86 protein-coding genes, 1 tRNA gene and 1 pseudogene (1 of these 88 only partly in view) are annotated in these 88,929 nt (G+C 70.8%); 41 read left to right on the top strand and 47 right to left on the bottom strand.

The window, feature by feature from the left end; all coding sequences use genetic code 11:
• The 5 genes from ACZ4EG_RS40150 to ACZ4EG_RS40130 form a co-directional block, all read left to right on the top strand.
• On the top strand, positions 1–360 hold a 360-nt coding region (locus ACZ4EG_RS40150; protein ID WP_467794139.1), incomplete at its 5' end, for an AMP-binding enzyme.
• Positions 361–564: 204 nt separating this feature from the next.
• Positions 565–2,001 carry a Na+/H+ antiporter NhaA gene (gene nhaA, locus ACZ4EG_RS40145; protein WP_467794138.1) on the top strand — a complete coding sequence of 479 codons (1,437 nt, stop codon included), beginning with the start codon at positions 565–567 and terminating at the stop codon, positions 1,999–2,001.
• Between the two features lie 39 nt (positions 2,002–2,040).
• Complete coding sequence (locus tag ACZ4EG_RS40140; RefSeq protein ID WP_453547477.1) at positions 2,041–2,535, top strand: phage holin family protein; 495 nt, start codon at positions 2,041–2,043, stop codon at positions 2,533–2,535.
• The gene (locus ACZ4EG_RS40135; protein ID WP_453547475.1) at positions 2,532–3,461 is read left to right on the top strand and encodes an alpha/beta fold hydrolase; all 930 of its coding nucleotides are present in this window, start codon (positions 2,532–2,534) and stop codon (positions 3,459–3,461) included. Before ACZ4EG_RS40140 ends, ACZ4EG_RS40135 begins: the two co-directional genes overlap by 4 nt.
• Positions 3,462–3,588: 127 nt before the next feature.
• Complete coding sequence (locus ACZ4EG_RS40130; RefSeq protein ID WP_316760244.1) at positions 3,589–3,768, top strand: hypothetical protein; 180 nt, start codon at positions 3,589–3,591, stop codon at positions 3,766–3,768.
• Positions 3,769–3,799: 31 nt separating this feature from the next.
• On the opposite strand, the gene ACZ4EG_RS40125 is transcribed toward ACZ4EG_RS40130, so the two are convergent.
• The 3 genes from ACZ4EG_RS40125 to nth are packed head-to-tail and all read right to left on the bottom strand — an operon-like array spanning position 3,800 to position 6,657.
• Positions 3,800–4,999, bottom strand: coding sequence for a MarP family serine protease (locus tag ACZ4EG_RS40125; protein ID WP_467794137.1), 1,200 nt, complete (start codon positions 4,997–4,999; stop codon positions 3,800–3,802).
• 13 nt (positions 5,000–5,012) lie between these two features.
• Complete coding sequence (locus tag ACZ4EG_RS40120) at positions 5,013–5,708, bottom strand: NUDIX hydrolase (protein WP_467794136.1); 696 nt, start codon at positions 5,706–5,708, stop codon at positions 5,013–5,015.
• Between the two features lie 52 nt (positions 5,709–5,760).
• Positions 5,761–6,657, bottom strand: coding sequence for an endonuclease III (gene nth / locus ACZ4EG_RS40115; protein WP_467794135.1), 897 nt, complete (start codon positions 6,655–6,657; stop codon positions 5,761–5,763).
• 275 nt (positions 6,658–6,932) lie between these two features.
• On the opposite strand from nth, the gene ACZ4EG_RS40110 reads away from it, so the two are divergent.
• Positions 6,933–7,607 carry a Crp/Fnr family transcriptional regulator gene (locus tag ACZ4EG_RS40110; RefSeq protein ID WP_018547939.1) on the top strand — a complete coding sequence of 225 codons (675 nt, stop codon included), beginning with the start codon at positions 6,933–6,935 and terminating at the stop codon, positions 7,605–7,607.
• Positions 7,608–7,766: 159 nt separating this feature from the next.
• Positions 7,767–8,588, top strand: a complete 822-nt coding sequence (locus ACZ4EG_RS40105) for a nucleotidyltransferase domain-containing protein (protein WP_467794134.1) — start codon at positions 7,767–7,769, stop codon at positions 8,586–8,588.
• 44 nt (positions 8,589–8,632) lie between these two features.
• Here ACZ4EG_RS40105 and ACZ4EG_RS40100 read toward each other — a convergent pair whose 3' ends face one another.
• The 4 genes from ACZ4EG_RS40100 to ACZ4EG_RS40085 all read right to left on the bottom strand — a co-directional run bounded on the left by ACZ4EG_RS40100 (position 8,633) and on the right by ACZ4EG_RS40085 (position 11,109).
• Positions 8,633–9,463, bottom strand: coding sequence for an MBL fold metallo-hydrolase (locus ACZ4EG_RS40100; protein ID WP_453547462.1), 831 nt, complete (start codon positions 9,461–9,463; stop codon positions 8,633–8,635).
• An 88-nt stretch (positions 9,464–9,551) separates the two neighbouring features.
• Positions 9,552–10,430, bottom strand: coding sequence for an NUDIX hydrolase (locus ACZ4EG_RS40095; RefSeq protein ID WP_467794133.1), 879 nt, complete (start codon positions 10,428–10,430; stop codon positions 9,552–9,554).
• Positions 10,431–10,486: 56 nt separating this feature from the next.
• Positions 10,487–10,951, bottom strand: a complete 465-nt coding sequence (locus ACZ4EG_RS40090) for a RidA family protein (RefSeq protein ID WP_467794132.1) — start codon at positions 10,949–10,951, stop codon at positions 10,487–10,489.
• Positions 10,948–11,109 carry a DUF4177 domain-containing protein gene (locus ACZ4EG_RS40085; RefSeq protein WP_121891618.1) on the bottom strand — a complete coding sequence of 54 codons (162 nt, stop codon included), beginning with the start codon at positions 11,107–11,109 and terminating at the stop codon, positions 10,948–10,950. The genes ACZ4EG_RS40090 and ACZ4EG_RS40085 overlap by 4 nt, the downstream gene beginning before the upstream one ends.
• 72 nt (positions 11,110–11,181) lie before the next feature.
• Here ACZ4EG_RS40085 and bagA point away from each other — a divergent pair, with 72 nt between their 5' ends.
• On the top strand, positions 11,182–12,159 hold the full coding sequence (gene bagA, locus ACZ4EG_RS40080; RefSeq protein WP_467794131.1) for an ATPase BagA: 978 nt from the start codon (positions 11,182–11,184) through the stop codon (positions 12,157–12,159).
• Entirely contained in the window at positions 12,156–13,475 is a 1,320-nt protein-coding gene (bagB, locus tag ACZ4EG_RS40075; protein WP_467794130.1) for an ATPase BagB, read from the top strand. The genes bagA and bagB overlap by 4 nt, the downstream gene beginning before the upstream one ends.
• Before the next feature lie 269 nt (positions 13,476–13,744).
• Here the strand turns inward: bagB and wblA are convergent, their stop codons facing one another.
• Positions 13,745–14,083: a transcriptional regulator WblA gene (gene wblA / locus ACZ4EG_RS40070; protein ID WP_067116510.1), complete on the bottom strand. Its 339-nt coding sequence runs from the start codon at positions 14,081–14,083 to the stop codon at positions 13,745–13,747.
• Positions 14,084–14,623: 540 nt separating this feature from the next.
• Between wblA and ACZ4EG_RS40065 the strand changes: the two genes are divergently transcribed.
• Positions 14,624–16,924, top strand: coding sequence for a transglycosylase domain-containing protein (locus ACZ4EG_RS40065; RefSeq protein WP_467794129.1), 2,301 nt, complete (start codon positions 14,624–14,626; stop codon positions 16,922–16,924).
• Between the two features lie 197 nt (positions 16,925–17,121).
• On the opposite strand, the gene ACZ4EG_RS40060 is transcribed toward ACZ4EG_RS40065, so the two are convergent.
• Positions 17,122–17,589 (bottom strand): GatB/YqeY domain-containing protein, encoded by a 468-nt coding sequence (locus ACZ4EG_RS40060; protein ID WP_363296384.1) that lies wholly within the window; start codon positions 17,587–17,589, stop codon positions 17,122–17,124.
• 154 nt (positions 17,590–17,743) lie between these two features.
• On the opposite strand from ACZ4EG_RS40060, the gene ACZ4EG_RS40055 reads away from it, so the two are divergent.
• The 3 genes from ACZ4EG_RS40055 to ACZ4EG_RS40045 all read left to right on the top strand — a co-directional run bounded on the left by ACZ4EG_RS40055 (position 17,744) and on the right by ACZ4EG_RS40045 (position 19,701).
• Positions 17,744–18,670, top strand: coding sequence for a metallophosphoesterase (locus ACZ4EG_RS40055; protein ID WP_467794128.1), 927 nt, complete (start codon positions 17,744–17,746; stop codon positions 18,668–18,670).
• 132 nt (positions 18,671–18,802) lie between these two features.
• Complete coding sequence (locus ACZ4EG_RS40050; protein WP_467794127.1) at positions 18,803–19,594, top strand: Pr6Pr family membrane protein; 792 nt, start codon at positions 18,803–18,805, stop codon at positions 19,592–19,594.
• Between the two features lie 33 nt (positions 19,595–19,627).
• Positions 19,628–19,701: transfer RNA gene (locus tag ACZ4EG_RS40045), tRNA-Pro, on the top strand.
• Between the two features lie 147 nt (positions 19,702–19,848).
• Here ACZ4EG_RS40045 and ACZ4EG_RS40040 read toward each other — a convergent pair.
• Together ACZ4EG_RS40040 and ACZ4EG_RS40035 are read right to left on the bottom strand one after the other, a co-directional pair.
• Positions 19,849–20,823: a magnesium transporter CorA family protein gene (locus ACZ4EG_RS40040; protein ID WP_453547445.1), complete on the bottom strand. Its 975-nt coding sequence runs from the start codon at positions 20,821–20,823 to the stop codon at positions 19,849–19,851.
• Between the two features lie 170 nt (positions 20,824–20,993).
• Positions 20,994–21,365 (bottom strand): annotated as a pseudogene (locus ACZ4EG_RS40035) (DUF5994 family protein); the annotation flags it as partial.
• 209 nt (positions 21,366–21,574) lie between these two features.
• Between ACZ4EG_RS40035 and ACZ4EG_RS40030 the strand changes: the two are divergent.
• The 6 genes from ACZ4EG_RS40030 (at position 21,575) to ACZ4EG_RS40005 (ending at position 24,587) form a co-directional block, all read left to right on the top strand.
• A complete protein-coding gene (locus tag ACZ4EG_RS40030; RefSeq protein ID WP_467794126.1) occupies positions 21,575–22,135 on the top strand; it encodes a DUF5994 family protein in 561 nt (186 codons plus the stop codon).
• A 4-nt stretch (positions 22,136–22,139) separates the two neighbouring features.
• Positions 22,140–22,364 carry a hypothetical protein gene (locus tag ACZ4EG_RS40025; protein WP_467794125.1) on the top strand — a complete coding sequence of 75 codons (225 nt, stop codon included), beginning with the start codon at positions 22,140–22,142 and terminating at the stop codon, positions 22,362–22,364.
• 106 nt (positions 22,365–22,470) lie between these two features.
• Positions 22,471–22,731 carry a hypothetical protein gene (locus tag ACZ4EG_RS40020; protein WP_453547438.1) on the top strand — a complete coding sequence of 87 codons (261 nt, stop codon included), beginning with the start codon at positions 22,471–22,473 and terminating at the stop codon, positions 22,729–22,731.
• Positions 22,732–22,755: 24 nt separating this feature from the next.
• Positions 22,756–23,067 carry a hypothetical protein gene (locus tag ACZ4EG_RS40015; RefSeq protein WP_467794124.1) on the top strand — a complete coding sequence of 104 codons (312 nt, stop codon included), beginning with the start codon at positions 22,756–22,758 and terminating at the stop codon, positions 23,065–23,067.
• Positions 23,068–23,463: 396 nt separating this feature from the next.
• Positions 23,464–23,595 (top strand): hypothetical protein, encoded by a 132-nt coding sequence (locus tag ACZ4EG_RS40010; RefSeq protein WP_467794123.1) that lies wholly within the window; start codon positions 23,464–23,466, stop codon positions 23,593–23,595.
• 545 nt (positions 23,596–24,140) lie between these two features.
• Positions 24,141–24,587 carry a DUF5994 family protein gene (locus tag ACZ4EG_RS40005; RefSeq protein WP_467794122.1) on the top strand — a complete coding sequence of 149 codons (447 nt, stop codon included), beginning with the start codon at positions 24,141–24,143 and terminating at the stop codon, positions 24,585–24,587.
• Between the two features lie 185 nt (positions 24,588–24,772).
• Here ACZ4EG_RS40005 and ACZ4EG_RS40000 read toward each other — a convergent pair whose 3' ends face one another.
• Positions 24,773–25,774, bottom strand: coding sequence for an acyl-CoA desaturase (locus tag ACZ4EG_RS40000; RefSeq protein WP_453547429.1), 1,002 nt, complete (start codon positions 25,772–25,774; stop codon positions 24,773–24,775).
• Positions 25,775–26,089: 315 nt separating this feature from the next.
• Here ACZ4EG_RS40000 and ACZ4EG_RS39995 point away from each other — a divergent pair, with 315 nt between their 5' ends.
• The 9 genes from ACZ4EG_RS39995 (at position 26,090) to ACZ4EG_RS39955 (ending at position 32,329) form a co-directional block, all read left to right on the top strand.
• Positions 26,090–26,281 carry a CsbD family protein gene (locus tag ACZ4EG_RS39995; protein WP_453547426.1) on the top strand — a complete coding sequence of 64 codons (192 nt, stop codon included), beginning with the start codon at positions 26,090–26,092 and terminating at the stop codon, positions 26,279–26,281.
• The gene (locus ACZ4EG_RS39990; RefSeq protein ID WP_453547424.1) at positions 26,278–26,625 is read left to right on the top strand and encodes a hypothetical protein; all 348 of its coding nucleotides are present in this window, start codon (positions 26,278–26,280) and stop codon (positions 26,623–26,625) included. Before ACZ4EG_RS39995 ends, ACZ4EG_RS39990 begins: the two co-directional genes overlap by 4 nt.
• Before the next feature lie 296 nt (positions 26,626–26,921).
• A complete protein-coding gene (locus ACZ4EG_RS39985) occupies positions 26,922–28,163 on the top strand; it encodes a PP2C family protein-serine/threonine phosphatase (protein WP_453547422.1) in 1,242 nt (413 codons plus the stop codon).
• 572 nt (positions 28,164–28,735) lie between these two features.
• Positions 28,736–29,161 carry an STAS domain-containing protein gene (locus tag ACZ4EG_RS39980; RefSeq protein WP_453547420.1) on the top strand — a complete coding sequence of 142 codons (426 nt, stop codon included), beginning with the start codon at positions 28,736–28,738 and terminating at the stop codon, positions 29,159–29,161.
• Between the two features lie 95 nt (positions 29,162–29,256).
• A complete protein-coding gene (locus ACZ4EG_RS39975) occupies positions 29,257–29,817 on the top strand; it encodes a hypothetical protein (protein WP_467794121.1) in 561 nt (186 codons plus the stop codon).
• A 22-nt stretch (positions 29,818–29,839) separates the two neighbouring features.
• Positions 29,840–30,568, top strand: coding sequence for a GAF and ANTAR domain-containing protein (locus ACZ4EG_RS39970; RefSeq protein ID WP_467794120.1), 729 nt, complete (start codon positions 29,840–29,842; stop codon positions 30,566–30,568).
• A gap of 79 nt (positions 30,569–30,647) precedes the next feature.
• Positions 30,648–31,364, top strand: coding sequence for a GAF and ANTAR domain-containing protein (locus tag ACZ4EG_RS39965; protein ID WP_467794119.1), 717 nt, complete (start codon positions 30,648–30,650; stop codon positions 31,362–31,364).
• A gap of 76 nt (positions 31,365–31,440) precedes the next feature.
• Positions 31,441–31,620 carry a hypothetical protein gene (locus tag ACZ4EG_RS39960; protein WP_467794118.1) on the top strand — a complete coding sequence of 60 codons (180 nt, stop codon included), beginning with the start codon at positions 31,441–31,443 and terminating at the stop codon, positions 31,618–31,620.
• Between the two features lie 352 nt (positions 31,621–31,972).
• Entirely contained in the window at positions 31,973–32,329 is a 357-nt protein-coding gene (locus tag ACZ4EG_RS39955; protein WP_390708118.1) for a carboxymuconolactone decarboxylase family protein, read from the top strand.
• Between the two features lie 33 nt (positions 32,330–32,362).
• On the opposite strand, the gene ACZ4EG_RS39950 is transcribed toward ACZ4EG_RS39955, so the two are convergent.
• Positions 32,363–33,700: an aminotransferase-like domain-containing protein gene (locus tag ACZ4EG_RS39950; RefSeq protein WP_467794117.1), complete on the bottom strand. Its 1,338-nt coding sequence runs from the start codon at positions 33,698–33,700 to the stop codon at positions 32,363–32,365.
• Positions 33,701–33,885: 185 nt separating this feature from the next.
• On the opposite strand from ACZ4EG_RS39950, the gene ACZ4EG_RS39945 reads away from it, so the two are divergent.
• On the top strand, positions 33,886–34,509 hold the full coding sequence (locus tag ACZ4EG_RS39945; RefSeq protein ID WP_453547783.1) for a LysE family translocator: 624 nt from the start codon (positions 33,886–33,888) through the stop codon (positions 34,507–34,509).
• Positions 34,510–34,526: 17 nt separating this feature from the next.
• On the opposite strand, the gene ACZ4EG_RS39940 is transcribed toward ACZ4EG_RS39945, so the two are convergent.
• Together ACZ4EG_RS39940 and ACZ4EG_RS39935 are read right to left on the bottom strand one after the other, a co-directional pair.
• On the bottom strand, positions 34,527–35,282 hold the full coding sequence (locus ACZ4EG_RS39940; protein WP_467794116.1) for a TIGR03943 family putative permease subunit: 756 nt from the start codon (positions 35,280–35,282) through the stop codon (positions 34,527–34,529).
• The gene (locus ACZ4EG_RS39935; RefSeq protein WP_453547404.1) at positions 35,279–36,319 is read right to left on the bottom strand and encodes a permease; all 1,041 of its coding nucleotides are present in this window, start codon (positions 36,317–36,319) and stop codon (positions 35,279–35,281) included. The genes ACZ4EG_RS39940 and ACZ4EG_RS39935 overlap by 4 nt, the downstream gene beginning before the upstream one ends.
• Positions 36,320–36,494: 175 nt before the next feature.
• Between ACZ4EG_RS39935 and ACZ4EG_RS39930 the strand changes: the two genes are divergently transcribed.
• Positions 36,495–38,411 (top strand): NAD-binding protein, encoded by a 1,917-nt coding sequence (locus ACZ4EG_RS39930; RefSeq protein ID WP_467794115.1) that lies wholly within the window; start codon positions 36,495–36,497, stop codon positions 38,409–38,411.
• 30 nt (positions 38,412–38,441) lie between these two features.
• On the opposite strand, the gene ACZ4EG_RS39925 is transcribed toward ACZ4EG_RS39930, so the two are convergent.
• The gene (locus ACZ4EG_RS39925; protein WP_467794114.1) at positions 38,442–40,232 is read right to left on the bottom strand and encodes a S9 family peptidase; all 1,791 of its coding nucleotides are present in this window, start codon (positions 40,230–40,232) and stop codon (positions 38,442–38,444) included.
• 216 nt (positions 40,233–40,448) lie between these two features.
• On the opposite strand from ACZ4EG_RS39925, the gene ACZ4EG_RS39920 reads away from it, so the two are divergent.
• Together ACZ4EG_RS39920 and ACZ4EG_RS39915 are read left to right on the top strand one after the other, a co-directional pair.
• A complete protein-coding gene (locus ACZ4EG_RS39920; RefSeq protein ID WP_467794113.1) occupies positions 40,449–42,254 on the top strand; it encodes an alkaline phosphatase family protein in 1,806 nt (601 codons plus the stop codon).
• 60 nt (positions 42,255–42,314) lie between these two features.
• The gene (locus tag ACZ4EG_RS39915) at positions 42,315–43,106 is read left to right on the top strand and encodes an SURF1 family protein (RefSeq protein ID WP_467794112.1); all 792 of its coding nucleotides are present in this window, start codon (positions 42,315–42,317) and stop codon (positions 43,104–43,106) included.
• Between the two features lie 100 nt (positions 43,107–43,206).
• On the opposite strand, the gene ACZ4EG_RS39910 is transcribed toward ACZ4EG_RS39915, so the two are convergent.
• From ACZ4EG_RS39910 to ACZ4EG_RS39880, 7 genes are all read right to left on the bottom strand, one after another.
• Complete coding sequence (locus tag ACZ4EG_RS39910; RefSeq protein ID WP_467794111.1) at positions 43,207–44,256, bottom strand: hypothetical protein; 1,050 nt, start codon at positions 44,254–44,256, stop codon at positions 43,207–43,209.
• A 113-nt stretch (positions 44,257–44,369) separates the two neighbouring features.
• Positions 44,370–45,044 (bottom strand): SigE family RNA polymerase sigma factor, encoded by a 675-nt coding sequence (locus ACZ4EG_RS39905; RefSeq protein WP_453547394.1) that lies wholly within the window; start codon positions 45,042–45,044, stop codon positions 44,370–44,372.
• A gap of 431 nt (positions 45,045–45,475) precedes the next feature.
• Entirely contained in the window at positions 45,476–46,543 is a 1,068-nt protein-coding gene (locus ACZ4EG_RS39900) for an aspartate-semialdehyde dehydrogenase (RefSeq protein ID WP_453547391.1), read from the bottom strand.
• Entirely contained in the window at positions 46,543–47,820 is a 1,278-nt protein-coding gene (locus ACZ4EG_RS39895; RefSeq protein WP_390708129.1) for an aspartate kinase, read from the bottom strand. The genes ACZ4EG_RS39900 and ACZ4EG_RS39895 overlap by 1 nt, the downstream gene beginning before the upstream one ends.
• A 196-nt stretch (positions 47,821–48,016) precedes the next feature.
• The gene (locus ACZ4EG_RS39890) at positions 48,017–48,676 is read right to left on the bottom strand and encodes a DUF5063 domain-containing protein (protein ID WP_467794110.1); all 660 of its coding nucleotides are present in this window, start codon (positions 48,674–48,676) and stop codon (positions 48,017–48,019) included.
• Complete coding sequence (recR, locus tag ACZ4EG_RS39885; RefSeq protein WP_467794109.1) at positions 48,669–49,268, bottom strand: recombination mediator RecR; 600 nt, start codon at positions 49,266–49,268, stop codon at positions 48,669–48,671. Before recR ends, ACZ4EG_RS39890 begins: the two co-directional genes overlap by 8 nt.
• A 55-nt stretch (positions 49,269–49,323) precedes the next feature.
• The gene (locus ACZ4EG_RS39880; protein WP_453547781.1) at positions 49,324–49,668 is read right to left on the bottom strand and encodes a YbaB/EbfC family nucleoid-associated protein; all 345 of its coding nucleotides are present in this window, start codon (positions 49,666–49,668) and stop codon (positions 49,324–49,326) included.
• Between the two features lie 247 nt (positions 49,669–49,915).
• Here ACZ4EG_RS39880 and ACZ4EG_RS39875 point away from each other — a divergent pair, with 247 nt between their 5' ends.
• Entirely contained in the window at positions 49,916–50,668 is a 753-nt protein-coding gene (locus tag ACZ4EG_RS39875; RefSeq protein ID WP_453547386.1) for an SLATT domain-containing protein, read from the top strand.
• Positions 50,669–50,918: 250 nt separating this feature from the next.
• Here ACZ4EG_RS39875 and ACZ4EG_RS39870 read toward each other — a convergent pair whose 3' ends face one another.
• Both ACZ4EG_RS39870 and ACZ4EG_RS39865 read right to left on the bottom strand, forming a co-directional pair.
• Positions 50,919–52,448, bottom strand: a complete 1,530-nt coding sequence (locus tag ACZ4EG_RS39870) for a substrate-binding domain-containing protein (RefSeq protein ID WP_467794108.1) — start codon at positions 52,446–52,448, stop codon at positions 50,919–50,921.
• Between the two features lie 138 nt (positions 52,449–52,586).
• Positions 52,587–54,608 carry a protein kinase domain-containing protein gene (locus ACZ4EG_RS39865; RefSeq protein WP_467794107.1) on the bottom strand — a complete coding sequence of 674 codons (2,022 nt, stop codon included), beginning with the start codon at positions 54,606–54,608 and terminating at the stop codon, positions 52,587–52,589.
• A 177-nt stretch (positions 54,609–54,785) separates the two neighbouring features.
• On the opposite strand from ACZ4EG_RS39865, the gene ACZ4EG_RS39860 reads away from it, so the two are divergent.
• From ACZ4EG_RS39860 to ACZ4EG_RS39845, 4 genes are all read left to right on the top strand, one after another.
• Positions 54,786–56,141 carry an aspartate aminotransferase family protein gene (locus tag ACZ4EG_RS39860; protein WP_453547378.1) on the top strand — a complete coding sequence of 452 codons (1,356 nt, stop codon included), beginning with the start codon at positions 54,786–54,788 and terminating at the stop codon, positions 56,139–56,141.
• A gap of 110 nt (positions 56,142–56,251) precedes the next feature.
• On the top strand, positions 56,252–56,944 hold the full coding sequence (locus ACZ4EG_RS39855) for a GntR family transcriptional regulator (protein ID WP_453547376.1): 693 nt from the start codon (positions 56,252–56,254) through the stop codon (positions 56,942–56,944).
• Complete coding sequence (locus ACZ4EG_RS39850) at positions 56,941–59,367, top strand: dolichyl-phosphate beta-glucosyltransferase (protein WP_467794106.1); 2,427 nt, start codon at positions 56,941–56,943, stop codon at positions 59,365–59,367. Before ACZ4EG_RS39855 ends, ACZ4EG_RS39850 begins: the two co-directional genes overlap by 4 nt.
• 74 nt (positions 59,368–59,441) lie before the next feature.
• Complete coding sequence (locus ACZ4EG_RS39845) at positions 59,442–60,092, top strand: hypothetical protein (protein ID WP_390708137.1); 651 nt, start codon at positions 59,442–59,444, stop codon at positions 60,090–60,092.
• Positions 60,093–60,186: 94 nt separating this feature from the next.
• Here ACZ4EG_RS39845 and ACZ4EG_RS39840 read toward each other — a convergent pair whose 3' ends face one another.
• The gene (locus tag ACZ4EG_RS39840) at positions 60,187–62,007 is read right to left on the bottom strand and encodes a bifunctional metallophosphatase/5'-nucleotidase (protein WP_467794105.1); all 1,821 of its coding nucleotides are present in this window, start codon (positions 62,005–62,007) and stop codon (positions 60,187–60,189) included.
• 187 nt (positions 62,008–62,194) lie between these two features.
• Positions 62,195–63,478: an adenylosuccinate synthase gene (locus ACZ4EG_RS39835; protein WP_453547368.1), complete on the bottom strand. Its 1,284-nt coding sequence runs from the start codon at positions 63,476–63,478 to the stop codon at positions 62,195–62,197.
• 197 nt (positions 63,479–63,675) lie between these two features.
• Here ACZ4EG_RS39835 and ACZ4EG_RS39830 point away from each other — a divergent pair, with 197 nt between their 5' ends.
• Positions 63,676–64,548, top strand: a complete 873-nt coding sequence (locus ACZ4EG_RS39830; RefSeq protein WP_467794104.1) for a diacylglycerol kinase family protein — start codon at positions 63,676–63,678, stop codon at positions 64,546–64,548.
• A gap of 11 nt (positions 64,549–64,559) precedes the next feature.
• Here the strand turns inward: ACZ4EG_RS39830 and ACZ4EG_RS39825 are convergent, their stop codons facing one another.
• Positions 64,560–65,057, bottom strand: a complete 498-nt coding sequence (locus ACZ4EG_RS39825) for a GbsR/MarR family transcriptional regulator (RefSeq protein WP_467794103.1) — start codon at positions 65,055–65,057, stop codon at positions 64,560–64,562.
• Between the two features lie 73 nt (positions 65,058–65,130).
• Here ACZ4EG_RS39825 and ACZ4EG_RS39820 point away from each other — a divergent pair, with 73 nt between their 5' ends.
• Together ACZ4EG_RS39820 and ACZ4EG_RS39815 are read left to right on the top strand one after the other, a co-directional pair.
• Positions 65,131–66,024: an ABC transporter ATP-binding protein gene (locus ACZ4EG_RS39820; RefSeq protein WP_363296356.1), complete on the top strand. Its 894-nt coding sequence runs from the start codon at positions 65,131–65,133 to the stop codon at positions 66,022–66,024.
• Positions 66,021–67,622, top strand: coding sequence for an ABC transporter permease (locus ACZ4EG_RS39815; RefSeq protein WP_467794102.1), 1,602 nt, complete (start codon positions 66,021–66,023; stop codon positions 67,620–67,622). Before ACZ4EG_RS39820 ends, ACZ4EG_RS39815 begins: the two co-directional genes overlap by 4 nt.
• A 75-nt stretch (positions 67,623–67,697) precedes the next feature.
• Here ACZ4EG_RS39815 and ACZ4EG_RS39810 read toward each other — a convergent pair whose 3' ends face one another.
• From ACZ4EG_RS39810 to ACZ4EG_RS39720, 19 genes are all read right to left on the bottom strand, one after another.
• Positions 67,698–68,918, bottom strand: coding sequence for a cytochrome P450 (locus ACZ4EG_RS39810; RefSeq protein ID WP_467794101.1), 1,221 nt, complete (start codon positions 68,916–68,918; stop codon positions 67,698–67,700).
• Between the two features lie 44 nt (positions 68,919–68,962).
• Positions 68,963–69,637 (bottom strand): response regulator, encoded by a 675-nt coding sequence (locus ACZ4EG_RS39805; RefSeq protein ID WP_453547358.1) that lies wholly within the window; start codon positions 69,635–69,637, stop codon positions 68,963–68,965.
• A complete protein-coding gene (locus ACZ4EG_RS39800; protein WP_467794100.1) occupies positions 69,634–71,025 on the bottom strand; it encodes a sensor histidine kinase in 1,392 nt (463 codons plus the stop codon). Before ACZ4EG_RS39800 ends, ACZ4EG_RS39805 begins: the two co-directional genes overlap by 4 nt.
• A gap of 100 nt (positions 71,026–71,125) precedes the next feature.
• Positions 71,126–71,809, bottom strand: a complete 684-nt coding sequence (locus tag ACZ4EG_RS39795) for a response regulator (protein ID WP_453547354.1) — start codon at positions 71,807–71,809, stop codon at positions 71,126–71,128.
• Positions 71,806–73,320 carry a sensor histidine kinase gene (locus ACZ4EG_RS39790; RefSeq protein ID WP_467794099.1) on the bottom strand — a complete coding sequence of 505 codons (1,515 nt, stop codon included), beginning with the start codon at positions 73,318–73,320 and terminating at the stop codon, positions 71,806–71,808. The genes ACZ4EG_RS39795 and ACZ4EG_RS39790 overlap by 4 nt, the downstream gene beginning before the upstream one ends.
• A gap of 10 nt (positions 73,321–73,330) precedes the next feature.
• Entirely contained in the window at positions 73,331–74,530 is a 1,200-nt protein-coding gene (locus ACZ4EG_RS39785; RefSeq protein WP_467794146.1) for an acyltransferase family protein, read from the bottom strand.
• Between the two features lie 28 nt (positions 74,531–74,558).
• Positions 74,559–75,524: an alpha/beta hydrolase gene (locus ACZ4EG_RS39780; RefSeq protein ID WP_467794098.1), complete on the bottom strand. Its 966-nt coding sequence runs from the start codon at positions 75,522–75,524 to the stop codon at positions 74,559–74,561.
• A 246-nt stretch (positions 75,525–75,770) separates the two neighbouring features.
• Positions 75,771–76,661, bottom strand: a complete 891-nt coding sequence (locus ACZ4EG_RS39775) for an alpha/beta hydrolase family protein (protein ID WP_467794097.1) — start codon at positions 76,659–76,661, stop codon at positions 75,771–75,773.
• A 263-nt stretch (positions 76,662–76,924) separates the two neighbouring features.
• Positions 76,925–78,139 (bottom strand): kynureninase, encoded by a 1,215-nt coding sequence (gene kynU, locus ACZ4EG_RS39770; RefSeq protein WP_453547348.1) that lies wholly within the window; start codon positions 78,137–78,139, stop codon positions 76,925–76,927.
• Positions 78,132–78,980: a tryptophan 2,3-dioxygenase family protein gene (locus ACZ4EG_RS39765; protein WP_453547346.1), complete on the bottom strand. Its 849-nt coding sequence runs from the start codon at positions 78,978–78,980 to the stop codon at positions 78,132–78,134. Before ACZ4EG_RS39765 ends, kynU begins: the two co-directional genes overlap by 8 nt.
• Before the next feature lie 144 nt (positions 78,981–79,124).
• Positions 79,125–79,538, bottom strand: a complete 414-nt coding sequence (locus ACZ4EG_RS39760) for a DUF3151 domain-containing protein (RefSeq protein ID WP_390708153.1) — start codon at positions 79,536–79,538, stop codon at positions 79,125–79,127.
• A 459-nt stretch (positions 79,539–79,997) separates the two neighbouring features.
• Positions 79,998–81,470, bottom strand: coding sequence for an MFS transporter (locus tag ACZ4EG_RS39755; RefSeq protein WP_467794096.1), 1,473 nt, complete (start codon positions 81,468–81,470; stop codon positions 79,998–80,000).
• Between the two features lie 119 nt (positions 81,471–81,589).
• On the bottom strand, positions 81,590–82,621 hold the full coding sequence (fbaA, locus tag ACZ4EG_RS39750) for a class II fructose-bisphosphate aldolase (RefSeq protein WP_363296342.1): 1,032 nt from the start codon (positions 82,619–82,621) through the stop codon (positions 81,590–81,592).
• A 171-nt stretch (positions 82,622–82,792) separates the two neighbouring features.
• A complete protein-coding gene (gene pyrE, locus ACZ4EG_RS39745) occupies positions 82,793–83,341 on the bottom strand; it encodes an orotate phosphoribosyltransferase (protein ID WP_263210876.1) in 549 nt (182 codons plus the stop codon).
• Between the two features lie 10 nt (positions 83,342–83,351).
• Positions 83,352–84,140 (bottom strand): aldose epimerase family protein, encoded by a 789-nt coding sequence (locus ACZ4EG_RS39740; RefSeq protein WP_453547336.1) that lies wholly within the window; start codon positions 84,138–84,140, stop codon positions 83,352–83,354.
• Positions 84,141–84,168: 28 nt separating this feature from the next.
• Complete coding sequence (locus ACZ4EG_RS39735; protein ID WP_467794095.1) at positions 84,169–85,026, bottom strand: SRPBCC family protein; 858 nt, start codon at positions 85,024–85,026, stop codon at positions 84,169–84,171.
• A gap of 100 nt (positions 85,027–85,126) precedes the next feature.
• Positions 85,127–86,767 (bottom strand): polyamine aminopropyltransferase, encoded by a 1,641-nt coding sequence (locus ACZ4EG_RS39730; protein ID WP_467794094.1) that lies wholly within the window; start codon positions 86,765–86,767, stop codon positions 85,127–85,129.
• Between the two features lie 87 nt (positions 86,768–86,854).
• Positions 86,855–87,379 (bottom strand): DUF2617 family protein, encoded by a 525-nt coding sequence (locus ACZ4EG_RS39725; RefSeq protein ID WP_453547330.1) that lies wholly within the window; start codon positions 87,377–87,379, stop codon positions 86,855–86,857.
• Between the two features lie 374 nt (positions 87,380–87,753).
• A complete protein-coding gene (locus ACZ4EG_RS39720) occupies positions 87,754–88,071 on the bottom strand; it encodes a hypothetical protein (protein ID WP_467794093.1) in 318 nt (105 codons plus the stop codon).
• Between the two features lie 149 nt (positions 88,072–88,220).
• Here ACZ4EG_RS39720 and ACZ4EG_RS39715 point away from each other — a divergent pair, with 149 nt between their 5' ends.
• Positions 88,221–88,929: the 5' portion of a pyridoxal phosphate-dependent aminotransferase gene (locus ACZ4EG_RS39715; RefSeq protein ID WP_453547325.1), read on the top strand. The gene runs 491 nt beyond the window's last position; only the first 709 of its 1,200 coding nucleotides appear in the window; it begins with the start codon at positions 88,221–88,223; the stop codon falls past the right edge of the window.

Below are 88,929 nucleotides of genomic sequence, written 5' to 3'. Positions count from 1 at the left end.
GTGGAATCGGCACTCGTCTCCCACCCCGCGGTCGCCGAGGCCGCCGTCGTCGGTGCCACCGACGAGACGACCGGACAGGCCATCGTCGCCTTCGTCATCCTGCGCGGCAGCGCCTCCGAGGACGACACGCTGATGGGCGCGCTGCGCGACCACGTCGGCGCCACGCTCGGCCCGATCGCCAAGCCCAAGCGCATCCTGCCCGTCGCGGAACTGCCCAAGACCCGCTCCGGCAAGATCATGCGCCGGCTGCTGCGCGACGTCGCCGAGAACCGCCAGCTCGGAGACGTCACCACGCTGACCGACTCCACGGTCATGGACCTCATCCAGGCCAAGCTGCCCGCCGCGCCCAGCGAGGACTGAGCAGACACAGGAACACCCGTCCGAGGGGCGCCCCGCACGAAAGCGGGGCGCCCCTCAGGCGCATAGCGTGGAACCACCGGATGCGTCACCCGGCAATCTTAGGTAAACTAAGCAAAGCGCCACTGGCGCGGCAAGATCCTCAAGGTGCGCCGGGAAGTCTGGTCGGCATGTGCTCAGCTCTGCCCACCACCCGGAGGTCTCCCCGTGGCCGCGCCCCGCACCACCGCCCGCCGCAAGGTCCTCGGACGTCTGTCCCTTCCCGAGCGGACCTTCGTCATGGACGCGCTGCGGACCGAGACCGTCGGCGGTGTACTGCTGCTGATCGCCGCGGTCGCCGCGCTGATCTGGGTGAACGTCCCTGCGCTGCGCGACAGCTACGAGACCGTCAGCCACTTCAGCTTCGGCCCCGAGGCCCTCGGACTGGACCTCTCCGTCACGCACTGGGCCGCCGACGGACTGCTCGCCGTCTTCTTCTTCGTCGCCGGCATCGAGCTCAAGCGCGAACTGGTCGCCGGCGACCTGCGGGACCCGAAAGCGGCCGTCCTGCCCGTCGTGGCCGCGCTGTGCGGGATGGCCGTACCCGCGCTCGTCTACACCCTCACCAACATCGCCCACGGCGGATCCACCCAGGGCTGGGCCGTACCCACCGCCACCGACATCGCCTTCGCGCTCGCCGTGCTCGCGGTCATCGGCACCTCGCTGCCCAGCGCCCTGCGCGCCTTCCTGCTGACGCTCGCCGTCGTCGACGACCTGTTCGCGATCCTGATCATCGCGGTCTTCTTCACCGATCGCATCGACTTCGCCGCGCTCGGCGGGGCCGTCGTCGGCCTGGCCGTCTTCTGGGTGCTGCTGCGCAAGGGCGTAGGGGGCTGGTACGTGTACGTCCCGCTCGCCCTGGTCATCTGGGGGCTGATGTACAACAGCGGTATCCACGCGACGATCGCCGGCGTGGCCATGGGCCTGATGCTGCGCTGCACCACCCACGAGGACGAGGCGCACTCGCCCGGCGAGCACATCGAGCACCTGGTGCGGCCCCTGTCGGCGGGCCTCGCGGTGCCGCTTTTCGCGCTGTTCAACGCCGGTGTACTGGTCTCCGGTGGGGCGCTCGTCGACGTGTTCACCAAGCCGGAGAGCTTCGGCGTGGTCCTCGGGCTCGTCGTCGGCAAGACGCTCGGCATCTTCGGCGGCACCTGGCTGACCGTCCGTTTCACCCGGGCGTCCCTCAGCGACGAGCTCGAATGGGCCGACATCTTCGCCGTGGCCGCCCTGTCCGGCATCGGTTTCACCGTCTCGCTGCTCATCGGCGAACTCGCCTTCAAGGGCAACGCGGTGCTCACCGACGAGGTCAAGGCGGCCGTACTGACCGGCTCGCTGATGGCGGCCGTCTGCGCGACCGTCCTGCTGAAGATACGCAACGCCAAGTACCGCAGGCTGTGGGAGGACGAGGAGCGGGACGAGGATCTCGACGGCATCCCGGACGTCTACGAGCAGGACGAGCCGTCGTACCACCTGCGCATGGCGAAGATCCTCGAAGAGAAGGCGGCCGAGCACCGGCGCATCGCCCGGGAACAGGCCGCGGCGCGCCACGGGCTTACCGAAGTGCCGGGCGGGGCAGGCGAGGACGACGACCGTCCGGCATGATCTGACGAGACGGTACAAAAGACGAAGAGGGAGACCGCGATGAGCGCACCCGACGGCAGCCCGGTCGGCGCCGAACGCAGCATCGGCCAGTTGTTCGCCTCGGCGACGACCGAATTGTCGGCGCTGGTGCACGACGAGATCGCGCTGGCCAAGGCCCAGCTGAAGCAGGACGTCAAGCGGGGCGCGACGAGCGGCGGCGCGTTCTCGGCGGCGGCCATGCTGCTGCTGTTCTCCCTGCCGATGCTCAACTTCGCGCTGGCGTACGGCATCCGGACCTGGAGCGGCTGGAACCTCGCGATCTGCTTCCTGCTGTCGTTCGCGGCGAACGTCCTGGTGGCCGTCGTGCTCGCGCTGATCGGCGTGGTCTTCGCGAAGAAGGCCAAGCAGAGCCAGGGCCCGCAGAAGGTGGCGGCCTCGATGAAGGAGACGGCGGGCGTCCTGCAGAACGCCAAGCCCCACCCCCGCGCCGAGCGCCCGGCGCTGGAAGAGCGGGTGCCCGAGGCCATCGAAGCTGTGGGACGCTCGTCGTCATGACGGATCCCTCCCCGACTTCGGTCGTACGCGTCGATGTCCCCGAAGGGGTGACCCACCGGGACGTCGCCGCCAATGGCGCCCGCTTTCACATCGCGGAGCTGGGCGACGGCCCCCTGGTGCTGCTGCTGCACGGCTTCCCCCAGTTCTGGTGGACGTGGCGGCACCAACTGACCGCGCTGGCGGACGCGGGATTCCGTGCGGTGGCGATGGACCTGCGTGGCGTGGGCGGCAGCGACCGCACACCGCGCGGGTACGACCCGGCCAACCTCGCCCTCGACGTCACCGGTGTGATCCGGTCGCTCGGCGAGCCGGACGCCGCCCTGGTCGGCCATGACCTGGGCGGCTATCTGGCATGGACGGCGGCCGCGATGCGGCCCAAGCTCGTACGGCGGCTCGCGGTCGTCTCCATGCCGCACCCCCGGCGCTGGCGCTCCGCGATGCTGCGGGACGCCCGGCAGACGGCCGCCAGCTCGTACATCTGGGGTTTTCAGCGGCCCTGGATCCCGGAGCGGCAGTTGGTCGCCGACGACGCCGCCCTCGTGGGCCGGCTCATCCGGGACTGGTCCGGGCCCCGGCTGCCGGACGACGAGACGGTGGACACCTACCGGCGGGCGATGTGCATCCCGTCGACGGCACACTGCTCGATCGAGCCGTACCGCTGGCTGGTGCGGTCGCTGGCCCGCCCGGACGGCATCCAGTTCAACCGCCGTATGAAGCGGCCGGTGCGCGTGCCGACACTGCATCTGCACGGCTCGCTGGACCCCGTGACGCGGACGCGGAGCGCGGCAGGCTCGGGCGAGTACGTCGAGGCCCCGTACCGCTGGCGACTGTTCGACGGGCTGGGCCACTTCCCGCACGAAGAGGATCCGGTCGCCTTCTCCACCGAACTGATCAACTGGCTCAAGGACCCCGAACCCGATCGGTGACCGCACCGATACGTCCGGCATGTCGCATTGAACGTCTGTCCTACGAACGGCCACATGCCTGGCGCATAGGCCAATTGAGGGGTCCGGGGGCGGTTATCGACCATGGGGCGGGGGCAGACGTCGGGGTATGGGCTGGACGCACGACTACAGTGACGCACCCCGAAACCGCCGTTCCACGGGCGGTCTGAGCTCCCACCAGGGAAGCGCCCCGCAGTTGCCGGGCACCGACCTCAGGGTGGGGATCCCGCGCATCCTGCGCCGCCGGGCCCGCTGGGTCTCGGTACGCCTGCGTCACCCCCGCGGCTGACCGCCCCGCGGCGTCCCAGGCCCGGTAGGCCTCAGAGGGCGCAGCTGTCGGTACCCACCTGCTCGTTCGCCGTACGGCCCTTGGCGATGTCCTGCCGGATCTCGTCCGCCGTGAGCGCGTAGCCGGTGTCGGCGTCGTCGAGGGACTTCGCGAAGACCACGCCGTACACCTTGCCGTCGGGCGTGAGCAGCGGGCCGCCGGAGTTGCCCTGGCGGACGGTCGCGTACAGGGAGTAGACGTCGCGGCGGACGGTGCCGCGGTGGTAGATGTCCGGGCCGTTGGCCGTGATGCGGCCGCGCACACGCGCGGCACGGACGTCGTACGACCCGTTCTGCGGGAAGCCCGCGACGATCGCGCTGTCGCCGCTGTCCGCGTCCCGGGACGCGAACTGCAGGACACGCGCCTTCAGGTCAGGCACGTCGAGTACGGCGATGTCGCGCTCCCAGTCGTAGAGGACGACCTTGGCGTCGTACTTGCGGCCCTCGCCGCCTATCTGGACCGTGGGCTCGTCGACGCCGCCGACGACGTGCGCGTTGGTCATCACGCGGCGGTCGCCGAAGACGAAGCCGGAGCCCTCCAGGACCTTGCCACAGCTCTGGGCGGTGCCCATCACCTTGACGATGGAGCTCTGGGCGCGGGTGGCGACGGGGCTGCCCGCCAGGGCCGGGTCGGGCGGCTGGACGTCGTTGATCGGCTCGTTGGCGAACGGGCTGAAGACCTGCGGGAAGCCGTTCTGCGCGAGGACCGTGGAGAAGTCCGCGAACCACGTGTCGGCCTGCGCGGGCAGGGCGCGGGAGACCCCGAGCAGCACCTTGGAGCTGCGGACCTCCTTGCCGAGCGTGGGCAGCGTCGTGCCGGCCAGGGCCGAGCCGATCAGCCAGGCGACCAGCAGCATCGCCACGACGTTGACCAGGGCGCCGCCGGTCGCGTCCAGGGCGCGGGCCGGGGACCAGGTGATGTACCGGCGCAGCTTGTTGCCGAGGTGGGTGGTCAGGGCCTGGCCGATGGAGGCACAGACGATGACGATCACTACCGCGACGACGGCGACGGTCGTGCTGACCTCCTTCTGGTCGGTCAGGGCGTCCCAGATGACGGGAAGCACATAGACGGCGACGAGACCGCCGCCCAGGAAACCGATCACCGAGAGGATGCCGACGACGAACCCCTGGCGGTAGCCGACGATCGCGAACCACACGGCGGCGACCAGCAGCAGGATGTCCAGCACATTCACGGGGTTCACCCTGTCATGACCGCCAGTCGAGTGGGACCTGCTTCTCTCTGTCCCAGGGCCGCTCCCAGCCCGCGTAGTGCAGCAGCCGGTCGATGATCCCGGCCGTAAAACCCCAGACCAGGGCCGATTCGACCAGAAATGCCGGACCTGCGTGGCCGCGCGGATGGACGGCGGTGGCCCTGTTGGCCGGGTCCGTGAGATCCGCCACGGGGACGGTGAAGACGCGCGCGGTCTCGTTCGGGTCGACGACACCGACCGGGGTCGGCTCCCGCCACCAGCCCAGCACCGGGGTGACGACGAAGCCGCTGACCGGGATGTAGAGCTTGGGCAGCACGCCGAAGAGCTGGACGCCGGACGGATCGAGACCGGTCTCCTCCTCGGCCTCACGCAGCGCGGCCCGCAGCGGTCCGTCGCCCGACGGGTCGCCGTCCTCCGGGTCGAGGCTGCCGCCGGGGAACGACGGCTGGCCGGCGTGCGAGCGCAGCGATCCGGCGCGCTCCATCAGCAGCAGCTCGGGACCGTGCTCGCCCTCGCCGAACAGGATCAGCACGGCGGACTCCCGCCCCGCCCCGTTCTCCGGCGGCAGGAAGCGGCTCAGCTGGAGCGGCTCGACCGTCTCCACGGCGCTCACCACCGGGTCCAGCCACTCGGGCAGCCCCTCCCTGTTGAGCGTCGCCGAGCCACCGCGCGTGTCGCTCGTGTGTGTCATCGCCACCCCCGTTCTTCCGTGTCCAACGCCCGACGGCACCTCGATCGTTCCGTCACGCGGCCCCCAGCGGCGGCGCCGGCCTGCCGCCCGCGTCGAGATAGGACTGCGGGGGCTTGAGGCGCTGGCCCGGGAAGCCGCCCTTCTCGTACTTCAGCAGCTTCCGGGCCTTGTCCGGGTCGGTCTCGCCCTCGCCGTACGCCGGGCAGAGCGGGGCGATGGGGCAGGCGCCGCAGGCGGGCTTGCGGGCGTGGCAGATGCGCCGGCCGTGCCAGATCACATGGTGCGAAAGATCCGTCCACTCGCTCTTCGGGAAGAGCGAGCCGACGACGGCCTCGATCTTGTCCGGGTCGGTCTCGTCGGTCCACTTCCAGCGCCGTACGAGCCGCTGGAAGTGCGTGTCCACGGTGATGCCGGGCCGCCCGAAGGCGTTGCCGAGCACGACGAACGCGGTCTTGCGGCCGACGCCGGGGAGCTTGACGAGGTCCTCCAGCCTGCCCGGGACCTCACCGCCGAACTCGTCGACCAGGGCCTTCGACAGCCCTATGACCGACTTGGTCTTGGCCCGGAAGAAGCCGGTGGGGCGGAGGATCTCCTCCACCTCCTCCGGGTTGGCGGCGGCCAGGTCCTCGGGGGTGGGGTACTTGGCGAAGAGCGCCGGGGTCGTCTGGTTGACCCTGAGGTCCGTGGTCTGGGCGGAGAGCACCGTGGCGACCAGGAGCTCGAAGGGGTTCTCGAAGTCGAGCTCGGGGTGGGCGTAGGGGTACACCTCCGCGAGTTCGCGGTTGATGCGGCGGGCGCGGCGGACCAGGGCGGTGCGCGACTCGTCGGCCGGAATCTTCTTCGCGGGCGCCGACTTCACCGGCGTCGCCTTCGCCTGCGCTTTCTTCGCCGCAGTCGTTTTGGCAGTTTTTACGGTTTTCCTACCGCCGCCAGGGTTCTGTTCGCCCACAGCGGAATCGCGACGTACAACCACCCGCGCAGCCCCCTTGGCCTGTGCTCTACCGGCGACTTGGACACCCGGCCAGCCTAAAGCCCGGCACCGACATCCGCCCCGGACCCAGAAGATCAGCGCCCAATTGGACCCCTGCCGCTTACCTCGGGACACCTGTGCGGCATCCTTGTGACAGATCACACTGTTTGGACCGTCCGGCAAAATGGGGAGCACGGTCCCCTGGTACCAAGGGGGAGCAAGATCCCCTGAGCAGGTCGACAAGGAGAGAACTCGTGGACGACGTTCTGCGGCGCAACCCGCTCTTCGCGGCGCTCGATGACGAGCAGTCCGCGGAGCTGCGCGCCTCCATGAGTGAGGTGACCCTCGCACGTGGAGACTCCCTGTTCCACGAGGGCGACCCGGGCGACCGGCTCTACGTCGTCACCGAGGGCAAGGTCAAGCTCCACCGCACCTCGCCCGACGGCCGCGAGAACATGCTCGCCGTCGTCGGCCCCGGCGAGCTGATCGGGGAGCTGTCGCTGTTCGACCCCGGTCCGCGCACGGCGACCGCCACCGCCCTCACCGAGGTCAAGCTGCTCGGTCTCGGCCACGGCGACCTCCAGCCCTGGCTGAACGCCCGCCCCGAGGTGGCCACCGCTCTGCTGCGCGCCGTCGCGCGCCGTCTGCGCAAGACCAACGACGCCATGTCCGACCTGGTCTTCTCCGACGTCCCCGGCCGTGTGGCCCGCGCCCTGCTGGACCTCTCGCGCCGCTTCGGCGTGCAGTCCGAGGAGGGCATCCACGTCGTCCACGACCTGACGCAGGAAGAGCTGGCCCAGCTGGTCGGCGCGTCCCGCGAGACCGTGAACAAGGCGCTGGCGGACTTCGCCCAGCGCGGGTGGCTCCGCCTGGAGGCGCGGGCCGTGATCCTGCTGGACGTCGAACGCCTCGCCAAGCGCTCGCGCTGACGCCGAGTCCCTGCCTTACGACTATGGGGTGCCGCCTCTTGAGGGCGGCACCCCGTTTTCGTCGCCGCCGGGCCCTGAACGTCGCGGCCGGGGCGGTGAATGAGCGGCCGGGCGGTAAATGAGCTGCCCTGCCGCTCCCCCCGGGGGCACAGTGAGCCCATGGCCAAAACCGCCCCTTCCAAAGGCCTCGACCCCCTGGGCTACCTCGAACGCGAGGGTTCCCTCGCCCTCGTCCCGCACGACTTCCGCCCCGTCGTCGCCGCTGCCCGGGACCGGCTGCTCGAAGTCTTCGGCGCACGGCTGCACAGTGCGTATCTCTACGGGTCGATCCCACGCGGCACCGCGCGCGTGGGACGCAGCGATCTCGATCTGCTGGTCGCCCTGCGGGAGGAGCCCACGGAGGCGGACCGCGAGGCCGCCCGCGCACTCGGCGACGCGCTCGACAAGGAGTTCGGGCAGATCGACGGGGTGGGGACACTGCTGTTCGGCCGGGGACGGCTGCTGAGCGAGCCGGAGCGCTACGACCTGGGGTGGTTCGTGGCCTGCCTGTGCACTCCCCTCCTCGGGGAGGATCTCGCCGAGTACCTTCCGCGCTACCGGCCCGACTCGCTGCTCGCCCGCGAGACCAACGGGGACCTCGCTCTCCTCCTCCCGCGCTGGCGTGAGCGGATCGCGGGCGCCGACGACTCGGAGGAGGCCCGGCGGCCCCTCGTACGCTTCATGTCCCGGCACCTCGTGCGCACCGGGTTCACCCTCGTCATGCCCCGCTGGAACGGCTGGACGAGCGACCTGAGGGAGATGGCCGAGGTCTTCGGCGCGTACTGCCCGCAGCGGGCGGCGCAGATGCGCACAGCGGCCGAGTACGGGTACGAACCGGTCGGCGATCCCGTCATCCTGCGGTCGTACGTCGACGACCTCGGGCCGTGGCTCGCCGAGGAGTACGCGCGCGTGCACGGGGTGAAGGCACCCAGGGCCGACTGAGCGGCGGGAATCGGCTCGCGCCGGCCTGGCGGCACGACAACCCCCTAGATCAGCCCGTGCTCCTGGAGGTAGTCCATCTGCGCCAGCACCGACAGCTCCGCGGCCGACCACAGCGAGCGGTCCACGTCGGCGTAGACGTGGGCGACGACTTCGGAGGCGGTGCGGTAGCCGTCCTCGACGGCCGTCTCCACCTGGGCGAGGCGGTGGGCTCGGTGGGCGAGGTAGAACTCGACCGCGCCCTGGGCGTCCTCCAGGACGGGGCCGTGGCCGGGCAGGACCGTGTGGACGCCGTCGTCCACCGTGAGCGACCTCAGACGCCTCAGGGAGTCCAGATAGTCGCCCAGACGGCCGTCGGGGTGCGCCACGACCGTCGTACCGCGGCCGAGGATCGTGTCACCGGTCAGCACCGCACGGTCGGCCGGCAGGTGGAAGCACAGGGAGTCCGCGGTGTGGCCGGGGGTCGGTACGACCCGCAGCTCCAGGCCGCCGACCCTGACCACGTCCCCGGCGGCCAGGCCCTCGTCGCCCAGCCGCAGCGCCGGGTCCAGCGCGCGGACCTTCGTGCGGGTCAGCGCGGCGAAGCGGGCGGCGCCCTCCGCGTGGTCGGGGTGGCCGTGGGTGAGCAGGGTGAGGGCGATGCGCCTGCCGGCCCGCTCGGCCGTGTCCACGACGGCACGGAGGTGGTCCTCGTCCAGCGGGCCGGGGTCGATGACGACGGCCAGGTCGGAGTCGGGCTCCGCGACGATCCAGGTGTTGGTGCCGTCCAGGGTCATCGCGGAGGCGTTGGGCGCCAGGACGTTGACGGCCCGCTCCGTGGCTGGACCGGAGAGGACTCCACCACGGGGCCGGCCGGGGAGGGCTGCGGCGTCCGTCATGCCAAAGCTCCTTCCGGCGCCGCTGCGAGAAATGCGGTGGGAATCGATTCTCCACCCCTGGCCCGGCCGGGCGGAGCCGCGGCGTCCGTCATGCGGGGCCTCCTCCGGCCGCAGGGTTCGGGATGTGCTTGGTGAACTCGTCGTGGCCCGGCCAGGACAGGACGATCTGGCCGTCCACCAGGCGGGCGCGGGCCAGGACGGGAGTCATGTCGCGCGCGGGAGCGGCGGCGAGCGTCTCGGCCGCGGTGCTGTGCGGGGCCAGTTGGCGCAGGGTCGCGATGGTGGGCGGCATCATCGTCAGCTCGCCCTTGTCGTAGGAGTCCGACGCCTCCTGCGGGCGGATCCACACCGTCCGGTCGGCCTCCGTGGACGCGTTGCGGGTGCGCTGGCCCTCCGGGAGGACGGCCACGAAGAACCAGGTGTCGTAGCGGCGGGACTCGAATTCGGGGGTGATCCAGCGGGTCCAGGCGCCCAGCAGGTCGGAGCGCAGGACCAGTCCGCGGCGGTCCAGGAACTCGGCGAAGGACAGGTCGCGGGCGACCAGGGCGGCGCGGTCCGCCTCCCAGTCCTCGCCCGTGGTGTCACCGACCACCGAGTCGGGGTCGGGTCCGGCGAGCAGGACGCCCGCCTCCTCGTAGGTCTCCCGGACGGCCGCGCAGACGACGGCCTGGGCGGCGCGCTCGTCGACGCCGAGCCGCTCGGCCCACCACGCGCGCGTGGGGCCCGCCCAGCGGATCTGATGGTCGTCGTCCCGCGGGTCGACGCCGCCGCCGGGGTACGCGTACGCGCCTCCGGCGAAGGCCATGGAGGCGCGTCTGCGCAGCATGTGGACGGCCGGACCGGCGGCGGTGTCCTTCAGGAGCATCACCGTGGCCGCGCGCTTCGGGGACACCGGGGTGAGGGTGCCTTCCGTCAGCGCACGGATACGATCCGGCCACTCCGGGGGATACCACTGCCCATTAGCCATGGGCGGAGGCTATCCCGATGTGCGCGAATGTTCGAGAGGGGCCAGTGAGCAGCGCCTTACGGCATCAGCTCGACCTGAACCTCCACCTCGACCGGCGCGTCCAGCGGCAGCACGGCGACGCCGACCGCGCTGCGCGCGTGGACGCCCTTGTCGCCGAGGACGGCACCCAGCAGCTCGCTCGCGCCGTTGATGACGCCGGGCTGCCCGGTGAAGTCGGAGGCCGAGGCGACGAAGCCGACGACCTTCACCACGCGCGCGATGCGGTCCAGGTCACCGGCGACGGACTTCACGGCGGCCAGGGCGTTCAGCGCACAGGTGCGGGCCAGGTCCTTGGCCTCCTCCGCGGTGACCTCCGCGCCCACCTTGCCGGTGACCGGAAGCTTGCCGTCGACCATCGGCAGCTGACCGGAGGTGTAGACGTACACGCCCGACCGCACGGCCGGCTGGTAGGCGGCCAGCGGCGGCACGACCTCCGGCAGGGCAAGGCCCAGTTCGGCCAGCTTGGCCTCGACGGCGCTCACGACTGCTTCTCCCGCTTCAGGTAGGCCACCAGCTGCTCGGGGTTGTTCGGGCCGGGCACGACCTGGACGAGCTCCCAGCCGTCCTCGCCCCAGGTGTCCAGAATCTGCTTCGTGGCATGGACGAGCAGCGGCACGGTTGCGTATTCCCACTTGGTCATGTGGCCGACTGTAGCCCCTGTTATCCACAGCCTCCCGCGTAGCCCGTCCGCGGACTGGTTAGGCTCGAAGACGTGAGCAGGCTCCAGGTCGTCAGCGGCAAGGGCGGGACCGGAAAGACGACGGTCGCCGCGGCCCTCGCGCTGGCCCTCGCGACCGAGGGGAAGCGGGCGCTTCTCGTGGAGGTCGAGGGTCGGCAGGGCATCGCACAACTCTTCGAAACAGAGGCGTTGCCGTACGAGGAACGGAAAATCGCCGTGGCTCCCGGGGGCGGGGAGGTGTATGCGCTCGCCATCGACCCCGAACTGGCTCTTCTGGACTACCTCCAGATGTTCTACAAGCTGGGCGGGGCGGGCCGGGCCCTGAAGAAGCTCGGCGCCATCGACTTCGCGACCACCGTCGCGCCCGGCCTGAGGGACGTACTCCTGACGGGCAAGGCGTGCGAGGCGGTACGGCGCAAGGACAAGAGCGGACGGTTCGTATACGACTACGTCGTCATGGACGCCCCGCCGACCGGGCGGGTCACCCGTTTCCTCAACGTCAACGACGAGGTCGCCGGGCTGGCGAAGATCGGCCCGATACACAATCAGGCGCAGGCCGTGATGCGGGTGCTGAAGTCGCCCGAAACCGCGGTGCACCTGGTCACGCTCCTGGAGGAGATGCCGGTCCAGGAGACCGCGGACGGGATCGCCGAACTGCGGGCGGCGCGGCTGCCGGTGGGCCGGGTCATCGTGAACATGGTGCGGCCCGAGGTGCTGGACGAGGCCGACCTGGAACTCGTACGGACCGTGCCGCGCTCCGCCGTAGCGCAGTCGCTGTCCGTCGCCGGGCTGGGCGGGGCCCGCCGCGGCGGCAAGGCCGAGCAGTTGGTGGACCCGCTGCTGGACCAGGCCGCCGAGTACGCGGAGCGGCACGCGCTGGAGCACGAGCAGCGCGCCGTCCTCGGCGAGCTGGACCTGCCGCTGCACGAACTGCCGCTGCTCGCCGAGGGCATGGACCTGGCGGGCCTGTACGAACTCGCCACCGAGCTGCGGAAGCAGGGGATGTCATGAGTCCGGACCCGGCCCAGGCACAGGACACCGGCCGCCATCACCTCTCCCCCGCGCGCGTGCTCGACGTCGACCCGCTGCTCGACGACCCGAAGACCCGGATCGTGGTGTGCTGCGGCTCGGGCGGTGTCGGCAAGACGACGACCGCGGCGGCCCTGGGGCTGCGGGCCGCCGAGCGCGGCCGGAAGGTGGTCGTCCTCACCATCGACCCGGCCCGGCGGCTCGCCCAGTCCATGGGCATCGACTCGCTGGACAACGTCCCCCGCCGGGTGAAGGGCACCGACGGCGACGGCGAGCTGCACGCCATGATGCTCGACATGAAGCGCACGTTCGACGAGGTCGTCGAAGCGCACGCGGACCCCGAGCGGGCGGCCGCGATCCTGGCCAACCCCTTCTACCAGTCGCTCTCGGCGGGCTTCGCGGGCACGCAGGAGTACATGGCGATGGAGAAGCTGGGGCAGCTGCGGGCCAGGGACGAATGGGACCTGATCGTGGTCGACACGCCGCCGTCCCGGTCGGCGCTGGACTTCCTCGACGCGCCCAAGCGGCTCGGGTCCTTCCTGGACGGGCGGCTGATCCGGCTGCTGACGGCCCCGGCGAAGCTGGGCGGACGCGCGGGGATGGCCTTCCTCAACGTCGGCATGTCGATGATGACCGGCACGCTGGGCAAACTGTTGGGCGGTCAGCTGCTGAAGGACGTCCAGACGTTCGTGGCCGCGATGGACACGACCTTCGGCGGGTTCCGTACCCGCGCGGACGCGACGTACAAGCTGCTGCAGGCGCCCGGCACGGCGTTCCTCGTGGTGGCGGCCCCGGAGCGGGACGCGCTGCGCGAGGCCGCGTACTTCGTGGAGCGGCTGGCCGCGGAGGACATGCCGCTGGTCGGACTGGTGCTCAACCGCGTCCATGGCAGCGGCGCCGACCGCCTGTCGGCCGAACGTGCGCTCGCCGCCGCGGAAAATCTTGAAGAGCCCCGCATTGTGGATCAGGGGGGCGGGAAAGCTGGACTTCGTAACTCTCCCGACACGTACGGCAGTTCAGGCTCTCCCGCTGTCGAAGCACCGGCTCCCGCCGAAGGCTCCCCCGCCGTCACGGACCCGGAGCGCACAGTCGACCAGTTCACCGCAGGCCTGCTGAAGCTGCACGCCGAGCGCATGCAGCTGCTTTCCCGCGAGCAGCGCACACGCGACCGCTTCACCGCGCGCCACCCCGAGGTGGCGGTGGTGGAGGTGGCCGCACTGCCCGGCGATGTGCACGACCTCACGGGACTGCGGAACATCGGGGAACGGCTTGCGGCCGGCCGGACGGAGCTGCCCTAGGCCTTGGAGCACTGGAGCCCTGTAGGCACGCCCAAGCCGCACCGGTCGAGCAGATGGCGGACCCAGCCCTGAGCCCCTGCCCCGAGCGCGCACGCGACGCCCCCTGACCTGGGCGCGTGCCGCATGAGGCATGCCGTTGGCGCTTCTCGTGACCTACGACACACGCCACGTGCAAACCATGCCACTTCACCGGACGTATCACACGCGCCGCTTCCCATGACGCGTGCCCGGCCTGAGGTGCCCTGGGCGTAGACCCGAGGGGAGGGCCCTCAGCTCACCGCTGCGTAGTTCTCGTACACCTCATCGCTGTCGAGAGGCACGATCCCGGCCCCGCGTTCGTACTCCGAGCGCGCGGTCTCCAGGAGCCTGCGCCACGATGTCACGGTGGGCCGCCTGCGCAGCAATGCGCGGCGCTCCCGCTCCGTCATGCCTCCCCACACGCCGAACTCGACGCGGTTGTCCAGCGCATCGGCCAGACATTCGGTGCGTACCGGGCATCCGGTGCACACCGCCTTGGCCCTGTTCTGCGCTGCTCCCTGAACGAACAGTTCATCCGGATCGGTAGTGCGGCAGGCAGCCTGCGCACTCCAGTCGGTTACCCAGCCCATACCGGCGCCGTCCTCTCCCGAATCGAGGCTCCCCCACGGCGGCAGCGGCATATTCACCGCCGCCAGTTGAGGACGTTACGGAAGGTGGGCACAGCGCAACACCCCCTTCGGGCCCAATCTTGAATGGCCCGAACGGACTATGGGTTAACGGCAGATCACCCGCGGGAGTGAGCTGGCGACATGCGTGATCATCACGGCAAACCGGGACAGCTGTGGTACGTCACAACGGACGCCGGATGACACACAAGGCGGATTCGGACACGCCGCCCACAAAAAAATTGGGCTACCTCCGGAACGATTCGGGGTCGCCGGACGTATTGATACGTGGCCGCACTGCTGTGACAGTTGGGAGCAGCTTAGGCCAAGGCATATACGCGTGTCCGGCGAATGAGAACGTAGACGCCGCACGCTGCCCACGGCCCGGCGCGGGCCGTGGCCCGGGATGTCGCGGATGTCGCTCATGTCACGATCCGGCACTCGAACATCCCGAGAGACACCCGTTCCACCGGATCGCTCATCTCTACGGATTAGGCTGCCCTCATGCCAAAGAAGCGCTCGGGTGGTGGCCTCTCGGCAACGCAGCAGGCCGCCAAGTTCCTCGGTGTCAGTGTCCTCGCGGGAGCCGTGATGGCCGGCATCGCGCTGCCCGCGGCCGGAGCGCTCGGGCTCGCGGCCAAGGGGTCGGTCCAGGGCTTCGACGAGATCCCGGCCAATCTGAAGAGCCCACAGCTCAGCCAGCGGACCACCATCCTGGACGCCGCGGGCCATCAGATCGCGACCGTCTACTCCCGTGACCGCACGGTGGTGGACCTCAAGGACATCTCGCCGTACCTGCAGAAGGCGATCGTCGCGATCGAGGACTCCCGCTTCTATCAGCACGGCGCGATCGACCTGAAGGGCGTCCTGCGCGCGCTGAACAAGAACGCGCAGAGCGGCGGGGTCGCCCAGGGCGCCTCCACGCTCACCCAGCAGCTGGTGAAGAACTACTTCATCGAGGAGGCCGGCGACGACCCGACGAAGGTCGCGCAGGCCACCCAGCAGACCCTGGGCCGCAAGATCCGCGAGCTGAAGTACGCGATCCAGATCGAGGAAAAGCTCGGCAAGAAGAAGATCCTCGAGAACTACCTCAACATCACCTTCTTCGGCGAGCAGGCCTACGGCGTCGAGGCAGCCTCCCAGCGCTACTTCTCCAAGCACGCCAAGGACCTCAGCCTGCAGCAGGCCGCGCTCCTGGCCGGCATTGTCCAGTCGCCCAGCCGCTACGACCCGGTGAACGACGAGGCGGAGGCCACCAAGCGCCGCAACACCGTCCTCCAGCGCATGGCCGAGGTCGGCGACATCTCCCAGCAGGAGGCCGACGCGGCCAAGGAGAAGCCGCTCGGACTGCACGTCAGCCAGCCCAAGAACGGCTGCATCACCGCCGGCAAGGGTGCCGGCTTCTTCTGCAAGTACGTGGAGAACGCCTTCCTCAACGACCCGGTCTTCGGCAAGACCAAGGAGGCCCGGGCCAAGATCTGGAACCGCGGCGGTCTGACGATCCGTACGACCCTCGACCCGCAGTCCCAGGCGTCGGTCCAGGCCTCGCTCAAGCAGCACGTCGAGAAGTCGGACAAGGTCGCCGCGGCCGCCACCCTGGTCGAGCCCGGCACCGGCAAGATCCTGGCCATGGGCCAGTCGAAGCCGTACGGCTACGGCAAGAACGAGACCGAGTACAACTACTCGGTCGACCGTGACATGGGCGGCTCCAACTTCGGCTTCCCGACCGGTTCGACCTTCAAGCCCTTCGTGGCCGCGGCCGCCATAGAGGGTGGCAAGCCGGCGACCCAGGAGTACTCGTCGCCGTACAAGATGCCCTATCCGAGCCCGGTGCAGGCGTGCAACGGCAAGCAGTGGGTCAACGACCGCGCCTACACGGTGGAGAACGAGAGCGAGTCGGAGAAGGGCCCGTACGCCATGAAGGAGGCGATGGCGAAGTCGGTCAACACCTACTTCGTGCAGCTCATCTCCGACATCGGCCTGTGCCCGGTGGTGAAGATGACCGACGCGCTGCACGTGGTGCAGGGCGACGGCAAGAAGCTCCCCGAGGCACCGGCCATCGCGCTCGGCTCCAAGGGCATCTCCCCGCTGACGATGGCCAACGCGTACGCCACCTTCGCCGCCCGCGGCATGTACTGCACGCCGATCGCCATCGAGTCGATCACCCAGAAGGTCGACAACGAGCAGAAGTCCCTCCAGGTGCCGAAGTCGACCTGCTCGCGCGCGATGACCGAGAACACCGCCGACACGGTCAACACGCTGCTGCGCGGCGTGGTCGACTCCGGTACGGGTCAGCAGGCCGGCCTCACCGACCGCGAGAGCGCCGGTAAGACGGGTACGACGGACGAGCGCAAGAACGCCTGGTTCGTCGGCTACACGCCCAACATGGCCGGCGCGGTCTGGGTCGGCAGCGCCCGGCAGAACGTGAAGATGGTCAACATCACCATCGGCGGCGTCTACCGCCCCCTCGTCTACGGCGGCGAGGTCCCGGGCCCGATCTGGAAGGACGCCATGACCGGCGCTCTCCAGGGCAAGCCGGCCGAGTCCTTCAACCTCGTCGACATCCCGGACAGCAAGGACAACGGCGACGACAACGGTGACGGCCATGGGCGCGGCCACGGCGGCGACAACGGCGGCTTCATCGGCGGGATCATCGGCGGCCTGACGGACGGCGGTACGACGGCGGGCACGGCCAACGGCGGCACGAACGGCGGCCCGCTCCCGGCACCCACCCTCTCCTTCCCGGGCAACCTCATCCAGGGGCAGAGCAACGGGGGGAACAGGAACGGAGGGACGCGGGGCTGAGGCCGCGCCGTCCGATTCGGAGACACGGCGGGACGAACACAGCGGGACGAGCGCAGCGGGACGAGCGCAGCGGGACCGCACCCGGGCAGAGGCCCACGGTGCGGTCCCGTTGCCATGTCCGAGCGGGTCGGCCCGGCAGCGGCTTGGTTCTTTTGACCCTCTCAGCCCTTTTAATCCCTATCAGCCGTCTGGCTGCTTCAGCCCTGCAGCAGCTTCTTGACCGCGGCGGCGACACGGCCGCCCTCGGCCTGGCCGGCCACCTTCGGGTTCACGATCTTCATGACGGCACCCATGGCGCGCGGCCCCTCGGCGCCCGCCGCCTTCGCCTCCTCGACGGCCTGGGCGACGATCCGCTCCAGCTCCTCGTCGGACAGCTGCTTGGGCAGGTACGCGGCAAGGACCTCGCCCTCCGCCTTCTCCCGCTCGGACTGCTCGGGACGACCACCCTGGGCGAAGGCGTCGGCCGCTTCCCGGCGCTTCTTGGCCTCCTTGGTGATCACCTTGAGGACCTCGTCGTCGGAGAGCTCGCGCTTCTCCTTGCCCGCGACCTCCTCCTTGGTGATCGCGGCGAGCGTCAGCCGCAGCGTCGAGGAGCGGAGCTCGTCACGCTCCTTGATCGCGGCGTTGAGGTCGTCGTGCAGCTTCGACTTGAGCGTGGTGGTCATGGCGTCGATTCTCTCAGGTACGGAAGGCCGGACGCCTGCCGATTTAGCCGGGACCCGGTCGGCGCCATGAGAACCGCCCCGATCGCCCAATCGGATGGGGGTTTGGAAGGGCGGGCGGTCCCGGGGCCGCCGTGCGGTCTGACACGATGGTTGTATGCGCGCTCGATACGGAGTACCTCTGGGAATCGCGGCGGCCGGCGCCGCCGGTGTGGTGTACGCGGCGGGGTTCGAGGCCCGCTCCTTCCGGCTCCGACGGGTGACCGTCCCGGTCCTCCCCGCGGGCATGCGCCCGATGCGCATCCTCCAGGTCTCCGACATCCACATGGTGAGCGGTCAGCGCAAGAAGCAGCGCTGGCTGCGCTCGCTGGCGGGCCTGCGCCCGGACTTCGTGATCAACACGGGCGACAACCTCTCAGACCCGGAGGGCGTCCCCGAGGTCCTGGACGCACTCGGCCCGCTGATGGAGTTCCCGGGCGCGTACGTCTTCGGCTCCAACGACTACTACGGCCCCAGATTCCGCAACCCGGCCCGCTACTTGCTGGAGAAGGCCAGAGGCCACCATGGCCTGAACGGCAACCCACCGGTCGTGGGTGCGCTCCACAACCCCTGGGAAGACCTCCGCGACGGCTTCGACGCGGCGGGCTGGCTGAACCTGACCAACACGCGGGGTGTGCTGAAGGTCGAGGGGGTCTCGGTCGAGCTGACAGGCCTGGACGACCCGCACATCAAGCGCGACCGCTATCTGCAGGTGGCCGGCGGCCCCTCGGGTATGTCCGACTTCTCGATGGGCGTGGTGCACGCCCCGTACCTGCGGGTGCTGGACTCGTTCACGGCGGACGACTACCCCCTGGTCCTGGCCGGCCACACCCACGGCGGCCAGCTCTGCATCCCCTTCTACGGCGCCCTGGTCACCAACTGCGACCTGGACACGGACCGCGTCAAGGGCCTGTCCACGCACACGGCGGAGGGCCGCACGTCGTACCTCCACGTATCGGCGGGCTGCGGCACGAACCGCTACACACCGGTACGGTTCGCCTGCCCACCGGAGGCGACGCTGCTGACGTTGGTGGGCCGGGAGTAGTCCGCGGGGCGCCAGGGACGGGCGGGGCACAGGCGACGACGGGCCGGATCTGCTGTTGCCCCGCCCCAGTCCGCTTAACCCACCCGGCCCACCCATATCGCCCCTTTTGTACGCTTTGCTTAGCGTGAGGGGATGACCGCCCCGATACCCAGGGACATCCCGGACCTCCCCGCGATCCCGCGCAAGCCCAGACTGCTCCCCTCGTACGTACCGGCCACGGCGGTGGTACCTCCCTTCCCCCGCCCCCTGACCGCGGCATTCCGCCTCCTTACGGCCCTGGCGGCGGCCACCGGCGTAACCCTGGAGCTCCTCCTCGGCAGCCCGACCCGGGCGCTGAGCTACTTCAGCGTCCAGGCCAATGCCCTACTGGCGCTGGTGTTCCTGATCTCCGCCCACCGGGCATGGACGGCCCGCCGCCCCGTACCGCCGGCCGTGACGGGCGCCGTACTGCTCTACGCCGTGATCTCCGCCCTCGCCTACCACCTGCTGCTGGCCCACACGACGCCCCCGTTCTCCATGACGGGCGCGACGACGCCGCCGGCACCGTGGCACGGCGAGTGGCTCGCCGCCCAGCTCCTCCACAAGGCGGCCCCGGCAGCGGCGGTCCTGGACTGGCTCCTGCTCACGGCCCCCGGCCGCCTGCACCTGCGCCAGGCCGCGACGTGGCTCCTCTACCCCCTGGCCTACCTGGCCTTCTCCCTCGCCCGGGGCGAACTCCTCCTCCCCGGCTCCCCCGACCGCTACCTCTATCCCTTCCTGAGCGTCGACCGGCACGGCTACCGCGGCACCCTCGCCAACGCCCTCCTCCTCGGCCTCGCCTCCTACGGCCTCGCCGTCCTCCTGACCGCCCTCGACCACGCCCGCCCGAACCCCGTCCGCCGCCGCGCCAAAACCGGATTTCGTCTCCGGCCACCAGTGGGCTAAAGTAAACGACGTCGCCGCGACAAACAGCGACATCGGGGTGTAGCGCAGCTTGGCAGCGCGCTTCGTTCGGGACGAAGAGGTCGTGGGTTCAAATCCCGCCACCCCGACAGTGAAACACCAGGTCGGGCCCGGTGCTGAGAGATCAGCACCGGGCCCGACCTGCTGTACGGCCCCGTTTTGGGAGCCATTTGGGAGCCGACTTCGAGAACCGGCTCCCAGGGCCCGTCTGCCGACGAGCACGCAGGAGCGTGCGGTCAGAGCCAGTCCCAGTGCTTGAAAGCGAAGTACAGCGTCAGAGAGACAACGACGATGACGGCGCTGGAAACGATGAAACCCGACTGGTGTCCGAAGCCTGGGTAGGGAAGGTTCTGTCCGTAGAAGCCAGTGATCGCCGTGGGCACCGCGATGATCGCGGCCCAGCTCGTCACCTTCTTCATGATCAAGTTCATCCGGTTCGCCTGCACCGACAAGTTGGTCTCCATCACCGAGGCCACCAGGTCGCGCAGCGACTCCGTCCACTCGCCGGCACGCAGCACGTGGTCGTACACATCTCGGTAGTACGGCAGCAAGGGGCCGGCGACGACGTCGAGGTCGGGGCGCATGAGGGCGTTGACGACCTCCCGCATGGGCAGTACCACCCGACGGAGCCGGACCAGTGATTTCCGCAGGGCGTAGGACTGGCGCTGCACGGTCTGGATCTGCCGGCCGCCTTCGGCGAAGAGCAGATCGTCCAGTTCCTCGATACGTTCGTCGAGTTGCTGTACCGCGGCGAAGTGCCCGTCGACGACATGGTCGAGCAGGCCGTGGAGTAGAAAGGCGACCCCGTGTGCGGCCAGAGCCGGGGTACGGTCCCAGCGGGCGACCAGCTCGTCGAGGGCGAACGCGGCGTCCTTGCGGACGGTGATCAGCGCCTGCGGCGTGAGGATGACCGCGAGCTCGCTCATCGTCAGTCCTGCGCCGTCCGGGTCGACGGCGACCGCGTAGACACTGAGGAAGTGATGGGTGCGGTAGTTGTCGAGTTTCGCCCGCTGTCCCTCGTGCAGCGCGCCCTCGAGAGCCAGCTCGTGGAGGCCGAGTTCCTCGCCGACCGCCGTGAACTCGGCGCGGTCCGGGCGGTACAGGTCCAACCACACGGTCGAAGACCGGTCCGCCAGATGCTGGGAGATGTCCCGGACCGGGAAGTCCTCCTCGACCAGGGAGCCGTCGCGGTACAGCCGAGTACGGGCCATGTCGCGCACCCTAACGGCACCAGCGGAACATCAGCGGACACCACTACCGGGCATCCACCCCGACGGGCGGCACCCCCTCGATCGCCTTGAAGTAGGCGCCGCCCAGCAAAGGCAGCTCTACGGGCGCCCGGACCTCCAGAAATCACGAGAAGGGAGAAGTGGTCCTGGTCGCCCCGAGTGATCAGGACGGTGTCATCACCGACCGGGAAGGAGTCGATATGGACGAGCTGGTCGTCGATGACCAGGCGCATGGCAAGTTCATCCCATGCGGTGGCGTCCAGACCGACGCGCGTGATGGGGCCGAGGTGCCCGGTCAGCACGTGGATGAGGTCGGGCAACTCCGCGCCGATGTCGCGGGAACGCGGCCACCACGCGCCATCGAGGTTGCCTTCCCGGGATCGTGTCGTCTCCAGCCGCAGAAGAACTGTCCCGCGTCCGGCAGGAGCCCGGGGGCACGAGGGACGTCGGATTCGGTCATGGTGTGTCCCCGCCTGTCTGCGGGATTCGGTGTCGCCGCCGAACGCGGGACCTCGTCCTCTCACCGTAAATCGCGCCCGCCGCACCGGCTGCGCGCCGGCGGTTCCGGACTCGTTGCCTCGGTGAATGCCTGCTCCCGCGCACGCTCCGGGTCTTCGGAACGGCGTAGAGTGAAAGGACCGGGAGTACTTCGCACACCGGCCGTCATGTCGATGTCGTTTCCGGCGAGCACAACACCGGCCTCCAAGAGGAGGCCCGGGGACAGGTCCGTGTCATGACCGCGACCATCGAACCTACGATCATCAAAGAGCGCCTGCCTTCGGCGTCGGCCCGGCTGTCCCTGACCTCGACCGGCTCGGTTCCAGGTCTCCTGGACGGTGCCTGGTGGCCCCGCTCCCGTGATCTCCTCCGGGAGATCCCCGCTCTGACAGACGCGCTGGACGCATGCTGGGGCCGGATCACCCACGTCACCGTGAACCCGGCCCACTGGCCTGTCATCCCGCGCAAGGTCCCCGTCACGGGCCACACGGTGCATGTCGGCTGGTTCGCCGACGAGCAGGACCCGAACAAAGTGATCCTCCTCTCCTACACGGTGGGCCGCCTGGACCTGCTCGTGATCCCTCCGGAAACCGAACCGGCCGCCGCCGCCCGGCTGATGGCAGCAGCAACCGTTTCGAGAGGTATCCGCACCGCCAGTGGTCTGATGGCCGACGAGGCCATCAGCCACGACGCGGCAGAGGCTCAGAGCCGGGAAGAGGAATGGGAGACCGACGGCGGAGCCGCTTCGGCGGACGGAGCCGCGATCGGGATCTTCGGTTCCGCCCTGAGGAGGTGAGGACGTGGAGACAGCCGTCACCGTCGCCGTGATCATCTTCGTGATCATCGCGGGAACGTTCCTGATCCACCGGCTCAACGCGCAGCATGACGAAAGGATGGGGGCGTTCCGCTACAGCGACGCCCTACCCGGAATCGGTCGGCGGACCCGTAAGAGCCCACGTGCCACCGTGCCGAAGGGCCCTCCTGCCGACGCCACACACCGTGAGCATCGAGAGGGGAGCCGCTGATGACGCCGACCTGCTTCCAGCCAAGGGTGGGTGTGGGGCGGCGGCCGTCACACCCAGCGGCACGTCGCCCCCGATGCACGTCGTCCTGGATGCGCAAGGGGTCGGCATGAAGTCACCGGAACTGCCGACGGCCGGGCACGCGGAGGTCCGTATCGTCGCCGCGGACCCGGAGACCGCTCGCGATGTCGCGGAGACTCTCCGCCGTTGTTTCGCCGCCACCGAAGCACGCAGCTACCCCGCAGGCACCGACGGCGGAACACGCCTCTGCCTCACCGTGGACACCACGCGCATGACGGAGCCGGTGCGCTCCTGGCTGTTGACCAGCCAGTCCTCCCGGGACGATCACACACAGCCGGACGAAATCTGAGGAGCGTGCCGGAGGCAGGCGACCATGGCGACGCTGCACGAGCGGGAGCATTATCGCGAGGCGATCATGAAGACCCTGTACGAGGCCGTCGAAGGCAATCGCCTCCTCGGCCTCACCGGGGCGCAGCTGCGCGAGGACCTCGCCATGCCCGAGGAGGATCCGGCCGCCGCCTGCACGTACCTGGCGGCCGAGGGACTGATCCAGGTCGACCGGGCGCGAGGAAACACACCCGCGATGGTCACACTGGCCGCCCTCAGAGCCCCGGCCAGTCACATGACGGCCGTAGGCCGTATCATCCCATATAGCCGAAATAACCCCCCGGGCATACCCTGGTGAGTGGGCCGGTGCACTCTCACGTGCAACGACCCGGAAGGGCGGCCCCGGTGTGTATACGCCGGGGTCGTTGCGTTCGGCACATGCCACGGGGAGAAGGTGTGATCCACTCGGCCGATCTCCGCGAGACGCAACTGCGACGTCGTTGACCCGAAGGGCCGAGAGATCAGTCCGCCGTCCACGTGGACGGCGGACAGCGACTGGCCCGCCGCTGACGCCGGGAGGCTGACGTGGTGCTGTTTCTTCTGCTGCTCATCGTGGCGGTTGCGCTCGGTGTCATCGGGGCGCTCGGCATGGACACGCTCTACCCGCTGATCATTGGGGTGGTGGCCTCCCCCGGGTCCTCTCACTGCTCCGGCTCCTCACTGAGCAAGCCTCGCCCGCCACGGCGAGATCGCTGTGTCCAAGAAGCGCAAGCAGCCGAGGCCACTGCTCACCGCCCACGGCAGGACGTACGAGATCAGCTTCCGTGAGCGGCAGAAGCAGGTCCGGTACGTGCCCGAGCAGCCCGGCCGACGTACCTACGACTGACAGCGGGTCACCCCGGCGCACCGGTTCGAATCGTCCGGCGAACTGGAACTGCTGGTTGGCCGGCACTCGGCCTACGGCTACGGCCACAGCTACGGCTGGAAGAAGGAGTGGGCCGACACAGCGAAGAAGCCGTTGGAGGAGCAGATCGGTTCGGTCTTCCGGGCGTTGAAGGCGCACGCGGAGGAGCAGGAGCCGGCGCGGCTGGAAGCACCCGCCTCCAGCTCACCGTGGACACCACCAGCCCGGCGGAACCGGCACGGTCCTGGCTGGAGACCAGCCGCTCCTCGGAGGACGACCGCCGACGGAACTGAGGCGATGTCCAGGAGCGGTCCGTTCGGCCTCTTCGGGGAGTAGCGTGAATTCATCGGGAGCATTTCGCACACCGGCTCCGATGCCGGTGTCGTTCCTGGTGAGCAACAACACCGGGCGGCTGCACTCGCGCAGAGGTCCGGAGACGGGTTCGCGCGATGTCCGCGACCACCTCTCATCCCTCGCTACCGGCCGTTCCCTTCCGGGCCCCGACCGCGCGCCTCGCACTGAAACCCGTGAGTCCCTCACCAGGACACGTCGAACTGGACGGTGCCTGGTGGCCTCGGTCACGTGACCTGACGAGCGAGCTCTCCGCTCTGGCGGACGTACTGGATCCGCTGTGGGGACGGATCACCCATATCGCCGTCAACCCGCACTACTGGCCGATCCTTCAGCGCAGGATCTTCGTCAACGGCCATGTGGTGGAGGTCGGTTGGTTCACGTCGGAGCAGGATCCGCACAAGATCCTGCTGCTGTCCTATACGGCGGGCCGCTGGGACCTCCTGGTGATACCCCCGGAGACCAGCGCCCCCTCGGCCGCCCGGCTGATGGCCGCCGCGAGCACGAACACCGGCCCGCAGATGACCGCGACCGCCCTCGTGACGGCGGCACGGGCCGGCGAAGCTTCCTCGTCGTACGAGGCCGCCACCGGCCGGCCCGGCCCACTGGTGGTGGGGATGTGACGGTCGTCGTCGCCGAACCTGGCCGTCGGTGCCCTGATGATTCGCCGGGCAGTCCGTGGTGGGCCGGATCAGACGTGACCACTTGCCGCGGCCGCCATGAGCGGTCCTGCGGCCTCCTCGGTCGTATCCGGAGGCACGACCAGCAGGTCCCAGCGCCCTCGGCCGGGGGGATCGAGTGGTTGCCGTCAGACGCGACGGGCCGCGACCCGCTCCGCCGTCGGCCAGCGCACGTCGTACACCCAGCCGAGGCGTTCGAGGAGGCGAATGACGGCGGCGGACGGGTCGAACTGGCCGCGGTCGACGCCGTGGCGGGCGCAGGTGGGGTCGGCGTGGTGAAGGTTGTGCCAGCTCTCGCCGAACGAGAGCAGGGCGAGGGGCCACAGGTTGGTGGCCCGGTCGTGGCGCCGGGTACGGAACGGGCGCTCGCCGATCATGTGACAGAGGGAGTTCACGCTCCAGGTGACGTGGTGGAGCACCGCGATGCGCACAAGTCCCGCCCACAGAAGGGCTGTTACGCCGTACACCCACGTACCGCCGATGACCCAGCCCACCGCGAACGGCAGGGCGAGCGTGAGGACGCACAGCGCCGGGAAGGCGCGGGCGACGGCACGGATGTCGCGGTCGGCAAGGAGGTCGGGGGCATAACGCTCCGGCGGCGTACGGTCGTTGCGGAACAGCCAGCCGACGTGAGCGTGCGCCAGACCGCGCAACTGGCCTCGCAAATGCGTGCCGTAGCGGTACGGGGAGTGCGGGTCCCCCGGCCGGTCGGTGAACGCATGGTGGCGCCGGTGGGTGGCGACCCAGCCGATGACGTCACCCTGGAAACTCATCGATCCGGCCACCGCGAGCGCAATGCGCACGGGGCGGACGGCCCGGTAGCCGCCGTGGGTGAGGCCACGGTGGAAGCCGACCGTGACGCCGAGACCCGTGATCGTGTAAAGGACGAGGGCGAGCACGATGTCGGCGGGATGGATGAGACTCCCCCACAGCAGCCAGCCGGCGAGACCGATCGCCACGAACGGCAGTACGACGATCACCGCCGTCACCGAGACGTACAGCCGCTCACCGCCGTCGCGCGCCGGCGCCGGGCCGTCCGGCGGGAAGGGGGACGTCCCGTCGTAGCCCTGGGGCGGCGGGGCGGGGTCCGACGGTGTGACCGTCGTGGACGTGGTCGGACTGAGTGGCATACGTGGCTCCTCGGCCTGGATGCGGATGGCGCGGCCGGGGTCACGGGCTGCCCATGTGATGGGAGTCGCAAGGGCGGGCCCGGTGGGGACACCGGTATACGAAGAGCCCTCGCTTCCTCCACCGTACTCCCGCACGCTCCGGGACGAGGCAGGCAGGATCGCGTGGCCACCTCGTTGACAGGGACCGTTGCCGGCCGTTGACTGGCAGCACGGTGCAGGGCCATGCCACCCCGGCACACACGGCGAAGCATTCCGCCTTCCCGCCTCGCCCAGACCCCGCGGGAACTCACCTACTGGACAACAGTGAGGCCGGCCATGACCGTTTCACGGACCATCAGGAACCAGGCGCAGACCATGAAGGGCAGGATCACGGAAGAGCTCGGCCGGGTCACCCGCAACAGGCGACTGCGACGCCGGGGCAGGATCGACCGGGTCTCCGGAAGCCTGAAACAGGCCGCGGAGAAGGCCAAGGGCGCCTTCAGGGGTAGCGGAAGCGGCCCCCGATGATGTACGACCAGACGCGCGCCCAGCAGCTCGCGGGCCAAACTCCGGGTCCGGCCGGACGCCGCAGCCCGGCCCCGGAGCCGCTGCTCCCGTCGGCCGATCGGGACAAGATCGTCCTGCGCCTGAGGCACGCCCTCAACACCTTCGCCGACACCCCGCTCAAGGCGCTGGAAGAGGCCGAGAGCGCCTATGACGAAGCCACCGCCCAGCTCGTGAACGCCCTCGCCGAACGGCGGTGTGTCCTGCGCGTCGGCTGGCAGGACCGGGATCCCGGAACGCAGTCCGAGAAACTCCGGCTCGCGCTGAGGCAGTACCGGGAGATCACCCAGCGACTGCTCCGCATCTAGGCGGCCACTACTCCGCGCTGCGGCGGAGCGCGGAGAGAGCCATCTGTCTCTGACCATGTGGGACATGCCGCGTCTGGCGTAATGGGCCGTCCGGGGCGGTCGGCCGCGTCACTCTGTGCGGGTTGATCGCGGTCGTGTCAGGAGCCGATGTGTGCAGATCACGTGAGAGTGTCGAGCGCATCCGCCGTGACCGCGGGACGGCCCGAGCGTGTCGGTGCGGGCGCTGGATTCGCGGCACGAGGCCAGCAGGAACATGGTGACCGAGACTTTGAGGCCACCGGTGCAAGGGCGCGGCCATGGCACAAGGTGAGCGGCGGCCGGACAACGGCATGACGGACCGTTCGGAAGGGTTCGGTGAGCGGCTGCTGGGGGTGCTGCTGGACCGGGCACACGAGATGCCGCCGCAGCTGATCGCCCCGCTGATCGCGGAAGAGGTGGCCAGGGTCGGTGGTCGCGACGTCTCGATCCTGCTGCAGGACTACGGCCAGCTGGTGCTGGTACCGCTGCCGGGTCGGCGGCTGATGCTCGGCGAGCCCGAGCCGATCGGTGACTCTCCCGCCGGCACGGCCTTCCTGCAGGCGACCACTGTCGAGGTGCCGCAGCCCGACGGCGTCCGGATGTACCTACCGTTGCTGGACGGCAGCGACCAGGTGGGAGTGATGGGTCTCAGCCTGGACACCGTCGATGACGACGACCGGCGGCTCCTGCGCAGGCTCGCCGGTCTGGTCGCCGACATGCTGGTCACCAAGCACAGCTACACCGACCAGTTCTTCCTCGCCCGGCGCCGCGAACCGATGAGCGTGGCCGCGGAGATCCAGTGGTCCCTGCTGCCGCCGCTGGCGATGTCCGTCCCACAGGCAGCAGTGGCCGGAATCCTGGAGCCCGCCTACAGCGTCGCGGGCGACAGCTTCGACTACGCCCTCAACGAGGACATCCTGCACCTGGCCATCGTCGATGCGATGGGCCACGGTCTGGACGCCGCCACGATGGCGACCGTCGCCGTCGGGGCCTACCGGCACGCCAGACGTGCCGACATCGGCCTGTCCGAGATCTACACGTTCATGGACCGGGCCATCGCCGACCAGTTCGGGCCCGACCACTTCGTCACCGCGCAGATGATGCGCCTGAACATCGCAACGGGCCACCTGCAGTGGGTCAACGCGGGCCACCCCGCGCCGCTGCTGATCCGCGACCACCAGGTCGTGCGCCAACTGACGGGCCCGACCACCCTGCCGGTCGGCTTCGGCGGTGAAGAGCCCCGGATCAGCGAGCAGATGCTCCAACGCGGCGACCGGGTGCTGTGCTTCACCGACGGCCTGATCGAGGAGCACGAAGCCGGTGAAGAGCAGTTCGGCGAGGAGCAACTCATCCACTGGGTGAACCGCATCGAACACACAGAGAAGGGAGTACGCGCGGTGGTGCGCGCACTCTCCCACGCCCTGAAGCAGCAACGGGGCGGCCGCACCAGCGACGACGCGACCCTCTTCCTGATCGAATGGCGCGGGGGCGCCGCCGACCACCTCGCCCTCCTGGAGTGAGCCGACAACCGCGCCACCGAAGACAGGGCCGACGACACGGGGACCGCTGCCTGGCCAACCTCGGTGCGCACTCGCCCCTGGCTGTCCGCCGGTGCGCCCCCTACAGGGATTACTGAATGGGGTGACGCCGACCCGGGGAATCACGCGAGCGTCCACAGTCATCCCTCCACCGCTCCCATGTGGCGTTCCCGGGGACTTTCTCCACCACCCCGTCCGCGACGATCGTTTTGCCTTGCGTGTGCCACCGCGCTTTTGCACCGTCCATATCCTGGGATTGGTCTGCTTCGGACCGTCCGTCACATGACGCGAGGACTACGCTGCTGTGCAGACGTCCCAGACCCCGGCGGCATGCTGTTGCTGAACACAGATGGCTGCGGGGTACGGAGTCTTCGTCTGTCACCCGGCGCATCCCTGGAGGGAACTGGGTGGATCCTCTGTCCTGCTGCGCAGGCTGTCGGACCGGCCGTTGCTCTGCCTCCGTCGAAAGTACGCCCCTGCCTGGAGCGCTCCCGAGGGGCCGGAACTCCGGCCCACCGTGCCCGCTGCCGGATGGTCTCCCGAACCGAGGCGTCATGCCCCTTCCCCAGCTCACCGTGTACCGCCATGACCGAAGGACTCGGGCGCTGATCACCCTGTCCGGTGAGATCGACCTCGAATCCGCGCCGTTGGTGCGCGTGTCCCTGGAGCGGTGCCTGCGAGACGGTATCCGCACCATCGACGTCGACCTCACCCCCGTCACCTTCTGCGACTGCAGCGGACTCAACGCCTTCCTCCACGCTTCGCAGCAGACCACCGTGGCCGGCGGGACCCTGCGACTGCACCATCCGCCGGCGATGCTGGCTCGGATTCTCGACCTCACCGGCAGCGGCTTCCTCCTCCTCGGCCTTCCGTTCGACCACCTGCCACCTCCTCTCGGCGACACCCCGGCCACGCCCCTTCCAGCCCCGCCACGCCGGTCTGTCCCGCTTGCGCCTGTTCTCTCGGGAGATGTGCGATGACGGCCGAACCAGGTCGGGAACAGTCACGGAAGCCTGGGGACGGCGAGCCGTCCACCGTGGCTCCGGTGTGGTTGCGTCGGCTGAACCGTTGGCTGGTGGAGGGCCTGCGTGAGGATCTGGCGGATCTGTATGTGGAGTCCCGCGCAACGGTGCCGGGTGATCCGTACCGCCGTCCCAGCCGCCAGAACTTCCTGGACCGTCTCACCGCGGACATGCACCGACAGGGATTCGCCATGGTGATCGCCGAGACGGACAGCCTGAGGGGATGCGCCTTCGGATTCCCAGTACGCGGCGACGGCTCCTGGTGGCTCGGCTTCGAAGGAATACTGCCGCGCAGCGTCGGGCAACTCACCGTGTCCAGCAGCGTCTTCGCATTCGCTGACATCCTGATCCGGCCGCACCCTCGGGACCGGGAACTCTCCCGTCGTATGCAGGAGCGGCTGCTGACCGACCACCAGGCATCACTCGGCGCCACCTTGGTGGACCAGGCCGATCGCTCGACTCTCGCTGTGCTCCGCTCCTGGGGGTGGCTGGACATCGGAGAGCTTCGCAGGCCACTGGGCGTCACCACGTTCCGCGCGCTGATACTTCCCCTCGGGGAACGCACCACGGCAAGGCTCGAGATGCCTGGAGGCGATGGCCCCGGTGGGCCCTGACAGGCGGTCGGCCCGCATTCAGATGCTGGTGGCCGCGCAGGCGGTCCGACGAGGTGCCCGGGTCGGTGTGGTGGACGTGTGCACCGCGGCCGTGGCCGCGCTGCCGGTCGGCGGGGCCGGGCTGTCGGCGATGTCCCGGACCGCGCCAAGCCATCCGCTGTGCAGCACCGACGACATCAGCGAGCAACTGGAACAGCTCCAGCTCACGCTGGGTGAAGGGCCTTGCGTGGACGCCTTTGCACGCGGCTCGGCCGTCCTGACACCCGATCTGCTCGCTATCGAACTGCAGGATCACTGGGTCGTGTTCGCCGATGCGGCCCTGGAAGCAGGAGCCCGCGCGGTCTTCTCGCTCCCCCTGCGGAAGGGGGCGATCAGCCCGGGAGTGTTGGATCTGTACGCCAACGTTCCGACCGTACTGGACACGGAGGAACTGGCCGACGCACTGGCGTTCGCCGATCTCGCGACGCTGCTCCTGCTCGATACAAGGATCGACGAGACGGGCGCACCGGCCGACGGGCCGATGCCCGACCGCAGCTTCGAGGACTTGAGCGGATACCGGGCGGAGATCGACCAGGCCGGCGGGATGCTCACAGTTCAGCTCGGAGTCGGCATCGAGGAAGCCTTCGTCCGGCTCCGCGCCTACGCCTATGTGCACGGACGCCGACTCGCCGACGTGGCCGCTGACGTGGTGGCCCGTCGGCTTCGTTTCTCACCGGACGCGGAGCCGGATCAGGCCGAGGAGGAAACCTGACGTAGAGGTGCCGGCCGAGGAACATGCCGTACTTCCCGTCTCTTCAGGCAGGGACTAGTCTCAATCGAGGGTGCCCACGATGGATCAACAGCTTCTGGCCAAGACCTTCGTCGAGCTGGCCGACAACCTGGTTGCCGACTTCGACCTCATCGACTTCCTGCGCCTGCTGACCGACCGCTGCGTCGGCATGCTCGATGCGAGCGCCGCCGGGGTGCTGCTCGCCGACCGGGACGGCAAACTCCGCGTCATGGCCGCCTCCGACGAACAGGTGCGTCTGCTGGAGCTCTTCCAGCTGCAAAACGACCAAGGTCCCTGTCTCGAGTGCTTTCGCACCGGCGTACCGGTGATCATCCCCGACCTGACCCGGGAGGTCGACCGCTGGCCGCGCTTCGTCACGGTGGCCCACCGCAGCGGGTTCGGGGCCGTCCAGGCCCTGCCCATGCGCCTGCGGGACGAGACGGTGGGCGCCCTGAACCTTTTCCGCTCCGCGCACGGCCCCTTCGATCCGGCCGCCACACTCATCGCCCAGGCGCTGGCAGACGTCGCCACCATCAGCCTGCTGCAACAACGCACCGCCCGGCGCAACACGGTGCTCAACGAGCAGCTGCAGACGGCGCTGAACAGCCGGGTGCTGATCGAACAGGCCAAGGGGAAGCTCGCCGAACGCCAGGGCATCGACATGGAACAGGCGTTCAGCGCGCTGCGCGGTTACGCCCGCGCTCACAACCGGCGCCTAGCCGATGTGGCTCGCGCCTTCATCGACGACTCCGAACCCCTTGCCGGTCTGGGGTCCTGACCCACGGCCTGGCGGGGGTCCGCGACAGCTCTGCGCCGTCCTCGATCGGACGGCGGTGCGGTTCTGCGGTCATGACGTGGATCGCTCGCGTCAGCTCGGTGCTGGTCTTGAGTTCCAACTCCTGCTCGATGAAGTCGTGGTCGGCCTTGATCACGCCGAGCTGATCTCGGCCGAGCAGGCCGAGAAGATCGTCACGAAGGATCAGGTGAGCGTGGTGTCGATCTCGGCGCGCTCCAAATCCGTGCGGACGTACTGAAAGTCGACCGGGCCAAGGGCCGGCAGGGCCCCTGGCGCGTCGTGTGGTCGGTGAGCGTCACCGACACACGCTGCAAGCCCGACATGGACGGCGATGGCTGTGAGCCGCCGCAGACGGTGGTCGACGCCGGTACCGGTGAGGTCTACGCCGGCTGAAGAGAAGTCGCCGGCCTCTGTGTGAGCGGGAGCGTCGACCTCTGTGTGAGCGAGGTCGGCGACCTCTGTGTGTTCGTGCGCCCCTGCCCACAGCCCGAAGTGCGCACATCCCACCCCCCTCCTACCGTTGAAGGGCAAGTCGCCGACGTGCGGGGGCACCGGTCGGCTCCGTGCGGGAATGGGAAGGTGGTGCGGAGATGGCCACGACGTCGGACACTCCGGTTCTGGACACGATCGCCGCCATGACGGTCGACTCGATCGAGCGTTGTGGGATGGACGAAGGCTCGCTGATCCTCACGCGTATCGCCGCGCTCGTGGCCATGGATGCGCCGGCGGTCAGCTACCTCGCTCACGCGGGTGCCGCCATGGAGGCCAACCTGACCTCCGAGCAGGTACAGGACGTGCTCGTTGCGATCGCCCCCGTCGTGGGCACGGCGCGGGTCATGTCGGCCGCGGGGCACATCGCCGAGGCGTTCGGGTTCGCCATCGCCATGGCGGAGGCCGAGGCCGAAACGATCTCCCAGGCCGAAGGGAAGAGTCGTAGCTCGTCATGAGAAGGCGGCCTGTCGTCGCCCCCGCTTCGCGTCTCAGTCCGTGACGAGGTCCTCCGGTGCGGACCGGGCCAGTTCGGCGAGGGTGGCGAGGGCCTGGGAAAGGGCGTCCGGCTGGGGTGTGGCCAGGCCCAGCCGGACGGCGTTCGGCGCGTGGTTGTCGCCGACGGTGAACGCGGCCGCCGGGACCACGCCGATGCCGTGGCGGGCGGCTGCCGCGACGAAGGTGTCCGCGCGCCAGGGGCGGGGCAGTCGCCACCAGCAGTGGTAGGAGCGCGGATCGCTCTGCACCGCGAAACCGTTCAGGTGCCGCGCCGCGATCCGCTGCCGTACCGCCGCCTCCCGCTGCTTGGCCTCGACCAGCACCGCCACCGTGCCGTCCTGCTGCCAGCGGTGGGCTGCCTCCAGGGCGAAGCGTGTCGGTGCCGAGCCTGACGCGCGCAGGGTGGTGTTGATGTCGGTCGACAGGGCCGCGGGCGCCACCACGAAACCCAGGGTCAGGCCCGGCGCGATGCGCTTGCTCAGGCTGTCGATCAGGATCGTGTGCTCGGGCGCGTGGGCGGCCAGGGGTGGCCGTTCGTTGTGGAGGAAGGACCAGATGGCGTCCTCCACCGCGGGGATGCCCAGATTCTGCAGGACGGCGGCCATGCGCTCGGCTCGGGCCTCGGGCATGGTCAGCGAGAGCGGGTTGTGCAGTCTTGGCTGTACGTAGACCGCGTGCAGGGGGGCGGTGGCGTGGGCCTCCTCGATCGCCTCCGGGATCAGTCCCTCGCCGTCCATGGGCAGGGGGGTGAGTGTGATGCCGAGCCTGGTGGCGATCGCCTTGACGACGGGGTACGTCAGCTCCTCGACTCCGAGTCGCGCGCCCGGGGGTACGACGGTGGCGATGGCGGCCGCGATGGCCTGCCGTCCGTTGCCGGAGAAGAGGATCCTCGACGGGTCGGGGCGCCAGCCGCCTGCGGCGAGGATGCCGGCGGCGGAGTCCTGTACCGCCGGGAGGGCGGCGGTGCCTGCGGGGCGCAGAGCCTCGGCCAGGGCGTCGGGGCGGAGGAGTCCGGCCAGGCCCTCGGCCAGGAGTGCGCTCTGCTCCGGTACCGCCGGGTAGTTGAGCTCCAGGTCGATGCGGGTGGTCGCCGGTTCCGTGAGTGCGGGGGCGGTGGCCGGAGAAGCCGCGCGGACGAACGTGCCCCGTCCCACCTCGCCCACCGTCAGTCCCCGGCGGGCCAGCTCCTGGTAGACACGCGCGGCCGTGGAGTTGGCGATGCCGCGCCGCCGCGCGAACTCGCGCTGCGGGGGGAGGCGGTCACCGGGACGGAGACCGCCCGACCTGATCTCCTCCGTCACCGCGTCGGCGACGCTCTGGTAGTCCCGCACCGTGTTCTCCCCCTCGGCCGACAGCTTCCTTCATCCCACCCCACCCCGCCCCACTCCACCACAGAATTGCACTGAGAGCAATATTCTTATTGCACTGAGTTATTGCACTGCCATATGCTCCGAGGCAGTCCGGCGGGGACCGGTGTTCGGCCGAGGCAGGGGGCGTTTTCGTGGTTGATCCGGTCATCGTTGATCCGAGCGGAATCCTCGGCGTGACCGCGGTGGGGCTCGGCATGGTGCTCACCCCCGGCCCGAACATGATCTATCTCGTCTCCCGCAGCATCACCCAGGGCAGACGCGCCGGAATCATCTCCCTCGGCGGCGTTGCCCTCGGCTTTCTCGTGTATCTGCTCGCCGCGAACCTGGGCCTGGCGGTCGTCTTCGTCGCCGTACCCGAGCTGTATCTCACGGTGAAGCTGGCGGGCGCCGCCTACCTCGGCTTTCTGGCCTGGAGCGCCCTGAAGCCGGGCGGCATCTCCGTGTTCGCCCCGCAGGACGTACCGCACGACCCGCCGCGCCGGCTGTTCATGATGGGCCTGATGACGAACCTGCTCAATCCCAAGGTCGCCATCATGTATCTGTCGCTGATCCCCCAGTTCATCGACCTGGACCGGGGCCATGTGCTGCTCCAGGGCCTCGTTCTCGGCTCGGCCCAGATCCTGGTCAGCATCGCGGTCAACCTCACCATCGTGCTGGCGGCGGGCACGATCGCGGCCTTCCTCGCCCGCCGCCCCTCCTGGCTCCGGGTGCAGCGCTACCTGATGGGCACGGTGCTCGGTGCCCTCGCCGTGTCACTGGCCGTCGACTAGCCTCCGCAGGAACCCACTCAGTTGTTCCACGTCTCGTCGTACGGGTCGTGCGGCGTCGGCACCGGCCGGGACCCGGTGACCCGGAGGAACGGGATCGGGCCGTTGTTGACCGGGTCCCGGGTCTGCTTCGTCGTGTACGTGCCCGTCACCTCCAGCCAGGCGTCCGGCTGGAGGACCGGAGGGATCTTCCCGGTCAGGCCGATCTTCACCGGCTGGGCGTCCGCGGCACAGCAGTTGAGGGCCATGCGGACGAGGTAGGGCGTGCCCGCGCGGTCCACGGCGACGAAGCCGGTGATCCGGACGCTGCGGCCGCCCAGGGAACGGCCGTGGTCGTAGACCGCGCGGCCCGCGTAGTCGACCAGGTTGACCGGCACGGGGTCGCCCGCCGGCAACTTCATGTAGCCGTACGGCTGTTGCAGGGCCGTACCGGCGCGCATCGCGCTGTACGAGCCCAGGGCCGGCGGCGCGACCAGGATGAGGGCGAAGAGCGGGAGGACGAGGAGCCAGGAGATACGGGGCTCGTGGTGGACATGGCCGTGGCCCTCATCGCCGACGGCGGCGCCGGCACCGGCACCCGCCTGCCTCCTCCGCCGCGCGTTCTTCCACTCGTACCAGGCCGTCGCCAGCGCCGTCACGATCAGTACGACGCCCGCCGCCAGCAGCAGCGGGCGCAGGCCCGCCTTGACGTAGCGCAGATAGAGGTCGGTGAAGCCCGCGTGCAGCAGGGCCGCGCCGATCAGGAACAGGACCGCCGCCTGTGCCTGCCGGTTCACAGCAGCACCGCCCCGGTCGCGACCGCGCCCACGACGGCGAGGACGAAGGTGGCGGGGGCGAAGCGCAGGGCGAAGCCGCGGCCGAAGGTGCCGGCCTGCATCGCGAACAGCTTCAGGTCGATCATCGGGCCGACGACCAGGAACGCCAGCTTGGCCGTCAGCGAGAACTGGGTCAGCGACGCCGCCACGAACGCGTCCGCCTCCGAGCAGATCGACAGCACCACGGCCAGGACGGCCAGGGCGAGGACGGAGAACACCGGGCTGTCGGCGGCCGTGCGCAGCCAGTCCGCCGGGGCCACCGCCTTCAGCGTCGCCGCGGCCATCGCGCCGAGCACCAGGAAGCCGCCCGCGTGCATCATGTCGTGCCGGACGGACCCCCAGAACGCCTCGCCCTTGCTCTGCCCCTCGTGCGAGGCGTGTGCCGGCAGGCGCAGCCAGTCGGTGCGCCCGAGGCGCTGCCACAGCCAGCCCATCACGCACGCGACCAGCAGACTGGCGACGAAACGGCCCAGCACCATCTCCGGGTTGCGGGGGAAGGCGACGGCCGTCGCCGTCAGCACGATCGGGTTGATCGCCGGGGCGGAGAGAAGGAACGCGATCGCCGCGGCGGGGGTCACACCCCGGCGGACCAGCGCCCCGGCCACCGGCACCGACGCGCACTCGCAGCCCGGCAGCACCGCGCCCGCCACCCCGGCGACCGGTACGGCCAGGGCGGGCCGGCCGGGCAGGGCGCGGGCGAAGAACGACGGCGGTACGAAGACGGCGATCGCCGCGGACAACAGCACCCCGAGCGCCAGGAACGGCAGTGCCTGGACGACCACCGCGACGAACACCGTCATCCAGCTCTGCATCACCGGCGTGGACAGCGCACCGCGGATCGGCCCCTGCGCCACCACCACCAGCAGCATCAGCATGGTCAGGGCGAGCGGGGAGTTGAGGTGCCAGCCCTCCTTGTCGGGCCGCTGGTCGGGCCCGGTGCCGGGCGGCGCCGCATCGCGAGCGACGTCCCCGGGCGGGGCTTCTTCGGTGATGGCCACGGGTCGGGTACCTCCGGCGTACGGGCGCTGCTTCGCTGTTCTCCCTCCCCTTCGGTACGGCGGTCCCGGCCCGCGCGTTCAGCCCGTTGCTGGAACCATCCGCCCCGTTGGGGCACTCTTTGCCCTTGTGGGGAGCGTTCCGTATCAGGGTGGCCATGGTGGTGCGCCGGCCCGGATGGTGGTGTGCGGCGACGACGGGCTCGCGCACCGGCTGGCCGCCGAACTGCGCGGAGTGTACGGCGAGCAGGTGACGCTCGTCGTACCGCCGAACGTGCGCACGGCACGGCCGCCGGTCGTCGGGCGGGCCCGGGCGGCATCGGCGGCGCTGCTGGACCGGGTGGTGAACGCGGCCGTGGGACGGACCACGGCCAACGGTCATGGCAGCGGGGGCGGCACCGGCAGCGGTGAACCCGCCCGTGGCGAGCGGCTGTTGGAGGCCGTCGAGCCGACCGAGGCGGTACTCGCCGAGGCCGGTGTGGAACGGGCCACCGCGCTGGCGCTCGTGTACGACGACGACGAGACCAACATCCGCGCCGCCCTCACCGCCCGCCGCCTCAACCCACGGCTGCGGCTCGTCCTCAGGCTCTACAACCGGCGGTTGGGCCAGCACATCGAGGAACTCCTCGACCAGTCCGCCGCGTTGGCGGCCGGGGACGGCGAGAGCGGGGAGTCCGGGAGCGACGCCTCGACGACCGTGCTGTCCGACGCCGACACCGCCGCGCCCGCGCTGGCGGCGACCGCGGTGGCCGGCACCACCAAGGTCGTCCAGACGGACGGGCTGCTGCTGCGCGCGGTGGAGCGGCCGCCGGCCCGTCCCGGGCAGATCGTCGACCCCGGGCTGTGCACACTGGCGCTGCTGTCGGCGACCAGCAGCGATCCGGCCGGCGCGGACGGCGCCGAGGGCAGTGGGGAGCGCGGACCGCGGCTGCTGCCCGACGAGGCGGAGGTACGGGAGGCCGACGGGCGCGGGACGGTCGTACTGGAGCAGGTGTCGTACGCCGCCGGGCCGCCGTTACCCGCGGGGCGCGCCGGGGTCGTACCGCCGTTCGCCTCGCTGTTCTCCCGGCGGCTGCGGTGGTCGCTGGCCGGGCTCGTGGGGTGTGTGGTGGCGCTGGCCGTGGCTCTGTGGCTGGTGACGGGCATCCATCCGCTGCGGGCCTTCTATCTGACGCTGCTGGACCTCTTCGCCATCGACGACCCGGCCATCGGGGCGTCCCTCGGGCGGCAGATCCTGCAACTCCTGTCCGGTCTGGTCGGGTTGCTGCTGCTGCCGGTGCTGCTGGCCGCGGTGCTGGAGGCGCTCGGCACCTTCCGGACCGCGTCCGCGCTGCGCAAGCCCCCGCGGGGCCTCGGCGGACATGTGGTGCTGCTCGGGCTGGGCAAGATCGGCACACGCGTGCTGACGCGGCTGCGGGAGCTGCACATCCCCGTGGTGTGCGTCGAGGCCGACCCCGAGGCCCGCGGACTCGCCACGGCGCGGCGGCTGCGGGTGCCGGTGGTGCTCGGGGACGTGACCCAGGAGGGGGTCCTGGAGGCCGCCAAGATCCATCGGGCGCATGCGCTGCTCGCGGTGACCAGCGCGGACACGACGAATCTGGAGGCCGTGCTGTACGGGCGGTCCGTGCGACCGGATCTACGGGTGGTCCTGCGCCTGTACGACGACGACTTCGCGACCGCCGTGTACCGCACCCTCCGGGCAGCGCATCCGCGTGCGCTGACCCGGAGCCGGAGCGTGACGCATCTGGCCGCGCCCGCCTTCGCCGGGGCGATGCTCGGCCGGCAGATCCTGGGGGCGATCCCCGTCGAGCGGCGGGTGCTGCTCTTCGCCGCGGTGGACGTCGAGGGGCACCCGCAGTTGGAGGGGCGGACGGTGGCCGGGGCGTTCCGGGCCGGCGCCTGGCGGGTGCTGGCGCTGGAGGGGCGGCAGTCCCTGTCGGCCGACCATGTGCTGCGCGCCGGGGAGCGGGTGGTTCTCGCGGCGACCCGGCGTGGGCTGGCGGAGCTGCTCGGCCGTCCCGGTGCTCCGCCCCAGACCCCGCCAGGGGCTCCGCCGCTGGACCCCGCTGTCCCACCGGCCCACCCGTCCCGGTAGACCGAAGAGCAACCCCGCCCCCGGCGTGGCCTACTCGGTCAGGTGCCGCCTCGCGAAGTCGATCTCCAGTCCCACCTGCTTGATCCGTTCCTCCACCACCAGCGACCCGTGCCCCGCGTCATAGCGGTACACCTCGTGCGTCGCGCCCCGCGCCGCAAGACGGTCGACGTAGTTCTCCACCTGGCGGATGGGGCAGCGCGGGTCGTTGACGCCGGCCGAGATGTAGACGGGGACCTTGACCTGGTCGACGTAGGTGAGGGGGGAAGACGCCTCGTAGCGCTCCGGGACCTCCTCGGGGGTGCCGCCGAGCAGTGTGCGGTCCATCGCCTTCAGGGTCTCCATCTCGTCGTGGTACGCCGTGACGTAGTCCCCGACCGGGACGACCGCGATGCCCAGGGTCCAGCCGTCCGGCTGGGTGCCGAGGCCGAGGAGGGTGAGGTAGCCGCCCCAGGAGGCGCCCGTGAGGATCAGCCGGCCGGGGTCGGCCAGGCCCGAGGACACCGCCCAGTCGCGGACCGCCCCCACGTCCTCCAGCTCGATCAGGCCGACCCGGTGTCGGAGCGCGTCCGTCCAGGCCCTGCCGTAGCCCGTCGAGCCGCGGTAGTTGATGCGCACCACCGCATAGCCGTGGTCCACCCAGGCGGCCGGGCCCGCGGCGAAGGAGTCGCTGTCGTGCCAGGTCGGGCCGCCGTGCAGGTCGAAGACCGTCGGCAGCGGGCCGGTGGCCCCCGCGGGCTTCTGGACCAGCGCGTGGATACGGCCGCCGGGGCCCTCGATCCACACGTCCTCCACCGGCACCGAGCCGGGGCACTTCATTCCGGGCGGGTCCAGGACCACCTTGCCGGTCGTCGAGCGGACCGCCGGCGGCTCGGCGGCCGAGGACCACAGGAACTCCACGCTGCCGTCGGGGCGGGCCGTCGCGCCGGAGACCGAGCCGGGCGGGGTCGGGATGCTCGTCAGCTCGCCGGTGGCCAGGTCGTAGCGGAACAGTTCGCTGCGGGCCTCGAAGCCGTGGGCGATCAGCAGGGCGGAGCCGTCCGGATACCACTCCGCGCTCACATCGCCGGGCAGGTCCAGCGCCAGGTCGGTCTCCTCGCCCGTCGCCACGTCCCACACCAGCGGCTCCCAGCGGCCGCGGCGCTGGTGTCCGATGAGCAGCCGGGTGTCGCCGTCGACCGGCGCGAAGCCCAGCACCTCCAGGCCCAGTTCCTCCGCGCCACCCTTGGTGTCGTCCAGCTCGGCGACCTGTGTGCCGTCCTGGCGCAGGACGCGCAGCGCGGAGTGCATCGCGTCGCCGTGCTCCGTGTGCTCGATCGCGAGCAGCGTGCCGTCGTGGGAGAGGTCGCCGACGTACGCGGACTCGCGGTGGCGGTAGAGCTCGACGGGCGCCTCGCCGTCCCGCGAGACGTGGATCGTGGTGCCCTCCTCGTCCGTCGAACGGCCGACGACCGCGGTGCGGCCGTCCCGGGCGAGGGCGAGTCCCGCGGGGTAGGAGGGCTTCAGGCCCGGTGTGGCGAGCTCGTCCTCGCCGCCCGCGAACGGCTGCCGACGCCATACGCCGAACTCGTCGCCGTCCTTGTCGTCGAACCACCAGATCCACGCGCCGTCCGGCGACACCAGACCGTCCGTGGTGCCGTTCGGCCGGTCCGTCACCTGCCGCTGCTCCCCTGTCGCACGGTCCCAGGCGTACAGCTCGTACGTCCCTGTCGCGTTGGACACGAACAGGGAGCGGTCGGGGGCGTCGTCCGCCCAGTCGGGCAGGGAGACACGTGGGGCACGGAACCGCTTCTCCCACTCGGGCGTGGCTGCTGCGTCGGTCATCCCTCTATGTAACCCGATCAGCACCAAGTCGTACGCGGGGAGTCGGGAGCGGGCGCGGGCGGCGCACCCAGGCCCGTCGAACTTGTATGAACAAGACGGGGTGAACTTGTATGAACAAGTTTGGTCGCGGTTCTTCCGCCCGACAGCGGCCGCCGGTACCTATGTCCCGTTCATGTCATCCCTCAGGCACCCTCATCGACGGGACGAGGTACACGAATGAGACTGCGCTGGAGATCCTTGGGCGGGCTGGTCGCCCTCCTCGGTGCACTGATCGTCTCCGCTCCCGCTCCCGCCCAGGCGGCGGGCGGCAGCGGCAATCTGATCGTGAACGGCGACGCGGAGACCGGCGGGTACTGCACCAATGACTGGGGCGCGGCATCCACCGTGCCCGGCTGGACCACCGAGTCGGGCGGTCTGGACGTCATGTGCCACACCGCCGGGTCCTTCGGGCTGCCCGGCGACGGCAAGGCGCCCGGCAAGGCCTTCTTCGGGCCCGGCAACTTCGGCGACGGCGCGATGACGCAGACCGTGGACGTGTCCTCGGCGGCCGGGGCCGTCGACGGCGGCACGGTGAGCTACGACCTCTCGGGCTGGCTCGGCGGCTGGACCGTCTACAGCGGCTATGTCGCGGTCGGGCTGCACTTCCAGGACGCGGGCGGCCACCCGATCGGTGCGACCGCCAAGCTGCCGACGGTCTCCGCGAGCGACCGGGGGCTGGCCACCAAGTTCCTCTCCCGCAGCACCACCGGCCCGGTCCCGGCCGGGACCCGCTCCATCCAGGTCGAGGTGCAGTTCCTGTCGACGTCCAACGAGACCGGCTACCTGGACAACCTCTCGCTCACCCTGAACACCCCGGTCGCCGCGCCGGCGCCGGTCACCCCGCCCGTGTCGCGCGTGCCCGGCTACGACCATGTGTTCATGATCATGATGGAGAACACCGACTACTCCGCGATCATGAACGACCCGGCGGACACGCCGTACATGCACAGCCTGATGAACCGGGGCGCCACGCTGACCGACTTCCACGGCGTCTACCACCCGAGCGACGAGAACTACCTCGCCGTCGCCGGCGGTGACACGTACGCCAAGGGCGCCGTCTACTGGCCCAACATCAACTCCCCCCAGCGCAACCTGGGCGACACCGTCGAGGCGGCCGGCAAGAGCTGGAAGGCCTACGAGCAGGGCATGGGCACGCCCTGCAACACCAGCAACAACTTCGACCGCTACTACGAGCCCGACGACGCGCCGTTCATCAACTACACCGACATCAGCGGCAACGCCTCCCGCTGCGCCGCCCACCTGTTCGACACCTCGCAGCTGACCACCGATCTCCGGTCGGCCGCTACCACCCCGGACTTCTCCTGGATCGCCGCCGACGACTACTACGACGGCGAGGCCTCCGGCAACGGCAGCCCCACCAGCCTGAAGACGCAGGACGGCTGGCTGAAGCAGACGCTGGCCCCGGTACTGGCCTCCCCCGCCTGGACCCAGCAGCGCTCGCTGCTCGTCCTGACCTGGGACGAGAGCAACAGTGAGGCCTACAACCACATCGTCACCACGGTCGTCGGATCGCAGGGCACCGTCCCGCCCGGCACCAGCAGCCCGGCGCACTACGACCACTACGGCATCGCCCGCACCATCGAGTCGGCCCTCGGCCTGCCCGCCCTCACCGGCAACGACGCCTACGCGACCCCGTTGAACGCCGCGTTCGCACCGTCCACCGCCACGGCCCCGACCCTCACCGGCGACCTGAACGCGATCGCGGGCGGCGGCAACGTCACCCTTCGCTACTCAGTGCCATCCGCGTCCCAGGTGAGTGCGAAGAACTGGATCGGCATCTACCCGGCAGGCGTCGCGCCGGGCCGGCAGTCCTCTCTGACCTGGGCCTACGCCCCTGACGCCAGCGGCGCCCTCTCCTTCTCCACCGGCAAACTGAAGGGCAACGGCACATACGACGCGTACTACCTCGCGAACGACGGCTACTCGGTCCTGGCCGGCCCGTTCACCCTGACCGTCGGCTGATCCACCGCCGCCGGGACCCCCGGCCCCGTCTCCGCGCCGTCGCCCCGTACCGTTGACGGCGTGTACCGGTTTCTGCTGACACCCCGCTGGTGGGGCATCAACGTCTTCGTGCTGCTCTCCATCCCGTTCTGCATCTTCATGGGGTCGTGGCAGCTGGGCCGGTTCGAGGCGCGGGTGCAGGACCACCGGGCCGCCACCGAGCAGGCCTCCTCGGCCAGATCGGGGGCGGCCCGGCCGCTGGCCGAGCTGCTGCCCGTCGACAAGAGCACGTCGGGCAAGCGGGTCACCGCCACCGGCCGGTACGACAAGCAGTTCCTGGTGCCCGGCCGGGAACTGGACAACAGGAGCGGCTTCTATGTGATGACGCTGCTGCGCACCGACTCCGGCAAGGCAGTGCCGGTGGTGCGGGGCTGGCTGCCGGGCAACGCCGACCCGGCGAAGGCGCCCGCCCCGCCCGCCGGCGAGGTCACCGTCACCGGTGCGCTGCAGGCGTCCGAGACGCCGGGAGACAACGGCGTCAGCGCCCAGGGCGGGCTGCCGTCCGGGCAGACGGCGGCGATCAGCTCGGCATCGCTGGTGAACCTCGTGCCGTACCGGGTGTACGACGCGTGGGTCACGCTCGACAAGGGCGACTCCGGGATGAAGGCCGTGCCCGCGTCCGCTCCGGACAACACCGGGCTGGACCTGAAGGCGTTCCAGAACCTCGGCTACACCGGTGAGTGGTTCGTCTTCGCGGGCTTCGTGGTCTTCATGTGGTTCCGGCTGCTGCGCCGCGAGCTGGAGTTCGCCCGGGACGCGGCGCTGGGCCTGGTACCGGACGAGGAGGGCGTCTCCGCCCCGTCCGGCGTCTGAGGCCGGGCGCACCGACGGCGGCCGCCCGAGAGCGATCCGCAGATCGACGGACCGACGGACCGGCGGATCGACGGTCGACGGATCGGCTACGGCCGATCGACTACGACGTCGACAGCACCCCGGTCCAGTAGACCGTCCCGGCACACGCGTTGGACACCGTCGCCGAGACCGCGGGCGAGCCCGCCTGCGGGGTGTGGGTCACCACGATGCTGCCGTCGGCCGGGCCGTCCTCGGTGAGCAGCTGGGTGGTGACGCCCGAGGACGTGGCGCCGCCGTCCGTGCCGCCGCTCGCACTGGCGTCCTGGGAGGGCGACGGCGAGGGAGAGGGATGACCGGTGGGGTCCGTGCCGCCGTTGTTGCCGCCGGTGGTGGGGCAGGTCGTCGAGGGCACGAAGGCGAACTTCTCCTCGTAGGCCGCGCCGGGCTGCAGGACCAGCGCGGTGGCCTCCAGGGACGGGTCGGGCAGACCCGCCGCCGCGTCGCCGGACGCGTGCCGCGCCGTACCGATCTTGGTGGCGTCCGCGGCGCCCTGCGCGAGGGTGCTCACGCTGCCCGCGCCGTCGACGGTGCAGCCGGTGGTGGAGATGTTGGTGACGCGGAAGGTGCCGTAGACGACGCCGGCGGAGTCCGGTGCGTTCACGGTCCCCGTGGCCGAGCCCAGCTGGGCCGCCGTGCACACCGGGGCGCTCTCGCCCGTGGAGGCCGAGGGGTCGGTGCCGCCGGTCGAGCCGGGGCCGGTGCCGCCGGTCCTGCCCTTGCCGGACTCCTTCTTGCCGTCCTGCCCGGTGCCCGAGGTCTTGCCGCTGGAGCCGCCCGAGGTGCTGGCGCCGCCGTCCGGGTTCTTGCCCTGGCCCGCGCCGCCCTGGGCCTGCGAGGCCTGGCCGGCGTTGGAGGTGTTGGGGTCGAAGCCGCCGGAGTTGGAGACGTGCACGAGGGCCGGGATGGCGGTGCCGATGAACAGGGCGGCGGCCGCCATGCCGACGGCGGCCTGGCGCTTGCGGGCCCGCCGGGCGGGTACCGCGCGCCGCAGGTGGTCCAGCGTGCCGTCGCTCGGCTCGATGTCCTGGACGGCCGAGTGCAGCATCCGGCGCAGTGCCAGCTCGTCCGAGCCGAGCCCCTCGGGGCCCTTGTCGTCGGGGCTGTCGTTCACAGTTCCGTTCCCAGCGTGCGATTGCGTGTGCTCTTGCTCAGGCCGTTCCATCGGCTCATGCCAGGCGTAGGGCTCGTGGCGATCATGGGAGTCCCGCCCTTCGGCTTCTTCTCTCATGCCGGTGCCTCCATCGCCACGCGCAGCGCCGCGATGCCGCGCGAGCCGTACGCCTTGACCGAGCCCAGGGATATCCCGAGCGTCTCGGCGACCTGCGCCTCGGTCATGTCCGCGAAGTAGCGCAGGACCAGGACCTCGCGCTGGCGGCGCTGCAGGCCCTTCATCGCCTTGATGAGGGAGTCGCGCTCCAGCTGGTCGTAGGCGCCCTCTTCGGCGCTCGCCATGTCCGGCATCGGCTTGGAGAGGAGCTTCAGGCCGAGGATGCGGCGGCGCAGGGCCGAGCGGGAGAGGTTGACGACCGTCTGGCGCAGATAGGCGAGGGTCTTCTCCGGGTCCCGGACGCGTTTGCGGGCCGAGTGGACGCGGATGAAGGCCTCCTGGACGACGTCCTCGCAGGAGGCGGTGTCGTCGAGGAGGAGCGCGGCGAGTCCGAGCAGCGAGCGGTAGTGCGCCCGGTAGGTCTCGGTGAGGTGGTCGACGGTCGTGCCGGCCACCGCGGACTCGTCGGCGCCGTCACGCTGGTTGGGTATGCGGGCGGGCCGCGCTGCAGGCATGGGCGCGATCACCGGCATGCCGCCGGGCGCGCCGGGCATGCGGGGCCGCAGCACCGCGCGGGGCGGCCGAAGGGCCGTACCGCGGGTCGCCGCATTGAGTTCGAGTACCTCTGCCACGCCAGTTGGACACGCTTACCCCCTCCGGGGTTGTACGCGCCGAGCATCACTTTTGCGTCGGACGCGTCGGATGGCACGGCCGACGGCGTCTCCGCGGCCGACAGCACACCCGACGGAACCTCAAGTGCCGTCATGCGTCCCGCTCTTCCCCTATGTCCCATATGAACGAGCGTCCCCACGCCCAGATCGCGGCGTCCCCACGCCTGGATCATCGCGTCCCACGCCCCGCAAGGGCGTCCGCAAAGACGCTCCCCGCCCTTCGCGCGGTTGCGGGGGCGGGGAGAAAAATCTTCGGACGCCGAGAGGCCCGGATCAAGTGGTACGGACCATTAACCTGACCACTTGCGTCTTACACAGATCCTACAAATGGATCCGCTCCCATCCACAGGTTTTCCGGTGCGGTGTGGGCATCACGACACCCCGCACGGGCGTCACGAGAACTCCGCCGCCACCAGCTCCGCGATCTGCGCGGTGTTCAGCGCGGCACCTTTGCGCAGGTTGTCCCCGCATACGAAGAGTTCGAGGGCGGTGGGGTCGTCGAGCGCCCGCCGCAGCCGCCCGACCCAGGTCGGGTCGGTCCCCACCACATCGGCGGGGGTGGGGAACTCACCGGCGGCCGGATCGTCGAAGAGGACGACACCGGGCGCCGTGGCGAGGATCTCGCGGGCGCGGTCGACGGTGACCTCTTCCTGGAAGCGGGCGTGGACGGTGAGGGAGTGCGTGGTGATCACCGGCACGCGCACACAGGTCACGGCCACCGGCAGCTTCGGCAGTCCGAGGATCTTGCGGGACTCGTCCCGCACCTTCATCTCCTCCGACGACCAGCCCTCCTCCCTGAGCGACCCGGCCCACGGTACGACGTTCAGCGCGACCGGTTCCGGGAACGGCCCGGTGTTCTCCCCGATGGCCCGGCGTACGTCACCGGGGCTGGTCCCCAGCTCCGTACCGGCCACCAGGGACAGCTGGGCCCGCAGGGTCTCGACACCGGCGCGCCCCGCCCCGCTCACCGCCTGGTACGACGACACCACCAGCTCGCGCAGCCCGAACTCGGCGTGCAGCGCGCCCAGGGCGACGATCATCGACAGGGTCGTGCAGTTGGGGTTGGAGATGATCCCGCGCGGCCGGCGACGGGCGCAGTGCGGATTGACCTCGGGCACCACGAGCGGCACCTCCGGGTCCATCCGGAAGGCGCCGGAGTTGTCGATCACCACCACGCCCTTGGCCGCGGCGATCGGCGCCCACTGCGCGGCGACCTCGTCGGGCACGTCGAACATGGCGACGTCGACCCCGTCGAAGGCCTCCTCCGACAGGGCCACCACCTCGACCTCCGCACCGCGCACGGCCAGCTTGCGGCCGGCCGAGCGCGGGGAGGCGAGCAGGCGGATCTCACCCCAGACGTCCTTGCGCTGGGACAGGATCTGGAGCATGACCGTACCGACGGCCCCGGTCGCTCCCACGACCGCGAGCGTCGGACGTACGGCCGGTCCGGTCGCGGCCATCAGCGGCCGGTGCCTCCGTAGACGACGGCCTCGTCGGTGTCGGAGTCGAGCCCGAAGGCGGTGTGCACGGCCCGGACGGCCTCCGGCACGTCGTCGGCGCGGGTGACGACCGAGATACGGATCTCCGAGGTGGAGATCAGCTCGATGTTCACCCCCGCGTCGGACAGCGCCTCGAAGAAGGAGGCGGTGACGCCCGGGTTGGTCTTCATGCCCGCGCCGACCAGGGAGATCTTGCCGATCTGGTCGTCGTAGCGCAGCGAGTCGAAGCCGATGCCGGCCTTGCTCTTCTCCAGGGCGTCGATGGCCTTGCGGCCCTCGGTCTTCGGCAGGGTGAAGGAGATGTCCGTCAGGCCCGTGGAGGCGGCGGACACGTTCTGCACGACCATGTCGATGTTGATCTCGGCGTCGGCGATCGCGCGGAAGATGGAGGCGGCCTCGCCGGGCTTGTCGGGCACACCGACAACCGTGATCTTGGCCTCGGAGGTGTCGTGCGCGACACCGGAGATGATGGCCTGCTCCACCTTCTTGTCCCCTTGCTCGATCGGCTCGCTGCTGACCCACGTGCCCTGCAGCCCGCTGAACGAGGAGCGGACGTGGATCGGGATGTTGTAACGGCGCGCGTACTCCACGCAGCGGTGGAGCAGCACCTTGGAGCCGGAGGCGGCGAGCTCCAGCATGTCCTCGAAGGCGATCCAGTCGATCTTCTTCGCCTTCTTCACCACACGCGGGTCGGCGGTGAACACGCCGTCGACGTCGGTGTAGATCTCGCAGACCTCGGCGTCCAGGGCGGCCGCGAGGGCCACCGCCGTGGTGTCGGACCCGCCGCGCCCGAGCGTGGTGATGTCCTTCTTGTCCTGGCTGACGCCCTGGAACCCGGCGACGATCGCGATGTTGCCCTTGTCCAGGGAGTCGCGGATCCGGCCCGGCGTGACGTCGATGATCCGGGCTTTGTTGTGGACCGAGTCGGTGATGACGCCTGCCTGGCTGCCGGTGAAGGACTGGGCCTCGTGGCCCAGGTTCTTGATCGCCATGGCCAGCAGGGCCATGGAGATCCTCTCTCCGGCGGTCAGCAGCATGTCGAACTCACGCCCGACAGGCATCGGGGATACCTGCTCGGCGAGATCGATCAGCTCGTCCGTCGTGTCGCCCATCGCGGAAACGACGACAACCACCTGGTTGCCGTTCTTCTTCGCTTCCACGATCCGCTTGGCGACGCGCTTGATGCCCTCGGCATCGGCTACGGAGGAGCCTCCGTACTTCTGCACGACAAGGCCCACGTGCGCTCCTCGCTCAGTCCGTCGATTGCCCGCTCAGTCTAACGAGCGTCCGAATTTTGCCCTCGGGGAACCGCATCGTGAGATGTCCGGCCACCCGCTTCGTGACTCCTCTGCCCAATGTCACGCGAGTGATGGCTGTGATCTGCGCGTCACACGGATCTCACTGGCATTACTGGCTTTACTGGCTTCACTGGCTTCACTGACCCTGGCGCATGCCCAGGGGGCCCGCGATCTCCTCCTCCATCACCTTGCCCGCCTCGAACTCCAGGGTGTCGTCGCCCATGCTCTGGTCGGTGTCCAGGCCGTCCAGCTCATCCAGGGGCTGGTTGAGGCGGACGTGGGCGAGGACGGAGTGCAGGGCGCGGAGGGTGGCGGAGGCCGTGGAGCCCCAGTTGGAGAAGTAGGAGAACTGCCACCACCACAGGGCCTCGGTGGTGCGGCCGGCGCGGTAGTGGGCCATGCCGTGGCGGAGATCGGTGATGACGTCCGCGAGGTCGTCGGAGATACGGGCCGGGACGGACGCCTTGCGGGGCTCGTACGGGTCGAAGACCTCCGAGTAGACGTCGACCGGCTCCAGGAGGCGGGCCAGGTTCTCCCGGAGTTCGTCCACGTCCGGCTCGAAACCGGGATCGGGCTCATAGCGCTCGTCGGGGACGATGTCCTCGTGCGCGCCGAGCCGGCCCCCGGCCAGGAGCAGCTGGGAGACCTCCAGCAGGAGGAAGGGGACCGCCGAGTCCGGCTCGTCGCCCCTCGCGATCTCTGTGACGGCCACCAGGAAACTCTCGACCTGATCCGCGATCTGGACCGCGAAGTCGTCCGGGTTCTGCGTCGTGGCGTGCAGCGTGGCGTCAGACATCTAGGAGTCGTCTCCCCTCGAAGGCGCGGCCGAGCGTGACCTCGTCCGCGTATTCCAGGTCGCCACCCACCGGGAGGCCGCTGGCCAGGCGGGTGACCTTGAGGCCCATGGGTTTGATCATGCGGGCGAGGTACGTGGCCGTCGCCTCGCCTTCGAGATTGGGGTCCGTGGCCAGGATCAGTTCGGTGACCGTTCCGTCGGCCAGGCGGGCCAGGAGTTCCCGTATCCGGAGATCGTCGGGGCCGACGCCCTCGATCGGGCTGATCGCGCCGCCGAGGACGTGGTAGCGGCCCCGGAACTCACGGGTGCGCTCGATCGCGACGACGTCCTTGGGCTCCTCGACCACGCAGATGGCCGACTGGTCGCGGCGGGGGTCGCGGCAGACCGCGCACAGCTCCTCCTGTGCGACGTTGCCGCAGGTCGCGCAGAAGCGGACCTTCGCCTTCACCTCCAGGAGGGCCTGGGCCAGGCGCCGTACGTCCGTCGGCTCGGCCTGCAGGATGTGGAAGGCGATCCGCTGCGCGCTCTTGGGACCGACGCCGGGCAGCCGCCCCAGCTCGTCGATCAGGTCCTGGACCACGCCTTCGTACAACGGACTGCCCTTCCTGGAGTCTTCCTGTACGTACCGTAGTTGGCCGCGGCCTGTCTTAGAAAGGCAGGCCGGGAATGCCGCTGCCGCCGCCCAGTCCCTGGGCCAGCGGGCCGAGCTTCTGCTGCTGGAGGGTCTGCGCGTTCTCGTTGGCCGCCTGGACGGCCGCGACGATCAGGTCGGCGAGGGTCTCGGTGTCCTCCGGGTCCACCGCCTTGGGGTCGATCACGAGGCCGCGCAGCTCGCCGGCGCCGGTGACCGTGGCCCTCACGAGGCCCCCGCCTGACTGACCGTCGACCTCCGTGTTCGCCAGTTCCTCCTGGGCCTTCGCCAGGTCCTGCTGCATCTTCTGGGCCTGCTGGAGCAGCTGCTGCATATTGGGCTGGCCACCACCGGGGATCACGATCAGCTCCTGGTTCGGTTCTCGTTGTTCTCCGTTGTGCACGAGCCTACGTGGTCCACGCAGGCACCGCCCCGCCACTCTTTCGAGTGAGATTGTCGTGGGCCCTATACCTGATCAAGACCCCCTTCCGGGCGGAAAAGAGGCGAAAGCTTCGCCTTCGCCACCCATTGGGCGGTAGGAAAGGTGCCGCGCGTCAGCATCAAGATGTCACTCAACGTGACCGGTCGCGATCAGTAGGGAGTGCCGGGTGGGTCAGCCGGAGATGCAGCCCGAGGGTCCGCCTCAGGACGGGCGGGGCGAGGGGGCGGCCGGGCTGCGGCCGGGCGATCTGGCCGGGCGGATGTTTCCGCCCGGGGACTGGGGGGAGCCGGCCGAGCGGCTGGACGAGCTGTACCGGTGGGTGGAGTGGGGGGCTCTGGAGACGGCGGCCTGGTATCTCACGGACCGGGTGTGGAAGCGGCGCGGGGCGCGGGCGCTGCGGGCGGGGGCGGCGACGGGGGCCGTGTGCGGGAGCGTGCTGCCGCTGCTGGATCTGACCGGGGTGCTCGGTGGGGGTGCGCCGTGGGGGTATCTGGCGCTGATGGTCGCGGTGGCGTGTGTCGGGGTCGACCGGTTCTTCGGGGTCACGTCGGGGTGGATAAGGGACGTGGCCACCGCGCAGGCTGTGCAGCGGCGGTTGCAGGTGTTGCAGTTCGACTGGGCGTCGGAGTGTGTGCGGGAGGTTCTGGGGCCGGCCGAGGGGACGGCGAGTGAGGCCACCGAGCGGTGTCTGGGGGTGCTGCGGAGGTTCTCCGAGGACGTGACGGAGTTGGTGCGGGTGGAGACTGCCGACTGGATGGTGGAGTTTCGGACCGGGTCCGCGCCGTTGGGGATTCAGGCGGCTGTGGCGGGGTCCGGGGGGCGGGGGGAGTCGGGGGGGTTGCCTGGGCGGTTTCCGTTGCCGCCGGGGGCTGCCACCCGGCCCAATATGCCTCGGCAGCGGCCGCCGGAGCCGCGGTAGCGGGTGCGGGGGGGGTTGTTTCACGTCCGGTGCTGGTGAGGTGCGCGGTGTTGGGGCTGGGCGGGGGTGGGGGCGCGACCCGGCGCTTGCGGGGTGCCTCCCCCAAGCTCTCGGCTTCGCTCGAGCAGGGGGGACCCCCATCGCCCACCCGTGCCGCCTGGGGGTCCCCCTGCTCGAAGAGCTTGGGGGAGGCACGACTGCCCGCGGCTACGACAGCTGGGGTGGGTGGGGTGCAGTTTTGTGGGTGGGGTCAGGCGCAGAGTTTCAGTCCCTCTGGGGTCCAGCAGGGGATGTGGCCGTGGGTGCGGATTACGTCCTGGCCGTTTCCTCGGGAGAGGTAGGTCAGGAAGCTGGAGACCAGGGAGTCGGCCGGGGGCTGGCCGTAGGTGTAGGCGTACTCGATCTCCCGGTAGGGGTACGCGCTCCGGCCGTGTTCGATGGCGTCCACCGACGGCTCGTTGCCGTCGAGGCGGAGGATGTGGAGGCCCTTGGCCCGGGTGGCCAGGTTCAGTTCGCTGTAGCCGACGGCGCCCGGGAGCTTGGCCACCTCCGTCAGGACCTGGTCGGTGGAGTCCAGCTCGCAGCGGGTCACCGGGGCCGACGCGTCGTCCCTGTGGACGCAGTCGACGGAGGAGTTGGCGATCTCGCCCCGCCCCAGCACCCGCCGCTGGAACACCTGCCGCGTCCCGGAGTTGGCGTCCCTGCTGACCAGGTGGACCGGCAGGTCCGGGCCGCCGAGCTGCCGCCAGTTGGTGATCTCGCCGCGATACAGGCGTCGTACGTCCTTCGCCGACAGGTTCTTCAGGGTCACGTCGTCGTTCATCACCAGCGCGAAGACCGACACCGCGACCCGGCTCTCACGCAGCTCCGGCATGTCGCTGGGCTTGGGGCCGTCCGAGAGGGCGACCAGGGGCGGGGATCCCCTCCCCTTCCACTGGGCGCCGGTGGCCTCCAGCTCCCGTACCCCGGCGGTGGAGCCGTGCGGGTCCACCGTGACCGTCGAACCGTCGCAGTCCCCCTCGTACTTCTCCGCCACCTCTCGCAGCACGGGCGCGAAGGCCGTCGAACCGGTGACCGTCAGTGTGCCCTTCTCGCAGCCGATCGGCGGCGGGGTGTCGTCCCGGGCCACGACGATGGTGGCGAGCGTGACGACACAGACCGTGAGCATGATGGTGATCAGCCGCGAGGCCCGGCTGAACAGGGGCGGCTTGTCGTCGGGCGTAGCGCTGCGGTTGGGGTGGACCTCGCCCTCCCGGATCCCCCCGATGAGCCGGATCTCCCGGCCCACGTCCCCGCCGGACAGCAGGACGAGCAGCTTGAAGTGGTCACCCCTGTTGAGCGGGACCCGCGGGATGCGCAGGGTGTTGCCCTCGTAGCCGAACCCCCGCTCGGGGGTGAAGTGGTCCATCAGATGGTCGGTGTCGTTCGGCTGGGTGACCGACACGCCCCGGACGGTGCGGTCGGTGAACACCGCGGTCAGTCCGTGCCGTTCGGTACTGGTGTAGTCGTCGCGGTCGATGCCCTGCGAGCCGTCGTTCTCCACGCGGAGCAGGACGAGCGTGGCGTCCGCCATGACCGGGGCCTCGTCGAAGAGGCCCAGGCGTCGGTTGGCGCGGCCCGAACGGACGTCGTCGCCGATCGGGTTGTCCATCTGCACGCGGTAGCCGACCCGCTTGCGGCGCGGCACCCGGCGCTCGTACCAGACCATGCCGGCCGACGCGGCGATACCGAGCACCGCCGTCCCCACGGCCACGACGTTCTCCGCACTCAGCCACTCCATGTGGGTGCCCCCGCTACTCCCCGGAGTCGAACGGTGGGGTCACATTACGTGCGCCCGGGGGGACAATCCGGTCTCGTGGGCTGAAGTTCGCCGGGCGTTCAACGACCTCACAGAAAACGGGAGTTGGCCCTCACCGCATCACCGCTTCGTGTAGGTCAGGCTCTCCCCGTTGCCCTGCTTCGCCCGCCGCAGCCGTCCGTCCGACAGCAGCGTGACCTCGGTGGCCTCGCCGGGCGAGCAGGACGAGAGCGGCTCGCCCGAGGAGACGGTGGACGGGCCGATCTCCAACGGGCCGTTGCCGCTGGGCTGTTCGGCCAGCGCCGCGGTGAAGACACAGTGGTAGCTGCCGCCGCCCACGATGGGCCCGTCGGCGACGAGCGTCAGGACCGTGTCCCCCACATCGCCCTGCTGGATGGTCAGTTCGCGGGTGTTGTGCCCGGTGGCATTGTCGATCGACGTCTCCCAGGTTCCCAGGTAACCGGCCGGGATCGTGCCGTCCGCCGGTGCCGGGGTGGTGGGCTGCGAGGTCGTCGGGTCGGGCCCGGAGGTGGTCGGGCCGCTGGTCGTGGGCGCGCCGGTGGTCGGGCCGGGGGAGACGGTGTTCCCGCCCTTGTCGTCGCTGCCGCCGCCCTTCATCAGCGCGTACACCGAGCCGCCCGCGGCGAGCGCGACGACCAGCGCGATCACCACGAGGAGCGCCGTGGACCGGCCGCTCTGGCGCGGCTCACGCGGCGGAATGCCGCCGGGTCCGTACGGCGAGGTCGAGCCCATCGGCGGCGGGCCGTACGGCGGGGTCGAGCCGACGCCGCCCGCGTACGGGTTGTACGGCTGCCCGGAACCGGACCAGGCACCGGCGCCGGGCTGCTGCGGATGGCCGTAGGCGGAGGGCTGCGGGTGCTGCTGCGGGTAGCCGTACGCCGGGTGGGCCGGGGGCATCCCCGGCGGGGGCGTCTGGCCCGCGACCATCGTGGGCAGATGGTTCACCCCCGGTCCGCCACCGTTCGGCCGCGGGTCCCCGGGCGGGGGCGGCACGGAGGCGTCGTCGGAGGCGGGGGCGTGCTCGGGGGGCGAGCCGGGCGCGGGGGTCTGCTTGTGGATCCACGCGGGGGCGGGGTCGGGCGTACCGTCCCCACCGGGGCCGGCCGCGGGCCGGCCGGGCGCAGGCGCGGGCAGAGCCGGCCGGGAGTCCGCCCCCGCCGGTCCCCCCGCCGAGCCCCCCGCCGGACCCTCCGCCGCCGCCTCCGGATCCTCGGCCTCCAGCAGCTGCACCGCGTGCCGCCCCAGCTGGGCCACCAGCGCCCCCGGCAGCCACGGGTCCCGCGAGCGGCCTCCGGACACCGTGTCCTCGGCGCCGGTGCGCTCCAGGATCCGGTCCAGCGTCGGCCGGGCGGCCGGGTCCTTCTTCAGACAGTCGCGCACCAGGTCGGCGATGCCCTCGGGCACGCCCTCCAGGTCGGGCTCCTCCTGGGCGATCCGGAACATCAGGGCGTGCACCCCGCTGTTGGCGGCACCGAAGGGGAGCCGGCCGGTCGCCGCGTACGCCAGCACGGAGCCGAGGCAGAAGACGTCGCAGGCGGGCGTGATCCGGTCGCCGCGCACCTGCTCGGGCGCCATGAAGCCGGGCGAGCCGACCAGGGAGCCGGTGCGGGTCAGCCCGTCCCCGGCCAGGGTCTCCAGGGCCCGCGCGATGCCGAAGTCGATGACGCGCGGCCCGTCGATGGTCACCAGCACATTGGACGGCTTGAGGTCGCGGTGCACGATCCCGGCGGCGTGGATGTCCTTGAGCGCGTGCGCAAGCCCGGCCGCCAGGATCCGTACCGAACGCTCGGGCAGCGCTCCGTGGTCGTGCCCGACGACCTGCTGGAGGCTGGGTCCGGCGACATACCCGGTGGCCACCCACGGCACGGCGGCCTCGGTGTCCGCGTCCAGCACGGGAGCGGTCCAGTGGCCGCCGACCCGGCGCGCGGCCTGCACCTCCTGCCGGAACCGGGCCCGGAACTCCTCCTGCTCGGCGAGCTCCTCGCGCACCAGCTTCACGGCGACGGTACGGCCCCGGTCCGACCGGGCCAGATACACATGCCCCATGCCGCCCGCGCCGAGCCGCGCCAGCAGCCGGTACGCCCCGATGCGCTGCGGGTCACCGGGCCCGAGCTTCTCCATGGCTGCGCCGCCTTCCCCCCGTAGGTGTGCAACGAACCGAGAATAGTGCGGTCGTGAGGGTGGTCGCGCGGGGCGGTGTCTACGGTTCCGTAACAGACAATCTGTCGTGGAAACCCCCCGACCAGGGAACAGGTCGCCGATATCGCGTTCGTATCGCGGACACTTACGCTCGCTCGCATGACCCCTCAGCCGAATCCCGAAGCCGGCGCCGCCGTGAAGGCCGCGGACCGTGCACACGTCTTCCACTCCTGGTCCGCCCAGGAGCTCATAGACCCGCTCGCCGTGGCCGGCGCCGAGGGGTCGTACTTCTGGGACTACGACGGCAAGCGCTACCTCGACTTCACGAGCGGGCTCGTCTACACCAACATCGGCTACCAGCACCCGAAGGTCGTCGCCGCGATCCAGGAGCAGGCCGCACGCCTGACCACCTTCGCGCCCGCCTTCGCCGTCGAGGCGCGCTCGGAGGCGGCCCGGCTGATCGCCGAGCGGACGCCGGGCGACCTGGACAAGATCTTCTTCACCAACGGCGGCGCGGACGCCGTGGAGCACGCGGTGCGCATGGCCCGGCTGCACACGGGCCGCGCGAAGGTGCTGTCGGCCTACCGCTCGTACCACGGCGGTACGCAGCAGGCCGTGAACATCACCGGCGACCCGCGCCGCTGGCCCTCCGACAGCGCCACCGCCGGTGTCGTCCACTTCTGGGCGCCCTACCTCTACCGCTCCCGTTTCTACGCGGAGACCGAGGAGCAGGAGTGCGCGCGGGCCCTGGAGCACCTGGAGACCACGATCGCCTTCGAGGGTCCTGGCACCATCGCCGCGATCGTCCTGGAGACGATCCCGGGCACCGCGGGGATCATGGTTCCGCCGCCCGGCTATCTCGCGGGCGTGCGGGAACTGTGCGACAAGTACGGGATCGTGTTCGTCCTGGACGAGGTCATGGCCGGGTTCGGACGCACCGGTGAGTGGTTCGCGGCCGACCTGTTCGACGTCGTGCCCGACCTGATGACCTTCGCCAAGGGCGTGAACTCCGGATATGTGCCGCTCGGCGGTGTCGCCATCTCCGGGAAGATCGCGGAGACCTTCGGCAAGCGGGCCTACCCGGGCGGCCTGACGTACTCCGGCCATCCGCTGGCCTGCGCCGCCGCCGTCGCCACCATCGACGTGATGGCGGAGGAGGGCGTCGTCGCCAACGCGAAGAACCTGGGCGCGAGCGTCGTCGAGCCGGGTCTGCGCGCCCTGGCCGAGCGGCACCCGAGCGTCGGCGAGGTGCGCGGTGTGGGCATGTTCTGGGCCCTCGACCTGGTGAAGAACCGGGAGACCCGGGAGCCGCTGGTGCCGTACAACGCGGCGGGCGAGGCGAACGCGCCGATGGCCGCCTTCGGTGCCGCCGCGAAGAAGAACGGCCTGTGGCCCTTCGTCAACATGAACCGCACGCACATCGTCCCGCCCTGCAATGTGAGCGAGGCCGAGCTGAAGGAGGGTCTTGCGGCCCTGGACGCCGCGCTGAGCGTGGCCGACGAATACACGGTGTGAGTGAGGGCCGCAACACCGAAGCTCACCAGGGGGAACTCGAACGCGTAAGGTGACGTGCTCGTAGATATGGACGAGCACATCACCCATACGCGTGAGGAGAGCCCCCGACCATGCCCGGCAACGGCGCCGTGACCCGCAGTACCTTGCGGCAGCAGATCGCGGACGCGCTTCGTGACGAGGTGCTGGCCGGCCGGCTCCAGCCGGGCCGGGCGTTCACGGTCAAGGAGATCGCCGAGCAGTACGGGGTCTCGGCGACGCCGGTCCGCGAGGCGCTGGTCGACCTGTCCGCGCAGGGCATCGTGGAGGCGGACCAGCACCGCGGCTTCCGCGTCCCGGAGTACTCGCTCGACGACTACCGCGGCATGATCGAGGCGCGCAGCCTGGTCACCGACAGCATGTTCCAGGCGCTCGTCGACGGCCGCAAGCCGTTCGCCGACCCCGAGGAGCCCCGTACGGCGGCCGCCCTCGCCGCGGTCCGCCGGCGCGGCGAGGAGGCCCAGCGCGCGTCCGCCGCCGGTGACCTGACCGTGCTGATCGGCTACGACCTGCGTTTCTGGCGCGAGCTGGGCGCCCTGTTCGGCAACCCCTATCTCGCCGACTTCCTGAACCGGCTGCGCGTCCAGTCCTGGGTGTGCGCGGTGCAGCACCTGCGCCGCCTGCCCGATCTGCGCGGCCGCCTGTGGTCCGGGCACACCGAACTGGTCGACGCCCTGGTGCGCCGGGACCCCGCGCGCGCCCGCGCGATCGTAGCCGGGTACAACACGCACGCCCTCGCCCTCATCGAGCGGCTGGCGGCCGGATGAGCGGCCGCCGCACCGAGGTGGTCGACCTCTCCGTCGTCGTCCCCGCCTACAACGAGGAAGAGCGTCTCGGCCCCACCCTCGAAGCCGTCACGGCCTATCTGAGCGACAACGAGGGCCGCTGGGGCGAGTGGGAGGTGATCGTCGCCGACGACGGGTCGACCGACGGCACCCGGGAGACAGCGGCCTTGGAGCACCCACGGGTCCGGCTCGTCACCAGTGACCGCAACCGCGGCAAGGGCAGCGCCCTGCGCCTCGGGGTCGCGGCCTCGCGCGGCCGCCGGGTGCTGGTCACCGACGCCGACCTGGCGGCCCCCATAACGGAGCTGGAGCGGCTCGACAAGGCGCTCAGTGAGGGGCACACGGCGGCGATCGGCTCGCGTTCGGTGCCGGGTGCGGCGATCGACAACCGCCAGCACCGGGTGCGCGAACTGCTCGGCCGTGCCGGGAACTTCCTGATACGCACGACGGCCGTGCCGGGCATACGGGACACCCAGTGCGGCTTCAAGCTGTTCGAGGGCGACCAGGCCCGTGAGGCCTTCGCCGCCTCCCGGCTCGACGGCTGGGGCATAGACGTGGAGGTGCTCCAGCACTTCCACCGCAACGACTGGCCCGTGGCCGAGGTCCCGGTCCGCTGGAGCCATCAGCCCGGCTCGAAGGTCGGCCCCCTCGACTACGCCCGCGTCCTCACCGACCTGGCCCGGCTCAGAGCCCGCGCCGTGCGCCCCGCCGACCTCCTGGTCACCGTCCTCTTCCTGCTGATGGCGGTGGCCCTCTACTCGGGCCGTGTCTTCGACCCGGACCACCGCTATCTCCCCGACTCCCTCCAGGACCAGAACCAGTGGGAGTGGTTCTTCGCGGTGACCGCCGACAACGTCGCCCATCTGCGCAACCCCCTCTTCACCGATCTCCAGGGCTTCCCCGACGGTGTGAACCTGATGGCCAACACGGTCATGCTGGGCCTGTCCGTCCCCTTCGCGCCGCTCACCCTCGCCGCGGGGCCCGCGGTCGCGCTGAGCGTCTGCATGACGCTGGGCCTGGCGGCGACCGCGGCCGCCTGGTACTGGCTGATCGTGAAACGGGTCGTACGGCAGCGGGCGGCCGCCTTCCTGGGCGCCTCGCTGGCCGCCTTCGCGCCCCCGATGGTCAGCCACGCCAACGCGCACCCCAACTTCGTGATCCTCTTCATGATCCCGCTGATCATCGACCGCGCCCTGCGGCTGTGCGCGGGCACGCGGGTGGTGCGGGACGGGGTCGTGCTCGGCCTGATGGCCGCCTACCAGGTCTTCCTGGGCGAGGAACCCTTTTTGCTTGCCGCGCTTGGCATGACCCTGTTCACGGCCGCCTACGTCGCCGTACGGCGGGACGTGGCACGGGAGGCCTGGCGGCCGCTGCTGAAGGGCCTGCTGATCGGCGCGGCGGTCTGTCTCCCCCTCGTCGCCTATCCCCTGTACTGGCAGTTCACCGGCCCGCAGAGCTATCGCAGCGTCCTGCACGGCGACAACGTGGGCAACAGCCCCCTGTCCCTGATCGCCTTCGCCGAGCGCTCGCTGTTCGCGGGCGACGCGCAGACGGCGAACTCGCTCTCCCCCAACCCCACCGAGCAGAACGCGTTCTACGGCTGGCCGCTGGTCGCCCTGGCCTTCGCGATCCTCGTACGGCTGTGGGAGCAGGCCCTGGTCAAGGCGCTCGCGTTCACCGCGGTGGCCGCCGCGGTGCTCTCCCTCGGCCCGAAGATCCGCATCCCGCTCACCGACACCGTCTACCCCGGCCCCTGGGCCCTGCTGGCCGACAAGCCGCTGTTCGAGTCGGTGATCGAGGGCCGGGTGGCGATGGTCTGCGCCCCGGCGCTGGGCATGATGGTGGCGATCGCGGTGGACAGGCTGGCGGCGACCCGTGCCGTGGGCACGATGTACTTCGGCTTCCTCGGCGTCCTGCTCGCCCTGGTCCCGCTGGTCCCGGCACCGCTGAAGTCCGCGGAGCGGGCCGAGGTGCCGGCGTTCTTCACGGACGGGACCTGGAAGTCGTACGTCCGCGAGGGCGAGTCGCTCGTGCCCGTGCCGCTGCCCGACTCCGGCGTCGCGGAGGCCCTGCACTGGCAGACGGCCGCCGATCTGGGCTTCCGACTCCCCGGCGGCTACTTCAACGGCCCGTACGGCGAGGACCGCATCGGCATCTACGGCGCCTCCCCGCGCTACACCTCCAACATGCTCCGGGACGTGCGCTGGACGGGCGTGGTCCCGATCATCGGCAAGAACTGGCAGGCGCAGGCCAAGCGGGACTTCGCCTACTGGAAGGCGGGCGTCCTGGTGGTCGTACCCCAGCCAAATGACGACAAGCTGCGCACGGCCCTGCACAAGCTCACCGGCCGTGCCGGAAAGTGGACGCACGGTGTGTGGGTATGGGACCTGCACCAGGGGGGCTGAGGCTGCGCCGCACCGATTACCCTTCCCTGACCACCCTGCAATGCGTGTACGCGTGCTGATGCGAGGAGCTCTCGTTGGCCTGTGACCTGTGGCTGGTGCCGCTCGTGGACGTCCTGTGCCACACCCCGGACAACCCGTTCGCCGAGGAACTCGCGCAATACAACAAGGTGCTCGCCGAGGCCGGACTCCCACCGGTGCCGGTGTACCAGTACATGCCGGGCCTGTCCGGCGAGGTCGCCCCGGTGGCCGGCTTCGACTACGACGCGCTGCACTTCCTGCGCCGGGTCTACCTCCTGCAGATGTGCGGGCTGCCGGTGACCCCGGTGGACGAACTGGGCGGCGACTACGAGCAGCTCCTGGAGATGTTCGAGTCCACCGCCCAGCAGTCGCACCTGGTCTGGCACTACGACCACGCGGGCGCCTACGTCCCGGTCGACTTCCCCAACCCGCTGTCCAACGACGAACTGCTGGCGAGCGGCGGCCCGCTGGGCTCCTCCCAGACGCTGCTGCGGGAGCTGGAGTTCGTCGCCCCGTCGATCGGCATCGATCCGGCCAACCCCCCGGCGGCACCGGAACCTCCGCGTGGCCCCACGGAGTTGGAGGAGCCGGCGGTCCCGCCGCCGTACGATCCCAGCCCCTTCGCCCGCGAACGGCACGTCTGGCTGGGGCTGCACGCGGCGGCGACCCGGAGCCTGGCCCAGGGGTCGATGATCGTCTTCAGCTGACCGTGGTCGCCGACGCCGGGCTGGGCCACCGTCTTTCCGGGGCGCCCGCTCGCTTGGGAGCGGGCGCCCCCTACGGCCACCCCGCAGCCGACGTTCAGAACACCGGCGTCCCGGCCTGCGTCAGCTTCCAGTTGGCGTCCGCGAAGTCCGCCGGGTTCAGCGTGCCCTTGGACACCACGTAGTCGATCATCAGCTGGCGGATCTCGTTGGTGGAGCTGTACGCGATGTCGGCGGACGCGATGTGCGGGTATCCCGAACCGCCGTTGGCCCGGTAGTTGTTGACGGCGACGACGAAGACCTGGTCGTCGGCGACCGCGGCGCCCTTGTAGGTGAGGTTCTTGATGCGGGAGCCCTCAGGCTGGGCGATGTCGATCTCGTAGGACACGCCCGCCGCGGTGTCGTACATGTAGTCCCAGAAGCTGTTGGCGTTGGTGAGGGTGGAGGTGTCCACCGCCGTGCCGGCCGGGACCTGGTGGTAGTACTTCGCCGCGTACTCCAGGTAGTCCTTGAGCTGGGCGCCGGTGAGCTTCTTGCCGTAGAGGGTGTTGTCGTAGATGTAGAGCCCGGCGATGTCCTTGATGGTCACGCTGCCCTGGGGGATGTCGGCCGTGCGGCTGAACGGCGCGGCGACGGAGATGAGCGGGAGCGCGGCGTCGGCGGCGGACAGGCCCGCCCCGACCGTCTTCATCTGTACCTCGTGGATGAAGTCCATGATGGGGACGTCCTTCCAGCAGGACTCGGCTGCCGAGAGGTCCGCAGTGCAGGTGCCGACGGGCGTGTTGACGTACTTCACGACGAGGTCGTGGTCGGCCTTGAGGAGCCGGGTGATCTCCGGGTCCTCCTCGACGTTGTTGGGGTTGAGGGTCTGGGCCGTCTTGCTCGTGACCTTCCAGCGGCCGTGGTGCAGCTCGACCTCGAAGTCGAAGACGCTGAGCCGGTAGCCCCAGCAGTACGGCTCGGAGAGGAGGACCTCCTCACCGGTCTCCTCGTTCTTGACGGTGTACGAGGAGACCTCGACGTGGGTGTGGCCGACGAGGATGGCGTCGATGCCGGGGACCTGCTCGGCGACGAGGTTGGAGGCGTTCTCGACGTACGGGAGCGAGTCGCCGTAGGAGGAGGAGCCGTCGAGGCCGGAGTGGTCGGTGAGGAAGACGACGTCACAGCCGAGGGCGCGCAGCCGCGGGACGTACTTCTTGGCCTGCTCGACCAGGCCGGGGAACACCATCTTCCCGCTGACGTTGTCCTTGTCCCACAGCGCGATGCCGGGGTTGGTGAGGCCGAGGATGCCGACCTTGATGTCGGGGGCGCCGGGGACGCAGATGCGCTTCACGGTGTACGGCAGGAACGCGGGCCTGAGGGTCTTGGCGTCCAGGGCGTTGGCGCCGAGCAGCGGGAAGCGGCACTGGCTCTCAAACTTGCGCAGGACGTCGATGCCGTAGTTGAACTCGTGGTTGCCGAGGGCGGCGGCGTCGTAGCGCATGTGGTTCATGGCGACGGCCATCGGGTGCCTGGGGCCCCGCTTGCCGTCGGTGCCGGTGATCGGGTCGACGCGGGCGAAGTAGTAGGCCAGGGATGTGCCTTGGATGATGTCGCCGGCGTCCACGAGCAGCACATGCTCCTCGCCCTTGGCCTCGCGCTGCTGCTTGACGAGGGTCGCGACGCGGGCGACACCGCAGGAGTTGCCGGCCTTGTCGGTGTAGGCGGCGTCCTTGTAATAGTCCCAGTCGAAGACGTGGCTGTGCAGGTCGGTGGTGCCGAGGATGGAGAACGACCAGGTGCGGGGCGTGTGTTCGGGCTCGTGGTCGGATGCTTCGGCGGTACCGGTACCGACCGCTCCGGCGGCGACGGCGGCGGCGGCACCGGTGACGGCCGACTTCTGCATGAACTGCCGGCGGTTCATGGGCTGGACGGGCATTCGGGGCTCCTGGAACGGAAGAGGCGGAAGGAACGGCACTACCCGCGTAGATGCTTGCCCTGCGCCGGTTCCGCGCGGAACCAGGAACAGCCCAAGGGCCGGTCAAGGATGTTCATGTCCATGACCGGCCCGTGGGTTTCCGATGATGACCCGTGAGTCCCGGATGCTGACCGTGGGTCCCGGATGACTACAGGAACGAGTTGATCTCGATCGTCTCGTCGCGGCCCGGACCCACGCCGATCGCGGAGATCGGGGCGCCGGACATCTCCTCCAGCGCCTTGACGTAGTTCTGGGCGTTCTTCGGCAGGTCGGAGAAGGACTTCGCCTTGGTGATGTCCTCGGACCAGCCCGGGAGGTTCTCGTAGACCGGCTTCGCGTGGTGGAAGTCGGTCTGCGAGTACGGGAGTTCCTCGACGCGCTTGCCGTCGATCTCGTACGCCACGCAGACCGGGATCTGCTCCCAGCCGGTCAGCACGTCCAGCTTGGTGAGGAAGAAGTCGGTCAGGCCGTTCACGCGGGTCGCGTAGCGGGCGATGACCGCGTCGAACCAGCCGCAGCGGCGGTCGCGGCCCGTCGTCACACCCCGCTCACCGCCGATGCGGCGCAGCGCCTCGCCGTCCTCGTCGAACAGCTCGGTCGGGAACGGGCCGGCGCCGACGCGGGTGGTGTACGCCTTGAGGATGCCGATGACCCGGCTGATCTTCGTCGGGCCCACGCCGGCACCGGTGCAGGCACCGCCCGCGGTCGGGTTCGAGGAGGTGACGAAGGGGTACGTGCCATGGTCGATGTCCAGGAGCGTGCCCTGGCCGCCCTCGAACAGGACGACCTTGTTCTCCTCCAGGGCCTGGTTGAGGACCAGGACCGTGTCGGCGACGTACGGGGCGAGCTTGTCGGCGTAGCCCAGCAGCTCCTCGACCACCTGCTCGGCGGCGATGGCGCGCCGGTTGTACAGCTTGGTGAGGATCTGGTTCTTGACGTCGAGGGCCGCCTCGACCTTCTGCTCCAGGATCGACTCGTCGTACAGGTCCTGGACCCGGATCCCGACGCGGTTGATCTTGTCCGAGTAGGTCGGACCGATACCGCGCCCCGTCGTCCCGATCTTCCGCTTTCCGAGGAAGCGTTCCGTCACCTTGTCCACGGTGACGTTGTACGGGGTGATGATGTGCGCGTTACCGCTGATCATGAGCTTCGACGTGTCGACGCCGCGCTCGTTCAGACCGCTCAGCTCGGAGAGCAGGACCGACGGGTCGACGACGACGCCGTTTCCGATGACCGGCGTACAGCCGGGAGAGAGGATTCCGGAAGGGAGGAGGTGGAGTGCATACTTCTGGTCGCCGACGACCACCGTGTGGCCGGCGTTGTTGCCGCCCTGGTAGCGAACGACATAGTCCACCGAGCCACCGAGCAGGTCGGTGGCCTTCCCCTTGCCTTCGTCACCCCACTGAGCACCGAGCAGCACAAGTGCGGGCACGCGCGTACACCCCTTCCGGGCGGGGCATGTCCAAGGTCAGGGGCGTGGGCGTAAGGTTCACCGCCGCGTACCACCGCGACCGCCTTTGGTCGCACAACCGTCGGACCGGATGCCCCGGAATAGACGAAGCCCCTGGCGCAATAGCGCAAGGGGCTCTTGCACAAAGATGCTACCCGAGGAAGCGAGGCAGGACCGAGGTGGCGACTTTCGCGACGTCCGATCAGCTGCTGGTGGTCATCGACCCGGTCGCCCGGCGGACGGACGGGGAGTCCGTACGGATCGCGAAAGACGTGCTCAGCGCGGGTGCGACCACCAAGGTCTGCCTGCCGGAGGGGCCGGAGGAATTCGCCCGCGCGCTGGCGCGGCGCGGCTCGCGCCGCCCCGTGGTGATCGGCGACGACCGGGCGCTGGTCTGCGCGGTGTCCCTCCTGCACCGGCAGCGGGAGCTGGCCGGATGCGTGCTGTCGGTGGTGCCGGTGGGGGGCGCGCTGGCGCTGGCGGAGACCCTGGGAGTGCCGACGGGGGCGGTGGCCGCGGCGCGGGCCGTGCTCGACGGGGTGGAGCGGCGCATGGACCTGCTGGTCGACGACAGTGACGGGGTGGTGATCGGCGCGCTGCGGATCCCGCCGGTGCCGGTGCCGGTGCGGCGGGCCGCGCAGCTGGAGCCGGTGCCCGCGGCTCCGGTCCGCCCCTGGCTGCGGACGACGTACCGGTCCCTCGTACGGACGCTGGGCGCCCGCCCCGCCCGGCTCGCCACCTCCGTGCCCGCCCCCGGGCCCGCGCGGCTGCGGGTGGAGGTCGACGGGGTGACGCTCGTCGATCTGGACCAGCCGGTGGAGGGCATCTCGGTGGCGACCGGTTCCGCCGGGCTGGCCGAGGTCGAGGTGCGGCCGGCGTCGGTGGGCGCGGAGGCGTGCCCGCTGCGGGCCTCCGGGCGGACCGTGACCGTGGCCGGACCGGACTTCCGGTACCGGGCGGACGCAGGCGTGGCGGGGCCGGTGCGGAAGCGGACGTGGCGGGTCGTGGAGGGGGCCTGGGGGCTCACGGTGCCCCAGCGGGCCGGCGCCTGAAGGCCGCGGGCTCAGTCCTGCCCGAAGAGCTGCTCGCGGTGCACCCGCCAGCGCTCCATCATGGCCGCGATCTCGCCGTCGACGAACTCGAAGAAGGCCAGCGTCTCGGCCATACGGCGGCCCGCCGGGGTGTCCGCGCCGAGGCTGACGACCCCCTCGCGCAGGGCGCCTTCCCAGCGCTTGATGACCGCCTCGCGGTTGGTCAGGGCCTCGTACCACTGGTTGCTGTGCACGCGGTAGCGCTCGCGCCGCGAACCGGGCTCGCGCTCGCGGGACACCATGTGCTGCTGTGCCAGGTAACGCACCGCGCCGGAGACCGCGGCGGGGCTCACCTGGAGCTGGTCACCCAGTTCGGCGGAGCTCAGGGCGCCGTCGTCGGAGGACAGGAGCGCGGCGAAGATACGGGCCGGCATGCGCTGCATCCCGGCTTCGACGAGCTGTGCCGCGAAGGACTCGACGAACTTCGACACCGCCTCGGGGTCACGCTCCGTACCGGCTGCTTCCGTCATGACCGCATCCTATCCAAGCTTCATAGCCTTCCTTAACTTCACAAATTTCTGAAAGAAGCGTACGTTCTGATCCATGACGAAGGCAATCACCGTCTCCGGACTGCACAAGTCCTTCGGGCGGACACACGCCCTGGACGGCCTCGACCTGGAGGTCGCCACCGGAGAGGTCCACGGCTTCCTCGGCCCCAACGGCTCCGGGAAGTCCACCACCATCCGGGTCCTGCTCGGCCTGCTGCGCGCCGACTCGGGCGCCGCGCAGATACTGGGCCGCGACCCGTGGAGGGACGCCGTGGAGGTGCACCGCCGGATCGCCTACGTCCCCGGCGACGTCACCCTGTGGCGCAACCTCTCCGGCGGCGAGGTCATCGACCTGTACGGCCGACTCCGCGGGGGCCTCGACAAGGCGCGCCGGGCGGAGCTGATCGAGCGGTTCGAGCTGGACCCCACCAAGAAGGGCCGCACCTACTCCAAGGGCAACCGGCAGAAGGTCGCCCTCGTCGCCGCCTTCGCCTCCGACGTCGACCTGCTGATCCTGGACGAGCCGACCTCGGGCCTGGACCCCCTGATGGAGGAGGTCTTCCAGCGCTGTGTGGAGGAGGAGCGCGACCGCGGCCGCACGATCCTGCTGTCCTCGCACATCCTCAGCGAGGTCGAGGAGCTCTGCGACCGGGTGAGCATCATCCGCAACGGCCGCACCGTCGAGAGCGGCTCGCTGGCCGACCTGCGCCACCTCACCCGCACCAGCGTCAGCGCCGAACTCGCGGGACCGCCCAACGGCCTGTCCCACCTCCCCGGCGTCCACGACCTCGACGTACAGGGCCGCCGCGTCCGCCTCCAGGTGGACACCGACAAGCTGGACGCCGTGCTGCGGCAGCTGAGCGAGTCGGGCGTACGGTCCCTGACCTCGACCCCGCCCACGCTGGAGGAGCTGTTCCTGCGCCACTACCAGGACGAGGTGTCGCGATGACCACCCTCGCGGTACGGACGCCTGGCGGCACCCGCCAACTGGCCGGCACCGGAACGCTGTTGCGCTTCGCCCTGCGCCGCGACCGGATGATGATCCCGGTCTTCGTCGCGGTGAACGCGCTCATGATCCTCTCCATGCCTGGCACCTTGAAGTCCCTGTACAACACCACGGCCGAACGCGCCGACCTGGCGCGGCAGATGGAGACCAACGCCTCGTTCCGCGCCCTGATCGGCCCGGTCTTCGACACCTCCATCGGCGCGCTGACGGCCTGGCGCATGGGCGTGTACGCCGCCGCCCTCGCCGCCGTGATGAGCCTGCTGATCGTCGTACGGCACACCCGGGACGAGGAGGAGAGCGGCCGGCAGGAGCTGGTGGCGTCGGGGATGGTCGGCCGCCGGGCCTCCCTCACGGCGGCGCTGCTGGCGGCGGCCGTCGCGAACGCCGTACTCGCGCTGCTGGTCACGGCCGGTCTGGCCGGGCAGGGAACCTCGGGCGCCGTGTCCTTCGGCCTCGGCCTCGCCGGGGTCGGCATGCTCTTCGCCACGATGGCGGCGATCGTCGCCCAGCTGACGGAGAGCGCACGGCTCGCCCGGGGGCTGACCTCGGCGGTCCTCGGGGCGGCCTTCGTCCTGCGCGCGGCGGGCGACTCGGCGTCCGACGACGGTTCCTCGGTGCTGACGTGGCTGTCGCCGCTCGGCTGGCTGGAGAACCAGCGGTCCTTCGCGGACGAACGCTGGTGGGTACTGCTGCTGTTCGCCGCCGCGATCGCCGCCCAGGGCGCACTGGCCTACGGGCTCGCCGGGCGCCGGGACGTCGGCATGAGCTTCCTGCCCACGCGGCCCGGACCGGCCGACGGCCGCATGGGCACGGCGGGCGCGCTGGCCTGGCGGCTGCAACGGGGCAGCGTCCTCGGCTGGTCGATCGGCTTCTTCCTGGCCGGGGTCGTCTACGGCGGGCTGACCGACGGCGCGGCCGACCTGGTCCGCGGAAACGACCAGGCACGGGAGATCTTCGAGCGGATGGGCGGCCAGAGCGCGTTCACGAACGCGTTCCTCGCGGCGATGGTCGGCATGCTCGGCCTGATCGCGTCCCTGTACGTCGTGGCCTCGGTACTGCGCCTGCACGGCGAGGAGACCTCGGGCCGCGCGGAACCGGTACTGGCCTGCGCAGTGGGGCGCCTGCGCTGGGCCGCGAGCCATCTGACCATCGCCTTCGGCGGCTCAGCCCTGATCATGCTCCTGGCGGGCCTGGGCTTCGCCGTCGGCTACGGCAAGGAGATCGCCCCGATCCTGGGCGCCTGCCTCCTCCAGCTCCCGGCGGTATGGGTGATCGGCGGGGTGGCGGTCCTGCTCTACGGCATCGCCCCCCGGGCGGCAGCAGCAGCCTGGGGAGTGGCAGTCGCCGTCCTCCTGATCGGCTGGGTGGGCCCGGCCCTGAACGCCCCCCAGATCATCCTGGACCTCTCCCCCTTCGGCCACCTCCCGAAGCTACCGGGCGCCGAGATGCAGTGGACCCCGGTACTGACCCTGGCGGCGCTGGCGGTGGCCCTGGTGGGCGCGGGACTGGCAGCGCTGCGGAGACGGGACTTGACGACGTGAGGGTGACCTCCCGTCAGTCGACGAGCCGCTGGTGCCCGTTGATCAGGATCATCGCGCGATCAGCCGAACGGGTGATCACCCCACCTCGACGCTCAACCCCTCCAAACCCCGGATCACAAAGTTCGGCTTCCTCTGCGGCTCTGCCGTCAGGGTCAGGCGTGGGGCCTGCTCCAGCAACGCTGTCATCGATGCCGCCAGTTCGATGCGGGCCAGTGGGGCGCCGATGCAGTAGTGGATGCCCGCGCTGAAGGAGATGTGGGGGTTGTCCGTGCGGGTGAGGTCGAGGGTCTCGGGGGCGGTGAAGACCGCCGGGTCGTGGTTGGCGGAGCCGAAGAGCATGGCGATCTCCGCGCCCCTCGGGATCGTCGTGCCGTCGATCTCGATCTCGTCCAGCACCCAGCGCTCGAAGAGCTGGAGCGGGGTGTCGTAGCGCATCAGCTCCTCGATGGCCGAGGGGACCAGGGAGTGGTCCGCGCGCAGGGCGGCCAGCTGGGCCGGGTTGCGGAACAGGGCCCACCAGCCGTTCACCGTCGCGTTCACCGTGGCCTCGTGGCCCGCGTTGAGGAGCAGGACCGCCGTGGAGATCATCTCCTGCTCGGTCAGCCGGTCGCCCTCGTCGTGCGCCGCGATCAGGCCCGAGACGAGGTCCTCGCCGGGCTCCTTGCGGCGCGCCGCGATCAGCTCCCGGAGATAGTCCGAGAACTCCACCGAGGCCCGGACCGCCTTCGCCGCCGTGTCCTCGGAGGGATTCAGCTCGTACATCCCGCAGATGTCCGCCGACCAGGGGCGCAGCTGGGCACGGTCCGACTCGGGGATGCCCAGCATCTCCGCGATCACCGCGACCGGCAGCGGCTCCGCGACGTCCTTCAGCAGATCGCCGCCGCCGGCCGCCACGAGGGCCGACACCAGTTCCCCGGCCAGCTCGCCGACGTACGGCTTGAGCCGCTCCACCGTGCGCGGGGTGAACGCCTTCGACACCAGGCGCCGGATACGGGTGTGGTCCGGCGGTTCGAGGTCGAGCATCCCGTGGTCGTTCAGGACGTGGAACGGCTCGTGCTCCGGCGGGGGCGCCGTGCGGCCGAAGTCCTCGTGCGAGAACCGGTGCTGATACGTACGGCCGAGGCGGCGGTCCCGCAACAGCGCCGAGACGTCCGCGTGGTGCGGGACCAGCCACTGGTCGGTCGGTTCGTAGTGGATCACACGGCCCCGCGCCCGCAGCTCGGCATAGGCCGGGTACGGATCGGCGAGGAACGCCGGGTCCCAGGGGTCGAAGGCGAGATCGGAAACGGCTGCCATGGACGGACGCTAGCCCGGTTCCTCCCTCCGTGACCAGGGGTCTCTCACCCCGGCGTGACCAGTCTCGCCTCGTAGGCGAACACCGCCGCCTGGGTGCGGTCGCGCAGGCCCAGCTTCACCAGGATGCGGCTGACATGGGTTTTGATCGTGGACTCGGCGACCACCAGCCGCTCGGCTATCTCCGCGTTGGACAGGCCCTGGGCTATCAGGACCAGCACCTCCGTCTCCCGCTCGGTCAGTTCCCCGTACGCCGACTGTCCGGTGGGGGCCGGCCGCGGTGCCTCGAACAGCCGGGAGAACTCCGTGATCAGCCGCTTGGTGACCGTGGGGGCCAGCAGCGCCTCGCCGGAGGCCACCACGCGCACCCCGTCGGCGAGCTGGCGGGCCGAGGCGTCCTTCAGCAGGAACCCGGAGGCCCCCGCGCGTAGCGCCTGGTACACATACTCGTCGAGGTCGAACGTGGTCAGCACCAGCACCTTCGCCGTGCCGTCCGCGGCGACGATCTCCCGCGTCGCCTCGATGCCGTTCAGCTCGGGCATCCGGATGTCCATCAGCACGACGTCCGGGGCGAGTTCCCGCACCCGCTCGACGGCCTCGCGGCCGTTGACGGCCTCGCCGACGACCTCGATGTCCGGCATCGCGTTCAGCAGGACCGAGAAGCCCTCACGCACCATCATCTGGTCGTCCGCGATCAGTACGCGGATCGTGCGAGTCGTCATGCACCGTTCCTGTGGTCGTGCCCGTCGTGTCGGTCGTCTCCGCGGCCGTCCCGGTCGAATTCCAGGGCGACCGGCAGGAACACCGTCACCTCATAGCCCCCGTCCTCGGCCGGCCCTGCCGTCATCTCGCCGTTCAACATGGAGACACGCTCCCGCATCCCGGTGATCCCGTGTCCGGCGCCCGGTGACGGCTTCACCAGGTCCGGCGCGGGCGGCGGGCCGTTGACTATGCGCAGGCCGAGCCCGCCCAGGACATACCCGATCTCGACCCGTGCGCTCGCCCCCGGCGCGTGCCGCAGCGAGTTGCTCAGTGCCTCCTGCACGATCCGGTACGCCGAGAGCTCGACGCCCTGCGGGAGTTCGCGCACCGCGCCGGTCACCGTCTTCTCCACCCCGAGCCCGGCCTCCCGCACATTGCCGAGCAGGGAGTCCAGGTCCGCGAGGGTGGGCTGGGGGGCGTCGGGTGCCTCGTAGTCCTCGGCGCGGACCACGCCCAGGACACGGCGGAGCTCGGTCAGCGCCGCGACCGCGTTCTCCCGGATCGTGGCGAAGGCCTTCTCCAGCTCCGGCGGCGGGTTCTCCACCCGGTACGGCGCCGCCTCCGCCTGGATGGCGACCACCGACATGTGGTGGGCGACCACGTCGTGCAGTTCGCGGGCGATCGTCGTGCGCTCCTCCAGCAGCGTGCGGCGGGAGCGCTCGTGCGCGGTCACCGTCTGCTGGGCGGTCACCTCCTGCGCGGCGTCCCGGCGTATGTGCCAGACCGTGACTGCCAGCAGGGCTATCGCCGAGAGCACGAGCATCGGACCGGCGTTGGTGTTGAGCCGGCCCCCGCCCAGGGTGGCGTCGACCACGAAGCCGTAGCCCGCGGTCAGCACCCACATCCAGGCCGCCGTGCGCGGCCGGGTCCGTATCGCCACCACCGTGAGCACCACGAGATGGGCGAGGAAGCTGCCCGGCAGCCACGGCCAGTCCATCCAGGACGAGCCCACGATCGAGGCGGCCGCCGTCGCCGCGAGGGACAGCCAGAAGGCTCCCACCGGACGGGCCAGGGTCAGCAGCACCGGAATCAGCGCGAGGAGACCGCAGAGCACGGCCGCCCCGCCGCCGGTACCACTGCCCGCGAACCCGATGAGCATCGCCAGCGCGCCCGCGGCGGCCACCAGCATGTGCGCTCTCCAGGCCGCGTAGTCCCGGGCGCGACCAGTGAGACGGCGGGTCAGCCGGCCGTCGACACGCATCCGGGGCAGCGGGACATACGCAAACGCGTTGTGGAACAGGTCCTGCCGCAGCCCCCGCAGGGCGTCCGCGACAAGCCGGAACTCCGGGCTGCGCGGCCTGGCGGCTGCGCCCGGCGGTGTCGTCTGCATGTGCGTCGTCTCGGTCACGATGAAAACGGTATGCGGCGGCCGGGGTCGCGGTCGTCACCTCTGAGAGGGTCCTTGGGAATCCGTCTCAGGTACTACGCGGGGCAGGCCAGGGCTGGTTTCAGCGGGTCCCGGGGCGGACCAGACCCGACTCGTAGGCGAACACCGCCGCCTGAGTGCGGTCGCGCAGGCCCAGTTTCACCAGGATGCGGCCGACGTGGGTCTTCACGGTCTGTTCGGCCACCACCAGCCGTTCGGCGATCTCCGCGTTCGACAGCCCCTGGGCGATCAGGGCCAGCACTTCCGTCTCGCGCTCCGTCAGGTCGCCGACGCGTTGCTTCAGCGGAGCGCGACGGGGGCCGTCCAGGCGTGAGAACTCGGCGATCAGACGGCGGGTGATCCCGGGCGCGAGCAGGGCGTCTCCGGCGGCCACCACCCTGACCGCCTCGGCGAGTTGGTCCGCGGAGGCGTCCTTGAGGAGGAAGCCGGAGGCGCCGGCACGCAGCGCCTCGTAGACGTACTCGTCCAGGTCGAAGGTGGTGAGGACCAGGACCTTGACGGCGGGGTCGTCGGTGGTGATGCGGCGGGTGGCCTCGATCCCGCTCATTTCGGGCATCCGGATGTCCATCAGGACCACGTCCGGGGTCAGTTCGGCGACCTTGGTGAGGGCGTCCCTGCCGTCCACCGCCTGGCCGATCACATCGATGTCGGGCTGGGTGTTGAGCAGGACCGTGAAGCCCTGGCGGACCATTTGCTGGTCGTCGGCGATCAGTACGCGGATGAGGTCCGGGCCGACGGGTGTCATGGGGTCTGGGCTCCTTCGTCGGGGACGGGTGCGTGGCTTTCGACTGTGGGTGCGGGTGGTCCCTGTAGGGGGATTGCGGCCGGCCCCTGTAGGGGGATCTCGCCGCCGGCGGCCGCTGGGTCCGGGTCCGTGGGGGGCCGGTCCACGCGTGCGTCCTTGGGGAGGAAAGCCGTCACCATGAATCCGCCGTGCAGAGTGGGGGTCGCCGTGACATGGCCGCCCAGCATCGTCGCGCGTTCTCTCATGCCCAGCAGGCCGTGGCCCGTGCCCGGGGAAGGGGGAACCGGCCGGCCGGGGCGGGAGTTGATGACTCCCAGATGGACGCCCTCGGAGAAGTGGCTGACCTCCACCCGGACCTTGGAACCCGGTGCGTGGCGCAGGGCGTTGCTGAGGGCCTCCTGGACGATCCGGTACGCGGACAGTTCCACGCCGGGCGGGTAGGGGCGGGGTTCGCCGCGGATGTCGGTGACCACGTCCAGGCCGGCGGCCCGGGTGTTCTCGATGAGCGCACCGAGCCGGTCGAGGGTGGGCTGCGGGGAGTCCGGGGCCGGTTCGTCCGGGTTCTCGGAGCGCAGGACGCCCAGTACCCGGCGCAGTTCGGTGAGTGCTTCCAGGGCGTTCTGGCGGATGCCGGCCAGGTTCTCCTTCAGCTCCTCGGAGGGGTTGTCCACCAGGTGCGGGGCCACCTGGGCCTGGATGGAGATCACCGACATGTGGTGCGCGACCACGTCGTGCAGCTCGCGCGCGATACGGCTGCGCTCCTCCAGCAGCGTGCGGCGGGCCCGTTCCTCCGCGGTGATCGTCTCCTGCTCGACCAGCTGGGTGCGGGCCTCGCTGCGGGCGCGCAGGGCGGTGCCCACCAGGACGGCCACGGAGAAGACGGCGACCGCGACCAGGCCGGTCGCGGTGTACCCCGCCCCGCCGATGACACCCTCGATGACGAAGGTCGCCAGACCGGACACCGCCAGCGCGGCGATCGCCCTGCGGATCGGGAGCCGTAGCGCGAGAAGGAAGAACACGAAGGCGTGGGCCAGGACTTGGGGGGTCGCCCAGGGCCAGTCGGGGCCGGGCTGCGGAGCGTCGGCCAGGACGGGGCGGGCCGCCGTGGCCGTGGCGACCATCACGCCGAGGGAGATGCCCCAGGCGGGGACCGGGCGCGACAGGGCCAGCACGACGGCCAGGCCCTGGGCGAAGCCGGCCAGGAGGCCGTCTGCCGTGTCGAACCCGTAGGACGTGGAGAGTTCGTCGCCGCCGGCCAGGGTGATGCCCAGGGCGATCCATGTGGCGATCAGGTACTTCAGGATGCGGAGCCAGCGGCTTGTTCGGGTGCGCAGGCGGCTGAGGAGCGTTTCGCGCGCGGGCTCGGGGGCGGCTTCGGGGGTGGGTTGGGGTGCGGGTTCGAAAGTGGAAGTCGGTTCGGGGGCGGGGGTCGGTTCGGGGGTGGGGGCCGGGCCTTCGGCCGTGTGGGGTGGCGTCTCGCCGTCTCCGGCCGCCGGGTCCGTGGGGGTCATCTCCTCAACCCTAGGCATGGCGGGACTTCTTCGGTTCCGTTCGGTGCGCGTGGGAGTGGGAGTGGCGGCGGATCACCCGGGAAGGGCGGTTCCTCGGGCGGCGCGGGCCCTGTTCGTAGGAGCGGAAGGCCGTCCAGCACAGGGTCAGGGCCAGGGCGAACAGGGGGAGGCAGGCCAGCCGGGCCGCCACCCAGGTCAGCTGGTCGGGCTCGGTGTGCAGGCCGGGCAGCGGACCGGCCGGGAGGGTCACGGCCGTCGTGGCCATGAGCGCCGTCTGATGCCAGAGGAAGATCGTCATCGCGGAGAGGTTGACCAGCGCCACCGCGGCCCAGGCCACCGGGCGGGCCATCGCGCGGCGCAGCCGGTCGCGGAGCAGCAGGGCCAGCCCGCACTGCGCCAGCCCGAAGGTGACGGCCGCCAGCGTCGGGGGGTTGAGATTCGAGATCGCCGTACCAGGGACGCCGACCATCGACGCCGGATAACCCGCCCACGCGACCAGCACCGCGGTGGCCGCCGTACCGCCCACGAACAGGACCCAGCCCGCCCTGCGGCCCTCCAGCTCGCCGCGGGTCCAGGCCGCGCCCAGGGTGTAGGGCACCAGCCAGCCCGCGGCCACGTTCACCCAGCCGAGCCAGGGCGGGGCGCCGCCCAGCCCGAATCGGAGGAGGTCCACGTGGATGACGACGGCCAGGGGCCACAGCGGGTTGAGCCGGGTCACCAGCGGGGTCGCCGCCGTCAGGGCCGCGAAGACCAGCAGGAACCACAGCGGGGACAGGGCCAGTTTGACGAGCGTGTGGATCGTTTCGAACCGGGCGCCCGAGACGAGCAGGCCCGCGGCCGCCACCGCCCACAGGGTCAGCAGCGCGGCCACCGGCCGGAACAGCCGGGACAGGCGGCCGCGCAGCCACTCGCCGTAGGTCGTTCCACGGGCCCGGGCGGAGGCGTAGCCGCGGGTCGCCACATGGCCGCCCACCAGGAAGAAGACGGCGAGGGTCTGGAAGGCCCAGGAGACGGGCGCCAGCCAGGGCATGTGCCGCAACGGACTTGCCGCGTGCAGCGAGCCGTCGTCCGCGACCAGGGCCGTGACCAGCCAGTGGCCGAGGACGACACCGAGGATCGCGAAGGCACGCAGGGCGTCGACGGCACGGTCCCGGGAGGCGGGCGTGGCGGTGTCCACGCGGCGGGCGCCCTGCCGTATCCCGTTCGGCATCACGGTCAGCGCGCGGCGCAGGGTCGGCTCACGCACGGGTCACCTCCGAGGTCTCGCCGAGGGTGATCCGGGCCAGGTTGGCGAGGACGGTCGAGCCCGGAGTGAAGTAGCCGCTGTGACCGGCGTCGGCGGCGTCGAAGACGCGGGATCCGAAGGCCGGAGAGACCGGGTCGGTGCCGAAGCCGATGGTGGTGTCGAACAGTTCGGCGCTGACGTGCGGCACATCCGCCACCCAGTCGTCGGAACCGCGGGCCGCCCAGACCCGGGCCGGGGTGTGCAGCGCGGCGGCGGAGTCGGCGCCGGTGCCGGGGCTGCCGACGAGGACGAGGTCGTCGACGTCCAGGCCGGCGGCGGCACGGCCGCACACGACCGAGCCGTAGGAGTGGCACACGGCGGACACACGCGGCTCCTCGCCCACGACCGCGCGCAGCTGCCGTATGAACGCGCGCAGTTGGGGCGCGGCTTGCTCGGCGCGGCTCGTGGTGGTGACCGTGGTGCTGATCGTGCCCGGGGTGTCGTAGCCGAGCCAGGCGACGACGGCCACCCGGCTGTCGGCGGGCGCGCGGCGGGTGAGTTCGGAGTACAGGGCGGCCGCGGCTCTGTGGAAGCGGTCGTAGGTGTCTATGGAGGTGTCGGAGCCGGGGACCAGGATCGCGATGCGGTCGGCCCCGGCCAGGTCCCCGAGCACCTCCGTGGCCCGGCCGGAGCCGCGGCCGTCGAAGACGAGCAGCTGACGGGACGGGGCGGCCAGCGCGCGGTCCGCGGCGGCACGGTGACGGTCGCTGTGCGCGGCCGCCATGGCGGCGGCTTCGGTGGCGTTGGCACGGTTGGCCGCGTACGCCTCCCCCAGCGTGGCCGCCGTCGGCGGGGCGAGGACGGTCGGGGCCGGGGCGGGGACCTCCGGTCGGGCGGCGGCTGAGAGGGGGACCACGACGGCGGCCGTGATGAGCGCGGCGAGGAGGGCTCGGCGCCATCGATGGGCGGCGGGGCGCATCGTTCCTGAGCGTCGGCGCCTCTTGCCGGTTCGTTCGTCTGCGGTCCGCTCCTCCGCAGCCCCCGTCACACGCCCCATGGCTCCGTCCCCTCCAGTCCCCCGCCCGGTCGTCGGGCTCGTCTGGATGGGAAATTACGGATCGGGACTCGTCGTTCGCGTCCCGCCAGGGAACTCTTCTCCTGCGTAGCTCTCAGGTACTACGGGTATGACCGGGTCGCCTCCTCGGAGGCGCCGACCCAGGCGCTGTCACCAGGCCAGCTGCGCAATCTCCTCCGCCACCACCGCACACGCGTCCGCCGCGGGATCGATCAGCGGGAAGTGCCCGACGTCGTCCAGGAGCGTCAGCCCGACGACCTCCCCCGCCTTGGCCGCCGCCTCCGCGTACGACTCGGCCACCGCCTGCGGTACGACCACATCCGTACGGCCCTGGACGAGCGTGGTCGCGATCCCGGTGGGCAGCAGGAGGGCCGGGTCCGCGTACGGCTGGCGTTCCGCGAACTTCTCCTGACCGCCCAGGAGTTGGAGGGCCGCGTTGCCGCACACGTCGAGCTTCTCCGCGACCGCGAAGTCCGCGATGGGGGCCAGGGCGACCACACCGCGCAGGGGGGTGGGCCGGTCCGCGCGCCAGGGGGCGTCGGCGGGCAGGACGTGCCGGGCCGCCGCCCACAGGGCCAGCTGACCGCCCGCCGAGTGGCCGGTGAGCACGGTACGGCGCGGGTCGGCCTGCGGAAGCAGCTCGTGGACGAGCGCGGGCAGGGCGTCCAGCGCGGCGGCGACGTCGTCGAAGGTGTCCGGCCAGCGACCGGCGACCGGGCCGTCGCCGCCCTGGGCCGGGATCGCGCTGCCGCGGCGGTACTCGACGTTGGCCACGGCGAAGCCGCGGCGGGCCAGGTAGTCGGTGAAGGGGGTGATGTGGCGGCGGTCGTACGGTGCGCGCCAGGCCCCGCCGTGCAGAACCACGACCAGAGGGGCGAGGGAGCCCGGTTCCGAGGGCTCGGAGCCGCGCGGGACGTAGAAGTCGATCACCTGGTCGGGATGGTCGCCGTACGTCGCTGTGACGTCGGGGTCGACCGGCGGGTGCGAGAAGGCCGACTCCTCTTCGGCGGCGGCGCGGGCTGCGGCGGCGTCGTCCGGCATGCTCCAACCTCTCAGCGGTGTAACGGGTTTGGCGGACCAGGTGGGAAATCGGCCGTTGGCGGGGACGGTATCAGGCCGATGACGTGCGGGGACACGGGGATGTCACGCTGGGTGAGGTTAAACGGTTCTCCTCCCCTGGCGCACCACTGCCCGGCCCGCGTGCGCACGGGCCGGGCAGTGGAATTCCGGCGGCCACCGGGGCGGCTGCCCGAGCACCTGTCGGGGCAGTTCCCAGTCACCTGCCGGGACAACTGCCCGAGCACCTACTGAGGCAACTCCCCGAGCACCTCACCCAGCACCCGGGCCGCCCGCTCCACGTCCCCGAACCCGACGTACAGCGGGGTGAAGCCGAAGCGGAGGACGTCGGGATGCCGGAAGTCCCCGACCACACCCCGCTCGATCAGCCGCTTCATCACGTCCCCGGCATTCCCGCAGCGCAGCGCGACCTGGCTGCCGCGCTCCTCGTGGGCCGACGGGGTCAGCGACTCGACGACGCCCTGCGGGACGTACGCCTCCACGCACTCCAGGAAGAAGTCCGTCAGGGCGAGGGACTTGGCGCGCACCGCCTGCACGGAGACCTCGTCCCAGACCTCCAGCGCTGCCTCCAGGGCGAGCATGGAGAGGATGTCCGGCGTGCCGACGCGGCCGCGCAGGGCACCCGGCGCGGGCGCGTAGTCCGTGCGCATGCCGAAGGGGTCGGCGTGGGAGTTCCAGCCGGGCAGGGGCGAGTCGAAGCGGTCCTGCAATGTGCTGCGCACATACAGGTACGCCGGTGAACCCGGGCCGCCGTTCAGGTACTTGTAGGTGCAGCCGACCGCCAGGTCCACGCCGTGCTCGTCCAGGCCCACCGGCAGCGCGCCCGCGCTGTGGCACAGGTCCCAGACCGCGATCGCGCCCGCCGCGTGGATCGCCGACGTGAGCGAGGGCAGGTCGTGCAGCCGGCCGGTGCGGTAGTCGACGTGGTTGAGCAGCACCGCTGCCGTACGGCCGGACAACGCGCCCGGCACCTCCGCCGGGGTCACCGGCCGCAGTGTACGGCCGGTCAGCCGGGCGGCCGACTCGGCGATGTACCCGTCCGTGGGGAAGGTCGTGGCGTCGACCAGGATCTCGTCCCGGTCCTCGCCCGCCATCCGTACGGCGGCCACAAGTGCCTTGAAAACGTTGACGCTTGTGGAGTCGCCGACGACGATCTGCCCCGGCGCCGCACCGACCAGCGGGGCGATGCGGTCACCGATCCGCTCAGGAGCGGTCCACCAACCGCTCTCGTCCCAGGAGCGGATGCGGAGTTCGCCCCACTGGCGGCGGACGACGTCCTCGACCCGGCCGGGGACGTTCGCGGGGAGCGCGCCGAGGGAGTTGCCGTCCAGGTAGACAACGTCGTCCAGGACGAACCGCTCCCGCTGGTGCGCGAGTTCGTCCGCGGCGTCCAGCTTCTCCGCGCGGGCGATCTTCTCCGCGCGTGCGACGAGGTCAGACATGGGACCTCGCCGTCCACAGCTCCGGGAACACGTTCTTCTGCGCGCGCTTCTCCAGCCAGGCCACGCCGGCCGAGCCGCCGGTGCCGGGCTTCGCGCCCATCGCGCGGCGGGTGGCGACCAGGTGGTCGTTGCGCCAGCGCCAGACGAGCTCGCCGACATCGGTCAACGCCTCGCCCAGGCGGGCGAGTTCGTCGTCCGGGTCGCCGGAGTAGACGGTGGTCCAGGCGGCCTCGACGGCCTCCGAGGGCTCGTGGCGCCGCGACGCGTCACGGTGCAGGACGGAGGCGGGGATCGCGTGGCCGCGGCGCGCGAGGAGCCGTACCACCTCGTCGTACAGGCTCGGCTCGTGCAGCGCCTTCTCCAGCTCGGCGTGGACACGAGGCGCGCCCCGGTGCGGGACGAGCATCGACGCGGACTTCTCGCCGAGCAGGAACTCCATACGGCGGTACATCGCCGACTGGAAGCCGGAGCCCTCGCCGAGGGCGGAGCGGTACGAGTTGAACTGGGCCGGGGTGAGCTGGCCGAGCGGCTTCCAGGAGGCGTTCAGCGCCTCCAGCTCCCGTACGGAACGCTTCAGCGCGTCGATCGCGACGGGGACCCGGTCCTTGCGCAGTGCCTCGGCCGCGGTCTCCCACTCGTGGACGATGACCGTGAACCACAGCTCCATCACCTGGGTGGTGACCAGGAAGACCATCTCTCCGGGATCGTCGGAGAGGGTGTGCTGGAGGTGGGTGAGCACGTCCGCCTTGACGTAGTCCTCGTACGGCGTCGTGCCTGCGAAGTCGAGATGCGGGGTCTCGGGCTCCTGAGTCTCGGGGGACTGATGAGCCTGTTGGGACATCGCTGTCTCCTGTATTACTCCGGGTAGCGGTCCGCCCCTGCCGATTCCGGCACGGGGGCCCCGGTCCCCACCGGCATCCTCTGTAATCCCCCCGGTTACGGCAAGGCCCGTCCAGTGCCAGACGGGCCACACCGTATGCGCCGATCAGCCCAAGGTCTGGGCCGCCGTCGGCGAGGAGTCCTTCAGGAACTGCGTGCAGCGCTCGTACTCCTCCTGCTCGCCGATCGACTGCGCGGCGCGGGCGAGGGCGTGCAGGGCGCGCAGGAAGCCGCGGTTCGGCTCGTGCTCCCAGGGGACGGGGCCGTGGCCCTTCCAGCCGTTGCGGCGCAGCGCGTCCAGGCCACGGTGGTAGCCCGTACGGGCGTAGGCGTACGACTCGACGACCGAGCCCCGCTCGAACGCGTCGTCGGCCAGCTGGGCCCAGGCGAGCGAGGAGGTCGGGTACTTCGCGGCGACGTCCGCCGGCGCGGTGCCCTGCGCGAGCAGCTCGCGGGGCTCCGGGTCGTCGGGGAGGTGGGTGGGGGGCGGGCCGCCGAGGAGGTTCTCGTGAATGCTCATACCCCAAGTCTGCGGGATCCCTCCGGGGGCCGGCAGGTGGGAGCGGCGGGTGCCGCCCACTTCCTGGGGGCTGCGCCCCCAGACCCCGCCATCGGCCTGAACGGCCTCGTCCTCAAACGCCGGACGGGCTGGATTTGGCCGGGCTATCTCGTCACCTGCGGGTGGGTGGGGGTTTGGGAAGGCACACCTCGTCCTCAAAGGCCGGACGGGCTGGATTTGGCCGAGCGGGGGTCGGGATGGCGCTCCTCCTCAGACACCGGACGCGCTGAGTGTGGCCGGGCTACCCGGCCCCTGCGGGCGGGTGGGGGATCGGGACGATACGTCTCGTCCTCGGACGCCTGACGCGCTGGAATTTGGCCGAGCGGGGGTCGGGATGGCTCTCCTCGCCCCTCGGACAAGCGGCCTCAGACACCGCACCGCGCACCGCACCGCGCACCGCACACCCCACCGCACGCCCCCTCACTTACTAAGCCGGCCGGATGAAGCCGGCCCCCGTTCCAGTGGGGGTGCTGTTACGCAGCCGTGGGTTCGGCATTCGGGGTGGCGGCAGTCCGGGGGTGGGCGGCGTACCAGGGTGAAGGCCAGGATCGCCCCGGCGACCAGTACCGCCGCGCAGATCGGCATCGCCCTGCGGAACGACGTCTCGAAGGCGTCCGCCGAGCGGTACGCCTCCGGGCCCATCCCGGTCAGCAGGGGCAGCGCGGCCACCGCGATCAGCCCGGCCGCGCGGGCCGCCGCGTTGTTGATGCCGCTGGCCAGGCCCGCCCGCGCGGTGTCCACGGAGGCGAGGACGGTGGCGGTCAGCGGGGCGACCAGGGTGACCATGCCGGTGCCCATGACCAGCAGGGCGGGGAGCACGTCGGTCAGATAGTTCGCGTCCTTGCCCACCCGCAGCATCAGCAGCATCGCGGCGGCGCACAGCAGCGGGCCCACGGTGAGCGGGATGCGGGGGCCGATGCGGTCGGCCAGGGCGCCCGAGCGGGCCGAGAACAGCAGCATCAGGACCGTGGTCGGCAGCAGTGCCGTACCGGCCTGCAGGGCCGAGTACCCGGCCACGACCTGGAGCTGGAGCGCGGTGAGGAAGAAGAAGCCACTGAAGGCCGCGTACACGCACAGGGTGACCAGGTTGACTGCCGTGAACTGGCGCGACGAGAAAATGTCGAGCGGCATCATTGGGTCGGGCCTGTGCTTCTCGACGTATACGAAGGCCACTGCGGCCGCCACGCCCGCCACTGCGGTGACCGTGACGACGATCGACCCGCCCTGCGCCTCGATCAGCGCGTAGGTCACCAGGGCCAGTGCCAGGGCGCCCAGGGTCGCGCCGAGGACGTCGAAGCGGCCGTGGCCGCCTCCGTCGGACGACTCGGGCACGTGCCGTACGGCGATCGGGGCGCACACGAGGGCCAGCGGGACGTTCAGCAGGAACACCCAGCGCCAGCCGGGACCGTCCACCAGCCAGCCGCCCAGGAACGGGCCCACGGCCGCCCCGACGCCCCCGAAGCCCGACCACAGGCCGACGGCCTTGGCCCGGTCGTCCGGGTGGAAGGAGGCCTGGATCAGGGCGAGGGAGCCCGGTGTGAGGAGGGCGCCGCCGATGCCTTGGAGGGCGCGGGCGGCGACGAGGACGGTGGCGTTCGGGGCGAGCCCGCACAGCAGGGACGCCGTGGCGAACCAGACCACGCCCAGCACGAAGATCTTCCGGCGGCCGTAGCGGTCGCCGAGCGAGCCGCCCAGGAGGATCAGGCCCGCCAAAGTCACCATGTACGCGTTGACCGTCCACTGGAGCGCGGCCAGGCTCGCGTCGAGGTCCTCGCCGATGCGCGGCAGGGCCACGTTGACGACGGTCGAGTCCAGCATGGCCATGCTGGAGCCGAGCACCGTGGTGAGCAGGATCCATCTGCCCTGGGACGAGGCCAGCCGGACATCGGGCATGCCCCCAGGTATACAGCGAGCCCGGCGCCGTAGACAGACGCCGGGCCCACCGCGAGGTACCGCGAGCGGTTACTTGATCTTCGTGCCGACCGAGTTACTCGATCTTCATCCCGACCGAGTTACTTGATCTTCGTGCCGGCCGACCGCAGGTCCTGCGTGGCCTGGACGACGCGCTGGGCCATCGAGCCCTCGGCGGCCTTGCCCCAGGTGCGCGGGTCGTAGGTCTTCTTGTTGCCGACCTCGCCGTCGACCTTCAGGACGCCGTCGTAGTTCTGGAACATGTGGGCGGCCACGGGGCGCGTGAACGCGTACTGCGTGTCCGTGTCGATGTTCATCTTCACGACGCCGTTCTCCAGCGCGGTCGCGATCTCCTCCGGCGTGGAGCCGGAGCCGCCGTGGAAGACGAAGTCGAACGGCTGCGAGCCGGCCGGCTTGCCGAACTTGGCGGCGACGCCCTCGCTCAGCTGCTTCAGCAGGTCGGGGCGGAGCACGACGTTGCCCGGCTTGTACACACCGTGCACGTTGCCGAAGGACGCGGCCAGCAGGTAACGGCCCTTGTCGCCCAGGCCGAGCGCCTCGGCGGTGCGGATGGCGTCGTCGACGGTGGTGTAGAGGGAGTCGTTGATCTCGTGCGAGACGCCGTCCTCCTCGCCACCGGTCGGGGTGATCTCCACCTCGAGGATGATCCGGGCGGCGCGGGTGCGCTCCAGGAGCTCCTGCGCGATGGCGAGGTTGTCGGCGAGCGTCTCGGCCGAGCCGTCCCACATGTGCGACTGGAACAGCGGGTTCTGGCCGTTCTTGACGCGCTCCTCGGAGATCGCGATCAGCGGACGTACGTACCCGTCGAGCTTGTCCTTCGGGCAGTGGTCCGTGTGCAGGGCCACGTTGACCGGGTACTTCTCCGCGACGATGTGCGCGAACTCGGCCAGGGCGACCGCGCCGGTCACCATGTCCTTGCTGTACTGGCCGCCCAGGAACTCGGCGCCACCCGTGGAGATCTGGACGATGCCGTCGCTCTCCGCCTCCGCGAAGCCGCGCAGCGCCGCGTGCAGGGTCTGGGTCGAGGTGACGTTGATGGCCGGGTAGGCGAACTTGCCTGCCTTCGCCCGGTCGAGCATCTCGTTGTAGACCTCGGGGGTTGCGATGGGCATCTGTCCGCTCCTTGAGTGTGCGGGTCGGCGTTCTGCGTGCTTACGGCCCTGACCTAGACCTTGGGGGTGACGTCATCGTCGGCCCCATCTTTCCAGAGATGTGCCGATGCTCAATGCCCCTGGTCAAGGAGTGGTCACCCCCGGGTCAAGCCGGCGCGTCAACCTCGCGCGTCAGTCGAGGCCCAGGTCGTCCTTCGAGTAGGCGAACACGTAGGGCACCCCGGCCTGTTCGGCGATCGCCTCGGCGGCTCCGGTGGCCCGGTCCACGATCGTGGCGACGGCGACGACCTCGGCACCGGCCTCGCGCAGCGCCTCGACGGCGGTCAGCACGGAGCCGCCGGTGGTGGAGGTGTCCTCGACGGCGAGGACGCGGCGGCCCTTGACCTCCGCGCCCTCGATCCGGCGCTGCAGGCCGTGCGCCTTGCCCGCCTTGCGCACGACGAACGCGTCGAGCACCTTCCCGCGCGCGGCGGACGCGTGCAGCATCGCGGTGGCGACGGGGTCGGCGCCCAGCGTCAGCCCGCCGACCGCCTCGAAGTCCAGGTCGGCGGTCAGGTCGAGCATGACCTGACCGACCAGCGGCGCGGCCTCGCCGTCCAGCGTGATCCGGCGAAGGTCGATGTAGTAGTCGGCTTCCTTGCCCGACGACAGGGTCACCTTGCCGTGCACCACGGCCTTGTCCTTGATCTGCTGCAGCAGCGCGCCGCGTACGTCCGTCATGCCGACCAGCTTAGAGGCGGCGCCACGTCCAGGTGGTCGTGGCCTCCAGCGGCTCCAGCGGTGTGACCAGGCGCGGCTGGGTGTTCAGCCCGTTCGGCGGGCCCGTCTGGGGCTCCACGCACACGGCCGCCTCCTGCTCGTCGTAGACGACGACCCACTGCTCGCGGCTGGTGACCTTCAGCTCCAGCTGCCCGGGCCAGGTGAGGGTGACGTCGACGCCGCCGGGCATGCCGAAGCAGTCGTCCCAGGGGCCGGGCTTCGGATCGATGCGGTTGCCGGTGGGCAGATGGTCGTCGCCGCGCTCCTCCTGCCAGGCGGGGCTGAAGTCGAGCCGCGCGTCCTCGCCGCCCAGGTTCCGGTTGAACCACGGGTGCCAGCCGATCTGCGCCGGGAAGGAGGAGTCGTACGTCTCCACGGACATGGTCAGCGTCAGGCTGTCCTCGGTGAGGGCGATCACCTGGGTGACGCGGCCGGGGTAGGGCCAGGGGTCGACCAGGTCGTACGTGATGACCGCCTCGTCGGCGGAGGAGCGGGCGGTGCGCCAGGCGCCGTCGCGAACGGTGCCGTGGATGGCGTGCGGCGGGGAGTTGAGCGGCATCTGGTGGACGGTGGCGCCGTCCAGGAAGCGGCCGTCCCTGATCCGGCCGCACCAGGGGACCATCGGGAAGCAGCCGAAGCGGTCGCCCTGCCGGAGCAGTTCGACACCGCCGACCCGGAGCCCTCCGATACGGCCGCCGTTGCCGGGCTGCACGGTCACGTCCGCGTCGCCCGCGGTCAGCGTGATGTCTTTGTTACTCACGGGACGACCCTACTGGGGCGATCAGGGGTCAGCGGCGTCTGCGCAGGGCCCGGCCCAGAACGATCGCCCCCGCCAGGACGAGTGCCGCGGCGGGTGCCGCCCAGCGCAGTGTGCTGCTCGCGGCGATGGTCTGCGGGGCCGGTACGGGGGCGTAACGGCCGCGCGGCGGGGCGTGGTCGACCTCCTCGGCGCTGCGGCCGATCATCGTGCGCCGTGCGTGGGCCGCCTCGGCGGGCGGTTCGGGCGACTCCGCGAAGTCGTCGGAGGGGCCGTCGTGGAGGTCCTCGTCGGCACCCGGATCCAGGGAGGGCGGGGGGACCTCGGTGTCGAAGACGGAGGCTTGGGCGTCGGGTTCAGGCTCCGGCTCGGCTCCGGGTTCAGGCTCCGGCTCGGCTCCGGGTTCGGGCTCCGGTTCGGGGCCGGCCTCTGCTTCAAGCAGGGACTCGGGCTCCGGCTCGGGCTTCTCCACTGCCGCCGCCAGCCCCTCCACGAAACGGTTCAGCAGGCGGGTCGTCGCCGAAGTCACCGACTCCTTCGGCAGTTCCGCGATGCGGCCGTCCGCGGAGGCCGTGCCCTCGACGGTGACGGTGGTACCGCCGTCCGTGTCCCGGAGGCGGAGGGTGAGGGCGAGTTTGACGGAGCCGGTACCGCGGGCCTCGGTGGCCTCGCCCTCGACGGCGTACGAGCCGTCGTCCCTGGCGGTGACCCGGGCCGAACCGCGGTAGGTGACGGAGTGGCTGCCGACGCGCACCTTCAGCCGGCCCGCGACCGGCTCGGCACCGGCGTCCTGCTGGAACCCGGGAACCGCCCGGGCGACCCGCGCGGGGTCGGCGAGCGCCTCTCGCAGCCGCTCGACCGGGACCGGAACGAAGACCTCGTGCTCCATGTCGGCGAAGCCTACCCAGCAGGGGGCGCTACGTACCCTCCCCTGCACTGGTGAGTCACCCGGCGTTGGGGCCACCGTCACCAGGGGTTGTCGCCCCCACTCAATAGCGCGGATGGACCAGTGTCGATGCCGCCGATTCCCCGAGCCGCATGCGCGCCGCCTCCTCGGCATCCGTCGCGAGGGTCCTCGTGGTGAGTGTGCGGAGGCGGGGGCCGTGGGGGTCCAGGCGGAGGGGAGGGGGCGAGGGGCCGGGGGCGGCCAGGATGAAGCCCCAGTCGTGGGGGGCCCGGGAGGCCCCGGCGGAGCGGTCGGGGCCCGCGGCGAAGCCGGAGTCGTGGCCGGGGACCCGGTAGGGGGCCGTGGCGAAGCCGGCCGCGCGCAGCGTGGCGTCCACCGTCCAGAAGACATGGCGGCGGGCGGAGACCGGGCCCGCGTGCACGACAAGGCGGCCGCCGGGCGCCAGGGCACGCCGGGCCAGGCCGTAGAACTCCTGCGAGTACAGCTTCGTGCTGGCGGTGATGCCGGGATCGGGCAGATCGGCGATCACGACGTCGTACGCCGCCCGGGGTGCCCCGCGCAGCCAGCCGAACGCGTCCGCGGTGGTGACGTGCACGCGTCCGTCGTGGTACGCGTGCCCGTTGAGGTGCGACAGCCCGGGGTCGTGGCGGGCCAGCCGGACGAGGGCCGCGTCGAGCTCTACGACGTCCACCCGCCGCACGTCCCGGTGGCGCAGTACCTCCCGCGCGGCCAGCCCGTCCCCGCCGCCGAGGATCAGCACGCGCGCGTGGACGCCGTACATCGCGGGATGGACCAGTGCTTCGTGGTAGCGGCGCTCGTCGCGGCCGCCGACCCGCAGCCGGCCGTCCAGGAAGAGGTCGAGCGGGCGGCCGTGCGTGCCGCCGGTGAGGACGACTTCCTGGACGTCGGTCTGCAGGGCGACGCGTACGTCCTTGCCGTACACCGCGTGCCGGGCGGCGCGTTCGAAGTCGTCGACGAGTACGGCGGCCGAGGCGAGGACGCCGAGGACGGTGACGTTGGCGATCAGGAGCAGCCAGCGGGCGCGCCGGGTGAGGTCGCGGCGGAACAGCCCGAGCACCAGGGCACCGCCCGCGACGACGTTGACGGTGCCGGTGAGCAGGGTGCCGGTCAGCTGGCCCAGGAACGGCAGGAGCAGGAAGGGGAAGGCCAGGCCTCCGGCGAGCGCTCCGACGTAGTCCGCGGCGAACAGGTCGGCCACGGCGCCGCCCGCGTCCTGGCGCCGGATGCGCTGGATCAGCTCCATCAGCAGCGGGACTTCGGCGCCGATGAGCAGACCGATGGCGAGGGAGAAGGCGACGAGGAGGCCGCGGGGGCCGTTGGCCCACATGCCGCCCCAGCCGCCGGTCCAGGCGAAGGCCGCGTAGAGCGCCATCGCGCTGCAGCCGCCGATGAGCGCGAGCCCCGCCTCCACGGCGCCGAATCCGGCGGCGGCGTGCCAGCGCAGCCGTTTCGCGGCGAGGGAGCCGATGCCCATCGCGAAGACCATGACGGACAGGACGACGGATGCCTGGGTGACCGAATCTCCGATCAAGTACGAGGCGAGGGCGACGAGTTCGAGTTCGTACACGAGTCCGCAGGCCGCGCAGACGAAGACACACGCGAGGACGAGGAACCGACCGGTCGCCGGCCGCACGGGCAGCCGCACGGGAGGGCCCCAGGGCGGCGGTGCGCCGGGTGGGGCGGGCGCCTGCGGTTCGATCACTCTGCGACGTTACGTCACACGCTCGGTACGCTTCGTCACCCACACGTGTGGATCTGAAGCACGTTGACCCGCAAGGGGTTTGACGGCCTAGCCGAGTTGGGCCGCCGACACCCGCACGCCCACCCGTGTCCGGGTCGCGACCAGTTGGCCGTCCTGCGGATACGCGTGCCAGGTACGCCAGTGCATTTGGCCCTCGTGTCGCTGGGCGAGCATCGCCGTGAAGGCGTGCGGGCTGCCGGGGAAGACGCCGGCGAGGCCGTGCGGATGGTCGGAGACGAGGGCCAGCAACTCCTGGGCGCGGCCCGCGAACGATCCGGGCGAGAGCACCTCCACCCGGGCGGCGAACTCGTACTCCCAGTCGCCGACCCGCTTGGCGACGCCGAGCGGCAGGGGCGTGCTGGACCCCGGAATGCACGCCACCGTCTCCGAACAGCCTCCCCGCTCCTCCTCGAGAAGTACCTGGTGAGACGCTCCGAGAAGTCTCAACTGGAGCTTCGCGCCGGTTAATTCGAGGTCGAGCGTGGCCAGGGCGGGGAGCGGCTCGCGTCCCAGGGCCCAGGCTAGGTCGGCCGCGCGCGTATCGGTGTAGGAGGTGTTCAGGGTCGTGAGCATGGATCGGCTCCGCTGGCACGCAAAGAGAAAAGGGAGTGTGGTCCGGCGCACCTCGGTCGGTACCGGGAGATCGGCCGCGTCTGCCCGGTGGGCCCCGCCCGCCCAGCCGGGGAGAAGGCTTCTGCAGGGCGTCCGAGGGGCTGCGTTGGTGATTTAGAGGGAATCATGAACTGTGGCGCCGCCACAGCGTTTTTACCCAACTTCGTGGGGTTTCCATCCCTCAGGGGGCTCCACAGCTCAACTGTTCAACAACAGAGTGCGCCTGGCGCCCCGCGCGTACGCCGGAGCGCCCGCCGGATGCCTTCTCCCGGCGGGCGCTCGGTGTGCGGCCCGGATACGGTTCCCCCTGTTCTCCGGAGCTCAGCTGCCCCGTGTCAGCCGCCTCCCCCGCATCCGCCCCCGCCGCCACATCCGCCGCCCCCGCCGCAGGACGAGCCGCCCCCGCACGAGGAGTGACCGCCACCGCACGAGGAGTGACCCCCGTGGTGCCCGTGGTGCCCCCCGGACGAGCCGCTGTCCGCGGCCCCGGCCGCCCACCAGCCGGCGCTGCTGCCGCCGTCGTACGACGACGAGGACGACGAGCGGGAGCCGCTCCGATACCGCTTGCCGTACCGGTTCTTGCGCGATCCCTTCGCCACGGCCCCGATGAACAGGACCGCGGCGATCACCGCCAGGATGATGCCGAGGACCATGGCGTCACCCTCCTTCCGTTCCCCCGAAGCGGCCCCCCGTGGGCGCCTCGCTCTCCCGCGGCCGCCGTGCGACTGCCGCGTGACACGGGGATGCCCGGCCGCTCCGCCGGCGAAAGCAGAGTTGAGGAAGTCCAGAGCTTCGGCGCAGGATGACCCGCATGACCTCCAGCGCACGCCCGCTCCTCAACCGCCGGCTCGCCGAGTTCGGGACGACGATCTTCGCCGAGATGTCCGCCCTGGCGGTGCGGACCGGCGCGATCAATCTGGGCCAGGGCTTTCCCGACACGGACGGACCCGAGGAGATCCGGGAGGCGGCCGTGCGCGCCCTGCGCGAGGGCCGCGGCAACCAGTACCCGCCCGGTCCCGGCATCCCCGAGCTGCGCACCGCGATCGCCGCGCACCAGCTGCGCCGCTACGGCCTGTCCTACGACCCCGACACCGAGGTGCTGGTGACGGCGGGGGCCACCGAGGCCATCGCCGCCGCCCTCCTCGCGCTGCTCGAACCGGGTGACGAGGTCATCGCGTTCGAGCCGTACTACGACTCCTACGCCGCGAGCATCGCCATGGCGGGCGGCACCCGAGTCCCGGTCACCCTGCGCCCGCACCGCGAGCGGGGGGCGGGCTTCCGCCTCGACCTCGACGAATTGCGCGCGGCGGTGACCGACCGCACCCGCCTGCTGCTGATCAACACCCCGCACAACCCGACCGGCACGGTCCTCACCCGTGCCGAGCTGACGGCGATCGCGGAGTTGGCGGTGGAGCGGGACCTGCTGGTGGTCACGGACGAGGTCTACGAACACCTGGTCTTCGACGACGCCGAACACCTGCCCCTCGCGTCCTTCCCCGGGATGCGGGAGC

The organism is Streptomyces sp. NPDC025638, from assembly GCF_055558775.1.
Note: the sequence above shows the minus strand (reverse complement) of the source record. Positions and strands in the feature narration are given on the sequence as shown.

Bases quoted from the DNA above. Each gene is read 5' to 3' on its own strand.
- ACZ4EG_RS40140 (WP_453547477.1), top strand. From the start codon at position 2,041: ATGAGCGCACCCGACGGCAGCCCGGTCGGCGCCGAACGCAGCATCGGC.
- ACZ4EG_RS40135 (WP_453547475.1), top strand. From the start codon at position 2,532: ATGACGGATCCCTCCCCGACTTCGGTCGTACGCGTCGATGTCCCCGAA.
- ACZ4EG_RS40130 (WP_316760244.1), top strand. From the start codon at position 3,589: ATGGGCTGGACGCACGACTACAGTGACGCACCCCGAAACCGCCGTTCC.
- ACZ4EG_RS40120 (WP_467794136.1), bottom strand. From the start codon at position 5,708: ATGACACACACGAGCGACACGCGCGGTGGCTCGGCGACGCTCAACAGG.
- ACZ4EG_RS40105 (WP_467794134.1), top strand. From the start codon at position 7,767: ATGGCCAAAACCGCCCCTTCCAAAGGCCTCGACCCCCTGGGCTACCTC.
- ACZ4EG_RS40100 (WP_453547462.1), bottom strand. From the start codon at position 9,463: ATGACGGACGCCGCAGCCCTCCCCGGCCGGCCCCGTGGTGGAGTCCTC.
- ACZ4EG_RS40095 (WP_467794133.1), bottom strand. From the start codon at position 10,430: ATGGCTAATGGGCAGTGGTATCCCCCGGAGTGGCCGGATCGTATCCGT.
- ACZ4EG_RS40085 (WP_121891618.1), bottom strand. From the start codon at position 11,109: ATGACCAAGTGGGAATACGCAACCGTGCCGCTGCTCGTCCATGCCACG.
- bagB (WP_467794130.1), top strand. From the start codon at position 12,156: ATGAGTCCGGACCCGGCCCAGGCACAGGACACCGGCCGCCATCACCTC.
- wblA (WP_067116510.1), bottom strand. From the start codon at position 14,083: ATGGGCTGGGTAACCGACTGGAGTGCGCAGGCTGCCTGCCGCACTACC.
- ACZ4EG_RS40065 (WP_467794129.1), top strand. From the start codon at position 14,624: ATGCCAAAGAAGCGCTCGGGTGGTGGCCTCTCGGCAACGCAGCAGGCC.
- ACZ4EG_RS40060 (WP_363296384.1), bottom strand. From the start codon at position 17,589: ATGACCACCACGCTCAAGTCGAAGCTGCACGACGACCTCAACGCCGCG.
- ACZ4EG_RS40055 (WP_467794128.1), top strand. From the start codon at position 17,744: ATGCGCGCTCGATACGGAGTACCTCTGGGAATCGCGGCGGCCGGCGCC.
- ACZ4EG_RS40050 (WP_467794127.1), top strand. From the start codon at position 18,803: ATGACCGCCCCGATACCCAGGGACATCCCGGACCTCCCCGCGATCCCG.
- ACZ4EG_RS40040 (WP_453547445.1), bottom strand. From the start codon at position 20,823: ATGGCCCGTACTCGGCTGTACCGCGACGGCTCCCTGGTCGAGGAGGAC.
- ACZ4EG_RS40030 (WP_467794126.1), top strand. From the start codon at position 21,575: ATGACCGCGACCATCGAACCTACGATCATCAAAGAGCGCCTGCCTTCG.
- ACZ4EG_RS40020 (WP_453547438.1), top strand. From the start codon at position 22,471: ATGAAGTCACCGGAACTGCCGACGGCCGGGCACGCGGAGGTCCGTATC.
- ACZ4EG_RS40015 (WP_467794124.1), top strand. From the start codon at position 22,756: ATGGCGACGCTGCACGAGCGGGAGCATTATCGCGAGGCGATCATGAAG.
- ACZ4EG_RS40000 (WP_453547429.1), bottom strand. From the start codon at position 25,774: ATGCCACTCAGTCCGACCACGTCCACGACGGTCACACCGTCGGACCCC.
- ACZ4EG_RS39995 (WP_453547426.1), top strand. From the start codon at position 26,090: ATGACCGTTTCACGGACCATCAGGAACCAGGCGCAGACCATGAAGGGC.
- ACZ4EG_RS39990 (WP_453547424.1), top strand. From the start codon at position 26,278: ATGATGTACGACCAGACGCGCGCCCAGCAGCTCGCGGGCCAAACTCCG.
- ACZ4EG_RS39985 (WP_453547422.1), top strand. From the start codon at position 26,922: ATGGCACAAGGTGAGCGGCGGCCGGACAACGGCATGACGGACCGTTCG.
- ACZ4EG_RS39980 (WP_453547420.1), top strand. From the start codon at position 28,736: ATGCCCCTTCCCCAGCTCACCGTGTACCGCCATGACCGAAGGACTCGG.
- ACZ4EG_RS39970 (WP_467794120.1), top strand. From the start codon at position 29,840: ATGCTGGTGGCCGCGCAGGCGGTCCGACGAGGTGCCCGGGTCGGTGTG.
- ACZ4EG_RS39965 (WP_467794119.1), top strand. From the start codon at position 30,648: ATGGATCAACAGCTTCTGGCCAAGACCTTCGTCGAGCTGGCCGACAAC.
- ACZ4EG_RS39955 (WP_390708118.1), top strand. From the start codon at position 31,973: ATGGCCACGACGTCGGACACTCCGGTTCTGGACACGATCGCCGCCATG.
- ACZ4EG_RS39930 (WP_467794115.1), top strand. From the start codon at position 36,495: ATGGTGGTGTGCGGCGACGACGGGCTCGCGCACCGGCTGGCCGCCGAA.
- ACZ4EG_RS39925 (WP_467794114.1), bottom strand. From the start codon at position 40,232: ATGACCGACGCAGCAGCCACGCCCGAGTGGGAGAAGCGGTTCCGTGCC.
- ACZ4EG_RS39920 (WP_467794113.1), top strand. From the start codon at position 40,449: ATGAGACTGCGCTGGAGATCCTTGGGCGGGCTGGTCGCCCTCCTCGGT.
- ACZ4EG_RS39900 (WP_453547391.1), bottom strand. From the start codon at position 46,543: ATGGCCGCGACCGGACCGGCCGTACGTCCGACGCTCGCGGTCGTGGGA.
- ACZ4EG_RS39890 (WP_467794110.1), bottom strand. From the start codon at position 48,676: ATGTCTGACGCCACGCTGCACGCCACGACGCAGAACCCGGACGACTTC.
- ACZ4EG_RS39870 (WP_467794108.1), bottom strand. From the start codon at position 52,448: ATGGAGTGGCTGAGTGCGGAGAACGTCGTGGCCGTGGGGACGGCGGTG.
- ACZ4EG_RS39865 (WP_467794107.1), bottom strand. From the start codon at position 54,608: ATGGAGAAGCTCGGGCCCGGTGACCCGCAGCGCATCGGGGCGTACCGG.
- ACZ4EG_RS39860 (WP_453547378.1), top strand. From the start codon at position 54,786: ATGACCCCTCAGCCGAATCCCGAAGCCGGCGCCGCCGTGAAGGCCGCG.
- ACZ4EG_RS39855 (WP_453547376.1), top strand. From the start codon at position 56,252: ATGCCCGGCAACGGCGCCGTGACCCGCAGTACCTTGCGGCAGCAGATC.
- ACZ4EG_RS39850 (WP_467794106.1), top strand. From the start codon at position 56,941: ATGAGCGGCCGCCGCACCGAGGTGGTCGACCTCTCCGTCGTCGTCCCC.
- ACZ4EG_RS39840 (WP_467794105.1), bottom strand. From the start codon at position 62,007: ATGCCCGTCCAGCCCATGAACCGCCGGCAGTTCATGCAGAAGTCGGCC.
- ACZ4EG_RS39825 (WP_467794103.1), bottom strand. From the start codon at position 65,057: ATGACGGAAGCAGCCGGTACGGAGCGTGACCCCGAGGCGGTGTCGAAG.
- ACZ4EG_RS39820 (WP_363296356.1), top strand. From the start codon at position 65,131: ATGACGAAGGCAATCACCGTCTCCGGACTGCACAAGTCCTTCGGGCGG.
- ACZ4EG_RS39815 (WP_467794102.1), top strand. From the start codon at position 66,021: ATGACCACCCTCGCGGTACGGACGCCTGGCGGCACCCGCCAACTGGCC.
- ACZ4EG_RS39810 (WP_467794101.1), bottom strand. From the start codon at position 68,918: ATGGCAGCCGTTTCCGATCTCGCCTTCGACCCCTGGGACCCGGCGTTC.
- ACZ4EG_RS39805 (WP_453547358.1), bottom strand. From the start codon at position 69,637: ATGACGACTCGCACGATCCGCGTACTGATCGCGGACGACCAGATGATG.
- ACZ4EG_RS39795 (WP_453547354.1), bottom strand. From the start codon at position 71,809: ATGACACCCGTCGGCCCGGACCTCATCCGCGTACTGATCGCCGACGAC.
- ACZ4EG_RS39790 (WP_467794099.1), bottom strand. From the start codon at position 73,320: ATGACCCCCACGGACCCGGCGGCCGGAGACGGCGAGACGCCACCCCAC.
- ACZ4EG_RS39785 (WP_467794146.1), bottom strand. From the start codon at position 74,530: ATGCCGAACGGGATACGGCAGGGCGCCCGCCGCGTGGACACCGCCACG.
- ACZ4EG_RS39780 (WP_467794098.1), bottom strand. From the start codon at position 75,524: ATGCGCCCCGCCGCCCATCGATGGCGCCGAGCCCTCCTCGCCGCGCTC.
- ACZ4EG_RS39775 (WP_467794097.1), bottom strand. From the start codon at position 76,661: ATGCCGGACGACGCCGCCGCAGCCCGCGCCGCCGCCGAAGAGGAGTCG.
- kynU (WP_453547348.1), bottom strand. From the start codon at position 78,139: ATGTCTGACCTCGTCGCACGCGCGGAGAAGATCGCCCGCGCGGAGAAG.
- ACZ4EG_RS39765 (WP_453547346.1), bottom strand. From the start codon at position 78,980: ATGTCCCAACAGGCTCATCAGTCCCCCGAGACTCAGGAGCCCGAGACC.
- ACZ4EG_RS39760 (WP_390708153.1), bottom strand. From the start codon at position 79,538: ATGAGCATTCACGAGAACCTCCTCGGCGGCCCGCCCCCCACCCACCTC.
- ACZ4EG_RS39755 (WP_467794096.1), bottom strand. From the start codon at position 81,470: ATGCCCGATGTCCGGCTGGCCTCGTCCCAGGGCAGATGGATCCTGCTC.
- fbaA (WP_363296342.1), bottom strand. From the start codon at position 82,621: ATGCCCATCGCAACCCCCGAGGTCTACAACGAGATGCTCGACCGGGCG.
- pyrE (WP_263210876.1), bottom strand. From the start codon at position 83,341: ATGACGGACGTACGCGGCGCGCTGCTGCAGCAGATCAAGGACAAGGCC.
- ACZ4EG_RS39735 (WP_467794095.1), bottom strand. From the start codon at position 85,026: ATGGAGCACGAGGTCTTCGTTCCGGTCCCGGTCGAGCGGCTGCGAGAG.
- ACZ4EG_RS39725 (WP_453547330.1), bottom strand. From the start codon at position 87,379: ATGCTCACGACCCTGAACACCTCCTACACCGATACGCGCGCGGCCGAC.
- ACZ4EG_RS39720 (WP_467794093.1), bottom strand. From the start codon at position 88,071: ATGGTCCTCGGCATCATCCTGGCGGTGATCGCCGCGGTCCTGTTCATC.